Origin of the sequence: Aminobacter sp. MDW-2, assembly GCF_014250155.1 — a bacterium.
Taxonomy (GTDB): domain Bacteria; phylum Pseudomonadota; class Alphaproteobacteria; order Rhizobiales; family Rhizobiaceae; genus Aminobacter; species Aminobacter ciceronei.
In genome coordinates this window covers 2470655-2581013 of record NZ_CP060197.1, presented here as the reverse complement: position 1 = coordinate 2581013, position 110359 = coordinate 2470655, and the positions used below count along the sequence as shown (strand labels likewise).

At 63.9% G+C, this 110359-nt stretch carries 114 protein-coding genes, 1 pseudogene and 2 riboswitches (2 of these 117 cut by a window edge); of the genes and pseudogenes, 67 read left to right on the top strand and 48 right to left on the bottom strand.

Going from position 1 to position 110359, the window contains the following annotated elements:
* Positions 1 to 579: the 3' portion of a polysaccharide deacetylase family protein gene (locus tag H5P29_RS12585; protein WP_154384782.1), read on the top strand. 165 nt of this gene lie to the left of the window's left edge; 579 of the gene's 744 nt are visible here — the last part of the coding sequence; its start codon lies off the left edge, out of view; the stop codon is at positions 577 to 579.
* 523 nt (positions 580 to 1102) lie between these two features.
* On the opposite strand, the gene gfa is transcribed toward H5P29_RS12585, so the two are convergent.
* From gfa to H5P29_RS12565, 4 genes are all read right to left on the bottom strand, one after another.
* Positions 1103 to 1675, bottom strand: coding sequence for an S-(hydroxymethyl)glutathione synthase (gfa, locus tag H5P29_RS12580; protein WP_154384781.1), 573 nt, complete (start codon positions 1673 to 1675; stop codon positions 1103 to 1105).
* Positions 1676 to 1837: 162 nt separating this feature from the next.
* Complete coding sequence (locus tag H5P29_RS12575; RefSeq protein WP_154384780.1) at positions 1838 to 2482, bottom strand: VOC family protein; 645 nt, start codon at positions 2480 to 2482, stop codon at positions 1838 to 1840.
* A gap of 197 nt (positions 2483 to 2679) precedes the next feature.
* Positions 2680 to 3378, bottom strand: coding sequence for an aspartate/glutamate racemase family protein (locus H5P29_RS12570; protein WP_154384779.1), 699 nt, complete (start codon positions 3376 to 3378; stop codon positions 2680 to 2682).
* 38 nt (positions 3379 to 3416) lie between these two features.
* Positions 3417 to 4139: a TetR/AcrR family transcriptional regulator gene (locus H5P29_RS12565; protein WP_154384778.1), complete on the bottom strand. Its 723-nt coding sequence runs from the start codon at positions 4137 to 4139 to the stop codon at positions 3417 to 3419.
* Between the two features lie 108 nt (positions 4140 to 4247).
* On the opposite strand from H5P29_RS12565, the gene H5P29_RS12560 reads away from it, so the two are divergent.
* Positions 4248 to 5486, top strand: a complete 1239-nt coding sequence (locus tag H5P29_RS12560) for a glycosyltransferase (protein ID WP_154384777.1) — start codon at positions 4248 to 4250, stop codon at positions 5484 to 5486.
* Positions 5487 to 5841: 355 nt separating this feature from the next.
* Here H5P29_RS12560 and H5P29_RS12555 read toward each other — a convergent pair whose 3' ends face one another.
* From H5P29_RS12555 to H5P29_RS12545, 3 genes are all read right to left on the bottom strand, one after another.
* Positions 5842 to 6255 (bottom strand): hypothetical protein, encoded by a 414-nt coding sequence (locus H5P29_RS12555; protein WP_154384776.1) that lies wholly within the window; start codon positions 6253 to 6255, stop codon positions 5842 to 5844.
* 21 nt (positions 6256 to 6276) lie between these two features.
* Positions 6277 to 6417 carry a hypothetical protein gene (locus H5P29_RS12550; RefSeq protein WP_154384775.1) on the bottom strand — a complete coding sequence of 47 codons (141 nt, stop codon included), beginning with the start codon at positions 6415 to 6417 and terminating at the stop codon, positions 6277 to 6279.
* A 96-nt stretch (positions 6418 to 6513) separates the two neighbouring features.
* Positions 6514 to 7428, bottom strand: coding sequence for a LysR substrate-binding domain-containing protein (locus H5P29_RS12545; RefSeq protein WP_154384774.1), 915 nt, complete (start codon positions 7426 to 7428; stop codon positions 6514 to 6516).
* A 363-nt stretch (positions 7429 to 7791) separates the two neighbouring features.
* Here H5P29_RS12545 and H5P29_RS12540 point away from each other — a divergent pair, with 363 nt between their 5' ends.
* Positions 7792 to 9348: a serine hydrolase gene (locus H5P29_RS12540; RefSeq protein ID WP_154384773.1), complete on the top strand. Its 1557-nt coding sequence runs from the start codon at positions 7792 to 7794 to the stop codon at positions 9346 to 9348.
* A 93-nt stretch (positions 9349 to 9441) separates the two neighbouring features.
* Positions 9442 to 10353 carry an agmatinase gene (locus tag H5P29_RS12535; RefSeq protein WP_154384772.1) on the top strand — a complete coding sequence of 304 codons (912 nt, stop codon included), beginning with the start codon at positions 9442 to 9444 and terminating at the stop codon, positions 10351 to 10353.
* 231 nt (positions 10354 to 10584) lie between these two features.
* Here H5P29_RS12535 and H5P29_RS12530 read toward each other — a convergent pair whose 3' ends face one another.
* A complete protein-coding gene (locus H5P29_RS12530; RefSeq protein ID WP_067959479.1) occupies positions 10585 to 11019 on the bottom strand; it encodes a Kazal-type serine protease inhibitor domain-containing protein in 435 nt (144 codons plus the stop codon).
* A 432-nt stretch (positions 11020 to 11451) separates the two neighbouring features.
* Here H5P29_RS12530 and H5P29_RS12525 point away from each other — a divergent pair, with 432 nt between their 5' ends.
* The 4 genes from H5P29_RS12525 to H5P29_RS12510 all read left to right on the top strand — a co-directional run bounded on the left by H5P29_RS12525 (position 11452) and on the right by H5P29_RS12510 (position 13320).
* Positions 11452 to 11664 carry a cold-shock protein gene (locus H5P29_RS12525; RefSeq protein WP_067959476.1) on the top strand — a complete coding sequence of 71 codons (213 nt, stop codon included), beginning with the start codon at positions 11452 to 11454 and terminating at the stop codon, positions 11662 to 11664.
* A gap of 205 nt (positions 11665 to 11869) precedes the next feature.
* Positions 11870 to 12280 carry a hypothetical protein gene (locus H5P29_RS12520; protein WP_154384771.1) on the top strand — a complete coding sequence of 137 codons (411 nt, stop codon included), beginning with the start codon at positions 11870 to 11872 and terminating at the stop codon, positions 12278 to 12280.
* Between the two features lie 181 nt (positions 12281 to 12461).
* On the top strand, positions 12462 to 12674 hold the full coding sequence (locus H5P29_RS12515) for a cold-shock protein (RefSeq protein ID WP_018428999.1): 213 nt from the start codon (positions 12462 to 12464) through the stop codon (positions 12672 to 12674).
* 205 nt (positions 12675 to 12879) lie between these two features.
* Positions 12880 to 13320 (top strand): BA14K family protein, encoded by a 441-nt coding sequence (locus tag H5P29_RS12510; RefSeq protein ID WP_067959472.1) that lies wholly within the window; start codon positions 12880 to 12882, stop codon positions 13318 to 13320.
* Between the two features lie 185 nt (positions 13321 to 13505).
* Here the strand turns inward: H5P29_RS12510 and H5P29_RS12505 are convergent, their stop codons facing one another.
* The 3 genes from H5P29_RS12505 to H5P29_RS12495 all read right to left on the bottom strand — a co-directional run bounded on the left by H5P29_RS12505 (position 13506) and on the right by H5P29_RS12495 (position 15735).
* Positions 13506 to 14147, bottom strand: coding sequence for an MBL fold metallo-hydrolase (locus tag H5P29_RS12505; RefSeq protein WP_154384770.1), 642 nt, complete (start codon positions 14145 to 14147; stop codon positions 13506 to 13508).
* Positions 14148 to 14399: 252 nt separating this feature from the next.
* The gene (locus H5P29_RS12500) at positions 14400 to 14690 is read right to left on the bottom strand and encodes a hypothetical protein (RefSeq protein ID WP_154384769.1); all 291 of its coding nucleotides are present in this window, start codon (positions 14688 to 14690) and stop codon (positions 14400 to 14402) included.
* A gap of 151 nt (positions 14691 to 14841) precedes the next feature.
* Positions 14842 to 15735 (bottom strand): branched-chain amino acid aminotransferase, encoded by an 894-nt coding sequence (locus H5P29_RS12495; RefSeq protein WP_154384768.1) that lies wholly within the window; start codon positions 15733 to 15735, stop codon positions 14842 to 14844.
* Between the two features lie 238 nt (positions 15736 to 15973).
* Here H5P29_RS12495 and H5P29_RS12490 point away from each other — a divergent pair, with 238 nt between their 5' ends.
* The 4 genes from H5P29_RS12490 to H5P29_RS12475 all read left to right on the top strand — a co-directional run bounded on the left by H5P29_RS12490 (position 15974) and on the right by H5P29_RS12475 (position 19347).
* Positions 15974 to 16504, top strand: coding sequence for a MarR family winged helix-turn-helix transcriptional regulator (locus H5P29_RS12490; protein ID WP_067959459.1), 531 nt, complete (start codon positions 15974 to 15976; stop codon positions 16502 to 16504).
* Complete coding sequence (locus H5P29_RS12485) at positions 16494 to 17213, top strand: response regulator (RefSeq protein WP_067959456.1); 720 nt, start codon at positions 16494 to 16496, stop codon at positions 17211 to 17213. Before H5P29_RS12490 ends, H5P29_RS12485 begins: the two co-directional genes overlap by 11 nt.
* A gap of 108 nt (positions 17214 to 17321) precedes the next feature.
* Positions 17322 to 17561 carry a hypothetical protein gene (locus H5P29_RS12480; RefSeq protein ID WP_067966263.1) on the top strand — a complete coding sequence of 80 codons (240 nt, stop codon included), beginning with the start codon at positions 17322 to 17324 and terminating at the stop codon, positions 17559 to 17561.
* Between the two features lie 373 nt (positions 17562 to 17934).
* Entirely contained in the window at positions 17935 to 19347 is a 1413-nt protein-coding gene (locus H5P29_RS12475) for an ATP-binding protein (RefSeq protein WP_154384767.1), read from the top strand.
* On the opposite strand, the gene H5P29_RS12470 is transcribed toward H5P29_RS12475, so the two are convergent.
* The 3 genes from H5P29_RS12470 to H5P29_RS12460 form a co-directional block, all read right to left on the bottom strand.
* Positions 19348 to 20004 (bottom strand): methionine ABC transporter permease, encoded by a 657-nt coding sequence (locus tag H5P29_RS12470; protein WP_067959453.1) that lies wholly within the window; start codon positions 20002 to 20004, stop codon positions 19348 to 19350.
* Positions 19985 to 21067, bottom strand: a complete 1083-nt coding sequence (locus H5P29_RS12465) for a methionine ABC transporter ATP-binding protein (protein ID WP_154384766.1) — start codon at positions 21065 to 21067, stop codon at positions 19985 to 19987. Before H5P29_RS12465 ends, H5P29_RS12470 begins: the two co-directional genes overlap by 20 nt.
* 74 nt (positions 21068 to 21141) lie before the next feature.
* Positions 21142 to 21990: a MetQ/NlpA family ABC transporter substrate-binding protein gene (locus H5P29_RS12460; RefSeq protein ID WP_067959447.1), complete on the bottom strand. Its 849-nt coding sequence runs from the start codon at positions 21988 to 21990 to the stop codon at positions 21142 to 21144.
* 394 nt (positions 21991 to 22384) lie between these two features.
* Here H5P29_RS12460 and H5P29_RS12455 point away from each other — a divergent pair, with 394 nt between their 5' ends.
* Positions 22385 to 23389, top strand: a complete 1005-nt coding sequence (locus H5P29_RS12455; protein ID WP_067959444.1) for a glycosyltransferase family 1 protein — start codon at positions 22385 to 22387, stop codon at positions 23387 to 23389.
* A gap of 137 nt (positions 23390 to 23526) precedes the next feature.
* Here H5P29_RS12455 and H5P29_RS12450 read toward each other — a convergent pair whose 3' ends face one another.
* The 3 genes from H5P29_RS12450 to H5P29_RS12440 form a co-directional block, all read right to left on the bottom strand.
* Entirely contained in the window at positions 23527 to 23886 is a 360-nt protein-coding gene (locus H5P29_RS12450) for a tRNA-binding protein (protein WP_067959441.1), read from the bottom strand.
* Between the two features lie 9 nt (positions 23887 to 23895).
* On the bottom strand, positions 23896 to 24396 hold the full coding sequence (locus tag H5P29_RS12445) for a YbjN domain-containing protein (RefSeq protein ID WP_067959436.1): 501 nt from the start codon (positions 24394 to 24396) through the stop codon (positions 23896 to 23898).
* 316 nt (positions 24397 to 24712) lie between these two features.
* Positions 24713 to 25027 carry an accessory factor UbiK family protein gene (locus H5P29_RS12440; protein ID WP_067959433.1) on the bottom strand — a complete coding sequence of 105 codons (315 nt, stop codon included), beginning with the start codon at positions 25025 to 25027 and terminating at the stop codon, positions 24713 to 24715.
* A gap of 203 nt (positions 25028 to 25230) precedes the next feature.
* Here H5P29_RS12440 and lgt point away from each other — a divergent pair, with 203 nt between their 5' ends.
* From lgt to H5P29_RS12410, 6 genes are all read left to right on the top strand, one after another.
* Positions 25231 to 26085, top strand: a complete 855-nt coding sequence (gene lgt / locus H5P29_RS12435; protein ID WP_154384765.1) for a prolipoprotein diacylglyceryl transferase — start codon at positions 25231 to 25233, stop codon at positions 26083 to 26085.
* Positions 26082 to 27167 carry a class I SAM-dependent methyltransferase gene (locus H5P29_RS12430; protein ID WP_154384764.1) on the top strand — a complete coding sequence of 362 codons (1086 nt, stop codon included), beginning with the start codon at positions 26082 to 26084 and terminating at the stop codon, positions 27165 to 27167. The genes lgt and H5P29_RS12430 overlap by 4 nt, the downstream gene beginning before the upstream one ends.
* Positions 27168 to 27272: 105 nt before the next feature.
* Positions 27273 to 28064, top strand: a complete 792-nt coding sequence (gene pgeF / locus H5P29_RS12425; RefSeq protein ID WP_154384763.1) for a peptidoglycan editing factor PgeF — start codon at positions 27273 to 27275, stop codon at positions 28062 to 28064.
* Between the two features lie 4 nt (positions 28065 to 28068).
* On the top strand, positions 28069 to 29220 hold the full coding sequence (locus tag H5P29_RS12420) for a Xaa-Pro peptidase family protein (RefSeq protein ID WP_154384762.1): 1152 nt from the start codon (positions 28069 to 28071) through the stop codon (positions 29218 to 29220).
* A gap of 43 nt (positions 29221 to 29263) precedes the next feature.
* Positions 29264 to 29884, top strand: a complete 621-nt coding sequence (locus tag H5P29_RS12415; protein WP_154384761.1) for a hypothetical protein — start codon at positions 29264 to 29266, stop codon at positions 29882 to 29884.
* A 113-nt stretch (positions 29885 to 29997) separates the two neighbouring features.
* Positions 29998 to 30933: a ribose-phosphate pyrophosphokinase gene (locus H5P29_RS12410; RefSeq protein ID WP_067959419.1), complete on the top strand. Its 936-nt coding sequence runs from the start codon at positions 29998 to 30000 to the stop codon at positions 30931 to 30933.
* Positions 30934 to 31010: 77 nt separating this feature from the next.
* Here the strand turns inward: H5P29_RS12410 and chrA are convergent, their stop codons facing one another.
* The 3 genes from chrA to H5P29_RS12395 form a co-directional block, all read right to left on the bottom strand.
* Positions 31011 to 32342: a chromate efflux transporter gene (gene chrA, locus H5P29_RS12405; protein ID WP_154384760.1), complete on the bottom strand. Its 1332-nt coding sequence runs from the start codon at positions 32340 to 32342 to the stop codon at positions 31011 to 31013.
* 1 nt (position 32343) lies between these two features.
* Positions 32344 to 33147 carry a sulfurtransferase/chromate resistance protein gene (locus H5P29_RS12400; RefSeq protein WP_154384953.1) on the bottom strand — a complete coding sequence of 268 codons (804 nt, stop codon included), beginning with the start codon at positions 33145 to 33147 and terminating at the stop codon, positions 32344 to 32346.
* 121 nt (positions 33148 to 33268) lie between these two features.
* Positions 33269 to 34033, bottom strand: coding sequence for a sulfite exporter TauE/SafE family protein (locus tag H5P29_RS12395; protein WP_067959410.1), 765 nt, complete (start codon positions 34031 to 34033; stop codon positions 33269 to 33271).
* A 269-nt stretch (positions 34034 to 34302) separates the two neighbouring features.
* On the opposite strand from H5P29_RS12395, the gene H5P29_RS12390 reads away from it, so the two are divergent.
* The 8 genes from H5P29_RS12390 to H5P29_RS12355 all read left to right on the top strand — a co-directional run bounded on the left by H5P29_RS12390 (position 34303) and on the right by H5P29_RS12355 (position 41127).
* Entirely contained in the window at positions 34303 to 34914 is a 612-nt protein-coding gene (locus tag H5P29_RS12390) for a 50S ribosomal protein L25/general stress protein Ctc (RefSeq protein WP_067959407.1), read from the top strand.
* Positions 34915 to 34941: 27 nt separating this feature from the next.
* Positions 34942 to 35679, top strand: coding sequence for an aminoacyl-tRNA hydrolase (pth, locus tag H5P29_RS12385; RefSeq protein ID WP_067959404.1), 738 nt, complete (start codon positions 34942 to 34944; stop codon positions 35677 to 35679).
* Positions 35680 to 35926: 247 nt separating this feature from the next.
* The gene (locus H5P29_RS12380) at positions 35927 to 36469 is read left to right on the top strand and encodes a dihydrofolate reductase family protein (protein WP_067959403.1); all 543 of its coding nucleotides are present in this window, start codon (positions 35927 to 35929) and stop codon (positions 36467 to 36469) included.
* A 74-nt stretch (positions 36470 to 36543) separates the two neighbouring features.
* Entirely contained in the window at positions 36544 to 37647 is a 1104-nt protein-coding gene (gene ychF / locus H5P29_RS12375; protein ID WP_067959400.1) for a redox-regulated ATPase YchF, read from the top strand.
* A gap of 470 nt (positions 37648 to 38117) precedes the next feature.
* Entirely contained in the window at positions 38118 to 38915 is a 798-nt protein-coding gene (locus H5P29_RS12370) for an APH(3')-II family aminoglycoside O-phosphotransferase (RefSeq protein ID WP_154384759.1), read from the top strand.
* A 235-nt stretch (positions 38916 to 39150) separates the two neighbouring features.
* Complete coding sequence (gene corA / locus H5P29_RS12365; protein ID WP_067959398.1) at positions 39151 to 40125, top strand: magnesium/cobalt transporter CorA; 975 nt, start codon at positions 39151 to 39153, stop codon at positions 40123 to 40125.
* An 82-nt stretch (positions 40126 to 40207) separates the two neighbouring features.
* Positions 40208 to 40672, top strand: a complete 465-nt coding sequence (locus H5P29_RS12360) for a MaoC family dehydratase (protein ID WP_154384758.1) — start codon at positions 40208 to 40210, stop codon at positions 40670 to 40672.
* Positions 40669 to 41127, top strand: coding sequence for a MaoC family dehydratase (locus tag H5P29_RS12355; RefSeq protein WP_154384757.1), 459 nt, complete (start codon positions 40669 to 40671; stop codon positions 41125 to 41127). Before H5P29_RS12360 ends, H5P29_RS12355 begins: the two co-directional genes overlap by 4 nt.
* Positions 41128 to 41517: 390 nt before the next feature.
* On the opposite strand, the gene H5P29_RS12350 is transcribed toward H5P29_RS12355, so the two are convergent.
* The 10 genes from H5P29_RS12350 to H5P29_RS12305 form a co-directional block, all read right to left on the bottom strand.
* On the bottom strand, positions 41518 to 42795 hold the full coding sequence (locus tag H5P29_RS12350; protein ID WP_154384756.1) for an FAD-binding oxidoreductase: 1278 nt from the start codon (positions 42793 to 42795) through the stop codon (positions 41518 to 41520).
* A 468-nt stretch (positions 42796 to 43263) separates the two neighbouring features.
* Positions 43264 to 43809: an adenine phosphoribosyltransferase gene (locus H5P29_RS12345; RefSeq protein ID WP_154384755.1), complete on the bottom strand. Its 546-nt coding sequence runs from the start codon at positions 43807 to 43809 to the stop codon at positions 43264 to 43266.
* Positions 43810 to 43987: 178 nt separating this feature from the next.
* Positions 43988 to 44851 (bottom strand): cytochrome c1, encoded by an 864-nt coding sequence (locus tag H5P29_RS12340; protein ID WP_154384754.1) that lies wholly within the window; start codon positions 44849 to 44851, stop codon positions 43988 to 43990.
* 29 nt (positions 44852 to 44880) lie between these two features.
* Positions 44881 to 46182 carry a cytochrome b N-terminal domain-containing protein gene (locus H5P29_RS12335; RefSeq protein ID WP_067959379.1) on the bottom strand — a complete coding sequence of 434 codons (1302 nt, stop codon included), beginning with the start codon at positions 46180 to 46182 and terminating at the stop codon, positions 44881 to 44883.
* A gap of 19 nt (positions 46183 to 46201) precedes the next feature.
* On the bottom strand, positions 46202 to 46705 hold the full coding sequence (petA, locus tag H5P29_RS12330; RefSeq protein ID WP_245432124.1) for a ubiquinol-cytochrome c reductase iron-sulfur subunit: 504 nt from the start codon (positions 46703 to 46705) through the stop codon (positions 46202 to 46204).
* A 381-nt stretch (positions 46706 to 47086) separates the two neighbouring features.
* Positions 47087 to 47398, bottom strand: a complete 312-nt coding sequence (locus H5P29_RS12325; protein ID WP_067959373.1) for a DUF6665 family protein — start codon at positions 47396 to 47398, stop codon at positions 47087 to 47089.
* Between the two features lie 9 nt (positions 47399 to 47407).
* Positions 47408 to 49276 carry an ABC transporter ATP-binding protein gene (locus H5P29_RS12320; RefSeq protein ID WP_154384753.1) on the bottom strand — a complete coding sequence of 623 codons (1869 nt, stop codon included), beginning with the start codon at positions 49274 to 49276 and terminating at the stop codon, positions 47408 to 47410.
* 259 nt (positions 49277 to 49535) lie between these two features.
* Positions 49536 to 51413 carry an ABC transporter ATP-binding protein gene (locus H5P29_RS12315; protein ID WP_183195016.1) on the bottom strand — a complete coding sequence of 626 codons (1878 nt, stop codon included), beginning with the start codon at positions 51411 to 51413 and terminating at the stop codon, positions 49536 to 49538.
* A gap of 204 nt (positions 51414 to 51617) precedes the next feature.
* Positions 51618 to 53498 carry an ABC transporter ATP-binding protein gene (locus tag H5P29_RS12310; RefSeq protein WP_154384752.1) on the bottom strand — a complete coding sequence of 627 codons (1881 nt, stop codon included), beginning with the start codon at positions 53496 to 53498 and terminating at the stop codon, positions 51618 to 51620.
* A gap of 155 nt (positions 53499 to 53653) precedes the next feature.
* Positions 53654 to 53971 carry a hypothetical protein gene (locus H5P29_RS12305; RefSeq protein ID WP_154384751.1) on the bottom strand — a complete coding sequence of 106 codons (318 nt, stop codon included), beginning with the start codon at positions 53969 to 53971 and terminating at the stop codon, positions 53654 to 53656.
* Positions 53972 to 54251: 280 nt separating this feature from the next.
* Between H5P29_RS12305 and H5P29_RS12300 the strand changes: the two genes are divergently transcribed.
* The gene (locus tag H5P29_RS12300; RefSeq protein ID WP_067959356.1) at positions 54252 to 54710 is read left to right on the top strand and encodes a tRNA (cytidine(34)-2'-O)-methyltransferase; all 459 of its coding nucleotides are present in this window, start codon (positions 54252 to 54254) and stop codon (positions 54708 to 54710) included.
* Positions 54711 to 54874: 164 nt separating this feature from the next.
* Entirely contained in the window at positions 54875 to 55312 is a 438-nt protein-coding gene (gene soxR, locus H5P29_RS12295) for a redox-sensitive transcriptional activator SoxR (RefSeq protein ID WP_154384750.1), read from the top strand.
* 50 nt (positions 55313 to 55362) lie between these two features.
* On the opposite strand, the gene H5P29_RS12290 is transcribed toward soxR, so the two are convergent.
* Entirely contained in the window at positions 55363 to 56136 is a 774-nt protein-coding gene (locus H5P29_RS12290; RefSeq protein ID WP_246670735.1) for a DUF4394 domain-containing protein, read from the bottom strand.
* A gap of 167 nt (positions 56137 to 56303) precedes the next feature.
* Here H5P29_RS12290 and H5P29_RS12285 point away from each other — a divergent pair, with 167 nt between their 5' ends.
* On the top strand, positions 56304 to 56855 hold the full coding sequence (locus H5P29_RS12285) for a sigma-70 family RNA polymerase sigma factor (protein ID WP_154384749.1): 552 nt from the start codon (positions 56304 to 56306) through the stop codon (positions 56853 to 56855).
* The gene (locus tag H5P29_RS12280; protein WP_154384748.1) at positions 56852 to 57574 is read left to right on the top strand and encodes an anti-sigma factor domain-containing protein; all 723 of its coding nucleotides are present in this window, start codon (positions 56852 to 56854) and stop codon (positions 57572 to 57574) included. The genes H5P29_RS12285 and H5P29_RS12280 overlap by 4 nt, the downstream gene beginning before the upstream one ends.
* Before the next feature lie 98 nt (positions 57575 to 57672).
* On the opposite strand, the gene H5P29_RS12275 is transcribed toward H5P29_RS12280, so the two are convergent.
* Entirely contained in the window at positions 57673 to 57930 is a 258-nt protein-coding gene (locus H5P29_RS12275) for a hypothetical protein (RefSeq protein WP_067959348.1), read from the bottom strand.
* Positions 57931 to 58008: 78 nt separating this feature from the next.
* Between H5P29_RS12275 and hemF the strand changes: the two genes are divergently transcribed.
* From hemF to H5P29_RS12255, 4 genes are all read left to right on the top strand, one after another.
* A complete protein-coding gene (hemF, locus tag H5P29_RS12270; protein ID WP_067959345.1) occupies positions 58009 to 58923 on the top strand; it encodes an oxygen-dependent coproporphyrinogen oxidase in 915 nt (304 codons plus the stop codon).
* 122 nt (positions 58924 to 59045) lie between these two features.
* Positions 59046 to 60863, top strand: a complete 1818-nt coding sequence (locus tag H5P29_RS12265) for a DEAD/DEAH box helicase (protein WP_185910344.1) — start codon at positions 59046 to 59048, stop codon at positions 60861 to 60863.
* Between the two features lie 274 nt (positions 60864 to 61137).
* Positions 61138 to 61398: a DUF1344 domain-containing protein gene (locus tag H5P29_RS12260; protein WP_067959340.1), complete on the top strand. Its 261-nt coding sequence runs from the start codon at positions 61138 to 61140 to the stop codon at positions 61396 to 61398.
* A gap of 245 nt (positions 61399 to 61643) precedes the next feature.
* On the top strand, positions 61644 to 61829 hold the full coding sequence (locus H5P29_RS12255) for a DUF1059 domain-containing protein (RefSeq protein ID WP_067959336.1): 186 nt from the start codon (positions 61644 to 61646) through the stop codon (positions 61827 to 61829).
* Positions 61830 to 61888: 59 nt separating this feature from the next.
* On the opposite strand, the gene H5P29_RS12250 is transcribed toward H5P29_RS12255, so the two are convergent.
* From H5P29_RS12250 to H5P29_RS12240, 3 genes are read right to left on the bottom strand one after another with little or no spacing between them, the layout of a single operon-like run.
* Positions 61889 to 63145: a CCA tRNA nucleotidyltransferase gene (locus H5P29_RS12250; RefSeq protein ID WP_154384747.1), complete on the bottom strand. Its 1257-nt coding sequence runs from the start codon at positions 63143 to 63145 to the stop codon at positions 61889 to 61891.
* Positions 63142 to 63774, bottom strand: coding sequence for a CoA pyrophosphatase (locus H5P29_RS12245; RefSeq protein WP_067959332.1), 633 nt, complete (start codon positions 63772 to 63774; stop codon positions 63142 to 63144). Before H5P29_RS12245 ends, H5P29_RS12250 begins: the two co-directional genes overlap by 4 nt.
* Positions 63774 to 64418 carry a DUF1285 domain-containing protein gene (locus H5P29_RS12240; protein ID WP_154384950.1) on the bottom strand — a complete coding sequence of 215 codons (645 nt, stop codon included), beginning with the start codon at positions 64416 to 64418 and terminating at the stop codon, positions 63774 to 63776. Before H5P29_RS12240 ends, H5P29_RS12245 begins: the two co-directional genes overlap by 1 nt.
* A gap of 317 nt (positions 64419 to 64735) precedes the next feature.
* On the opposite strand from H5P29_RS12240, the gene H5P29_RS12235 reads away from it, so the two are divergent.
* From H5P29_RS12235 to H5P29_RS12220, 4 genes are read left to right on the top strand one after another with little or no spacing between them, the layout of a single operon-like run.
* On the top strand, positions 64736 to 65740 hold the full coding sequence (locus H5P29_RS12235) for a MoxR family ATPase (RefSeq protein WP_067959330.1): 1005 nt from the start codon (positions 64736 to 64738) through the stop codon (positions 65738 to 65740).
* On the top strand, positions 65740 to 66654 hold the full coding sequence (locus H5P29_RS12230; RefSeq protein ID WP_154384746.1) for a DUF58 domain-containing protein: 915 nt from the start codon (positions 65740 to 65742) through the stop codon (positions 66652 to 66654). Before H5P29_RS12235 ends, H5P29_RS12230 begins: the two co-directional genes overlap by 1 nt.
* A complete protein-coding gene (locus H5P29_RS12225; protein ID WP_154384745.1) occupies positions 66651 to 69476 on the top strand; it encodes a DUF4159 domain-containing protein in 2826 nt (941 codons plus the stop codon). The genes H5P29_RS12230 and H5P29_RS12225 overlap by 4 nt, the downstream gene beginning before the upstream one ends.
* A 1-nt stretch (position 69477) precedes the next feature.
* A complete protein-coding gene (locus H5P29_RS12220) occupies positions 69478 to 71559 on the top strand; it encodes a hypothetical protein (protein ID WP_067959323.1) in 2082 nt (693 codons plus the stop codon).
* A gap of 14 nt (positions 71560 to 71573) precedes the next feature.
* Here the strand turns inward: H5P29_RS12220 and H5P29_RS12215 are convergent, their stop codons facing one another.
* Positions 71574 to 71744 (bottom strand): hypothetical protein, encoded by a 171-nt coding sequence (locus tag H5P29_RS12215; protein ID WP_154384744.1) that lies wholly within the window; start codon positions 71742 to 71744, stop codon positions 71574 to 71576.
* Between the two features lie 345 nt (positions 71745 to 72089).
* Here H5P29_RS12215 and H5P29_RS12210 point away from each other — a divergent pair, with 345 nt between their 5' ends.
* The 5 genes from H5P29_RS12210 (at position 72090) to H5P29_RS12190 (ending at position 73375) form a co-directional block, all read left to right on the top strand.
* Positions 72090 to 72296, top strand: a complete 207-nt coding sequence (locus H5P29_RS12210) for a cold-shock protein (protein WP_067959320.1) — start codon at positions 72090 to 72092, stop codon at positions 72294 to 72296.
* A gap of 131 nt (positions 72297 to 72427) precedes the next feature.
* The gene (locus tag H5P29_RS12205) at positions 72428 to 72694 is read left to right on the top strand and encodes a hypothetical protein (protein ID WP_067959317.1); all 267 of its coding nucleotides are present in this window, start codon (positions 72428 to 72430) and stop codon (positions 72692 to 72694) included.
* Positions 72691 to 72945 carry a hypothetical protein gene (locus tag H5P29_RS12200; RefSeq protein ID WP_067959314.1) on the top strand — a complete coding sequence of 85 codons (255 nt, stop codon included), beginning with the start codon at positions 72691 to 72693 and terminating at the stop codon, positions 72943 to 72945. Before H5P29_RS12205 ends, H5P29_RS12200 begins: the two co-directional genes overlap by 4 nt.
* 29 nt (positions 72946 to 72974) lie before the next feature.
* The gene (locus H5P29_RS12195; RefSeq protein ID WP_165915833.1) at positions 72975 to 73115 is read left to right on the top strand and encodes a hypothetical protein; all 141 of its coding nucleotides are present in this window, start codon (positions 72975 to 72977) and stop codon (positions 73113 to 73115) included.
* Between the two features lie 29 nt (positions 73116 to 73144).
* Positions 73145 to 73375 (top strand): hypothetical protein, encoded by a 231-nt coding sequence (locus tag H5P29_RS12190; protein ID WP_067959310.1) that lies wholly within the window; start codon positions 73145 to 73147, stop codon positions 73373 to 73375.
* A gap of 55 nt (positions 73376 to 73430) precedes the next feature.
* On the opposite strand, the gene clpS is transcribed toward H5P29_RS12190, so the two are convergent.
* Positions 73431 to 73736 carry an ATP-dependent Clp protease adapter ClpS gene (gene clpS, locus H5P29_RS12185; protein WP_067959308.1) on the bottom strand — a complete coding sequence of 102 codons (306 nt, stop codon included), beginning with the start codon at positions 73734 to 73736 and terminating at the stop codon, positions 73431 to 73433.
* Between the two features lie 189 nt (positions 73737 to 73925).
* On the opposite strand from clpS, the gene H5P29_RS12180 reads away from it, so the two are divergent.
* From H5P29_RS12180 to H5P29_RS12165, 4 genes are all read left to right on the top strand, one after another.
* On the top strand, positions 73926 to 74279 hold the full coding sequence (locus tag H5P29_RS12180; protein ID WP_067959305.1) for a DUF1428 domain-containing protein: 354 nt from the start codon (positions 73926 to 73928) through the stop codon (positions 74277 to 74279).
* A gap of 162 nt (positions 74280 to 74441) precedes the next feature.
* A complete protein-coding gene (locus tag H5P29_RS12175; protein ID WP_067959302.1) occupies positions 74442 to 75395 on the top strand; it encodes a helix-turn-helix transcriptional regulator in 954 nt (317 codons plus the stop codon).
* A gap of 229 nt (positions 75396 to 75624) precedes the next feature.
* Entirely contained in the window at positions 75625 to 75978 is a 354-nt protein-coding gene (locus H5P29_RS12170) for a hypothetical protein (protein WP_154384742.1), read from the top strand.
* Positions 75975 to 76481, top strand: a complete 507-nt coding sequence (locus tag H5P29_RS12165; RefSeq protein WP_067959297.1) for a hypothetical protein — start codon at positions 75975 to 75977, stop codon at positions 76479 to 76481. Before H5P29_RS12170 ends, H5P29_RS12165 begins: the two co-directional genes overlap by 4 nt.
* A 46-nt stretch (positions 76482 to 76527) precedes the next feature.
* On the opposite strand, the gene choV is transcribed toward H5P29_RS12165, so the two are convergent.
* From choV to choX, 3 genes are all read right to left on the bottom strand, one after another.
* Positions 76528 to 77709 carry a choline ABC transporter ATP-binding protein gene (choV, locus tag H5P29_RS12160; protein ID WP_067959294.1) on the bottom strand — a complete coding sequence of 394 codons (1182 nt, stop codon included), beginning with the start codon at positions 77707 to 77709 and terminating at the stop codon, positions 76528 to 76530.
* A complete protein-coding gene (choW, locus tag H5P29_RS12155) occupies positions 77706 to 78560 on the bottom strand; it encodes a choline ABC transporter permease subunit (protein WP_067959292.1) in 855 nt (284 codons plus the stop codon). The genes choV and choW overlap by 4 nt, the downstream gene beginning before the upstream one ends.
* 128 nt (positions 78561 to 78688) lie before the next feature.
* On the bottom strand, positions 78689 to 79624 hold the full coding sequence (gene choX / locus H5P29_RS12150) for a choline ABC transporter substrate-binding protein (protein WP_154384741.1): 936 nt from the start codon (positions 79622 to 79624) through the stop codon (positions 78689 to 78691).
* A 212-nt stretch (positions 79625 to 79836) separates the two neighbouring features.
* Between choX and H5P29_RS12145 the strand changes: the two genes are divergently transcribed.
* From H5P29_RS12145 to H5P29_RS12110, 8 genes and pseudogenes are all read left to right on the top strand, one after another.
* Positions 79837 to 80451, top strand: coding sequence for a thymidine kinase (locus H5P29_RS12145; RefSeq protein WP_067959286.1), 615 nt, complete (start codon positions 79837 to 79839; stop codon positions 80449 to 80451).
* Positions 80452 to 80557: 106 nt separating this feature from the next.
* A complete protein-coding gene (locus H5P29_RS12140; protein ID WP_067959283.1) occupies positions 80558 to 81646 on the top strand; it encodes a hypothetical protein in 1089 nt (362 codons plus the stop codon).
* Between the two features lie 213 nt (positions 81647 to 81859).
* Complete coding sequence (locus H5P29_RS12135; RefSeq protein WP_067959281.1) at positions 81860 to 83008, top strand: hypothetical protein; 1149 nt, start codon at positions 81860 to 81862, stop codon at positions 83006 to 83008.
* A gap of 194 nt (positions 83009 to 83202) precedes the next feature.
* On the top strand, positions 83203 to 85113 hold the full coding sequence (locus H5P29_RS12130; RefSeq protein WP_067959278.1) for an AAA family ATPase: 1911 nt from the start codon (positions 83203 to 83205) through the stop codon (positions 85111 to 85113).
* A 59-nt stretch (positions 85114 to 85172) separates the two neighbouring features.
* Positions 85173 to 85582, top strand: a pseudogene (locus H5P29_RS12125) (endonuclease domain-containing protein).
* 65 nt (positions 85583 to 85647) lie between these two features.
* Entirely contained in the window at positions 85648 to 86934 is a 1287-nt protein-coding gene (locus tag H5P29_RS12120; RefSeq protein ID WP_067959276.1) for a DUF6638 family protein, read from the top strand.
* Between the two features lie 11 nt (positions 86935 to 86945).
* Positions 86946 to 88070 carry a DUF2333 family protein gene (locus tag H5P29_RS12115; RefSeq protein ID WP_067959273.1) on the top strand — a complete coding sequence of 375 codons (1125 nt, stop codon included), beginning with the start codon at positions 86946 to 86948 and terminating at the stop codon, positions 88068 to 88070.
* Between the two features lie 225 nt (positions 88071 to 88295).
* On the top strand, positions 88296 to 89975 hold the full coding sequence (locus tag H5P29_RS12110) for a formate--tetrahydrofolate ligase (protein ID WP_067959270.1): 1680 nt from the start codon (positions 88296 to 88298) through the stop codon (positions 89973 to 89975).
* A 134-nt stretch (positions 89976 to 90109) separates the two neighbouring features.
* Here H5P29_RS12110 and H5P29_RS32540 read toward each other — a convergent pair whose 3' ends face one another.
* Together H5P29_RS32540 and H5P29_RS32535 are read right to left on the bottom strand one after the other, a co-directional pair.
* Complete coding sequence (locus H5P29_RS32540; RefSeq protein WP_067959267.1) at positions 90110 to 90520, bottom strand: TipAS antibiotic-recognition domain-containing protein; 411 nt, start codon at positions 90518 to 90520, stop codon at positions 90110 to 90112.
* Positions 90517 to 90861 (bottom strand): MerR family transcriptional regulator, encoded by a 345-nt coding sequence (locus H5P29_RS32535; RefSeq protein WP_067959264.1) that lies wholly within the window; start codon positions 90859 to 90861, stop codon positions 90517 to 90519. The genes H5P29_RS32540 and H5P29_RS32535 overlap by 4 nt, the downstream gene beginning before the upstream one ends.
* Positions 90862 to 91100: 239 nt before the next feature.
* Here H5P29_RS32535 and H5P29_RS12100 point away from each other — a divergent pair, with 239 nt between their 5' ends.
* Positions 91101 to 93113, top strand: coding sequence for a bifunctional UDP-sugar hydrolase/5'-nucleotidase (locus H5P29_RS12100; RefSeq protein ID WP_067966249.1), 2013 nt, complete (start codon positions 91101 to 91103; stop codon positions 93111 to 93113).
* Positions 93114 to 93238: 125 nt separating this feature from the next.
* On the opposite strand, the gene H5P29_RS12095 is transcribed toward H5P29_RS12100, so the two are convergent.
* A complete protein-coding gene (locus H5P29_RS12095) occupies positions 93239 to 94360 on the bottom strand; it encodes an acyl-CoA dehydrogenase family protein (protein ID WP_067959261.1) in 1122 nt (373 codons plus the stop codon).
* 217 nt (positions 94361 to 94577) lie between these two features.
* On the opposite strand from H5P29_RS12095, the gene H5P29_RS12090 reads away from it, so the two are divergent.
* Positions 94578 to 95270: a helix-turn-helix domain-containing protein gene (locus H5P29_RS12090; RefSeq protein ID WP_067959258.1), complete on the top strand. Its 693-nt coding sequence runs from the start codon at positions 94578 to 94580 to the stop codon at positions 95268 to 95270.
* On the opposite strand, the gene H5P29_RS12085 is transcribed toward H5P29_RS12090, so the two are convergent.
* The 3 genes from H5P29_RS12085 to H5P29_RS12075 form a co-directional block, all read right to left on the bottom strand.
* Complete coding sequence (locus H5P29_RS12085; RefSeq protein ID WP_067959255.1) at positions 95267 to 95737, bottom strand: GFA family protein; 471 nt, start codon at positions 95735 to 95737, stop codon at positions 95267 to 95269. The genes H5P29_RS12090 and H5P29_RS12085 overlap by 4 nt on opposite strands.
* 144 nt (positions 95738 to 95881) lie before the next feature.
* Positions 95882 to 96355, bottom strand: coding sequence for a 6,7-dimethyl-8-ribityllumazine synthase (locus H5P29_RS12080; RefSeq protein WP_067959252.1), 474 nt, complete (start codon positions 96353 to 96355; stop codon positions 95882 to 95884).
* 76 nt (positions 96356 to 96431) lie between these two features.
* A riboswitch (FMN riboswitch) is annotated at positions 96432 to 96578 on the bottom strand.
* 58 nt (positions 96579 to 96636) lie between these two features.
* Positions 96637 to 97191, bottom strand: coding sequence for a sugar O-acetyltransferase (locus H5P29_RS12075; RefSeq protein ID WP_067959249.1), 555 nt, complete (start codon positions 97189 to 97191; stop codon positions 96637 to 96639).
* Between the two features lie 150 nt (positions 97192 to 97341).
* Here H5P29_RS12075 and H5P29_RS12070 point away from each other — a divergent pair, with 150 nt between their 5' ends.
* Both H5P29_RS12070 and H5P29_RS12065 read left to right on the top strand, forming a co-directional pair.
* Positions 97342 to 97803, top strand: coding sequence for a hypothetical protein (locus H5P29_RS12070; protein WP_067959246.1), 462 nt, complete (start codon positions 97342 to 97344; stop codon positions 97801 to 97803).
* Positions 97800 to 99182 carry an FAD-containing oxidoreductase gene (locus H5P29_RS12065; protein ID WP_067959243.1) on the top strand — a complete coding sequence of 461 codons (1383 nt, stop codon included), beginning with the start codon at positions 97800 to 97802 and terminating at the stop codon, positions 99180 to 99182. Before H5P29_RS12070 ends, H5P29_RS12065 begins: the two co-directional genes overlap by 4 nt.
* Positions 99183 to 99225: 43 nt before the next feature.
* Here H5P29_RS12065 and H5P29_RS12060 read toward each other — a convergent pair whose 3' ends face one another.
* Together H5P29_RS12060 and H5P29_RS12055 are read right to left on the bottom strand one after the other, a co-directional pair.
* Positions 99226 to 99993, bottom strand: a complete 768-nt coding sequence (locus H5P29_RS12060) for an isocitrate lyase/phosphoenolpyruvate mutase family protein (RefSeq protein ID WP_067959240.1) — start codon at positions 99991 to 99993, stop codon at positions 99226 to 99228.
* 200 nt (positions 99994 to 100193) lie between these two features.
* On the bottom strand, positions 100194 to 100646 hold the full coding sequence (locus H5P29_RS12055) for a MarR family winged helix-turn-helix transcriptional regulator (protein WP_067959237.1): 453 nt from the start codon (positions 100644 to 100646) through the stop codon (positions 100194 to 100196).
* Between the two features lie 179 nt (positions 100647 to 100825).
* On the opposite strand from H5P29_RS12055, the gene H5P29_RS12050 reads away from it, so the two are divergent.
* From H5P29_RS12050 to H5P29_RS12020, 7 genes are all read left to right on the top strand, one after another.
* Entirely contained in the window at positions 100826 to 103255 is a 2430-nt protein-coding gene (locus H5P29_RS12050) for a membrane-bound PQQ-dependent dehydrogenase, glucose/quinate/shikimate family (protein ID WP_067959234.1), read from the top strand.
* Between the two features lie 101 nt (positions 103256 to 103356).
* Positions 103357 to 103527, top strand: coding sequence for a hypothetical protein (locus H5P29_RS12045; RefSeq protein ID WP_183194950.1), 171 nt, complete (start codon positions 103357 to 103359; stop codon positions 103525 to 103527).
* Between the two features lie 133 nt (positions 103528 to 103660).
* Entirely contained in the window at positions 103661 to 104827 is a 1167-nt protein-coding gene (locus H5P29_RS12040; protein ID WP_154386831.1) for an MFS transporter, read from the top strand.
* A 32-nt stretch (positions 104828 to 104859) separates the two neighbouring features.
* Positions 104860 to 105070, top strand: a riboswitch (cobalamin riboswitch).
* 107 nt (positions 105071 to 105177) lie between these two features.
* Entirely contained in the window at positions 105178 to 105993 is an 816-nt protein-coding gene (locus H5P29_RS12035) for an ABC transporter ATP-binding protein (RefSeq protein ID WP_067959226.1), read from the top strand.
* 16 nt (positions 105994 to 106009) lie between these two features.
* Positions 106010 to 106954 (top strand): ABC transporter substrate-binding protein, encoded by a 945-nt coding sequence (locus H5P29_RS12030; protein WP_067959223.1) that lies wholly within the window; start codon positions 106010 to 106012, stop codon positions 106952 to 106954.
* Between the two features lie 54 nt (positions 106955 to 107008).
* A complete protein-coding gene (locus H5P29_RS12025) occupies positions 107009 to 108016 on the top strand; it encodes an iron ABC transporter permease (RefSeq protein WP_067959220.1) in 1008 nt (335 codons plus the stop codon).
* Between the two features lie 243 nt (positions 108017 to 108259).
* A protein-coding gene (locus tag H5P29_RS12020) for an anthranilate synthase (protein WP_067959215.1) crosses the window boundary here: on the top strand, positions 108260 to 110359 show its 5' portion. The gene runs 90 nt beyond the window's last position; 2100 of the gene's 2190 nt are visible here — the first part of the coding sequence; the start codon lies at positions 108260 to 108262; the stop codon falls past the right edge of the window.

The window sequence follows — 110359 nt, the reverse complement described above, 5'->3', positions numbered from 1 at the left end:
GGCTTGCACGCCAAGTCCAGTCCGGAGAGCAAGGCGCTTGTCGCCCGCGCCAAAAGCATGCCCCTGGTCACCTTGGGCAACCACAGCTACAGCCACGCCTTCAACCGGTACCGCAAGTTCTATGCCGACACCGAAGGTGTCGTCGCCGACATGGTGCGGGCCAATGCGGCCCTCGGGTTGGACGTGCCGACCCATGCCCGGCTCCCCGGCCGCAACGTCTTTCGCCTGCCCAACATCTCGACCAACGACCTTTCGATCGACCGCATCGAGATCGGCATCGAGGAACCGGACTACGAGTTCGTCGCCGCCACCGGCTTCTGGCTCTATGGTTGGGATCACGAATGGGTCCATGACGGCACCGGCAAGCCGGTGCAAAGCGTCACCAGGCTCGTCAGCGAGATCGACCACATGTTCACAGGCAAGGTCCGCTTCGTCAGGCCGAACAGGCTGATCCTGTTGATGCATGACGAGATCCAGGACACCTTCAACGGCACCGCCAATCTCACCGCCCTCATCCAGGGGCTCAGGCAGCGCGGCTACAGCTTCGGGCACATCCCCGATTACGACCCGTTGAACTAGCGCAATCACAGGAAAACTGTGCAGCGCTTCTCCGTCCGGAATTGCGCAAGAACAGGAAGACGGGGAGATTTCCGCGGTTCGACGAAAAGCGGAAACGCTCCCGCGCCGGGCAGAAGCCGGAAGAGGCTGGAAATCGAAGGCTCCCGCCCCGCGACGGGAATGAAAATCAGGCCATCTTTGCCAGGATCTTGTTCATGTCCGCGGCATCGAACGCCTTGAGCGTCTGTGTCTTGACTCACTGCATCTGTTTCCGGATCCGGCTGGCCGGCAACATGAGAAATGACGCGCAGGCGTGTTCAGATACGCATCCGCTTTCTGCCGAGACATCAATCCCGGCGCTCCACTTCACCCAATGGTTCTCGAACGCTTTGCATTGCCCCAGGTGCTTCAGTACGACGAGATGAAGCCATACCGTCCGCAAGCGCTCTGCAATCACGAACTGGTTCGGGAGCTCTACTTGCCGAGCTAAAGACAGCATTGGCGAGAAGTGCGGCACGGATCCGTGCCGCCCTGGCGCAACGGCTCAGGCCTTGAGCACACCGGACTTCTTCGCCGTCCAGGTGGCGATGTAGTCCATCAGACCAGGCGACAGGCAGTCATAGGGCTCGAGCCCGAGTTCCCTCAGCCGGCCGCGCACGCCGTCCATTTCGGAGGGGTCGACCCCCGCCTCGATGATCGACGACACGAAGGCGGCGAAGCCCGGTTCGGCCCAGCCCGCTTCCTGGAAGCGCTCGGGATGGATGAAGGCGAGGCCCTTGAAGGCATGGTCGCGCTCCACCGGGCCATACATGTGCACACCGCAGCCCTTGCAGGCGTGGCGCTGGATCAGTGCCGACGGATCGACGACGGCGAGCTTGTCGCCATTCTCCAGCACTGTCACATTCTCATGCGCAGTAACCGCCACGACCGAGAACCTAGCCCCTTCCGGCTTCCAGCACTTGGTGCAGCCGCAGGCATGGTTGTGGGCAATCTGCCCTTTGATCGCCACCTTGACCGGTTTGTCGGCGCAGGCGCAGACGAGCGTGCCGCCGGTAAAGGCGGCACTGCCGGGTTTGACCCCGCCGTCGAGCACCGGATGTATCGAAACTGAAGCCATATCCTGTTCCTCCCTGTTCTGGCGTCCGCACGGACACCAACAAAAGTTTTGCGGCAAAGAACTCTAAGAGGCTGGTCCCATACGATACATGTCGCGGCGGCATTTGTGCATATCCGCCGTTCAGATTGCCGTGATTTGGGGCGATCGGCCCGGTTGGCCCGCCTAATCCGCGGGGCCGGCAAACAGGATCAGATTGCCGTCGGGATCGAGCACGATGAAGTTCCTGGCGCCCCACGGTTCCTTGCGCAGCGTCTGGTGAAAGACCACGCCCGCCGCCTGGAAGTCGAGGAACAACTGCTTGATCTCGCTGGCCGTATCGACGGTGATCGAGGCGGATAGCAGGTGCTCGCGTTGGCGGATGTCACCTGCAAACACCGGCTCACACACCAGCCTGAGCGCCAGTTGCGCCCTGTCCCTGACAACCTGCCCGTAGAAAGGCGGCTCGCCATAGACGAAGTCGACCGAAAAGCCGAGTTTGCCGGTAAAGAAATCGCATGATGCCGTGATATCGGCGACGAACAGCTGCGCTGCGGTCGCGGTCAGGCTTGGACGTGTGGTCCGCGTTTTTTGGTCATTCATCACAGGGGCTTCTGATTTGAGCGCCTGCCAGCTTTCAAAACCTTGCTGTCGTGCGACAAGCTCCTGCGCATCGGCGAGCTTGAAGGCAGCCTGCATCACCTCGCTGTCGTCGAGATGCTGGAAGCGCGGCAACGCCGCCCTGATCTCGGCGGCGACGGGATGATAGCCTTCGCGATACCAGCGCAGATATTGCTTGGCCTGCTTCTTGAGGTTTTCGAGGTTCGGCATGGGCGCAACTGTTGGACTTGGTCTGACAGTAGGCGGGCATTGCCCTTTCGGCCTTCGCCGATGCGCCCTACGCAGCCCTGAAATCCTGCCCCGGCTGGCGCGCCTTTGTCAATTGCCATGCAGGACGGGCCTCGGCGCGCAGCCTCACCCGTCGCTTCGGGCGAGAAGAAGCGCGCCGGCCGTTACTCGACCAGACTTCAGCCCAGCGCCCGCTCCACCATCGCTTCGGCGTGGATGCCAGTGGTGTCGAACAAAGGCACGGCGCTGTCTTCCGACCCGACCAGCAGCATGATCTCGGTGCAGCCGAGGATCACGGCCTCTGCCCCGCGCGCGACGAGCCGCGCGATCACCTCGCGATAGGCCTGGCGCGAGCGTGCCTCGACGCGACCCTGCACCAGCTCGTCATAGATGATGCGATGCACCACCGCCCGGTCCTCGGCCTCAGGCACCAGCACCTCGAGTCCATGTAGCTCGGCAAGCCTGCCCTTGTAGAAGTCCTGCTCCATGGTGAAGGCAGTGCCTAGGAGACCAACGCGGCCAAGTCCTGCGGCGCGGATGCGTTCGGCGGTCGGGTCGGCGATGTGCAACAGCGGAATGCCGATTGCCGCCTGCACCTCTGACGCCATGCGATGCATGGTGTTGGAGCAGATGACGACAAAGTCGGCCCCGCCGCGCTCCAGCCGTCGCGCGGCGCCGATCATCTCCAGCGTCGCCTCCTGCCAACGGTCGCTGCTCTGCAACGCCTCGATCTCGGCGAAGTCGAACGACCACATCAGCATGCGAGCCGAATGCAGCCCGCCCAGCCGTGCGCGTACCTGCTCGTTGATGATCCGGTAGTATTCGGCCGAGCTTTCCCAGCTCAACCCGCCGATAAGACCAATAACCTTCTGTGGCATATCCCAGGCTCCTGGGTGACGAATCCCAACCCCAAGCACTAGCCTGCGGCAACGGTCACGCCAAGCGGGTTCCGGTTCGGCCTCGCTGCCGCCATCGCCGCGACGAACCCCGGCTCCACGAACCGTGCCGTGCCGTCCGGCAGGCCGAGAATGCGGTCGACGGCCAATCCCTGCTCGGCCAGCCGGCGCTCGAAGGCGGCGATCGCCTGGCTCAAGGCATCGGCGCCTTCGGCCGCGAGCAGGTCGGCCACGGCGCCATGAGTGACCGCGCCGAGCAGCAGCACCAGTTCGGCCGAGATCAGAGGATCGTTGCTTGCCATGCTGCCTTCGCGCCGGCCCTTTTCGATGATGCGCGCCAGCGCGGGCGCCATCACGGCCATCACCGTTCGGTGCATGCGGTGGTAGAGCACGATATTTTCAGGCAAGAAGATGCTGGCGAAGGTGGCAATCGCCTCGGCCGCCCTGTCGGTGTCGCGGCCGCGGCGCAAGAACGCGTTGAGTTGCTCGACTGCGCTCATGGCAGGCGTTGCCAGAATGGCCTCGAGTTCGGCCCGGGCGCGCTCAGCGGCCTGACGTGCCAACGCCTCCAGCAACGCGTCCTTCGAAGGGAAGTAGTAATAGAACGCACCCTTCGACAGCCCGACGTCGCCAATGATGTCGTCGACCGATGCCGCCTCATAGCCGCGCGCGCCGAACAGCCGAGCCGCCGCCGCAAGCAGTTCCGCCCGTCTTACTTCAGGATGCCTGACAATCCGGGGCATCTCACCTCCACTCACCGCCTATGCCGCATGCTCCCACCTTATCGCCTCTTGCTAGTGACCGCCAGTCAGTATAACTGACTACTGGTCAGTCCGCACAGGGGAGCCGCCATGCGCATCGCCATCCAGACGCTTGGCACGCGGGGTGACGTCCAGCCCTATGTTGCATTGGCTCGCGGCCTCTTGCGGCGTGGCCACGAGGTCCAACTCGCGGCGCCCGAGCAGTTCGAATCGATGGTCACCCGCCACGGCATCGACTTCTGGCCTTTGCCGGGGGAGTTCCTGGCGTTGCTGGACACGCCTGAGGGCAAGGCGGCGATTGCTGGAAGTCGGGGATTCGGCGCCGGGCTGAAGCTGCTCAAGCATGTCCGCCCACTGATGCGCCGCCTGCTCGATGCCGAATGGGCGGCAATCGGCCGTTTCGGTCCCGATGTCATCATTCATCACCCCAAGTCGATCGCCTCTCCAGACATTGCCGCGCGACTAGGCCGACCGGCGGTTCTCGCCTCGCCACTGCCCGGCTTCACGCCGACGGCCGCGTTTCCAAGCCCGCTCCTGCCTTTCGCCAACCTGGGCCCGCTCAACCGCCTCAGCCATCTGCTGGCAACGCGCGGCCCGGGTCTGCTGTTTCGGAAGGAACTCGCGCGTTGGCGCGCGCAGTCGCTCGGCATGCCGTCCGGCCATCGGCCCGGCGCGCCGACTGTCACGCTCTACGCTTACAGTCCGGCCGTCGTCCCCAGGCCGACCGATTGGGGCGGCGATGTCCTTGTCACCGGATACTGGTTTCTCGACGAGGACGACTGGCGGTTGCCGACCGATCTCAGGGCATTCCTTGCCGCTGGCGACAAGCCCATCTATGTCGGCTTCGGCAGCATGCCCGGTCTCGCCCCCGGCAAGCTGGCGGCCGATGTCATCGAGGCGTTGGCCCGCACCGGCAAGCGCGGCGTTCTGGCGCTCGGCGGCGGCGCTCTCGAGGTGCCCTCACCCCCGGCGCATGTCCATGTCATGACCGCGGCGCCGCATGACCGGCTGCTGCCTCAGATGAGCGCAGCCTTGCACCACGGTGGTGCCGGCACAACCGCTGCTTCGCTACGCGCCGGATTGCCAACGATCATCTGCCCGTTTTTCGGCGACCAGCCATTCTGGAGCCGCCGCGTCGCTGACCTCGGCGCGGGGCCCGCCCCACTGGACCGGGAATCGCTGACCGTTGCGGCGCTCGCAGCAGCATTCACCGCCACAGATGCACCTGGTATGCGCCAGACGGCGACTGCAATGGGCCAGGCGATCGGCGCCGAGCATGGCCTCGATATGGCGATGAAGGCCATCGAAGCCCTCGTCCCGCGCGCCTAAACGCAGAGCCCAAAGTCCGGCATCGATTTTCGGAGGCAACGCGCAGATTCTACAACCTCGTTTCCGGGCCCAGCGTCCGCTGCCCTGCAGCGCCTCGATCTCGGCGAAATCGAACGACCACATCAGCATGCGAGCCGAATGCAGCCCGCCACGTAGTGTGCGCACCCGCTCATTGATGATGCGGTAATATTCCGCCGAGCTCTCCCAGCTCAAATCCGCCGATCAGACCAATGACCTTCTGAGCCATTTCGCCCCTGCCTCTGCTCGCTCGACCGCAATTTCCAACCCGGCCGGTCTATCGCGCCATCGCCGTAGGGGACAAGCGCGCCGGGACGACTACCGGGATGATCATGCGTCAGTGCAATCCGCCGTGGCAATTGAAGCGTTGCCGGGCCATCTTCACGATGTAGCCGGCATCGGTATCGCCAGCTTCCAGCTCAAGGCCGAAAGGATCTCCGAGCTCATCTCTGTTGCCCAGAATGTCGACGAGTGTGCCACGCGCTGACAGCTGATCCTGATCAGACGGGTTGCAGAATATTGCAACGAGCTCGCAGCCCAACTCATCGTCGCGGAAGTCTTTGAAGTAGTCCTTGGCGAGATGGATCGCCGACATACGGCTGTTCATCCAACCCAGATCGGTCGGAGACATGATCAGCTTCCGTAGAAGCGGACGGTAACGATCTACGAGACCCAGGTAGCGGACCAATGCCTTGAGTGCTGTTTCGCCATGGACGTCACATTCCGGACCGCGAAGATAGGGCTCGATCAACAAGGCATCGTCGGCGGCTCCTCAAAGTCCGACGACATACAAGGCTGAATTGATGTCACCCCGATGCGCTCGAAGGATGCCGCGCGCATAATCCAGCTCAAGCGGGCTGACGGTGCCCGCTTTCACCCCTTGCGCCCGTTTTCGAATATCGCCGATGTTCACAGTAGCCTCACACATTGACGTTCGCGGATTTTTGCCGGCGCCTCGAAACGGCGCAAGAAATGGTAGCCAGGAGTTTGATGTCCGCAGCGTCTCTCCCTAACACTGCCCGCCTCTGCCCAGTGTCCGTCCGACCTCGGCCAGGATCCACTCGCGAAAGACCTTGATCTTGGGCACGTTGCGGCGCTCCTCGGGATAGACCAGCCAGAAGCCGGAGCCGTCGGAGCCGACATGCTCGAAGGGCTGGATCAGCGTGCCATTGGCAAGTTCTTCGCGGTAGAAGGTCGGCGTCAGCATCGCCACGCCATGGCCGGCGATGGCGGCGATCGCCTCATAGGCCTGCGAGCCCATCTTCGGTGCCGGGCGCTGCGGCAGCATGTCGGCGGGCAGGCCGGCACCCACGAACCACTCGCCCCACCACAGGTCGCCGGGGTCGATCTGCGGCAGCCTGAGCAGGTCGGCCGGCTCCTTGACCCCGCCGATCGTCGCGGCGAGCTTCGGGCTCAGCATCGGCGCGAAGTCGGTCGGCACGATCAGATGCCCAGCCAGCCCGGGCGGCAAATTCCCGTCGTCCCTGCGGATGACGACATCGACCTGCTCGGTCCTGAAGTCGGTGTTGCGGGTCGTCGTCTCGAGCCGCACCGCAAGATCCGGCTGCACCATCTGGAACGCGCCGAGGTGCCGCGCCAGCCAGCTCGCGGCGAATGTCGGCAGCGTCGAGACGACCAGCACACCGCGCGCCCCGCCGCGGGTTTCGCCCCACGCCTCGCCCAGCATCTCGAAAGCGGCACTGACTTTCGGCGCCAGCGCCCGACCTGCTTCGGTCAGTTCGGTCTGCTTGGGCCGTCTCAAAAACAGCGGCGTGCCGGCACGCTCCTCCAGGAGCTTGATCTGGTAGCTCACCGCCGCTTGCGTCGTACCAAGCTCTTCCGCAGCCCGGGTGAAGTTGCCGAGCCGCGCCGCCGCTTCGAAGGCACGGATCGCCGTCAGCGGCGGCAGCTGAACAATCGCCATAAGTTTTCCTTATGCACTCATCCTTACGTTCAGTTGGATTCATAGCAAAAACAGGAGGAAAGAGGAGGCACTTCCTCAAAAGAATTTAACTATTGAAAGCCAAGTCCATGACCCACCTCACCCTGGCCGCCACCCTAGGCCCGCTCCAGACATGGCTGACGCAGCTCGCAACGAGCAGCCGCCATGGCCGTCGCCGCGCCGGGTTCGATCCGCGCGAGCTGTCGCTCCACCTTGGCAGGGACCTAGGCTTTCGCGACGGCCGCGACCCGGCCGGCACGATCAGGTAGCCGTTCCAGCTCTTGGCTTCCTCAATGGCAGGCTGTAGCCTCGAAGGCAGGCCATAAAGCAGGGGGGTGCCGGCGCATGCTGCTGTCCGCAAGGTCGTTCGTCCGCCGTCTGGCGTGGCTCCTCCCCGCCCTTGCCCTTGCACCGACGCCCTCATCCGCTCAGACCGCGACGACCGAGCAAGTTACCGCCGCGCTGGCGCAGCTGGAGCAGTTGGCCGAAGCAGCCATTTCAGACGGCAGCGTGCCGGCGCTCGCCATCGGCGTCGTCCACGACGACAAGGTTGTCTTCCTCAAGGGTTTTGGGCTGCGCGAGGCCGGCAAGCCGGAAAAGGTCGACGCCGACACGGTGTTCCAGATCGCGTCGATGTCCAAGCCGATCTCGGCGACGGTCGTGGCAGCACTGGTCGGCGATGGCACCGTTTCCTGGGATGCGAAGATATCTGATCTCGACCCCGCCTTCCGCCTCAATGACCCTTACCCGACAAGCCAGCTCACCGTTCGCGACCTGTTTTCCCATCGCAGCGGACTTCCCGGCACCGCCGGCGACGATCTCGAGGAAATCGGCTACGAGCGCGCCGAAATCCTGAGACGGCTCCGGTTCGTATCGCCTTCGTCGAGCTTCCGCGCCGGCTATTCCTACAGCAATTTCGGCCTGACCGAGGGCGCGGTCGCCGCAGTCATCCCGACGGGCAAGGCCTGGGAGGACATCGCCGAGGAAAAGCTCTACCGTCCACTCGGCATGACTTCGACAAGCTCCCGCCATGCCGATTTCGTCGGTCGCGCCAACCGCGCCGCGCTCCACGTCAAGGCCGACGGTGGCTGGGCCGCCAGGGTCGAGCGGCAGCCGGACGCACAGGCGCCGGCCGGCGGCGTCAGCTCCACGGTGCGCGACCTCGCCCAGTGGCTTCGGCTCGAACTGGCCAACGGCAGCCATGACGGCAAGCAGCTCATCGCAGCCGCAGCACTCGACCAGACACATATCCCGCTGATGACGCGCGGCAAAAACCCGGTCAGCGGCGGCCAGTCCTTCTACGGCCTCGGCTGGAATGTCGAGTTCGGCCGCCATGGCCTGAGCTGGGGCCACGCCGGCGCCTTCAGCGTCGGCGCTCGCAGCCTCGTCACCTTGTTCCCTGAACGGCAGCTCGGCATCGTCATTCTCGCCAACGCTTTCCCGACCGGCGTGCCCGAGGGCCTGTCGGACAGCTTCGCCGACCTCGTCTTCGACGGCAAAGTCGGCAAGGATTGGCTGAAGGACTGGAATGCGATCTATGCCGGCATGTTTGGCCCCGCCGTCGCGGCCGCCCAGGCGACCTACGCCACCTCACCCTCGCCTGCCACGCCGGCACTTCCAGCCACCGCCTATGCCGGCCGCTACGCCAACGATTTCGTCGGCGAGGCCGTCGTCGCGGCAGCCGGAGACGGTCTCGTTCTCAAGCTTGGCCCGGACGGTGCCAGATCCTATCCGCTCAGCCATTTCGACCGCGACATGTTCCTGAGCTTTCCCTCGCCCGAACTCCCCGACATGCCGTCGGCGGTCAGCTTCGTGATCGGCTCCGACGGCACGGCGTCGACAATCACCATCGAGGCGCTCGACGGCAACGGTCTCGGCACGCTGCGACGCACCCGGGAGTAAACCAGTCGAATCTGTCGCGCCACACCTCCAGCGTTTGCGGGCGCAGCCTAGACTTCACCGCAACCGCACCCACGCCATTGAGACCAGATCGACATGACCGCATCGCTCCGCTTCCTCGGCCTTCCCGATCGCCTCGCTGATGGCGGCACGCCCCGTGCGGTGATCTTCTCCGCCGGTCATGGCACCACCTATCCCGGCAAGGACAGCAGCGGATATGCCTTGGCCGCCGACGCCATCCGCGCTGCCAGCCAGGACGACGCCACGCTCGTCGAACACTGGGATTTTGACCTCGGCGGCCCGCTGTTCGACGGCAAGCCTGTCTGCTGCATCGACGCCGGCGACATCGCGACCATCATGCACGACAATGCGGCCAACCGCGCCCGCATCGAAGCCAGGACACGCGAGATCCTGGCACTTGGCGCTGTGCCGATATTGCTCGGCGGTGACGATTCCGTGCCGATCCCCTTCCTGGCCGGCTTTGCCGATCACGGCCCGGTCTGGGTTCTGCAGATCGATGCCCATATCGACTGGCGCGACGAGGTGCTCGGCGAACGCAACGGCTATTCGAACCCGATGCGCCGGGCCAGCGAGATGCCGCATGTCGCAGGCATGGTCCAGGTCGGCATGCGCAGCGTCGGCAGCGCCCGGCTCGCCGAGATCGAGGCGGCTCGGCGCTACGGCAGCCGCTTCGTCACCGCCCGCGAGCTTCATGCCCATGGCGTCGAGGCAGCACTCCGACACATACCTGAAGGCGCGCGAGTCGTCGTCACCCTCGATTGCGACGGTCTCGATCCAAGCATCATGCCGGGGGTCGCCGCACGAACGCCCGGCGGCCTCACCTACACGCAGGCGATCGATCTGATATCAGGCCTCGGCAAGCGTGCGCGGATCGCAGGCTTCGACCTTGTCGAGTTTTATCCGCCCGCAGACATCGACGGCCTGACGGCCGAGACCGCGTCTCGCCTGATCGTCAATGCGATCGCCGCGATCGTCCGGCAGCGCTGAACCAGGCTGTGCGGGCAACCGGCCTCATGAGCCGGTCTGGGCTCCTACACAGCATTGCCGAACAGCCGCGTGGGCGATGTTCGCGCGCAAGGCGATGACATGAAGCGTCAAGCATCGCCATGTCGGCGACGATTGCCGCATCCGCAAGGTTATGTGTTCGTCGGTTGGCGACTGATGCCCCGCGAAGATAACTCCCGGCATGGGCTGCCGGGAGACACCAGCTCGATACGCTCAGCAGGGGCCCTGGTCGTCGATGACGCGATAGCCCGAGGAATCGGCTTCACAGGCGTTCGGGAAGGTCCGGAGCGTGTCACCGCGGCGGCCGCAAACAGGGCGATACTCCCTGGTACAGAACTGGTCTCCCCGGCCACCGCCGCCACCACCGCCCCAGCCATCGTCACCGCCACCACGGCATTCGCCGCCACGGATAATGCGGTAGCCGGCGGCCTCCGCCATGCAGGAATTGGCGAAGGTCTGACGGTCGCCGCCACGGCGCGCGCAGACCGGGTCATACTCGCGGGTGCAGAATTGCGGGCCCGGATCGGGGCGCGGCGGGCGCGGGCCGGGACCCGGGCCGTCCTCGACGACCACGCAGGAGGCCAGCATCAGCGACAGCAACGAGGCGACAGTTGCTTTTCGCGCAAAGGTCTTTGCCGAAAAAACCATGAAACAGCTCCCTCTCATCCCCGCCCGTGCGGGAAATGTTCCAGCCCCTGCCCCGATCCTGGCGATTCTGTCAACGAATGCAATCGGGATCGGCGAAACTGGCGCCAACAGGCGCGGCAATCTGGCCAATGGCGCCTTTAGAAATGTCGTATATTTATGCGACGCTGCGAAGTGCCTACCGCCCTTGCCGCGACATCTTGCAACCTACGCGTTTCCATGCAATATCAGTTTCAGTTCGGGCGTTTGCTGACCCGGAGACTGGAACGTTTTGCACGACCCTTTCCCCGATACTGTGAATCTCTGACGACCCCGTGACTCGGCGGGGGGTTTAATCGTGCGCAAATGCATGACCGCCAAGCAAACCACCGACGTGCCGCCGACGCCAGGCGGTCGGCATGTCCAGACCACTGAACGGGTGAAGGAGTTCTCCCAATGACCCAGACCGGTACCGTAAAGTTCTTCAACGCAACCAAAGGCTTCGGCTTCATCACGCCGGATGGCGGCGCGAAGGACGTGTTCGTCCATATCTCCGCTATCGAGGCTTCGGGCCTGCGCACGCTCGTCGACGGCCAGAAGGTCAGCTTCGACGTCGAGCCCGACCGTATGGGCAAGGGTCCTAAGGCGGTCAACCTCCGCGCCGGCTAAGCCGCGTAAGGTTTTTTGCTTTGAAGAGGGGCGCGGTGGATCACCATCGCGCCCTTCTTCTTTGGTGGGTGGCTCCGCAATTATCCGTCGCCAAATCAACGAGATAGTCTGCGTCCAGCCGGCGCCACTCTGGCGAGCCACAGCCAACCGTGACATAGTCTTGCCGCGGAGGCAGTATCTGCTTCCCACGCAGAGGAGGCAGACCATGAAGTTGCTGAAGTCTCTGGGCGCAATGCTCCTGGCCGCAGGGCTAGGATATGGCGGGCCGGTCGAGGCGATGCCGGCGGGCAATGCGCCGCAGGCCGATGGCGGGTTGGTGATCCAGGTCCGTGGTTGCCACGGCGACCCGCAGCGCCATTTTGTTCCTCAGTTCGGCCGTACCGAGTGGCATGTCCACCGCCGCCCCGACTGCCGGCCGCTCCGGGTCCGCCCGCCGGTCCAGGTGCGCGACTGCCATCGTGAGGTTCGCCGCCACTTCCTGCCGCGTTACGGCAACGTGCCCCACCGCCATGTCGGCCCCAATTGCCGCGTGCGTGTCTATTCGAGGTTCGATCCGCTGCGTCCGCGGCCACCCTCCTGCATCCAGATCGGCCCGATCCGCTACTGCGAATACTAAGCCGCGAAACGCGTTGCATTTGGCCACTTGGGCCCGGTAATTGCCGGGCCTGAGCAGCCTTAGGACAGGTATCGGCAGGCAAAACTTTTGCTTGCCGATGACCCAAAAATGAACGACAAATTTCCACTTCGGGCATTTGCCGGCCCGAAGACTGGAATTGATGGGATCAGAGGAGTTTCCCATGCCGCAGACCGGCACCGTCAAGTTCTTCAATCATGCCAAAGGCTTCGGCTTCATCACGCCGGACGACGGAGCGAAGGATGTCTTCGTTCATATTTCGGCCGTGCAGGCGTCGGGTCTTCCCGGTCTTGAGGATGGGCAGAAGGTTTCTTTCGACACCGAGCCGGACAAGCGCGGCAAGGGTCCGAAGGCCGTCAATCTGACCGTCGGCTGAGAACCTTCAAGGAGGCCGGAGTTCGTGCTCCGGCCAAGCATGCTGCTGTATTCGCCGCAACGCATATTGGCGTTTGTCGGCGGTAGTCTCTTTGACCCATTGCACCTGAAGATCCGTTCAGGCTGCGTTCAGGCGGGCTCCCCTAGACATAGTGTCGACGCTAAATTCTGGCCTTGATACGGGCCGGACGGCGAAGGAGACCGACATGAACCGTATTTTCAAGACCCTCGTCCTTTCGGCGGCAGTTGCCGCTACCACGTTGACCGCCCTGCCCGCGGCCGAGGCCGGCGAGCGCTGGCGCCGTCACAACCGCCACGACAACACCGGCGCGATCGTCGCTGCGGGTGCGCTCGGCCTCATCGCGGGCGCCGTGATTGCTGGCAACGCCAACCGTTCGCAGCCGGTCTATGACGACTATTACGACTACGAGCCGCAGCCGCGCCGCGTCTACCGCCAGGATTATGGCCAGGACTACTATCGCCCCGCCCCGGTGCAGCGCCGTGTGGTCTATCGCGAGAGCTACGCGATCGAGCCGTGGACGCCCGAATGGTACAGCTACTGTTCGGACCGCTACCGCAGCTTCAAGCCGCGCAGCGGCACCTTCACCGGCTATGACGGCGTCGAGCGCTTCTGCGAAGCCAACTGACCGAAGCCACGGGCATGGACTGTGGCGGCCCTCCCTGCCCGGCCGCGGCAGCCAAAATGACAAAACGGCGCCAGCCTTGCGGTTGGCGCCGTTCTTTATGTGAGGTAGTCCGTTGGGCGAAAGGCTGCTGCGGAGCAGACCGACAGCGGCCGCCTCAGATCAGGCAGACGGCCTGATCGATCCAATCAAACCAGATAGGGATTGCTGCGGCGTTCGTCGCCGAAGCGGCTGCCCGGGCCGTGGCCACAGATGAAGCCGATCTCGTCGCCGAGCGGCAGGAGTTTCTCCTTGATCGACCGGATCAAGGTGGCGTGGTCGCCGCCATAGAGGTCGGTGCGGCCGACAGAGCCTTGGAACAGCACGTCGCCGACATGAGCGAATTTCGCGTCACGGTTGTAGAAGACAACGTGGCCGGGCGCGTGGCCGGGGCAATGCAGCACCTCGAAAACATGAGTTCCGAAGGACACGGTTTCGCCCTCGGTGAGGAACCGGTCAGGCACGCAATTGCGCACCGAACCGTCCATGCCGAATTTCTGGGCCTGGGTCACCAGATTGTCGAGCAGCGGCTTGTCGGCCTCGTGCGGGCCGATGATGTCGACGCCGAGCGCATCCTTCAGCTCCATCGCGCCACCGGCATGGTCGATATGGCCGTGGGTCAGCCAGATCGCCGTGATCGTGATGCCGTTTTGCTTGAGCACCGACAGGATGGTGTCGACATCGCCGCCCGGATCGACCACGACGCCGGTCTTGTCGTCGGTATCGAACAGGATCGTGCAGTTCTGCTGGAAGGGCGTAACCGGCACGATCCCGGCATTGAGCTGTCCCATGGCGGGTCCTTTCCTTGGAGCGCCGTGCGTCCGAATGGACGCACAAAGGACGCTCCAACTGTGTGAATCTGCGCATCGTGCTTTCCGAAAATCGACACCGATTTTCGGGCCGATGCGCCAAGTTCGCCCCGACATAAGGACTGACGCGCGCTTCGTCCATGCCCATTCTGGTGGGTGGCAGGCAGCGCCTCTGATCCAGAAATGAAAGGGGCGGCCGCAGCCGCCCAATCCGAATTCCAATCTGTAGCGGGATTATTTCTTCATGGCACCCATGATCGCGCCGACGATGGCCGTCACGATGGCGCCGCCGCCGGCACCACCAACCACATCGCCGAGAATGCCGCTGAGTGCACCTGCCGTTGCCGGATCAGCCGCGCCGCCGAGAAGGCTGCCGAGGATCTGTCCGCCCGCGAGACCGCCGACGCCACCGGCGAGCAATTTCGTCACCTGCCCCATCGCCGCCGTCTTGATCGCCGCGCCGACGGCCTGTCCACCGATAACGCCGGTTACAATTTGTATGATGATAGGAAGAAGCGATTCCATAACAATTCCCTCCAAATTGCATGCCGGCCCTCAGTATGCCGACAGCAACATCAGACCCTGAAATCGGGGAATGTCAAATTGGGCTGGGAAGACGCAGAAAGGGCGGTCCGAAAACCGCCCTTCTGCAAGGTCAATTAATTGATTCTGCTTGTTATTCAGCAGCAATCGCGTGCTTGGGCTGAACCGCCGCAGAATAGTCGTTCATCAGCGTCTTGGCGATTTCGCCGACCTCGAATCGGTACTGCCCGATCTCCGAAACCGGCGTCACTTCAGCCGCCGTGCCGGTCAGGAAGCATTGCTCGAAGCCTTCCAGTTCGTCCGGCATGATCACCCGCTCGACGACTTCGAGGCCGCGATCCTTGGCAAGGCCAATGACAGTGCGGCGCGTGATGCCATCGAGGAAGCAGTCCGGCTTTGGTGTATGCACCTTGCCGTCCTTGACGAAGAAGATGTTGGCGCCCGTGGCCTCGGCGACCTGGCCGCGCCAGTCAAGCATCATCGCATCGGCATAACCCTTGGCCTCGGCCGCATGCTTGGACAGCGTGCAGATCATGTAGAGGCCGGCAGCCTTGGACTTCGACGGTGCCGTACGCGGGTCGGGGCGGCGCCATTCGGCGATGTCGAGGCGGATGCCTTTCAGCTTCTGCGCCGGGTCGAAATAGCTCGGCCACTGCCAGATCGCGACGGCGACATTGATGCGGTTCTTATGGGCGGCGACGCCCATTTCCTCGCTGCCACGCCAGGCGATCGGGCGCACATAGGCGTCCTTGAAGCCCTGCTTCTTCAAGAGCTCGCGGCAGGCATCGTCGATCACCTCGACCGAATAGGGAATGGTGAAGCCCAGGATGCGGGCGGACTCGTGCAGGCGCTCGGTGTGCTCGGTCAGCTTGAAAATCTCGCCGCCATAGGCGCGCTCACCCTCGAACACCGCGCTTGCATAGTGCAGACCATGGGTTAGTACGTGAATCTTGGCGTCGGCCCATTGGACGAACTCGCCGTTCATCCAGATGAATCCATCGAGCTTGTCGAAAGGAACGGATGCCATGGTAAACCTTCCCGCAGGCGGGAGCCTGCCTATCGTTTCGTATCGTTCTTGATGGCCCGAAGGGGCCTGATGGATAAAGCGTAGGCGGGGCAGAATACCAAAGCAAACTCACGATGTTTCGGAAAAAACCACCGCACCTTGCCTTTTCGTTCGCAATCCGCCGAAAAGCTTGGCAAAAATTACCATCGCACCTAATTTATGTCAATAGTGCTGACATAAATTGACGAACAGGAATTCTATGGCACAACGCAGCGGCGCAACCGCCCAACCGATCCGTACCGCCGTGACGGCAGACGAAGGCATCGATTTCTCGATCATCGAGCTGATGTATTTCGCCTATCGCGACTTCACTTCCGACCCCGACCAGATCCTCGCCGAGTACGGTTTCGGCCGCGCCCATCACCGCGTGCTGCACTTCGTCAACCGCCTGCCCGGACTGACGGTCGCCGAGCTGCTCGACGTGCTCAAGATTACCAAGCAGAGCCTCGCGCGGGTGCTCAAGCAGCTCATCGACGCCGGCTACATCGTTCAGGTGCAGGGGCCGCGCGACCGGCGCCAGCGCGAACTCTACCCGACGCCCAAGGGCCGTACATTGACACTGGCGCTGGCGCGGCCACAGTCACGCCGCATCCATGCGGCACTGGAGGGCGCGGGAGAGACCGAGCGCGCCTGGATCGAAAGATTCCTCAAGGCGATGGTCAATCCCGAATTAAGGGCGCAGATTGATCATCTGCCCGGAAACACGCCGGGGAAAGACCATGGAGAATAACGACAAGACGGCCAGCCAGGCCACGTTGGGCGACGATGCTCCGCATCTGCTCGTCGTCGACGACGACACGCGCATCCGCAACCTGCTCAAGCAGTATCTGACCGAAAACGGCTTTCGCGTTACTGTCGCGGGCAATGCAGACGAAGCGCGGCGCAAGCTTGCCGGCCTCGACTTCGACCTTCTCATCCTCGACGTGATGATGCCGGGCGAAAACGGCATCGAATTGACCAAGTCGCTGCGTGACCAGAAGGACGTGCCGATCCTGATGCTGACGGCACTGTCGGAGACCGACAGCCGCATCACCGGCCTCGAGGCCGGCGCCGACGACTATCTGCCCAAGCCGTTCGACCCGCGCGAACTGATCCTCAGGATCAACAACATCCTGCGCCGCGGCGGCCCGGCGGCAACACCGAAGGTCGAGCAGTTGGTGTTCGGCCCCTACACCTTCCAGATCGCCCGCCGCGAACTGAAGCGTGGCGGCGAAGCCCTCAAGCTGACCGACCGGGAGCAGGAAATCCTCGCCATCTTCGCCGCGCGTGCCGGCGAGACCATCCCGCGCCATGAACTGGTGACCGGCGACTCGGAAGTCGGCGAGCGCACCATCGACGTCCAGATCAACCGTCTGCGGCGCAAGATCGAGCGCGATCCGGCCAATCCCGTCTGGCTGCAGACGGTACGCGGCATCGGCTACCGGCTCAGCGTGGAGTAGCCGGAGCAGTTCCGGAGGGCCGGTTGTTGAAGCCGGTCACTCCGAGGTAACATGGCCCGCCGGCAACAACTCTTCCGCATCAAGCGGGCCGGCGCGGGAGAAACGGCCATGTTACGTGCTATCACGCTTGCATTTGCCCTGTCTGTCTTGCCTGCCACCGCATTCGCCCATTCCTGCCCGAGCATCATGGCGGCGATCGACGCTGCTCTGCCCGCCTCCACGCTCGCCGAGGCGGACATGACGAAGGTCAAGGAACTGCGCGCCAAGGGCGAACAGTTGCACGCATCCGGCGACCACGCCGGATCGGAAACAGCCCTCAACGAAGCCAAGAAACTGCTCGGCATCTGACCGCCAGACGACTTCGGGCCGTGTCAGCGGCCCGAACCTCGTCATCCCCCGTTCATCAACCTGGTCGCAACGGCGGGCAAATTTTGTTGTGCCGCAACACGTGGGTCGGACGCTCTGTCTGTCCGCGCCCGAGATCATCGACGCACTGGCGACACAGTCTCGGCACAGTTCCGGGTGATCTTCTCCAGGCATCGGTAAATCCAGAGCCATTTGGCGCTGTAGGAAAAAGCCCTATGTTTTCAGCATCGGGCGAGACGGAGTTTGACAACGTAAGCTGTTGAACTTCAAAGACAGTTTCAGAACGATCCGGCGTGGGCTAGGATCGAGGCGAGCCGGCCGGAACCTGACCGGTTGGCGGCAAGTGGAAGGGCGGATGGCAACCACCGACATGGAACGGCCCGGCGGAGGCAGGCTCGGCACACGCATGTGGCGTGCGCTGACGGCTGTGCCGCGCAGCTGGAACCGCTTCTGGCGACGTGTCTCCATCTATATGCCGAAGCGGCTCTACGCGCGCTCGCTGCTCATCGTCATCACGCCGATGATCCTGCTGCAGTCGGTCGTCGCCTTCGTCTTCATGGAGCGGCACTGGCAGACGGTGACTGTGCGCCTGTCACAGGCGGTGACGCGTGACATCGCCGGCATCATCGACCTGCTCGACACCTTTCCGCAGCCCGAAAGTTATGCCCAGATCATCCGCATCGCCCAGGAGCGCATGTCGCTGAAGATCGACCTGTTGCCGGCCGAACCCCTGCCCCCGCCTGGCCCGAAACCGTTCTTCTCGATCCTCGACCAGGCGCTGTCGTCGGAAATCCGCAAGCAGATCAACCGGCCGTTCTGGCTCGATACCGTCGGCAACTCCAACATCGTCGAAGTGCGCGTCCAGCTCGACGACAAGGTATTGCGCGTGTTCGTGCGCCGCAGCCAGGCCTATGCCTCGAACACCCACATCTTCCTGCTGTGGATGGTCGGCACGTCACTGGTCCTGCTGATGATCGCCATTCCGTTCCTGCGCAACCAGATCCGCCCGATCTTGCAACTCACCGAGGCTGCCGAAAGTTTTGGCAAGGGCCGGCCGATGCCGGTCAACTTCCGGCCACGCGGCGCCGAAGAAGTGCGACGCGCCGGTTTCGCCTTCATCCAGATGCGCGAACGCATCGAACGCCAGATCGAGCAGCGCACGGCGATGCTGACCGGCGTCAGCCACGACCTGCGCACCATCCTGACGCGCTTCAAGCTGCAGCTGGCTCTGTCAGGCAGCAAGGTCGACACCGAAGCACTCAGCCAGGACGTCGACGACATGCAGTCGATGCTCGAGGCCTATCTGGCTTTCGCCCGCGGCGAGGCTTCGGAGGATCCCGGCCGCTTCGATCTTGCCACCTATCTCGACAGGCTGGGTGACGAAGCCAAGCTGCGCAAGCGCAAGCTCAAGATCACGCTCGTCGGCGAGCCCGAGGTGCATGTTCGCCCCAATGCGTTCAACCGCCTGCTGCAGAACGTCGTCGGCAACGCCTTCCGCTATGCCAAGGAGGTCGAGGTCAAGGCGGTCCACGATCGCGGCATGCTGGTGGTGATGGTCGACGACAACGGCCCCGGCATTCCGGAAGAGAAGCGCGAAGAGGTGTTCAAGCCGTTCTACCGCCTCGACGAGGCGCGCAATCTTGATTCGACCGGCACCGGCCTCGGCCTGGCCGTCGCCCGCGACATCGCCCGCAGCCATGGTGGCGACATCAAGCTGAGCGACAGCCCGCTGGGCGGCCTGCGCGCCATGATACGCGTGCCGGCCTGATCAGCCGCGGCGATCGAGCCGCGTCACCAGCCTGTCGCCGATCCACTGGATGCCACAGACGAGCACGATCAGCACAGCCACGACCGCAACCATGACAGCCGTCTCGAAACGCTGGTAACCGTAGCGAATGGCGAGGTCGCCGAGCCCGCCCGCACCGATGGCACCCGCCATGGCCGAGGCGCCGACCAGCGTCACCAGCGTAACGGTGAAGCCGGCAACGATGCCTGGCAGTGCCTCGGGTACCAGCACCTCACGGATGATCGCCCAGCGCCCGCCGCCCATGGCGCGCACAGCCTCGATCAGGCCGCGATCGACCTCGCGCAGCGACACTTCGGCGATGCGCGCATAATAGGGCGTGGCGGCAATCGCCAGCGGTACGATCGCCGCCCAGGTGCCGATCGACGTGCCGACGATCAACCGCGTCACTGGGATCAGCGCCACCAGGAGGATGATGAACGGCACCGAGCGGAAGCCGTTGACGAGTGCGCCAAGGATTCCGTTGACCCAGCGATTGCAGGCGATACCGCCGCGGTCGGTGGCAACGAGCGCTAGGCCGAGCGGCAAGCCGAAGACGAGAGAGATCAAGCCCGATGCCGCCGTCATCAGCACGGTCTCCCACAACGAGCGCAGAAGAAGTTCAAGCATTGTCTGTGACATAACCAAGCACCTCGACCCGCGCTTTCCGGGCATTCAGGAATTCGATTGTTTCGGCGATACCGCGCGATGCAGTGTCGATGCCGAGGAACAGCGTGCCGACAGGCTCCCCCTGTATGGTGTCGATGCCGCCATGGACCAGCCGGAACCGGCCGGGAACCGACGTTGCCAGTTCCTGGAGCAGCGGCCGGCGCGCCGCTTCGCCTGCGATGTCGACGCGCAGGATGGCCTCGCGTCCAACGCCGGTTAGCCGTGTGGCGATCGCCTGCGGCAGCTGCGGCCGGATGCCGGCGAGCAGGCTGCGCGTCACTTCGGTGCGCGGGTCGGCGAAGATCGACCACACCGGCCCTTCCTCGACGATTCGCCCGGCATCGATGACGGCGACGCGGTCGGCAATGCTGCGGACCACCTCCATCTCGTGGGTGATCAGCAGGATAGTCAGGCCGAGCTTTTGGTTGATGTCCTTCAGCAATGCCAGGATCGAGCGCGTCGTCTCTGGATCGAGCGCCGAGGTCGCCTCGTCGGAGAGCAGGACCGCCGGCCGCGCGGCGAGCGCGCGCGCGATGCCGACGCGCTGCTTCTGCCCGCCCGAAAGTGCCGCTGGGTAGGCCTTGGCCTTGTCGGCGAGACCGACGAGTTCGAGCAGTTCGGCGGCACGCCTGAGCCGCTCGTCCCTGGACTGGCCTTCGATCTTGAGCGGCAGCGCGACATTCTCCTCGACAGTCTTGGCCGACAATAGGTTGAAGTGCTGGAAGATCATGCCGATACGTCGGCGCAGCGGCTGCAGATCGCGCTCGCTGAGGCCAGTGATTTCACGGCCCTCGACGAAGATCTGGCCACTGTCGGGTCGCTCCAGTCCGTTCAGGCAGCGGATCAGCGTCGACTTGCCGGCGCCGCTGCGGCCGATGATACCAAGTACCTCGCCCTTGCGCACGGTGAGCGAAACGCCGTCGACGGCCGGTGTCTGGCCGAAGCGCCGCCTGAGGTCGACGATGCGCACCACCGTCTCCGACAGCGCAGTATCGACAGGGGACGCCCCTTCGATGGGTGCAAAATGCTGGGTCATGAAATTCCCTCGGCAATGCGGAAGGCGGCCCGCCATTCATGGCAGGCCGCCTCCATTGTAATCAGTCGTCAAGCTCAGTAGGCGGCGACGCCGGTGCCCTTGTAGACGCGGTCGAACTCGGCCTTGACGGTCGGGTTCTGATAGGCGGCGACAAGCTTCTTGACCCAGGCTTCGTTCTCGCTGCCGGTCTTGACGGCGATGAAGTTGCGGTACGGATTTTCGGCTACCGGCTCCTGGGCGATCCGGTGCTCGGGCGTCAGCCCGCTCTTCAGCGCCCAGTCGGTGTTGACCACCGCGGCGTCGAGATCCTCGACCGAACGGCCGACGATGCCGGCGTCGAGTTCCTTGATCTCGAACTTCTTCGGATTATCGACGACGTCGGCGACGGTTGCCAGGATGCCGATGCCGTCCTTGAGCTTGATCAGGCCGGCGTCGGCGAGCACACGCAGGGCACGGCCTTCGTTGGAGGGATCGTTGGGCACACCGATGACGGCGGCTTCCGGCAGCGCCTCGACCTTGGCGTGCTTCTTCGAATAGAGTCCGATCGGCCACAGGCCGGTGTAGCCGACTGGGGTAATATGGTAGCCCTGCGTCTTGATCTGGTTGTCGAGATAAGGCTGGTGCTGGAAGGCGTTGGCGTCGATCTCGCCGCGCTCCAGCGCCTCGTTTGGTTGGGTGTAGTCGTTGAACACGACGGTTTCGATGGCGAGGCCCTGCTTGGCGGCCTCGGCCTTCACCACGCGCCAGACATCCTCGTCCTCGCCTGAGATGATGCCGACCTTGATCGCGGTCTTATCCTCGGCGAGCGCCTGTTGCGGAACGGTGAAGCTGATGACGGTGACGACGGAGGCGAGCAGCGCGGCAAATGCCGTGCGGCGGCTGATCGTGTTGCGGTTGGAAAGGGACTTGGTGATCTCGGTCATTTCGAATTCTCACTGAGAGCCGTTGGGAGGATGGCTCGCCCCGCTCAATGCGAAGCTTGGCCATATCCTCGGCAAACGCCCCTCTCCAGGCAAAGGATCGGATTTCACGCCGAGCCCCGCCCCGGGAAAAATCGTCACAAAGAAAATACCGGTTCGGGCAGAACCGACCTCGCCCGCGCATGACCCGAAAATCCGAGTCGATTTTCGGGTCATGCATCACTTCAAATCGGTACAGCGTCCTGCGGGCATCCGAGTGGACGCGCGGCGCTGCAGCCGTTGCGAACAAAGCCGTCGTCATTCCAGCGTCATGCAATGCTGCTCAAAGGCGCCTCGCAACGAATGGAGGACCGCTGATTCCCGGCAGGCCGGGACGCGGACAACGGGGAAGACGCCCTTGCGCATCCTGATGGTCACCGACGCATGGCGTCCGCAGATCAATGGCGTCGTCCACACGCTCGAACGACTGGCCGAAACCCTGACCGCCTTCGGTGCCGAGGCCGACTTCCTGACACCCAACATCTTCCGCACCTTGCCGATGCCGACCTATCCCGACATAAGGCTGGCGCTGACCACGCCCGGCAACGTGGCGCGGATCATCGAGCAACGGCGACCCGACCACATCCATCTGGTGACCGAAGGCCCGCTCGGCATGATGGCGCGGCGCTATTGCCTCGCCAACAAGCGCCCCTTCACCACAAGCTACCACACCCGCTTTCCCGAATATGTAAGCGCCCGTCTGCCGCTGCCGGAGAGCTGGACCTACGGCCTGCTGCGCAATTTCCACAACTCCGGCCAGGGCTGCATGGTCGCAACGCAGTCGCTCGCCGACGACCTGGCGTCGCGGGGCTTCGAAAAACTCCGACCATGGACGCGCGGCGTCGACATCAACCACTTCCATCCCGACAAGAAGGTCGAGATGGACCTGCCGCGGCCGATCTTCCTGTGCGTCGGCCGCATCGCGGTGGAGAAGAACCTGCCAGCCTTCCTCGACCTCGACCTGCCCGGTACCAAGGTGCTTGTCGGCGACGGGCCAGAACTCGAAAGGCTGAAGGCAAAATATCCTGAGGCGCATTTCCTCGGGCGCCGCCCGAGCGACGAACTGGCCGAGATCTACGCCTCATCAGACGTTTTCGTCTTCCCGAGCCGCACCGACACCTTCGGCAATGTCATCATCGAGGCGCTGGCCAGCGGCACGCCTGTTGCCGCCTATCCGGTGACTGGGCCGATCGACATCGTCGGCGACGGCATCGGAGGCGTTGTTTCGGAAGACCTGCGCGAGGCAGCACTGGGCGCACTCAAGGTCGACCGCACCGAGGCCCGCGAACGGGCCATGCGCTACACCTGGAATGCCTGCGCCGAAATGTTCCTGGACAATGTGAAGGCGGCTTACGCCGCGTGATGCCCAGCGCATCCGCGATTCAGGTCAGGCCGAGTCGAAAATGGTGGGTTCCGAGAACCGGAACGGACCCTACATTTGGGTACGTGAGTACCGGAAACGCAGGGAGCCGCCATTTGCAGGCCGGCCTCACCTGAATCCTAGAACAGGCGGCCGCCGTCCGGCACCTTGCGCTCTATGGCGCCGAGCACGACGTCGCCGTCCTCGTCGGGGAAGCCAAGGGTGAGCACTTCCGACATGAACGGGCCGATCTGGCGCGGCGGGAAGTTGACGACGGCGAACACCTGCCGACCCAGCAGCGTCTCGGGCGTATAATATTTGGTGATCTGCGCCGACGATTTCTTGACGCCGATATCGGTGCCAAAATCGATCTTCAGCTTGAACGCCGGCTTGCGCGCTTCCGGGAACGGCTCGACCTCGACGATCGTGCCGGTGCGTATGTCGACCTTGTCGAAATCGGCAAAGCTGATCTCCGCTTTCGGCGCCTTGTGCGAACTCATCCGACAGTCTCAGGCGTTGCCGTGCGTCTCGAACAGCACGCTGGCCAGTGCGTCCTTGGCCGAGGTGCCCGACCAGACGACGAACTGGAAAGCCTGGAAATAGCATTCGCAGGCTTCAAGCGCCGATGACAGCAGCACTTCGACCTGCTGGCTGGTCGGCTCGACGCCGCCGGCGAGCAGCAGCGACTGGCGGAACATGATCGCGCCTTCGGTTTCCCAAAGATCGAAATGCCCGAACAGCATCTGCTCGTTGATCAGCGACAAGAGCCTGAGAATCTCAAGCGTACGGCTTTCAGGCACCTTGACATCGAAGGCGCATGCCAGATGCAGGGCCTCGAAGTCTTCCATCCAGGAAAACGACACCTGGTACTCGGTCCAGTTGCCGACGACTGAAATCGAGATCTCGTCGTCGCCGGCACGTTCGAACGCCCAGTCGTTGTTATGAGCCACCTGCTCGATGACATCCACCGGATGGATTTCGCGGGAGAACTCGAGTTCGAGAAGTTCCATAAATGCTTCCTGTCGTTCCGGGCGCGTCATCGCGCTCCGCGCGGGGGACACACACGACGAACTTATTCTTGAACTCGGACGACCAGCGCTGCCGGACTCAATACCCCCCAGCCGGACCGCGCCATCCGGTGCACGACGGTGTTTCGAATCGTGCAGTAAATTCAGTGTATTGATCGTGACTCTCGTGAACAGCCCAATTTTTCGCAACGTCCCATTCGGATGTGGAAACAGGCTGCGGCGCAGATTCACAAAGCCCCGGTAAGCGATTCACGACAAAGCACTTTTTCGGATGGCGCTTTGTGGAAAAGTTAACGAATTATTTCTTTGTACGGGGCTTTGGCGAGGCCGCCGGTGAGGCCGTGTCGGCATCTTCACCGGCGCGGCCGGCGAGTTGAGCCTCGAGTGCCTCTATGCGGGCAACCAGCGCCTTGTTTTCGGCACGTGCCTTGATCGCCATGTCGCGAACCGCCTCGAACTCCTCGCGCTGGACCAGTTCGAGCGAATTCATCGCCCGCTCGGCCTGCGAACGGAACGCGGTTTCGACCTCGCGCCTGACGCCCTGGGCGGCACCCGCGGCATCGGTCATCAGCTTGGCGAATTCATCCAGAATGCGGTTCGGTCCGGTCGTCATGGCTAACCCTCGCGTTGTCCATTCGACGTAGTGGCGCAAGCCCCGGAATGCAAGGATATCGTGGCCCCGACAGGGTGCCAAATGCTGCGGCAAAGATGCCCGCCTGCTCGCAATGACTTCTCGGTTACTGCGGGGTTGCCTGCCTTGACCGTGCCAAAAGCCTGCCGCATGGTCCGCCGCGATTGCCTGCCCTGGAGACTGACTTGAGCGAATACCTTGCCTTGCCGCTGGCTGCCCTGCCCTTTCCGAACATCGATCCCGTCATCGTGCAACTCGGACCGCTGGCCATTCACTGGTACGGGCTGGGCTACATCGTCGGCATCCTGTTTGCCTGGTGGTACGGCAAGCGGCTGGTGACCAACACCCGTCTGTGGCCGAACGGCGTGCTGCCGATGAAGCCCGAGGCCCTCGACGATTTCCTGGTCTGGGCAGCGGCTGGCGTCGTGCTTGGTGGCCGCATCGGCTACATCCTGTTTTACGACCTCGCCCGCTACATCTCCAATCCGCTCGACATCTTCGCGGTCTGGCAGGGCGGCATGTCGTTTCATGGCGGCCTGCTCGGCGTCACCCTTGCCATGGTGCTGTTCGCCCGCAAGCACGGCATCCTCGTCTGGTCGCTGATCGACGTCGTTGCCGCCGGCGTGCCGGTCGGCCTCGGCCTGGTGCGCCTCGCCAACTTCATCAATTCGGAGCTATGGGGCCGGGTGACCGACGTGCCATGGGCGATCGAGTTTCCCACCGGCGGACCTTTTCTGCGTCACCCGAGCCAGATCTACGAGGCCCTGCTCGAAGGCCTGGTCCTGTTCCTCGTGCTGCGTTTCCTGACTCATTCCAGGCTCAAACTGAAGACGCCGCGTTTCATCGCCGGCGCCTTCGTCTGCGGCTATGGCCTGTCGCGCATCTTCGTCGAGTTCTTCCGTGAGCCCGACCAGCAGATCGGCTATCTCCTCGGCGGCTGGCTGACCATGGGCATGGTGCTGTCGGTGCCGATGGTGCTGATCGGCCTGTGGGCGATGCTGTCGGCCAAGCCGGTCACGCAGATCGCCAGGCCGGCATGACTGCGCTCAGGACGCGCATCGCAGGCCTGATCGCGGCATCGGGCCCGATCAGCGTCGCCGACTACATGGCGCTGTGCCTGTTCGATCCAACTGACGGCTATTACACGACGCGCGAGCCGTTCGGTGTCGAGGGCGATTTCACTACGGCGCCCGAGGTCAGCCAGATGTTCGGCGAACTCGTCGCCGTCTGGCTTTATGCCGCCTGGCAGGCGGCAGGGTCTCCAACCGGCGCGACGTTGGCCGAGATCGGCCCTGGGCGCGGCACGCTGATGAAGGACGTGCTCAGGGTTCTGCAAAAACTCGACGGCGCTTTCGTCGCCGGCGCCTCCATCGCCCTGGTTGAGACGAGCCCGAAGCTGCGAGGGGTGCAGAAACAGACGCTCGCCAGCAGCGGCATCCGGATCGACTGGCACGACACGGTGTCGACGCTGCCAACTGCGCCACTGTTCATCGTCGGCAACGAACTGTTCGACGCCATCCCGACCCGCCAGTTCGTCAGGATCGGTGCCGCTTGGCACGAGCGCGCCGTTGGCCTCAATGAAACAGGCGAGCTTGGCTTCGTTGCCGGCCCGGCAACGATCGAGACGGCGCTGCTGCCGGTTGCCGCCGCGACCGCGCCAGAGGGTGCGATCTTCGAATTCGCCCCGGCGCGCACCGGCACGATGGAGCAGATCGCCACCCATCTCGCCACCTTTGGCGGCGCCGGCCTGTTCTTCGACTACGGCCATGTCGAACCAGGCATCGGCGACACGCTGCAGGCGCTGCGCAAGCACCACTATGACGACGTGCTCGCAAATCCCGGCGAGGCTGACCTCACCTCGCATGTCGACTTCGCGGCCCTTGCTTTGGCAGCCCGGGCACATGGGCTTCATGCGCATCTGGCAACCCAGGGCGCGTTCCTGCTCGCCATGGGGCTGCTCGAACGCGCCGGCAAGTTTGGTGCCGATGCGGACGCCGCCGGGCGTGAAAAGATCCGCGGCGAGGTCGAGCGGCTTGCCGGCCCCGATGCCATGGGAACACTGTTCAAGGTGCTTGCGGTTGCTCCGCGTGGCACAAGAATTCCCTTCCCCGACGTCAGTTGACAGCACGCTTGCGCCTGCCCCACTGTCCGGCCTCGAGATGGCGAGGCGACCTGTGGCGGCTGGCCCGGCCTTGACGAAATCGCTAACGAGGATGACAAGGCGGCAATGCTGAACGACTCGAAACCGGATCCGATCCGGTCCAACTTGCTCGCCAGCGCGGAGGCCAATGGCATCCGCCACGGTTACTTCACCCGCACCGGCGGGGTCTCCGAAGGCATCTATCAGGGCCTCAACATCGGCGTCGGCTCCGACGACGACCAGACGCGCGTGGCCGAGAATCGCCGCCGCGTCGCCAGTTGGATGGGTGTGCCGGCCAACCGCCTGCTCAGCCTCTACCAGGTCCATTCGCCCGACGTCGTCGTCGCCACCGGCCCCTTTGCCGACGGCCGCCCCAAGGCCGACGCGCTGGTGACCGACAGGCCCGGCATCGCGCTCGGTGCCTCTTCGGCCGATTGCGGCCCAGTCCTGTTTGCCGACCCGCAAGCGCGCATCATCGGTGCTGCCCATGCCGGCTGGAAAGGCGCCTTTACGGGCGTGCTCGAAAACACCGTTGCCGCGATGGAGGGCCTCGGCGCCAGGCGCGAGCGCATCCTCGCCGTGCTCGGCCCGTCGATCAGCGCCGCCAATTACGAGGTCGGCCCCGAATTCGTCGCCCGCTTCGTCGAAGGCGACGCCGACAATGCCAAGTACTTCACACCGTCGGCGAATGCCGGCCACCACATGTTCGACCTCAACCTCTACACGGTCGACCGGCTGCGCAAGGCCGGCGTTCAGGCGGAAGCTCTGAACCGCTGCACCTATGCGGAAGAAGAGCTGTTTTACTCCTACCGGCGCACCACGCACCGCAAGGAAGCTGATTACGGGCGGCAGATTTCGGCAATTGCATTGGAGGACTGACAGCATGGCGCTGCATTTCGAACGAACCGAATTCGACGCCCGGCGCGACCGGCTGATGATCGAGATGGCCGAAAAGAAGCTCGATGCCGTTGTCCTGTTCGCGCAGGAAAGCATGTATTGGCTGACCGGCTACGACACGTTCGGCTTCTGCTTCTTCCAGTCGCTGGTGGTGATGGCCGACGGCTCGATGACGCTGTTGACCCGTTCGGCCGACCTGCGCCAGGCACGCCACACCTCGATCATTGAAAACATCGTGCTGTGGACCGACCGCGACAATGCGAATCCGACGCTCGACCTGCGCAACCTGCTTAACGATCTCGGCCTGCTCGGAGCGCGTGTCGGCGTCGAATACGACACCCATGGCCTGACCGCGTTCAACGGCCGCCGCCTCGACGAGCAGTTGCAGACCTTCGGCCAGATCGTCGATGCGTCCGGCATCGTCGGGCGTTTGCGCCTGTTCAAGAGCCCGGCTGAAATCGAAAAGGCGGAAAAAGCGGCGAGCCTCGCCGACGATGCGCTCGACGCGGCCCTGCCGCTGATCAAGCAGGGCGGTGACGAAGCCAGGATCCTGGCCGCCATGCAGGGCGCGATCTTCACCGGTGGCGGCGACTATCCCGCCAACGAGTTCATCATCGGCTCCGGCGCGGATGCCCTGCTCTGCCGCTACAATTCCGGCCGCCGCAAGCTCAACAAGAACGACCAGCTGACGCTGGAATGGGCGGGCGTGTTCAACCACTACCATGCGCCGATGATGCGCACGGTGCTGACCGGCAAGGCCTCCAGGCGCCACCAGGAGCTCTACGACGCCTCGCTGGCCGCCCTGCTGGCGGTTGAAAAGGCGATGACGCCGGGCAACACCTTCGGCGACGTCTTCGACGCGCATGCTCGCACGCTGGAAGCACATGACCTGACCAAGCATCGGCTCAATGCTTGCGGTTACTCGGTCGGCGCCCGCTTTACCCCGTCCTGGATGGACATGCCGATGTTCTACCAGGGCAATCCCGAACCGATTGCCCCCAACATGACTTTGTTCGCCCACATGATCATCATGGATTCGGAAACCGAGACCGCAATGACGTTGGGTCGTACCTATCTGACCACTGAATCCGCACCCAAGCCGCTGTCCCGCCATGATCTCGACTTGATCGTACGATGATTGCGCAGAGCGCTGAGGGGCGTTTGCCAGGGAGTTCGGGCAAATGAGACGTTGGATTTTTGCGGCAGCCTGCCTGTCCGCCTCTGCCGCCCTGTCCGCGTGCAACAGCGCCAAGGACGTCCTTGAACCGTCTGCCGTGGCCCCCACCGAGCAGTCGACGGCACTTGCCAGGACTGAAGGCACCGATGTCGCAGCACCCGCCGTGACGGGCGCGGCAACCGCCGCCGCAGCAGCGGGTCCTGCACCGACGGCTGAAGCGGCCGCTCCGGCACAGACCGCCGCCATCGTCGGCAAAGCGCGCGTGCAGTTCGCCCCGATCGTCGGCGCGACGGTCGAAGCGGCGACGCCTTTGACCCAGCGCCTCGGCATCAGGGCCCGCGAACGCGGCATCACGCTCGCCGGCAGCACCGACACCACGCCGCCCGGCATCATCATGCGCGGCTATTTCTCGGCAATGACCGAGGGCAAGGACACGACGGTCGTCTATGTCTGGGACGTCTACGACCCCGCCGGCACCCGGCTGCACCGCATCAACGGCCAGCAGACCGCGCCGTCGACCGGCAGCGGTGAAGGATGGCCAACGGTAGCGCCCGCGACCATGCAGACCATCGCCGACAACACCATCGACCAGTTGGCCCAGTGGCTGGCGGCAAAACCCGGCTAAGCTGCGGCATTCCGTTCCGGTATGTCGCTTTTTTGGGAATCAATGGCGACTCCGCTTGCAATACGAGCCAAGGCCGCTAAAAGCCCGCTCATATTCACTTCCAGGATCGGCGTATGAAACTCTTCGCGGGCAATTCCAACCGGGTGCTAGCAGAAGCTGTCGCTCGCTATCTCAACATTCCCCTGGGCAAGGCCAGCGTCAGGCGCTTCGCCGACCAGGAAATCTTCGTCGAAATTCAAGAGAACGTGCGCGGCGAGGATGTCTTCATCCTGCAGTCGACCGCCTTCCCGACCAACGATCACCTGATGGAACTGCTCATCATGATCGATGCCTTCATGCGCTCGTCGGCACGGCGCATCACGGCCGTCATCCCCTATTTCGGCTATGCACGGCAGGATCGCCGCGCCTCCGGCCGCACGCCGATCTCGGCCAAGCTCGTCGCCAACATGATTGCGCGTGCCGGCGCCAACCGCGTGCTGACGCTCGACCTGCATGCCGGCCAGATCCAGGGCTTCTTCGACATCCCGACCGACAATTTGTTCTCGGTTCCGGTGATGGCCCGCGACGTCAAGGCCAAGTACAAGCAACTGGGCAACGTCACGGTGGTTTCGCCTGATGTCGGCGGCGTGGTGCGTGCACGTGCGCTGGCCAAGCGCATCGACGCCCAGCTTGCCATCGTCGACAAACGCCGTGAGCGCCCCGGTGAATCCGAAGTGATGAACGTCATCGGCGAAGTGCACGGCAAGGATTGCCTGCTGATCGACGACATCGTCGATTCCGGCGGCACGCTGTGCAACGCGGCCGACGCGCTGCTCGCCAAGGGCGCCACCTCGGTCACCGCCTACATCACCCACGGCGTGCTCTCGGGCGGTGCCGCTGCCCGCATCGCCGGCTCGCAGTTGCAGGAACTGGTTATTACCGACTCGATCCAGCCGACCCAGGCTGTCATGGACGCACACAACATTCGCGTCGTCTCGATCGGCGACCTGATCGGCGAAGCGATTTCGCGCACGGCAACCGAAGAATCGGTGTCGAGCCTTTTCGACTGATTCTTTGCCGCAAGCAGACATTTCAAAGCCCCGCCCGGCATGCCGAGGCGGGGCTTTTTCGTCCCGGCAGCACTTTTTCAGAACATCCGCCAGGCCATGCCGGCGAGCGCCGCGACGGCGAGTACGGCGATCATGTTGGCCTTGAAGCGGATCAGCGCCACGCCGGCGGCGACCGCAATGACCGCTGCAACCGCGTCGAAGCTGCCGATTTCAGGTGCCGGCAGCACGAACGGCCCCCAACCCACCTCGTCGACGTTACCGAACAGGACGTGGAGCCCAAACCACACGGCGAGATTGGCGATGATGCCGACCACTGCCGCCGTCACCGCCGACAGCGCGCTCGCCAACCAGCGCACATGGCGCACCGTCTCGACATAGGGCGCGCCGACGAAGACCCACAGGAAACACGGCACGAAGGTGAACCACAGCGTCACCAACGCCCCGCCAATGCCACCGGCCAAGGGCGCCAGTGCCGCAAGCCGAGCGCCGCCGAGGAAGCCGACGAAGACCAGCACCAGGATCAACGGCCCCGGCGTCGTCTCGGCAAGGCCGAGGCCGGTCAGCATCTCGTCGGGCTTCAGCCAGCCATGCACCTCGACCGCCTGCTGGGCGACATAGGCAAGCACGGCATAGGCACCGCCAAAGGTCACCGCTGCCATCTTGGAGAAGAAGGTCGCTTCCGCCGTGTAGACATGGGCCGGACCGAGCGCCTGCCACAGGATGATCAGCGGCACGAACCAGATTGCCAGCCAGACGGCGAGCGTGGAGAAGAGCCGCCGCGCGCTGGGCCTTGTCCATTCCGGCATGGCGTAGGCGACGTCATCTTCGTCAGCCGCCTCGGCGCCGCTCTGTTGCAGCCCGGCGAGGTGCAGCACCGCGCCGATTGCCGCCGCCGCGACGACGATCAGCGGAAATGGCAGCTTGAGGAAGGCAATGGCAATGAAGGCCACAATCGCCAGTGCGACCATCGCGCCACCCTTCAGCGCCCGCCTTGACACCTTGATCAACGCCTCGAGCACGACGGCAAGCACTGCCGCCTTGAGCCCGAACAGCAGCCCTTGCACCAGCGCGACATGGCCGACGGTGAGGTAGATCGCCGACAATGCGGTGATGACCAAGGCACCGGGCAGCACGAACAATAGTCCGGCCACCAGACCGCCCCTGATGCCGTGCAGCAGCCAGCCGCAGTAGGTCGCAAGCTGCATCGCCTCGGGTCCGGGCAGCAGCATGCAATAGTTGAGCGCATGCAGGAAACGCGGCTCGTCGAGCCAGCGTTTCTCGTCGACGAGGATCCTGTGCATCAGCGCGATCTGGCCGGCCGGCCCACCGAACGACAAAAGCCCGATCCTGGCGAAGGTCCTCGTCGCCTCTCCGAAGGAAGGGTTGGGGCCTGGCAGCGTGGCATCCATGTCAAACCGCCTTCGCTGGCCAGTTGTGGGTTTCCTGGGTGGCGTAACGGCACCAGCCATAGAGCGCATCATAGAGCGTCATGCCTCTTTCGAGCTGGGCATGATCGTCGCCTTCGATGGCTGACAGTCCGAGCGACATGGCGAGAAGTCCTGCAGCCTCGGGCTCCATGTCAAGCCGCGCCGTATCCGCAGCCCTGACGATGCGGGCGAGATGCAGCAGCGGTGGATCCGACAGGCCGAATTCCGCTATGAGTGTGTCGAAGCTGCAGTCGTCGCCACGGTGCGAATAATGCACGTCCTTGATGTCGAAGGGGATGGCGCCGGTCTCGTCGGCGACGTCCTTGACCCATTCGGCCGAGACGAAGTGGAAAATGGCCAGCGGGTCGATGAAGCGCCTGATCAGCCATGGACAGGTGATGCGGTCGATCTTCGGCCGGGCCCGCGTCACCCATTCGCTGGGCCATGGCAGCCCCGGCTCGAGGCCTGGTGCCTCGCGCGCCACGACAGGCCCGCCAGCCGCAAGCCAGGCGTCGATGCCACCTTCCAGCATCAGCGCATCCGCACCGGCGGCGAGCAGCTTGGTCAGCCCGATCTCGCTGACATTATGGCCATGCGCACAATAGACGACGATGCTCCTCCCCGCCGGAAACTGTGGCAGCCACTCCCCTACCTTCATGTGGTCGCGCCACAACGCACCGGCGATCCGCGTCGGCGCGGCAGCAAACGCGGCGCGGCGACGCACGTCGACGATCAAAGGACACTTCTCCGTACCGATGAGATGGATCAGTTTTATTGCTGAGATCATTCCGGGCATGGTCTTTCCTCCGCACAACATCGCGAAGGCGGAGCTTGGGCCCTTCGGCCTCACGGGGAGTCCACCATGCCCCCGATATGTGAAGTCTATTTGAAAGCGTCGACAGGTTCAATCATCTCAGCACGCCGTCGAGTGCCGGCAGGCCGATGATCGCGGCGGTGGCGATCAGGCCGTAGCAGATGCGCCGGAAGGTTGCCTCGTTGGCGCGACTGAACAGGCGCGAGCCGATATAGAGGCCGATTGCGAAGGTCGGCCCGATGGTCAGCGACAGCCCAACCGTCTCCCAGGTCAGCAGGCCGGCAATGAGGTAGCTGGTGATCGACAGCACACTCGATATGGCGAAATAGAGCACGATGTTGGCCCGCACCGTCAGCGGCGGGATGGCGCCGCCGAGCCAGTAGGCGACGACGGGTGGCCCGCCGACCTGGGCAGCGCCCGAAAACACCCCCGAGGTCATGCCGACCGCCGCCGTCAGGCTGGCATGCGGGCGGCCGTGATAGCGCCAGCCCGACATCAGGAGCGCCAGCAGCCCGGCAACGATGGCGACGATCGCCCAGCGGATCATGACGCCGTCGACATGGGTGAGCAGGTAAGTGCCGCTGGGCACGCCAATCATCGCCCCCAGCGCCATAACCCCGACATTGCCGCGGTCAGCGCTGCGCCACGCCTTGGGGATCAGCCCCGGCGTCAGCACCAGGTCGACGATCAAGAGCAACGGCACGGCAAGCTTGGCGCCAATCAGCGCGCTTGCCACCGGCACGAAGATCAGCGCTCCGCCAAAACCCGAGAAGCCGCGCGCGCAACCGGCAACGAAGGCGGCAATGACCAGCACCACGATGGTACCAGTCGAAAGCTGGAGCGGGAGAATTTCGTACATGATGAACTTGTCGGCTTAGTTACTTGAGCTCGGCCTGATACAGGCTTGGCAGCATAAGTGCGAGCAGCCACAGCGGCGCCAACAGCGAGCCAGCCCCAAAACCGGTGCGGCGGTTGCACTTTTTGCCGCCTTCCGATATAGAGCCGCCACCCGCGTAGACACCCTTGGAGGCAACGCGGCGGAAGGCCGCCTCACCCGGCGGCTTTCGACGTTTACGGATCAGGCTTCATGCCCGCCGTAGGCGCTCCATACAACCGAAAGGAAATGCCATGAGCGAAACATACGAGCTCAAGGCCGAAGCACGCGAACTGGTCGGTAAGGGGTCCGCCCGTGAAGTTCGTCGCAACGGCAAAGTGCCTGCAGTCATTTACGGCGACAAGCAGCCTCCCCTGGCCATCGCCCTGTCCTACAAGGACATCTTCTACAAGATCCATGGCGGCGGCTTCCTGACGACCGTGGCGACGATCGACGTCGACGGCAAGAAGATCAAGGTCCTGCCGAAGGACTACCAGCTTGATCCGGTCCGCGACTTCCCGATGCATGTCGACTTCCTGCGCGTTGGCGCAAACACCGAAGTCAACGTCCAGGTTCCGGTTCACTTCATCAATGAAGAGAAGTCGCCAGGCCTCAAGCGCGGTGGTGCGCTGAACATCGTCCGTCACGAGGTCGAGTTCCACTGCCCGGCCAACGCGATCCCCGAGTTCATCACCGTCGATCTCGACGGCGTCGACATCGGCGATTCGATCCACATCTCGGCCGTCAAACTGCCGAAGGGCGTGAAGCCCGTCATCTCCGACCGCGACTTCACCATCGCAACGATCGCCGGCACCTCGGCATCGAAGTCGGAAGAAGGCGCAACCGAGGCTGCCTCCGAGGCATAATCGGCGCATACCCGGAGATCCCGACACATGCTGCTCTTTGCAGGTCTCGGCAATCCGGGTACGCAATACCAGAACAACCGGCACAATGTCGGCTTCATGGCGGCGGACGCAATTGCCCGCCGCCATTCGTTTTCGCCCTGGACGAAGAAGTTCAAGGGCATGGTCGCTGAGGGCAACATCGCCGGCGAGAAGATCGTCCTGATCAAGCCTCAGACCTTCATGAACCTGTCCGGCCAGTCGGTCGGCGAGGCCATGCGCTTCTACAAGCTCGCCCCTGCCGATCTCACCGTCTTCTATGACGAACTCGACCTCGTTGCCGGCAAGGTGAGGGTCAAGGTTGGCGGCGGCGCCGGCGGCCACAACGGCATCCGCTCCATCGACCAGCACATCGCCAGGGATTATCGCCGCGTCCGCATCGGCATAGGCCATCCTGGCGTCAAGGAGATGGTCCACGGCCACGTGCTCGGCGACTTCGCCAAGGCCGACAAGGAGTGGCTAGATGTTCTCCTCGACCTTCTGGCCGACAGCGCCGATCTTTTGACCAAGGGCGATGACAACGGCTTCATGAACAAGGTTACCATCGGGCTACGCGACAAGCTTCAGCCGACTGGTACGAACGACGCGCCACCGCCGAAGGCCGCCAAACCGCAGGCGCCGAAGGCCCAGAGCCACATTCGCCAGGCCCGACCGAACCAGCCTGCCGTCAAGGTTCCCGAGACCGGGCCGATGGCAGCCATGCTGAAGAAGCTGCTCGGCAAGGAATAGACTGCACCTCCAGCGAGCGTTAGACTTGATGGTCGCCGCCATCGTGCCTGCGCGATAAGCTGCAGCCGAGCCCGACCGAACCAGCCTGTGGTCAAGCTTCCAGAGACCGGCCCCATGGCTGTGATGCTGAAGAAGCTGCTCGGCAAGGACTGAGGGGCCATCGGATTCGCCCGGCCAGTGAAAGTCCCCTGACACAAGACGACCAGCCGCAATGATAGAACCCATCCCTGACAACAGGGAGCAGATCATGGCGACAACAGGCATTGACGACGTCATCTACATGTTCGCGATGTCGCTTGATGGCTTCATTGCCCGCGAGGACGGCACGTTCGACTGGCTCGACAACTTTCCACCTGATGACGATTACGACATTTCCGGCTTCATGGCGTCACTGAGCGGCATCGTCATGGGCCGCGCCACCTATGATATCGTCCGCCGTGAACCGGAGTGGACCTACGCCAAATACCCTTGCCTGGTGGCTACCTCGCGCCCGCTCGACAATCTGCCCGAGAACGCAGCAGCCATGGTCGGCGCGCCAGCCGAAATGCTTGCCAATCTTCGCGCGCGGGGCGCCACGGGCCGCATCTGGCTGCTCGGCGGAGGCGATTTGGCCCGCCAGTTCATGGATGCCGGCCTGCTCGACACAATCGAGATCGGCACCATCCCCATAATCCTCGGATCAGGCTTACGGGCTTTCGGCGGCAGACAGGCAGATCGCTGGCTTGATCTCGCCTTTGCGAAGCCCTTGGCCAACGGCGCAGTGCATGCGCAATACCGCGTGCGACGCTGAAAGACTTGACGATCTTAGGCCCTATCGCCCATAGCCCTGAGCAAATTCCGATTTCCCGATAGGACCAAAAGACCATGGGTTTCAAATGCGGCATCGTCGGCCTGCCCAACGTTGGCAAATCGACGCTTTTCAACGCGCTGACGCGCACGGCTGCCGCCCAGGCGGCGAATTACCCCTTCTGCACCATCGAGCCGAACACCGGCGAGGTCGCGGTGCCGGACCCGCGCCTCAAGCAGCTGGCCAACATCGCCAAGTCGAAGGAGATCATTCCGACCCGCATCTCCTTCGTCGACATCGCCGGCCTGGTGCGCGGCGCCTCCAAGGGTGAAGGCCTGGGCAACCAGTTCCTGGCCAACATCCGCGAGGTCGACGCCATCGTGCATGTGCTGCGCTGCTTCGAGGACGACGACATCACCCATGTCGAGGGCCGCATCGACCCTGTCGCCGACGCCGAGACGGTCGAGACCGAGCTGATGCTCGCCGACCTCGAAAGCCTCGAGCGCCGCATCGTGCAGTTCCGCAAGCGCGGCGCCAGCAAGGACAAGGAAGCGACAACCGTGCTGCCGATGATGGAGCAGGCGCTGGCGCTGCTCCAGGACGGCAAGCCGGCGCGCCTGCTGCTCAAGGGCATATCAGCCGAAGACCTGGCCATCCTGCAGGGCCTGAACCTTCTGACTTCGCACCCGGTGCTCTATGTCTGCAACGTCGCCGAAAGCGATGCCGCGACCGGCAACGAACACACCGCAGCCGTCCAGAAGATGGCCGAGGCGCAGGGCGCCGGCGTCGTCATCATCTCGGCGGCCATCGAGGCCGAGGTGGCGCAGCTGCCCGACGAGGAAGCTCAGGAATTCCTGGCCGACATGGGGCTCGACGAGCCGGGCCTCGATAAGCTCATCCGCGCCGGCTACGAGCTGTTGCACCTCATCACCTACTTCACCGTGGGTCCGAAGGAGACGCGCGCCTGGACCGTGCACAAGGGTGCCAAGGCACCCCAGGCCGCCGGCGTCATCCACACCGACTTCGAACGCGGTTTCATCCGCGCCCAGACCATCGCCTTCAACGACTTCGTCACCCTCGGCGGCGAAGTCCCTGCCAAGGAAGCCGGCAAGGCACGCGACGAAGGCAAGGAATATGTCGTCCAGGACGGCGACGTAATGCTGTTCAAGTTCAACACCTGATCGCCTGGCTCCACCGCATGCGCCTTCGAAAAGCCCCGCATTGCGGGCCCGCATTGCGGGGCTTTTCTTTTGGCAATGAGACCGTCCGATCACCCGGCCTTTGCAAGCCCGCTTTTCAGTCTGCGCCCTTGCAGCGTTAACCTTTTGCTAACCAAGCCTGACTAGGGTCGCCTGGAGATTTGCAGATCGTCTCCACCTTTGACCACGGATGTACTGGCACTGGATGTTGAGACGCTAGAGAAAGGTCGGGGGCATCCCGGCCTTTTTTGTTTGTCCAGGATGGCGACGTCATTCGGCCAAATCCAGCACTTGGACCGGCTCGAGGCTCTCTCCTCTTCAGGCAGCCTCATCACCAGCGTTGGACACGATCAACTGGATTGTTCTCGACGGCTCAGCTGCGAATACCTATCTGCGCCCAAGCGACACGGCGGCGATGCTGCCCGCGCAGCAATTGTCTCTTGAGGCGCCGGATGACACAGCACGCACATGTCGAGATGGATCTTCCCGCGTTGCTGCGCGAGGCACTGGCGAGTTACAGCTGGGACCGGCAGACCATCGGCCATTCGAATGCCGGCGTGTTCAAGCTTGCGGCTGCCGGCAAGCCGACACTGTTCCTCAAGGCCGAGGCGACAGGCGACTTCGCCGAACTGCCCGACGAGGTGGCGCGCCTGCGCTGGTTGGACGGCCAGGACATCCCCTGCCCTGAGGTCCTGGCTTTCGAGACTCACGCCGGAACGCACTGGCTGCTGATGACAGCCGTCGCCGGACAAGACCTCGTTTCGCACGAGGTTCCCCCCGAGCAGGCTGTCGCCATCATGGCCAACGCCCTGCGCCGGCTGCATGCACTCGACATCGCCTCCTGCCCCTTCGATCACAGGCTTTCGGCACGCATCGAGGTTGCCCGGACGCGCATGGTAGCGGGCGTGGTCGACGTCGAGGACTTCGACGACGAATGGCTGGGCCAGCCCGCCGAAGTCGTGTTCGAGCAACTGCTGGCGCGCCGGCCCGCCGGCAAGGAAGACCTTGTCGTCACCCATGGCGACGCGTCGATGCCCAATTTCATCGCCGATGGCGGCCGCTTCTCCGGCTTCATCGACTGCAGTCGGCTCGGCGTCGCCGACCGCTGCCAGGATCTCGGCATTCTCTGCTGGAGCATCCACTTCAATCTCGGCCAGCAATGGGTGGCGCCGTTTCTGGAACGCTACGGCCTGCCGGACGCCGAACCGGCGCGGCTCGCATACTACCAACTGCTCGACGAGTTCTTCTGAGCTTGGCGGGGCGGCGACGATCTCCTCGATTGCCATGGAGGACTGCGCCCCCAGCCACCTCGGTCGCGGCGCCCGCATGCCCGCCGCACCTTACCGACTTGCAACTTGACGTCGCAGCCGCGCGGGTCTATCGCGCCTAGGCGCTGGCCCGGCCCTTTCGTGCCCCCGCCGGCACAATCCTTTAACCCCGCCCGCGACCGGGCATGATATCAGCTCCAAATGTGGGAGACCGGCGATGATCAAGGCATTCGTCGTGGAAAACGATCGTCTGCGCCTTGCAGACTCCATTGCGGCCGCGAAAGACAGCATTGTCTGGGCCGACCTGCTCAACCCGACCCGAGAAGAAGAGGCCGAAGTCGAGCAGTGGCTTGGCGTCGGCGTTCCGACGCGCGAGGAGATGGAGGAGATCGAGATCTCGTCCCGGCTCTATGTCGAGGACGGCGCCTACTTCATGACGGCGACGCTGCCGTCGCAGGCCGACAGCGACGACCCGGTGATGTCGCCGGTCACCTTCGTCCTGCGCCGCAACCTGCTGGTCACCATCCGCTATCACGAGCCGAAGGCGTTCCTGTCATTCCCTGTGCGCGCCGAGAAGGCGGCAATCGGCTGCACGTCGGGCGAGACCATCCTCGTCGGGCTGCTGGAGGCGATCGTCGATCGCCTCGCCGACGTGCTGGAACGGGTGTCGCGCGACATCGAGCTGCTGTCGAAAGACATCTTCAACCCGACGGCGACCAAGGCCTCGAAGCGGGACCGCGACTTTCAGCAGGTCCTCAAGACCCTCGGCCGCAAAGAGTCTCTTACGTCGAACATCCGCGACAGCCTGACCTCGCTGCAACGCCTGTCCGGCTTCCTCGCCAACGCGCTGGCCCAGGGCAAGAACGGCAAGGACGCCAAGGCACGGGTCAAGACGCTGTCGCGCGACGTGCTGTCGCTGACCGACCACGCCTCGTTCCTGTCGCAAAAGATCACCTTCCTGCTTGATGCCACGCTCGGCATGATAAACATCGAGCAGAACGGCATCATCAAGATCGTCTCGGTGGCGGCCGTGGTGTTCCTGCCTCCGACGCTTGTCGCCTCGATCTACGGCATGAACTTCGACCTGATGCCGGAGCTGCGCTGGATGCTCGGCTATCCCATGGCAATCGGCCTGATGGTCATTTCGGCCGTGCTGCCGTTCTGGTGGTTCCGCCGCCGCGGCTGGCTCTGAGCCAATGATTGCCCTGCAGCCGGCCTTGCGCGCCCCGCGAGGCCGGTCCAAGGTTATCGTACAAGCTTGAACAGGATTGCCGATGCGCAGCAGCAAGACATGGGCCTATGAGGACCTCGCGGAGGGCGTGATCATCGACCTCGGCAGCAAGACCGTCGTCGCCGAGGAGATCATCGAGTTTGCCTCGGAGTTCGACGCCCAGCTCTTCCACCTCGACGAGGAAGCCGGCAAGGCGAGCATTCTCGGCGGGTTGGCGGCCTCGGGCTGGCACACCTGCTCGATGTTCATGCGCATGCTGTGCGACGCGCTGCTGCTGAACTCGACCTCGCAGGGCGCGCCCGGCATCGACTACGCCAAATGGAAGAAGCCGGTGCTTGCAGGCGACACGCTTGCCGGCAAATTGACCATCCTGTCGAGCCGCCTGTCGAAGTCGAAGCCCGGGCTCGGCTTCGTCACCTGGCGTGCCGAACTGGTCAACCAGAAAGGCGAGCCCGTCTTCGAACTCGTCAACACCTGCATGTTCCTGACCCGCGAGGCAGCACAATGACCCTCGACGAGTATCTCGGCATCGGCGTCACCATCACGCTTGGCAGTCATCATTTCAGCGCCGAGGCGATCAAGGACTTTGCCCGCAAATACGATCCCCAGCCGTTTCACACCGACGAGGAGGCGGCCAAGGCAAGCGTCTTCGGCAACCTCTGCGCCTCCGGCTGGCACACCACGGCGGCGTGGATGAAGCTCAACCTCGCCCATCGCGGCCGTGCCTGGGACGGCCCCGGCCCAAAGCCCGAATTCGGCCCCTCGCCCGGCTTCAAGAATCTGAAATGGCTGAAGCCGGTCTTCGCTGGCGAAACGATCACCTTCACCCGCCGCGGCATCGACCATCGCCCGCTCGCCACCCGCCCCGGCTGGCGCATGATGACGCTGCACTCCGAAGGCTTCGACTCGACCGGCGACAAGGTCATCGAGTTCGACAGCGCCGTGCTGGTGAAGGTGGAGTAGAGCGGCCAGACTTCCGCTTGTGAGACGGCAGGCCGCGTTCGTCGTCCACCTGCCTCGGCGGTGTACCACGAAGCCAATCTGCCATCTCGTGATCCTTCGCACCCCCCTCTGGCCTGCCGGCCATCTCCCCCTCAAGGGGGGAGATTAATCGCGTCGCCGACGCGCCTGTCCTGCGACGTCAGACAGGATAAGCCCTGCTTCGTTGGCGACTAGCCGTAGCGACGACGAGACTAATCTCCCCCCTTGAGGGGGAGATGGCCGGCAGGCCAGAGGGGGGTGCGAAGGATCACGACGTTGGCCAATAGAAGCGGGCCCGCGCGGCAACAAGGTCTGCCACCCGTGGAGAACTTCTCCACGGGTGGCAGCAAGTTGGTCTCGAGACCTCCACCCCTACGGCCGGATGTTGTGGTTGACCCGGAACAGGTTTGCCGGATCGTAGCGGCGCTTGACGGCGACGAGGCGCTGGTAGTTGCCGCCATAGGCGGCGCGGACGCGTTCTTCGCCCTCGTCATCCATCATGAAGTTGATGTAGGCGCCGCCATGTGGGTTGTGCTTGTGCACCGCGGCCCAGTAGGCGCTGGCCCAGTGCTTCAGCTCGGCCCCTTTCGCCGGGTCGGGGTCGATGCCGGCGATGACCATCGACCAGCGGGCACGCCGCGCGCCCCAGGCCGTGGCGTCGGCAGCGACGTCGTGGACGGCCCCGTCGATGGGGTAGAGATGCATCAGCGACAGCTCGCTCGGGCTTTTCGAGCCATGCGCGACATGGGCGGCGATGGCTGCGTCGGACAGCTCGTCGACATAGTCGCCCTTCCAGTACCAGTGCAGCCCCTTGGGCAGCAGCGGGTCGAACAGCCCCTGCAGGTCGGCGAAGCCTATCGTCATCATGCCATCCATCAGCGGCTCGGGGAGTGCTTCGCGCATCGGCTGCATCGCCCTGATGCCATCCGCCTCGGTTCCGTTGTAGCAGCTGATCAGCGCGCAGATGCGCCGCCCCCAGATCTCGCGCGGGAACGGATCGCAAGAAGGTACGGTCTTCATGCCGAAGAACATGCCGAGCTCGCGTGGCGCCCCCGGAAGGAAGTCGCGGTACCATCGCATGATCTCGGCAGCATGGGCGATGTCGTAGAAGATCGGCCCGGCATAGACGTCCTTGGCCGGATGGGCCTGGAAGGTGAAGCGGGTGACGACACCGAAATTGCCGCCGCCGCCGCGTAGCGCCCAGAACAGCTCTGGATGCTCTTGGGCATTTGCGGTGACGACGCTGCCATCGGCCAGAACGACCTCGGCCGCGAGCAGGTTGTCGATGGTCAGGCCATGCTTGCGAGTGAGATAGCCGGTGCCGCCGCCAAGCGTCAGCCCGGCGATGCCGGTGCTGGAGACGATGCCGGCCGGCACCGCCAGCCCGTGCACGCTGGTCGCCCGGTCGACATCGCCTTGGGTGCAGCCGGCCTCGACACGGACGATGCGGCTGATCGGATCGATATCGATGCGCTTCATCGGCGACATGTCGATGACCATGCCGCCGTCGCAGCTGCCCAGACCCGGGCCATTGTGGCCGCCGCCGCGAATGGCGACGAGCAGTTGCCGGTCGCGGGCATGATTGACCGCCGCAACCACGTCGCCGACGTCGGCGCAGGGCACGATCCAGCGCGGCCTTTTGTCGATCATGGCGTTGTAGAGGCTGCGCGCCGCCTCATAGCCGGGATCATCCTGGCCGATGAGGCGCGCGCAGCCGCTCGGGAAACTCGTGCGAAGCAGTTGACTTCAGCATTGTTGAACACTCGTGTTGGGGAACAAGACGCGCTCGCGCCTCTGCCGCGATCTTGGGCTCGGGCAATGGAGGGCGCGCTTGGCCGGTTGAACCTGCCGCACTCGCGGCACGTCCAGTCCTACGCCGCGTCGATTTCAGCTGTTTTTCTGAACCGGCGCGGGAGTGTTTCGATTGTTTCAGCCGCTGGCGGCCTAGACGGCACCGCTATGAACTGCAACGAAAGCGTCAGGCTCCGCATGCGGTCAAGACGATATGCGGCAGAGCCGGCGCAAGCGGCCTCAGGGTTCGCGGCGAGGCAAAATGTGCAGCAACTAAATTGGAAAAGTGCAGAGGCGTCGATACAACGCCTCAAGGAGCAGTGGCGCTCAATGCCCGTCGAACGAAATCAGCGTACGGACGTCGACGCCGAGTGCTTCGAGCCTCTTGCGGCCGCCGAGCTCGGGCAGGTCGACGATGAAGCAGGCGGCGACGATGTCGGCGCCGATCTGGCGCAACAGCTTGACGGCCGCTTCTGCAGTGCCGCCGGTGGCAATGAGGTCGTCGACGAGGATGACCTTCTCGCCTGCCTTGACCGCGTCCTTGTGCATCTCCATCTCGTCGAGACCGTATTCGAGGCTGTAGGCGATGCGCACGGTCTCGTGCGGCAGCTTGCCCTTCTTGCGGATCGGCACGAAGCCGGCAGACATCTGGTGGGCGATGGCGCCGCCGAGGATGAAGCCGCGTGCTTCGATGCCAGCGACCTGGTCGATCTTGGCGCCGGCATAGGGATGAACGAGCTCGTCGATGGTACGGCGGAAGGCGCGTGCATTGCCGAGCAGCGTGGTGATGTCGCGGAACATCACACCGGGGCGCGGATAGTCGGGGATCGTCCTGATGGCGCCGAGCAGCGTCTGTTCGAGCGAGGTATTCATCGGCGGGGGCTCCGTTGCCGGCGCGCCGCGGGGGCCTCCCCGCAATCAACGCCCTGGCGCTATGGTTCGCGCATCGTCCCGGTTCGGCACCGGAGATGCAGCGGAAGTTGTGACGGTTTGGAAGGCAAAAGAAAAGGGCGCCTTGTGAGCGCCCTTCACTATCAGTCTGCGGTGCGGCTTAGTGGGCGACGTTGGCCCAGACCCTGCGCTTGGTGGCGTAGACCAGGCCAGCGAACAGCACCAGAAAGATCATGACCGCGAAGCCGGTCTGCTTGCGTGCCTCGAGATGCGGCTCGGCAGCCCACATCAGGAAGGCAGCGACGTCGCGCGAATACTGCTCGACGGTCTCGGGCGAACCATCCTCGTAAGTCACCTGGCCGTCCGAAAGCGGCTTGGCCATAGCCAGCGACTTGCCGGCGATGAAGAACGGATTGTAGTGCGTACCCTCGGCGATTTCCATTCCGGCCGGCGGCTGTTCGTCATAGCCGGTAAGCAGCGCGTGGATGTAGTCGGGGCCGTTCGACGCGTACATCGTGAAGATGTCGAAGACGAAGGTCGGGAAGCCGCGTTCGACGCCGCGCGCCTTGGCGATCAGCGAGAAGTCGGGCGGAGCAGCACCACCATTGGCGGCGGCAGCGGCGGCCGTGTTCGGGAAGGGCGACGGGAAGTGATCGCCGGGCAGCGCCTTGCGGGTGAACATCTCGCCTTCGCCGTTCGGACCGTCCTGCACTTCATACTCGGCGGCGAATGCCTTGACCTGCGCTTCGGAGTAGCCGAGGTCCTCGAGCGTGCGGAACGCCACCAGGTTCATCGAGTGACAGGCCGAGCACACTTCCTTGTAGATCTTGAGGCCGCGCTGCAGCTGGCCTTTGTCGAAGGTGCCGAACGGTCCGGCGAAGGTCCAGTCCATTTCCTTCGGCTTGTGGATCGGGAAGTGCGTCGGCTCGGCAGCGTGGTTCGCTTCCTCGGCAGCGACCGCCGCGCCTGCGGTGCCGGCGAGAAGGAAGCCGATGGCCGCCAGACCGTTGAGAATCATTTTCATTCCAAAATCCCTTTCAGATTCTCGTTGGTTCAGCCGCGGGTTTCGGGCGCAGCGTTTGCACCGGCCGGATGAGCCGAGCCGCCCTTGTTCTTCTCGAGCACCGCTTCGGTGATCGAGTTGGGCAAGCGGCGCGGGGTCTCGATCAGGCCAAGAACCGGCATGATGACCAGGAAGAATGCGAAGTAGTAGAGCGTGGCCAGCTGCGACATGATCACATAGGCACCTTCAGCGGGGCGCGAACCGAGCCAGCCGAGGAAGATCGCGTTGATGACGAAGAGCCAGAAGAACAGCTTGTACCACGGACGGTAGACGGCCGAACGGACCTTCGAGGTGTCGAGCCACGGCACGACGAACAGCACGGCGATCGAACCGAACATGGCGAGCACGCCACCAAGCTTGGAGTCGATCGGCCCGATGTTGAAGGTGACGGCGCGCAGGATCGCGTAGAACGGCAGATAGTACCATTCCGGAACGATGTGCGCAGGCGTCTTCAGCGAGTCGGCCTGGATGTAGTTGTCGGGGTGACCGAGGAAGTTCGGGATGTAGAAGATGAAGTAGGCGAACACGGCCAGGAACACGACCATGGCGAAACCATCCTTGATGGTCGCATAGGGCGTGAAGGCGACGGTGTCGGTCTTCGATTTCACTTCAATGCCGGTCGGATTGGTCTGGCCGGTAACATGCAGGGCCCAGACGTGCAGCACGACAACGCCGGCGATCATGAACGGCAGCAGGTAGTGCAGGGCAAAGAAGCGGTTCAGCGTCGGATTGTCGACGGCGAAGCCGCCGAGCAGCAGCTGCTGGACCCACTCGCCGACCAAAGGAATGGCGGTGAAGAAGCCGGTGATGACGGTGGCGCCCCAGAAGGACATCTGACCCCAGGGCAGAACGTAGCCCATGAAGCCGGTCGCCATCATCAGGAGGTAGATGATGCAGCCGAGAATCCACAGCAGCTCACGCGGCGCCTTGTAGGAGCCGTAGTAGAGACCGCGCATGATGTGGATGTAGACGGCGATGAAGAAGAACGACGCACCGTTCGAGTGCATATAGCGCAGCAGCCAACCGGAGTTGACGTCGCGCATGATCTTTTCGACCGACTGGAAGGCGAGCGTCGTGTCGTTGGCATAATGCATGGCCAGCACGACGCCGGTAAGGATCTGCGCCACCAGCATGATCGAGAGGATGCCGCCGAAGGTATAGGCGTAGTTCAGGTTGCGCGGAACCGGGTAGGAAACGAACGAGTCGTGCACCAGCCGCGGCAGCGGCATGCGTGCGTCGATCCAGCGGCCGATGCCGGTTTTGGGCGAATAGGTCGAGTGTCCACCGCTCATGGAATTATGTCCCCCTGCCTCAGCCTATCCGGATCGTCGTGTCGGAAAGAAACTGGAAATTCGGTATGTGAAGGTTTTCCGGCGCCGGTCCTTTGCGGATGCGGCCCGCCGTGTCGTAGTGGGAGCCGTGGCACGGGCAGAACCAGCCACCGAAATCGCCCTGCTGGCCGAGCGGCACGCAGCCCAGATGGGTGCAGACGCCGACCATGACCAGCCAGTTTTCCTTGCCTTCGCCGGCGGTGCGATCGATGTCGGTCGCCTGGGCGTCGCTCGAAATGTTGGCGTTGCGCGCGACCGGATCCTTGAGGTCGGCCATCGGCACTTCCTGCGCCGCCTTGATCTCTTCGGGGGTGCGGTTGCGGATGAAGACAGGTTTGCCGCGCCACTTGACGGTCAGCGACATGCCTGGCGTGAGCGACGAAACGTCAACCTCGACCGACGAAGCGGCGAGCGTCGAAGCGTCCGGGCGCATCTGGTCGATGAAGGGCCAAGCCACGGCGGCAGCGCCGACTGCACCGGCCATGCCGGTAGCGACATAGAGAAAATCGCGGCGATTTGGCTCGCTCGTATCGGTTGCGCTCACGGGACTGATCCTTTTGCCTCAATTCCAACCAGAGGCTGAGCAATTGTCCCCGCTCAACGATGCAAGCCCGACAGCGCATGGCAACCAGGCTAGCGAATTCCTCCGGCATTTGGACTTCGGTTTATGCGTGAAGGCCCTTTTTGTCCAGACGGCATACGGCACATGGGCAGATTGTCGCGGGGGCGATGCAAAGCAGTGGAAAACCCCTGCCAAAGCGCTCGCCGCAGCGGGTTTGCGGGTTGTTCCGCAGTCCCTGACATGCGCGCGGTTTGAGGTCGGCGACGACTGGCTGCGCCTGCACTTGCAAAGCATCGCCAAAGCTCAACTCGCGCCGAGTCGCACCAGCACCTCGCGCGGGATCGCATAGTCGCGGATGGCATCGTCATGCTTGCGCAGGCCGCACAGCTCGCGCTGGATGAAATAGGCATAGACCGCGTCCGCCGCAGCCTTGACGAGCACACGGCGCTGCTCGGCGTCGCCCTCATGCGCATAGAGCTTGGCCAGGGCTTCGCCGACCCGCTCTCCGGCGCGGCCAAGGGCTGCCGCCTTTTCGGCGAGGAACTCGTATTCGAGAACGTTGAGCGTCTGTTCGGAACGGTTGGACAGAATGGAGGGCGGGCGGACGGAGGACATGGCGCGATCCTACTCCGCGGCAAGCCGGTCGGCCAGAAAACCGCCGGACTGGCGCTTCCACAATTGCGCGTAAAGCCCGCCCTTGGCGATCAGCGCGTCGTGGCTGCCCTCCTCGACGATGCGGCCCTCGTCGAGCACGATCAGCCGGTCGAGGGCGGCAATCGTCGACAACCGGTGGGCGATGGCGATGACGGTCTTGCCTTCCATCAGCCGGTCAAGATTGTCCTGGATCGCCGCCTCGACCTCGGAGTCGAGCGCCGAGGTCGCCTCGTCGAGGATAAGGATCGGCGCGTCCTTGAGCATCATACGGGCGATCGCCACACGCTGGCGCTGGCCGCCCGACAGCTTGACGCCGCGCTCGCCGACATGGGCATCGTAGCCGCGGCGGCCGCGTGGATCGGCGACGTCGACGATGAAGTCGTGGGCTGCGGCGCGACGGGCGGCATCGACGATCTCGGCCTGCGACGCCCCTGCCCTGCCATAACCGATGTTGTCAGAGATCGAGCGGTGCATCAGCATCGCATCCTGGCTGACGACGCCGAACTGGGCGCGCAGCGAGGCCTGGGTGATGTCGCGAATGTCGCGACCATCGACCATGATGCGGCCCTGCTCGACGTCGAACAGGCGCAGCGCGAGGTTGACGATGGTGGTCTTGCCGGCACCTGAAGGACCGACGAGCGCCACGCGCTCGCCCGGCCGGATGTGCAGATTGAGGTTTTCGATCACGCCACTGCCCTTGCCGTAGTGGAAGGAGACGTTGTCGAACAGGATGTCGCCGGAAGCGCGGGGCAGGACAGCGGCATTTTCAGCATCGCGGATCGCCGGCCGCACTGAGATGGTGCGGGTGGCGTCCTGGATGGTGGCGTAGTTGCGGACGAGCCCGTTGATGTTGAACATCATCCAGCCCGACATCTGGTTGAGCCGGAAAACGAGGCCGAGGGCTGCGGCGATGGCGCCGGTGGAGATGTCGCCACGCGACCAGCTGACTATGCAGATGGCAGCCACCGCCGTCATCATCACGCCGTTGATCAGCGCCACCGCCGAACGCACGGTCGTGATCGAGCGGGTCAGCCTGAATACTGCGCCGAGATAGCTTTCGAGCCCGTCGCGGACATAGACATGCTCGCGCCGGCCGCTGTCGAACAGCTTGACCGCCATGATGTTGGTGAAGGCATCGACAAGGCGGCCATTGAAGATCGAGCGCTGGTCGGCGGTGGCACGGCCGGCCCGGCGCATCTCGGGCAGAAGGAAATAGACGATCGCGGCGTAGCCGAGGAACCAGGCAAGCACCACCGCCCCCATCAGCGGGTCGAGCGAGACAAGGATGGTCAAGGACAACAACACGAAGGTGAGGAAGGCCCACATCGTCTGCAGCACGTTGACGATGAAGTCGCCGACGGCCTCGCCGCCCTGCAGGATCTTGGTGGCGATGCGGCCGGCGAAATCGTTCTGGTAGAAGTCATAGGGCTGTTCGATGACACGCCGGAACGCCTGCCAGCGCACCATGGAGAAGAAGCCGGGGACGACGACCTGCTGTTCGACGATCGCCGAGCCGATGATGATGACGGCGCGGACCACAAGGATCAGAACGAGCAATCCGGCAAGCTCGGGCCAGTGGTCGGCGAACAGGCGCTGCGGGGTGGTGGCGTCGAGCAGGTCGATGAGCCAGCCGACCGACCAGTAGAGGGCGGCGTCGATGGCGCCGGCCAAAAAGCCGCTGACCAGGAGCAGCGTGAACGGACCCTTCGCCTGGCGGGCGAAGTAGAGGATGAAGGCCCAGGCGCTCTCCGGCAGGACTTCGCGGTCGGTGTCCTGGAATGGGTCGATCGCGCCTTCGAGGCGGCGCCAGAGTTTTTCGCGGAGGGGGTCGGGGGTCATGGCGTGCTCCGCGCGGGCCGGCGGGAAGTGCCCAGCACGGGGTGGCGCGAGACGCTTCGCGCAGATTGGCACCAGATGCTCAGCCGAGGTTGGCATGAGGCACTATGCCGAGGTCGGTGCGAGGCCTGTCGCAAATATTGGCGCGAGGCACCGGTGGAGATCAGGCACGTCGCCGTCGCGCGGATGAAGGCACGATCTTCCCCCTTGCGCGGGAGATCGCCGGCAGGCCAAAGGGGGGTGCCTTGCACGACAGTAAACATCACGCCGGCCTCGATTCGTCGAGCACGCCATCCTCGTTGAACAGGAAGCCGCCGGACTGGCGTTTCCACAGGCGAGCGTAGAGGCCGTCGAGCGCGAGCAGTTCGTCATGGGTGCCCTGCTCGGCGATGCCGCCCTTGTCGAGCACGACCAGCCGGTCGAGGGCTGCGATTGTCGACAGGCGGTGAGCGATGGCGAGCACCGTCTTGTTCTGCATCAGCGCATGCAGGTTTTCCTGGATCGCCGCCTCGATGTCGCTGTCGAGCGCCGAGGTCGCCTCGTCGAGGATGAGGATCGGCGCATCCTTGAGGAAGACGCGGGCGATCGCCACGCGCTGGCGCTGGCCGCCCGACAGCTTGACACCGCGTTCGCCGACGAAGGCATCGTAGCCTTGGCGGCCACGATTGTCGGCGAGCGTCTGGATGAAGTCGTGCGCCTCGGCCTTGCGTGCGGCGGCAACGACCTCGTCGTCCGATGCATCGGGTTTGCCGAGCTTGATGTTGTCGCGCAGTGAACGGTGGAACAGCGCCGTGTCCTGGCTGACGACGCCGATCTGGCCGCGCAGCGAATTCTGCGTGACGGTTGAAATGTCCTGGCCGTCGATGAGGATGCGCCCGCCCTCAAGATCGTAGAGGCGCAGGATGAGATTGGCGAGCGTGGTCTTGCCGGCGCCCGACGGGCCGACGATGCCGACCTTCTCGCCCGGCTTGACGACAAGCTCGATGCCGTCGAGCACGCCGCCGCCCTTGCCATAGTGGAAGACCACCTTGTCGGCGCGGATTTCGCCGCCCTTGACCGCCAGCTCTCCGGCATCGGGCCTGTCGACAAGGCCAAGCGGCTGGCTGATCAGCGCCTTGGAGTTTTCAAGCACACCGAGATTCCTGAGGATTCCGTTGAGCTGCATCATCAGTCGGCCGAGCAGCATGTTAAGGCGCAACACGAGGCTGAGCGTGAAGGCGACGGCGCCGACAGTGATCGCGCCCTCGATCCAGAGATGGATCGAATACCAGGCGATGGCCGTAATCATGACGCCCGACAGTGCCGTCAGCGCCAGGCGCACACCGGTGAGCCTGCGGGTGAACGGCCGCAGCGCATCGAGATAGATGTCGAAGCCGGAGCGGATGTAGCGGTCGTCGCCGTCGGCAGCGAACAGCTTCAGCGTCTGCACGTTGGAATAGCTGTCGACGATACGGCCGTTGATCATCGAGCCGGCCTCGGCGGTCGCCTCTGCATGCTTGCGGATCGACGGCAGGTAATGGTTGGCGAGGAAGCCGAAGGCGACGATCCACACGACGACAAGTGCCGCAAGCCGCCAGTCGAGGCCGGCGACCACCGCAAGCGTGGTGACGGTGTAGACCAGCATGAACCAGACAACCTCTATGAAGCTTTCCATCAGGTCGCCGGTCGCCTGCCCAGCCTGCCAGACCTTTGTCGCGATGCGGCCGGCAAAGTCGTTCTGGAAGAAGGAATAGGACTGGCGCGAAACATGGCGATGCGCCTGCCAGCGTACGAGGTTGTAGAAGCCAGGCGTGATCGTCTGTTCGTCGACGAGCGCAGACAAGCCGACGACGAACGTGCGGATGACCAGCACGACGAGCGCCATGAACAGCACTTCGGGCCCCGCGACATCCCACAGTGCCGCCCAGCTACGATCGGCGGGCAAGCCGTCGAGGATATCGACGAGGCGGCCGACGAAATAGAACAGCCCGGCCTCGACAAGGGGGGCGATGCCGCCGATGACCAGCATGGCGAAGAAGGCAAATTTCGCCTGACCGACATAATGCCAGAGGAAGCCCCAGACTGTCGCCGGCGGCCTGAGATTCCTAGGTTCCCGGAAGGGATAGACCCAGCTTTCGAACCATTTGTAGATTCTGTTCATCAGCTCTCTGGGCTATCCGGCTGCAACGACTCACTATTTTCGGCCCAAACCGACCATTGAGGCAACCGTGACTTGGCAGGAGAAACGTGCCGCCAAGCCAGGCGAATCTTGGGCGGCATGTTCACAAAATGAGGAGGGCTGGCCCCGCCATCCGAAATGAAAGAGGCCTTCCGCACCGGCGGAAGGCCTCGATATCGATCCACACTACTCTGCTGCCTGGCTCTTGGCCTCGCCGTCGTTAGCCGCCGCATCCACAACGTCGTCGAGCAGGAAGCCGCCGGATTGGCGTTGCCAGAGGGCGGCGTAGATGCCGCCCTTGGCGACCAGTTCGTCATGGCTGCCCTGTTCGACGATGCGGCCTTTGTCCATGACCACCAGGCGGTCCATCGCGGCGATGGTGGACAGCCGATGGGCGATGGCGATGACGGTCTTGCCTTCCATCAGTCGATAGAGGTTTTCCTGGATCGCCGCCTCGACCTCGGAGTCGAGCGCCGACGTCGCCTCGTCGAGGATCAGGATCGGCGCGTCCTTGAGCATGACACGGGCGATTGCGATGCGCTGACGCTGGCCACCCGACAGCTTGACGCCGCGCTCGCCGACATGCGCCGCGAAACCCTTGCGGCCCTTGGGATCGGCAAGAGTGGCGACGAAGTCGAGTGCTTCGGCGCGCCACGCCGCCTCGATCATCATCTCTTCGGTGGCGTCGGGACGGCCGTAGAGTATGTTGTCGGCGACCGAGCGGTGCAGCAGCGAGGTGTCCTGCGTCACCATGCCGATGCGGGCGCGCAGGCTGTCCTGCTGGACGGCCGAGATGTCCTGCCCATCGATCAGGATGCGGCCGCCTTCGATGTCGTAGAAGCGCAGCAGCAGGTTAACCAGCGTCGACTTGCCGGCACCCGAGCGGCCGACGATGCCGATCTTCTCGCCAGGACGAACGTTGAGCGTGAGATCCTCGATGACACCCTTCTTCTTGCCGTAGTGAAAACGCACATTGTCGAAGGCAATGCCGCCCTTGTCGACGACGATCTCCTTTGCCTCGGACTTGTCTTCGACCAGGCGCGGCATGGCGATCGAAGTGATGCCATCCTGGACGGTGCCGATGCTCTCGAACAGGCCGGAGACCTCCCACATGATCCATTGCGACATGCCCCAAAGGCGCAGCACCAGGCCAAGTACGACCGCGACCGCGCCGATGGAAACGGCGCCGTTGAGCCACAGCGAGATCGACAGGATGCCAACCGACAGAAGCAGCGTCGAGTTGAGCAAATAGAGCACACCGTAGAGCGAGGTCACCAGCCGCATCGAACGGTAGACCGTATCCATGAACAGCGACATGCCTTCCCTGGCGAAGGTCGCCTCGCGGCGTGAATGCGAGAACAGCTTGACGGTCTGGATGTTGGTGTAGCTGTCGACGACGCGGCCGGTCATTGTCGAGCGCGCGTCGGCCTGCTCTTCAGCCAGCTTGCCGAGACGCGGCACGAAGTAGCGCAGCAACAGCACGTAGCAGACGAGCCACACGATCAGGGGGGCGGCAAGGCGCAGGTCGGCCGAGCCGACGATGATCAGCACGCCGATGAAATAGACAATGACGTAGTTGAGCACGTCGATCAGCTTGACCACGCATTCGCGCACGGCGAGTGCGGTCTGCATCAGCTTGGTGGCGATGCGGCCGGCGAATTCGTCCTGGTAGAAGCTCATCGATTGCTTGAGCAGGTAGCGGTGCACCTGCCAGCGGATGCGCATGGGATAGTTGCCCATCAACGTCTGCTGGTTGACCAGCGACTGCAGCACCACCATGCCCGGCAGCACGACCATGACGATGAAGGCCATGCCGGCGAGCTTCCAGCCTTCGTTCTGAAGGAAGGTCTCGCGGTTCTGCGCCGACAGCCAGTCGACGATGTTGCCGAGAAAGCCGAACATCCACACTTCCGCAAGCGCGATCAGCGACGTCAGCACGGCGGCGATAATGATGTAGAGCCAGGCACCCTTGGTGTAGTGCAGGCAGAAGGCGACCAGCGTCTTCGGCGGCTCGACCGGTTCCTCCACCGGGAACGGATTCAGTCTGTTTTCAAACCAGCGGAACATTTCAGTCTCTCAGTTCGGTATGCTGCACGCGGCGAATTCCGCGTGGGACATATCTTGGAAGGTCACTGGCACGGCCATATTGCGCCGGATTCTCGGAGTTAAGAGCCGGCGGGGGCTTTCGAAATGTAGGGGGCCGCTGAGGATTCGGCGAATCCTCAGCTATTACCTCCTGACATCGTTCCGGCAGCAGGCCGGGTAGCACCCGACCGGCCGGCAAGCCGGCCGATCAGGGCAGCGATGCGGCCGAACAGCGGCCTGTAGCTGGGATCAACGACGACATTCGACAGGTCGACGTCTGGCAGCATGCCGCGATGCGGCCGCCGGCGTACCGGAGGGTGCGCCTTGGGCTGATGCGCGCCGAGCGCCAGCATCATGGCATGGTGCCTTGCTTCAGCTAACTCGTTGCGGTGGGCGAAAAATGCAGAGTCGTGTTCGTTACGGGCGTTGTGCCCGGTGGGGATGTTGACAAACATCGGAATTGTCCTTCGAAAACCGGATAAGGGCTTCTGCGGACCGCGATGCGAATATGCCTGGAATTGTCAGGAAAAGTCGTCGAACCGGTCCGCCCTCAGGCAGTACGTCGCCCACAGTCGGGGCGGTGTGTGTCAAGCAGCATCATGTACCCCTCCATCGGTTCGGGTTGACAATGCAGGCCGTATACTCCCCTTCGCGGCAGAACGCCACAGCATCATCTTCACTTTTTGCTTGGGCACGACTTGCTGTGGCCTTGCTGCCACAGATTAGGATATCAACATGAACGGCCCATTCCGCATCGCGCTCTACCAGCCCGACATCGCCGGCAACACCGGCACCATCCTGCGCATGGCCGCCTGCCTTGGCGTCGCCGTCGACCTGATCGAACCCGCCGGCTTCGACATCTCCGACCGTTCGCTGAAACGCGCCGGCATGGACTATCTCGAAATGGCGGCGCTGACCCGGCACGTCGACTTCGACCGCTTCGAGAACTGGCGCCGAGGCGAAGGCCGACGCCTGGTGCTGCTGTCGACGAAAGCCACCCTGCCCTACACGGATTTCCGCTTCGAACCAGGCGACGTCGTCATGGTCGGCCGCGAATCGGCCGGTGTGCCGGATCACATCCACGATCTCGCCTTCGAGCGGCTGCTCATCCCGATGCCCGGCGGCGGTCGCAGCCTCAACGTCGCGCTGGCTGCTGCGATGGTTTCCGGCGAGGCGATGCGCCAGCTCGGCTGAAATGGCTGCCGCGAGTCGCAGTGCGGCCGCGGCGAAACAGCCTCCTGGCAAACCGTCGTTCCAGTCGTCTGCAGCGGATCTCGCCATGTCGTCATCCTTCGTTGCACGGTGAAGGATATCCTCGTACAACCTCAACTAATATTGAGGTCAAGCGGGAATTTTCGATGGCAAGCGAACTGACTGTCGGCGAGGTGGCAAAGCGCAGCGGCGTTGCGGTTTCGGCGCTGCATTTCTACGAGACGCGCGGGCTGATCCACAGTCACCGCACGGCGGGCAACCAGCGGCGTTACTCCAGGGACGTGCTGCGCCGTGTGGCCGTGATCCGGATCGCCCAGGATGTCGGCATCTCGCTCGCCGACATTGCCGCCGCCTTCGCCGCCCTGCCTGACGGGCGCACGCCTACGCGTGAGGATTGGAGTCTACTTTCAACGGGTTGGCGCCACGACCTCGACCACCGCATCGAACAGTTGAAGAAGCTGCGCGACGGCCTGACCGACTGCATCGGCTGCGGCTGCATGTCGATCGACAAGTGCCCGCTGCGCAACCGCGAGGACCGGCTGGCGCGCCAGGGCCCAGGGCCGCGGCGGCTGCTGGTGGAGTGAAAACGGCCGACCCGGGGCGTTGCCTCCCCGGATCAGTGGTGTTCGATGCGTCAGCGCAGGATAGCCAGGTCGCGCAAGCCGGCATCGAGGCCCTCGCCCGCCTTTTCGGCAGCACCGCTCTCCATGTTGACCTTGTAGAGCATGCCGCCTGTGGCCAGCCACGCGGTGTTGGCGCCATCTTCCGACGTCTGGATATCGAAGCCGACGGCGTCGCCGGGCTCGATGCCGAGCTTGCCGATCGTCTTCAGTGTACCGTCATTCGGTTTGGTCTGCTGCAGGAACAGCCCGCCGGCATGGATGTCGTACATCGCCGTTTTTTCGGGCTTGCCGAAGGAATTGGTATAGGCGGTGGCAATGATCTCAGTCGGCATCTCGGCGCTCGCATCGCCAGCCTCGAAGGCGAGCTTGCCGTCTTCGGTTACCGCGCCGGTCGCGGGATCGACACGCAGATTGGTGCCGTCGGACGCAATAACGCGCAGCTTGTCGGCTGCCGGGTTGAAGTCGACGCTGACCTTGGCGCCCTCGGGCGGCAGCTTGGACAGCTTCGACACCGCCGCAGCCGCACCGGTGTCGAGGTTGATGGTGACCAGCGAGCCGTCGCCGGCCAAGCCATAGACCATGTTATCGGACGATCGCAGGTCGATTCCATGGAGCTTGTCGACCCCGGTCACCTCCATCTTCCTGGCCTCGCCCGGCTTGTCGGTGTCGAACCAGATCAAGGTCTTGTCGCCGGAAAGGCCAAGCGCCGGAGCAGCCACTGCCGCTGCGGAAAAGCCGGCGAGCATTGTGCCGGCAAGGGCGATATGCAGTGCGATGCGGTTCATGTCGATCTCCTTCTCATTGGTCGGTGAGCGCTGGTGATTTTGCGTCGCTCGCCGGCCTTACCCACGGGATCGGGTTCTGGATGCAGGACGCCGCAAATTTCTCAGAAGGGCTTGCATCCCCAGATGCATCCGGCGTGTATCATTGCAAACGGGCGAGAAGGGACCGCATGTCGGCTGTCGAACGAAGCGACCAATTCTGTGACGGCCTGATGCTTCGGGTCGCAAGCGGCGACCGCGAGGCGCTCGGCGACCTTTTCGCCAGCGAGGCCGGCAGGCTGATCGCCATCGCCCGCCGCATCCTGCGCCGCAAGGATCTCGCCGAGGAAGCAGTACAGGAAGGCTTCATCGCCGCCTGGAAGCATGCGCCGCGCTTCGACCCGGCACGCGGCAGTGCCCGCGCCTGGCTGACCACCATCGTCCGCAACCGCGCGCTCAACATGCTGCGTGACGGCCAGCGCCTCCGTCTGACAGGTGACGACATGGCCAGGCACGGCGAAAGCGACAGCAGCGCCGACGCGGCCTTCGAGGCTCTCGACGAGGCCGACGCGCTCAAGCACTGCCTGAGCCAGTTGGATGAGGCGCGGCGCAGGTCGATCCTGCTGGCCTATGTGCTGGGCTACACACATGGCGAGATCGCAGCGAAGCTGAACGCGCCGCTGGGCACCGTCAAAGCCTGGATTCGCCGCGGCGTCATCGCCTTGCAGGAGTGCCTGTCATGAGCCGCGACAACGAACGCTTTGCCCACGCCGGCGACTATGTGCTCGGTCTGCTGGATGATGACGCCCGCGCCGAAGCGGAGCGCGATATGGAGCGCGACCCGGAATTTGCCGAGACAGTGCGACGGCTCGCCGAACGCATGTCCAGCCTCGACCACACGGCGAAGCCCGCCGAGGTGCCTGCCGGCATGTGGGACGAAATCCTGGGCAAGATTGCAACCCTGCCGCAGGACCACGGCACCTCACCGCCGGCACAAAGCGCTGCCAATCAGAACAGCGCGACGCATACGCCCCCCTGGCGCAAACTCGCCCTGGCAGCGTCGCTCGCGGCCGCGTTCGGCCTCGGCTATGCCGGCGGCTTCGTCATGAAGACGGTGCCGGAGCCGGTTGTGCTCGTGGTGCTGCAGACGCCCGACAACACCACGGGAGCGGTGTTCGAGGCCTTTGCCGACAACAGCGTCAAGATCATCCCGCTTGCCGATTTCGAGGTGCCGCAGGACAAGATCATGCAGGTGTGGACGCTCTACGACGCCTCGGTCGGCCCGGTTTCGCTGGGCACGCTGTCCAGCGCCGAGGTGACCACGCTCAAGGGCCAGAAGCTGCCTGTGCCCGCGGCCGACCAGCTCTACGAGATCACGCTCGAACCGCGCCCGGGCTCGCCGACCGGCAAGCCGACGGGACCGATCCTGGTCAAGGGATTTGCGAAACGGCCGGCTGGTTAGCCAGGGCACCGAAGGGCAGTTTGGAATCTCGCACCAATGGCTTGCAGCCGCCAGCTGCGGTTGCGCGGCAGCCCGACTCAGTCTCGGTTTAGAGAAGATCAGTCCGATGTCGGCAGGCGGCGGATGGTGAACTCGATGACGTCGCCGGGGCGCTCGAACCAGCTTTCGATCTCGGTCCAGTAAGCCTGCTTCGGCCAGCGCGAGAACCACTCCTGCGCCTTGAGCCGTGCGTCGTGGCGCGGCAACACGAAGGTCTCGCGCAGGAACCCGTCGCGCGGCCTGCGCTCACGTTCGGCCCGGCTGCGCTGGAGCCTCTTGGCGAGATCCTCCAGCGGCGGTCTGGTCGGTGTGCCCATAAAGAACTCCTTGACCCTTGCGAGAAGGAGATTAGGGATCGCGCCGGACAATTACGAGTCATTTGTGCGGAGCCTAAATTGCAGCGTCCTGAAATCCCGGCGGGACTGCCGGCCGACATCGAAGACAGGAAGGCGCGCGCGCGCGCCTGGTTCGAGGAGCTGCGCGACCGCATATGCCTCGCCTTCGAGGCGCTGGAGGATGAGGTCGAGGGACCGCTGGCGTCATGGGCACCGGGCCGTTTCGAGCGCACGCCCTGGCAGCGCGACGACGGCAAGGGCGGCGGCGGCATCATGTCGATGATGCATGGCCGCGTCTTCGAGAAGGTCGGCGTGCACACCTCGACCGTGCATGGCGAGTTCTCGCCGGAATTCCGCAAGCAGATGCCGGGCGCCGAAGAAGACCCGCGCTTCTGGGCCTCGGGCATCTCGCTGATTGCCCACCCGCAGAACCCGAACGTACCCGCCGTGCACATGAACACACGCATGGTGGCGACCTCGCGCTGGTGGTTCGGCGGCGGTGCCGATCTCACGCCGGTGCTCGACCGCCGCCGCACGCAGGACGACGCCGATACCGTCGCCTTCCACAAGGCGATGCAGTTTGCCTGCTCCAAGCACGCCGGTGTCGCCGACCACCAGAAATACAAGGATTGGTGCGACGAATACTTCTTCCTGCCGCATCGCAACGAGCCGCGCGGCACCGGCGGAATCTTCTTCGACTGGCAGCATTCGCCTGAGGAGAAGGGCGGCTGGGACGCAGACTTCCGCTTCGTCCAGGACGTCGGCCGCGCCTTCCTCGTCACCTACCAGCATTTGGTGCGGCAGAACTTCAACACCAACTGGACCGACGGCGACCGCGACGAACAGCTGGTGCGCCGCGGCCGCTATGTCGAGTTCAACCTGCTGTATGACCGCGGCACGATCTTCGGCCTGAAGACCGGCGGCAACATCGCCTCGATCCTGTCGAGCATGCCACCTGAGGTCAGGTGGCCCTGAGCCGGACGCATGGCTGCCCTGCCCGCCGTCGCATTGACGTGCGGGCAGCAAAGCTTTAGAGAGCGCGCTTTCCTTGGCCCTCGTCCTTTGGTGACGGGCCTTGCTCTCATTGGAAGATTTTCGTGACGATTTTCGACAACATGGTTCCGGCGCTGGCCGGAGCGCTCGCCGCGCGTGGCTACGAAACGCTGACCCCGGTGCAAACCTCGGTGCTGGCTCCCGAGGCCTGCGGCGTCGACCTCCTGGTCTCGGCCCAGACCGGCTCGGGCAAGACGGTGGCCTTCGGCATCGCCATCGCGCCGACCCTGCTTGACGGCCGCGAGCGCTTCACGCCGGGCGCAGCACCTTCGGCAGTGATCATCGCGCCGACGCGCGAGCTCGCCATCCAGGTGCGCCGCGAGTTCGAATGGCTCTATGCCGCGACCGGCGCCCGCATCGCCTCCTGCGTCGGCGGCATGGACATGCGCAAGGAACGCCGCGCGCTCGACGAAGGCGCCGACATCGTCGTCGGCACGCCGGGCCGCCTGCGCGACCACATCACCCGCGGTTCCCTGGACATTTCCGGCCTGCGCGCCGTGGTGCTGGACGAAGCCGACGAGATGCTCGACCTCGGCTTCCGCGAAGACTTGGAGTTCATCCTGGCGGCAGCACCGCAGGAACGCCGCACGCTTCTGTTCTCGGCAACAGTGCCGCCGCAGATCGCCCAGATGGCCAAGCGCTTCCAGCGCAACGCGCTGCGCATCACCGCAGCAGGCGAAAGCCGCCAGCACGACGACATCGAATACCGCTCCGTGCTGGTCGCTCCGTCCGAGCGCGAGAACGCCATCATCAACACGCTGCTTTACTTCGATGCCCAGAGCACAATGGTGTTCTGCGCGACGCGCGAAGCGGTCAAGCACTTCTCGGCGCGCCTTGCCAATCGCGGCTTCGCCGTTGTGGCGCTGTCGGGCGAGCTGAGCCAGGCCGAACGCAACAACGCGCTGCAGGCAATGCGAGACGGCCGCGCCCGTGTCTGCGTGGCGACCGACGTCGCCGCCCGCGGCATCGACCTGCCGAACCTCGACCTCGTCATCCACGCCGACCTGCCGACCAACCCTGATACGTTGTTGCACCGCTCGGGCCGTACCGGCCGTGCCGGTCGCAAGGGCGTGTGCGTGCTGATCGTGCCGTTCCACCGTCGTGGCAGCGCTGCCCGCCTGCTCAAGCTGGCAAAGCTCGAGGCAACGACGCAGGCAGCACCCGGCCCGGCAGAGATCGATGCCCGCAACCGCGAGCGCATGCTGGCGGAACTCACTGACATCGAGGCTGCCGTCGAGGACGAGGCAACGCAGGTCGCCGAAATCCTCGCCGCCCACTCGCCCGAGACGATCGCGCTGGCCTGGCTGCGACAGCAGATGGCCTCGCGTCCCGCCGCCGAAGAGCTCTCGGACCGCCCTGTGCCGGTGTTCGACGCCGCAAAGGCGGAACGTCCCGACAACCGCTTCGAAAGCGGCGTCTGGTTCGCCGTCTCGGTCGGCCGCAAGCACCGCGCCGAACCACGCTGGCTGTTGCCGCTGATCTGCAAGGCAGGCCGCGTCACCAAGCGCGAGATCGGCTCGATCCGCATCTTCGAGAACGATTCGCATTTCGAGATCATCTCCGAGCGTGCCGACGCCTTTGCTGCGGCCGTCGAGGAACAGGGCACCGGCGAAAAGGGCGTGACCATCACCCGTACTGGTGCCGCGCCTGCATCCGATCACGGCGCCAAGCCGAAGAAGCAGCACCGCAAGGGCCAATACGATCCCGCCGACAAGCCACCCTTCAAGAAGAAGGCTTTTGAAAAGAAGCCTTACGAGAAGAAGCTGTTCGAAAAGCGTGCGGGTGACAAGCCGGCCTACGACAAGCCGGCGGGTGCTGGCGCGGCCAAGAAGTACAAGCCAAAGAAGAGGTTCGGCGAGTAATCGCCAAGCTCTCACCGGGTCTTACTTTTTCGTAAGGTTCGCAGTTGCCACATTCGGCGCCACAAACAGAGATTTGGGCGCCGAATGTGGCTAAGTCACCGTTTGAAAATATGCTTTTCGTCTAATATGCCCCTGGCAAAGCACGGCTATTCTATCGCCGGGGCCGGGAAACGCCGGCGGCTCGATCTCTTGGGCCGCGACGCGACGTGACTGGACGGCCCTTCATAAGGCGGGTCGGTCCATTCGGGCGCCCGCATTCGTCGGAGAGCATGCCATGCGCAAGCTTCTTGTTCCGGCAGCCGCAGCTGCCATTTTTGCAACCTCTGCCGTATCCTTCGCCGCCGCCCAGCATACGGATGGGACGATCAAGACCTTCGACGCCAAGGCGATGAGCCTGACGCTCGCCGACGGCACATCCTTCTTGCTGTCGAAGAAGTTCGAGGATCCCGGCGTGAAGGCAGGCGAAACGGTTTCGATCACTTGGGACATGAGCGGCACAAACAAGGTGGCTGAGTCCGTCAAGATCGTGAAGTAGCGCCCAAGCCGCGCGCTGCAAAAAAGGGCGGAACACGAGGTTCCGCCCTTTTCATTGATCCGGAACGCGAGCCGGCGGAATCATTTTTTCAACCTGCAGCGTCAACGCACTGACAAAGCGGGATTTTTCCACGAATGCTCGGACGGACCAACTCAAACTGTCGACTGGCCCACCACCAAGCGCAACCAATCGCCCGATTGCGTGTTATAGTGCACCCCCGAAACGGACGAGGAAGGAGACATCCGATGAAGGAATTTCAGTGCGGGTCGCTTGTCCCCGGCTGCCAGTGGCACACCCGCCACGAGGACGAAGCTGAAATCATTCGCCGCGTGGCCGAGCATATGCGCGAGACCCATGGCGAAACCATCATCCGCGAGACGATGATAGAAGCCATTCGCTCGCGCATCGAGAAGGTCCGCAACGCGGCCTGACCTCTGAATCTCACGCATAGTGCCTTCCGAAAATCGACACCAATTTTCGGGCCTATGCTCTAGACTTTCAGCCTCTTGGCGGCGCGCTCGAGCAGCGCGTCGCGGTCCAGCACAAAGCCGCTGTCGACCCACTCTCCTTCCAATGCCTTGAGCAACGAGCCGAGTGCCGCGCCCTCGACGCCAAGCGCAGCAAGATCGCCGCCGCGCAAGGGAACGTCGGGCTTTTGCCATGTGCCGATGAAGGACAGCAGGCGGAAATAGCCGCCGGCTTCGATCAGCGCCTTGTCGTCCTGCTCGGCGCGACCGCGCGCTGAGGCGAGATCGAGGCGCAGGCGATCGGCGATGGCGTCGACATTGCCGCGATAGAGCCGCTTGGCCAGTTCGCCCTCGGTAACGGTTGGCTCAACCTTGGCGGTTGCCGCCCACTGGACCAGCCTGTCGGTTTCGACATTGGCAAGCCTCAGCCGGTCGCCAAGGGTTTTCATGCGCGCCGCATCCGGTGGCACGATCGATTCGAGCCGCAGCAGCGGGTCGGCTTTCCAGCCGAGATCGTTCTCTGCGCGGACCAGCGCGTGGATGGCATCGATGCCCCATTTTTCGCTCTCGGGCAGAGCGGCGGTCAGCACGCCGGCCTGGCGCATCCACAACATGGCACGCGACGGATCGGGCGCGCCGAGCAGCCGCTTGAGCTCCGACCAGACGCGTTCGGCGGACAGCCGCGCGATGCCGTCCTTGAGCCGGGCGCAGGCCCTCAGCCCTTCGGCATCGGGACGGCCTTTGCCGTACCAGGCGAAGAAGCGGAAAAAGCGCAGGATGCGCAGATAGTCCTCGCGAATGCGGGTCTCGGCGTCGCCGATGAAGCGCAACGTCCGGCTGTCGAGATCGGTCAGCCCGCCAACGAGGTCGATCACGCTGCCGTCGGCACTGGCATAGAGCGCGTTGATGGTGAAATCGCGTCGTTCGGCGTCAGCCGTCCAGTTGCTGCCGAAGACGACCTTGGCGCGGCGACCGTCGGTCTCGACGTCGGCGCGCAAGGTGGTGACCTCGAATGGCTTGCCGCCAGCAATAACGGTGATGGTGCCATGCTCGGCGCCGGTGGGTGCGGTCCTGAAGCCGGCCGCTTCGGCGCGGCGGACGGTCTCGTCAGGCAGATTTGACGTGGCGATGTCGACATCTGCGACGGGCTCGCCGAGCAGCGCATTGCGCACGGCACCGCCGGCGATGCGCGCCTCGCCGCCGTCGGCGTTCAGCACTGCGAGCAGTTTCTGCAGCTGCGGGTCGCTCAGCCAGGAGGCGCCGGCGATAGTTGCGCTCATGTGTAGAGCCTTTCATAGAGAGCGCGGATGATGCCGGCGGTGACGCCCCAGATGTAACGCTCTTCATAGGGCATGGCATAGAAGAAGCGTTCCTGGTCCTGCCAGGTGCGGCTGGCGCGGCCATGATTGGCCGGATCCATCAAAAAGCCGAGCGGCACCTCGAAGACGTCGTCCACTTCACCCTCGTTGACTGTCAGGCGGAAGCCGGGACGCACGATGCCAAGCACCGGCGCGATGCGGTAACCGCTGCCGGTGACATAATCCGGCAAGCGCCCGATGATTTCTATGTAGTCGGAGGTTATGCCGATCTCCTCGACTGTTTCCCGCAGCGCCGCCGCCTCGGGCGAGACGTCAGTCGGGTCGATGCGTCCGCCGGGAAAGGCGATCTGGCCGGAATGGCTCTTCAGCTTTTCGGCACGCTTCGTGAGGATGACCGTCGAGGCATCGCCGTGATCCACCACGGGGATCAGCACAGCGGCATCGCGCAGCCGGTCGTGCACGAACAGTTCGCGCATGTCCGGGTTCAGCACGTGGTCGCCATAGTCGGCAACCGCATCGTTGAGGTGCTCCTGTGCGGCGCGCTGGCGGAAATCCTGCGCCGAATAATGCGCTCTCAGGGCATGAACCATCACGCGCTCAGCCGCTCCAGCTTGTCCCAGGGCATTATGGGGTAGACCTCACCCTTCGAACGCACGGCAAACATGTGCTTACCTGATATGTCGATGCGCTCGCCAACTTCGGCGAGCTCGTACATCACCGGACGCGCCACCAGCGCCTCGAGGCGCCCGCGGACCAGCAGGTATGGCTTGAGGCCGCCTGTCTCCGGCTCGTCGACAAAGCGCAGCGGATGCTCCGGGCCAACTTCGACGACATCGCCGACATTGGTGCGAAAGGTCAGGATCTGGTCAGCGCCCTCGCCTGTCACATTCATCTCGACAGCAACGAAATGCGCGTCGACGACGCGGATTCCGACCCGTTCCACCGGGGTGACCAGGTAGGTCTTGCCGTCCTCGTCCTTACGCAGGACGGTCGAAAACAGCTGTACCAGCGGCATGCGGCCGATCGGCGTGCCCAAATAGAACCAGGTCCCGTCGGGCTTGATTTCCATGTCGAGATCGCCGCAAAAATCAGGATTCCAGCGCTCGACCGGCGGCAGGCCCTTGCCGGCGCGGGCGGCACGCGAAATCAGCGCCTCGAGGCCGGCGGTGTCGCCGGCGCGGGTCAGGCCAAGGTCAGTTGCCGCCTCGCGGCTATGGTCAAGGTCGCCAGTCATGGTCACGAAATAGTCACTGTTGTTGCGCTTGTCAGCATAGGCAAGTGATTTAAGTTCAATGCCATGACCTCGCAAAGGTGCGGGCATGGAGATCGCGACGCCCGGGATCGTTTGACCTCTGGGGATTGGGCGGCAGGCACGACGTCCACACGGACGACGCACCGGACCAAGAGGCAAATAATCCTTGTAGATTGACGAAGCGGCCCCCTGTTCTGATGGACGAGAGAGGCACGCTGTAGCATTTTGAGTGAGCGCATCGGCAGTCCGGGAATCGGTTTTGATTTCAGGCGCCGCGCCAGAAGAAGGATCCGGCCCGCATGAGCGTGATGATCAAGGAAACGGCGATGAGCGAGAGCGAGATGATCGCCGCAGCCGAACGTGCGCTTGCCGACATCGCCAAGATCCGCGCTGGCGTCGGCCGCGTCATCTTCGGCCAGGAAAGCGTCGTTGAACGCACTCTGGTGGCGCTTTTGGCAGGCGGCCATGCGCTGCTTGTCGGCGTGCCCGGCCTTGCCAAGACCAAGTTGGTCGAGACGCTCGGCATCGTGCTCGGCCTCGACTCGCGCCGCATCCAGTTCACGCCCGACCTGATGCCATCTGACATCCTCGGCTCCGAGGTGATGGAGCAGGACGACCAGGGCAAACGCTCCTTCCGCTTCATATCAGGGCCGATCTTCGCGCAATTGCTGATGGCCGACGAGATCAACCGCGCCAGCCCACGCACCCAGTCAGCACTGCTGCAGGCGATGCAGGAGTACCACGTGACGGTCGCCGGCGAGCGCCACGACCTACCCGCCCCTTTCCATGTGCTGGCAACCCAGAATCCGCTCGAGCAGGAAGGCACCTATCCGCTGCCGGAAGCCCAGCTCGACCGGTTCCTGATGCAGGTCGACATCCTTTATCCCGAGCTCGAAGCCGAGCGACGCATCCTGCTGGAAACCACCGGCATCGAAGACGCCAGGGCGCAGAATGTGCTCGATCCCGAACGCCTGAAGGACATCCAATTGCTGATCCGGCGCATGCCGGTGCCCGAAACCGTGGTCGAGGCGATCCTCAAGCTGGTGCGTTCGGCGCGCCCCAGCCAGGGCCATGCCGAGACTGACAAACACGTCTCCTGGGGGCCCGGTCCGCGCGCCAGCCAGGCGCTGACACTGTGTGCCAGGGCGCGTGCCCTCTATGACGGGCGGCTTGCGCCGTCGATCGACGACATCCGCGCGCTGGCGGAGCCGGTGCTGCAGCACCGCATGGCGCTGACCTTCGCCGCCCGCGCCGAAGGCATGACGGTCCGCGACGTGGTGGCGCGGCTGGTCAAGGACATCTGATGGCGCGCATCGGCGAGGCATCGGCACCGGTTGCGACCAGCGATGCGCTTGCCCGTGGCAGGTTGCGCGCCTCGCTGGTGCCTGACCTGCTGGTCGAGGCCCGCCGCATCGTCAACACTGTCATCGCCGGTTGGCATGGCCGCAAGAAGCGCGGCATAGGCGAGAATTTCTGGCAGTTCCGACCCTATGTGCAGGGCGAGGCGATGGCGCGCATCGACTGGCGGCGCTCGGCCCGCGACGACCACACCTATGTGCGCGACCGCGAATGGGAAGCGGCCCACACGGTCTGGCTGTGGGCAGACCTGTCGCCGTCGATGCTGTACAAGTCGAAGACGGCGACCGTGTCGAAGGAATCACGCGCACTGGTGCTGGTCTTTGCGCTGGCCGAGCTTCTGTCACGCAGCGGCGAGCGCATAGCATGGCCGGGACTGACCGACCCGTTCAGCGCCCGCAACGGCGCCGAGCGGCTGGCCTCGCATCTGGCGCAAGCCGTTTCACTGCCGGCGAAACCTGATCTGTCCAGCATCCGTCGCTTCTCCGACATCGTCATCATCGGTGACTTCCTCGATCCGGTCGAAGAGACGATGGCCTGGCTCGATACGTTGGCCCACCATGGCGCCCGCGCCCATCTGATCGAGGTCGCCGATCCTGCAGAAGAGAGTTTCCCCTATGCCGGCCGCACCGAATTCACCGACCCCGAGACGGGCCAAAAGCTGACCGCCGGCCGCGCCGAGCAATTGTCGGACGCCTATCGCAATCTCTACGGCGCGCGCCGCGAGGAACTGGCCGCCTGGTGCAAGCGGCTCGGCTGGAGCTACACGGTCAACCATACAGACCGCCTCGCCTCCGAGGCGCTGGTGCGCGTTCATATGGCGTTGACCTCGGAAGGCCACGGACCGGGAGGGCGCCGATGAGCTGGCTGCCGCTGTCGTTCGGATTTCCAGCCGTGCTGTGGGGGCTGCTCGCCCTGCCCGTCATCTGGTGGCTGCTCAGGCTGACGCCGCCCAAGCCGCAGGCCGAAATCTTCCCGCCGCTGAAGATTTTGGCGCGGGTGTTCAAGAAGGAAGAGACCCCACATCAAAGCCCGTGGTGGCTCACCCTGCTACGCTTGCTGATGGCGGCACTGGTGGTGCTGGCGTTGGCCGAGCCGGTGTTCAATCCGCGCGAGAAACTGCCGACGGGCGGAGCTGCGCTGGCACTTGTGGTCGACAATGGCTGGGCGAGCGCACCGGACTGGAAACGCCGCGTTGCCACGGCCGAACGGCTTATCGCCGATGCCGGTGCATCAGGACAGCCGGTCGTGCTGGCCTTCACCGCCGAAAAGCCCAATGCCGAGATCGGTCCGTTCGATGCGCAGGCAGCGCTCGATCGCCTGCGCGCCGCCGAACCGCGGCCGGTGCCGACCGACAGAGGCCCCGTTTACGCACGCGTCGCCACCGTTCTGGCAACTTTGCCCGGCACGAGCATAGCCATTCTCGACGACGGGCTGGCGGGTGCAGGCGACAAGCAAGCGTTTTCGACGCTGCTGGGCCAGAACCCAGCCAATGTGCTGTGGGCCTCGCCCGAACGGCTCGACGCCAAGGGCCTGACATCAGCCGAAAACGAAATGGACGGCTTTGCGCTGACCGCCATCCGCGCGCCGGGCGACCCCGCTCCGGGGGCCGTGACGGCAGGTGCCTTCGACGACAAGGGCCGCCGCATCGCCGACGCCACGCTGGCCTTCGCGCCGGGCGAGACGGTGGCAAGCGGCACGATGACCGTGCCTTTCGAACTGCGCAACGATTTTGCCTCGATCGCGCTCGACGGCCAGGGCCAGGCAGGCGCCGTGCGGGTGCTCGACGACAGCTCCAAACGCCGCCGTGTCGGCCTGCTGTCGCAGTCGGACGCCGACGACTCGCAGCCGCTGCTGGCGCCGCTCTATTACATTCGCCGCGCGCTCGAACCCTTTGCTGACCTGAGCGAGCCGACGAGCTCGGATCTCGCCGAGGCGATCCCGCAAATGCTGGAGCAGAAGCCGGCAATGATTGTCATGGCCGACGTCGGCACCATCCCGCCGCAGGCGCGCGAAAAATTGCTGACCTGGCTCAAGGAGGGCGGCACGCTGGTGCGTTTCGCCGGCTCCCGCCTCGCCGCGGCCGGCAATGACGAGGAATTGCTGCCGGTGCGGCTCAGGCTCGGCGAACGTTCGCTCGGCGGCGCCCTGTCATGGACGGCACCGCAACCGGTCAGCGACTTCCCCAACGCCGGCCCGTTTGCCGACCTGTCGCCGCCCAACGAGGTGACTGTGAGCAAGCAGGTGTTGGCCGAGCCGACGCCTGACCTTGCTGCCAGCACCTGGGCCAATCTCGCCGACGGCACGCCGCTGGTGACGGGCGCCCGGCGCGGCAAGGGCACGCTGGTGCTGTTCCACATCGCGCCGCAGGCGACATGGTCGAACCTGCCGATCTCGGGCAGCTTCGTCGAGATGCTGCGCCGGATCGTGCAGCTGTCGCGTAACCAGGGCACGGCAACCACAGGCATCGAGGGCAAGCCGGCATCGCTGGCACCGTACCGGATGATTTCGGCGGACGGCCGCATTGTGCCGCCGACGCCGGATGCCCGGCCGCTGCTGGCAGGTGCCGGCGCCCTGCCCGTCACGCTCGAAAACCCACCCGGCCTCTATGGCAGCGAAGAAGGTGTGCTCGCCCACAATCTGCTGAAAACCGACAGCACGCTGTCGCCGCTGGTGCGACCGCAGCTTTCTGCGCCGGTGACCGAAATACGTTACGCTTTCGACGAATCGCGCGACCTGAAAGGCTCGCTTGTGGCAGCAGCTCTGGCATTGATGGCGCTCGACACGCTCGCTGTGCTTTGGATGGGCGGCACGTTCTCGCGCCGTGGCGCGAGACGCGGGCGAACGGCCGGCACGGCCGCGGCAGTATTGCTTTGCCTCGGCGCACTGATGGCGCAGCCGGATCTGGCGCATGCCGACGACGCCAAGCCAGGCGACGTCGAGGCGCTCGAGGCCATCTCGAAGACCCGCGTCGCCTATGTTCTGACCGGCGAATCCGCGGTCGATGCCATAAGCCGTGCCGGCATCGCCGGGCTGACAAAATTCCTGATCGAGAAGACCGCGCTCGAACCGGGCGAGCCGGCCGGCGTCGACATCGCCAAGGACGAACTTGCCTTCTACCCGTTGATCTACTGGCCGATCGACCCGGCCGCCGCGATGCCGAGCGAAGCGGCGATCGCCCGCGTTGACGCCTACATGAAGCAGGGCGGCACCGTGCTTTTCGATACCCGCGACCAGTTCGCCAATGGCATTGGCGCCGATGCAGCGAGCCCGGCGACCGAGCGGCTGCGCGATATCCTTTCCAGCCTCAACGTGCCCCCACTGGAGCCGGTGCCGGCCGATCATGTGCTGACCAAGGCGTTTTTCATCCTTCCGGAGTTCCCCGGCCGCTTCAACGGCAGCCCGCTGTGGGTCGAGGCGTCGCTTGAGGCATCGAACGCGGAGGGCCGGCCGGTGCGCACCGGTGACGGCGTGACCCCGATCATGATCACCGCCAACGATTTCGCCGGGGCCTGGGCCATCGACGAAAACGACGACCCGATGCTGCCGACGGTGCCTTCGGACCCGATGCAGCGGGTCTATGCGCTACGCGCCGGGGTCAACATCATGATGTACATGCTGACCGGCAACTACAAATCCGACCAGGTGCACGTACCTGTCCTGCTCGAACGGCTGGGGCAATAGCATGAACTGGTCCGTCGCCTTCGAGCCCCTGCTGTCGTGGCCTCTTCTGGCGGCGCTGCTCGTGCCGCTCGCCCTGCTCGCTTTTGTCGGCCTTTGGTTCCGCCAGCGCGGCGCCTGGCTGCGACTGGTTGCGCTCGGCGCGCTCGGGTTGGCACTGGCAAACCCTGTGATCCTCGACGAAGAGCGCGAGCCGCTGAAGAGCGTGGTCGCGATCATCGTCGACCGCAGCCAGAGCCAGGACATCGGCGACCGTACCGCCCAGACCAATGCAGCGGTCGAAGGCCTCAAGGAACGGCTGGCGCGCTTCAGGCAGTTCGAGGTGCGTGTCGTCGAGGCCGGCCGTTCCGAGGCCGCCGACGACCGCACCGAAACGCGGCTGTTTGCGGCACTCGAAGGTGCATTCCGCGATGTTCCGCCGTCGCGTATCGGCGGCGCCGTGATGGTCACCGACGGCCAGGTGCATGACGTGCCCGGCGCCCCAGCGATCAGCGCACCGCTGCACGCGCTCATCACCGGCGAGGAGAATGAGCGCGACCGCCGCATCCGCTTCGAGAACGCTCCCCGCTTTGGCATCGTCGGCAAGCCGCTCGACATGACATATCGCGTGATCGACACCGGAGGCGAGGCCGGGTCGGTCGACGTGCGCGTGTCGATCAACGGTAACCAGGTGTCGGTGCAGCGCGCCTTTGTCGGCCAGGAAATGCCGCTGCAGATCACCGTGCCGTCGGCCGGGCGCAACATCGTCGAACTGTCGATCGACCGGGTTCCGGGCGAGCTGACCGACACCAACAATCGCGCCATAGCCCTCGTCGACGGCATCCGCGAGAACCTGCGCGTACTTCTGGTCTCGGGCGAACCGCATGCCGGCGAGCGTACCTGGCGCAACCTCTTGAAGTCCGACGCCTCGGTCGACCTCGTGCATTTCACCATTCTGCGGCCGCCTGAAAAGCAGGACGGCACGCCGATAAACGAGCTGTCGCTGATCGCCTTTCCGACGCGCGAGCTGTTCGTCGAGCGCATCAACGACTTCGACCTGATCATCTTCGACCGCTACCAGCACCGCGACGTGCTGCCGATCCTCTATTACGACTACATTGCCGAATATGTCGAAAAGGGCGGCGCGCTGCTGATCGCCGCCGGCCCCGAATATGCCGGCGAACAGTCGATCGCCAACACACCGCTGATCTCTGCCCTGCCCGCCATGCCCAATGGCGACGTTGTCGAGAAAGCCTTCTATCCACGCTTGACCGAACTCGGTCAGCGCCACCCGGTGACGCGCGGCCTCGAGGGTTCGGCGCAGGAGCCGCCGCGCTGGAGCCGCTGGTTCCGCCAGATCGGCATTGAACAGCCGGAGGGCGAAGTGGTGATGAAGGGTGCCGATGACAGGCCCCTGCTCTTGCTCGACCGCAAGGGCGAAGGCCGGGTCGGCATGTTCCTGTCCGACCAGGGCTGGCTGTGGGCACGCGGCTTCGAGGGTGGCGGCCCGCATGTCTCGCTCTACCGCCGCATCGCGCACTGGCTGATGAAGGAGCCCGAGCTCGAGGAAGAGCGCCTGACCGCAGACGGTCGTGGCATGGTGCTCGATATCCGCCGCCAGACGATGCGCGACGAAGCTGGTCCTGCCCGCGTCATCACGCCGTCCGGCAAGACGCTCGACGTCCAGCTCGCCAAGAGCGACCCCGGCATCTTCACCGGCAGCGTCGAGGTCGGCGAGATCGGCCTCTACCAGGTCGGCAATGGCGACCTGACCGCGCTTGCCCATGTCGGGCCGGTCAACGCGCCCGAATTCGCCGACGTGGTCTCGACCGAAAACGTGCTGCGGCCGGCCGCCGAGGCAACGGGCGGCGACGTGCGCCGCCTCGCCGCGACCGGCATCTCGGCGCTGTCCAACGGCATATCGCTGCCAAGCGTCGTGCCGGTGCGCGGCAATGCCGAAGCCTCCGGCCGCGACTGGCTCGGCTTCCGCACCACCGACGACAGCGTGCTGAAGTCAGTGTCGCGTGTGCCGCTGTTCGGCGGTTTCCTCGGCCTTGGCTTGCTGCTGCTGGCGCTTGGCGGGATGTGGTACCGCGAGGGCCGGTAGCCCCTCGAAATAAATCAGCGCAGGCGATTGTCTTCCATCATTTGCAGCTCGCGACGTCGCGAGCCGTCGCTGTCGGCGAGCCGCAGACGCGCGATTTCGTCCTTGCGCGCGGTCAGCTTGACCAGCTTGGCCGGCGGCGCGGAAACGTTGACGACTGAGGTTTTCGGCCTTCTCGTGAACATCATGGCTTTGTCCTCGCATGGGGGAAATGCAGTCCGCCGCGAAGGACCAGACGGTCCTGCGGGAAAGCAACTGCCAATTGTCTGCTAGTGCTGAGACGGTATCAGCATTCCACGACCGCGGCTAGACGGACACGATCCGAAATAAATTTTGAAATAGAACCCAGCATGCAAAAAACACCTTACATAAACCGCAATTAAGGTTTAGAAGTAACCAATCGTTTTTTGGGCCAGCTTGGCTATCGCGGCGTCAGAGGTTCTCGACCCGCCAAACTCTTTCCAAATCGTCGATCTATTGATGTGCGGCAATACTTGCCGCGCGACGACTTTTCTCATTCGAAAGATACTCACATGAACACTGGGACCGTGAAGTTCTACAATGGCCAGAAGGGCTTTGGCTTCATCGAGCAGGCCGGCGGCGGCAAGGACGTTTTTGTCCATGTCAGCGCGCTCGAGCGCGCCGGCTTTTCCGGCCTGGCCGAAGGCCAGAAGCTGAATTTCGAGCTGGAGCGCGACAACAAGGGCCGCGAGTCGGCCACCAATCTTCAGCTGCTCTGATTTCATTTGGCCCGGATCGATGGACGCTGACCACGGATGTACTGGCAGCACCCATCCGGTCCGACCCAGGCACGCTTGAGGCGGCGAAAGCGGGGCATTGCTCCGCTTTTCGTTCATTTCGGGAGACATCGATGACCGGGCGCACCAAACGTTCAACCGTCCATTTCGACAGGCCGTTCGCCTTGCGCGGGATCGAGGAGATCCAGCCGGCAGGCGACTACGACATCGACCAGGACGAAGAGCTGATCGACGGCATCTCGTGGATCGCTTACCGCCGCGTCGCCACCTACATTCACCTGCCCGCGCGATCATCCAATCTGCTGACCAGCCAGGTTCTCGCCATCGACTATGCCGAACTCGAAGCCGCGCTGCGGCAGGATCAGGAAAAGGCCGCATGATCAGGTTCACAAAAGGACCGGCTTCAGCCCCGCGTGTGGAAAAGCCGTCGCATCGCTTCACCGTCGGCCAGATGGTGCGGATCAAGAGTCGGATCGGCATCGCGGTGAAGGACGCAGAGACCTTCCACGTCAAGGCGACGCTGCCGGCCAAGGACGGCTCGCCGCAATACCGCATCCGCAGTGACGGCGAAAACCACGAGCGGGTCACCACGGAAGACAATCTCGAGGGCGTCGAAGCGGTAGCCGAATAGGTTCGCTTCGCAACAGGAAGGGCACGACCATGGCCAAGGGCCAACAACGCAGCAACCGCGAAACCAGAAAGCCCAAGAAGGAGAAGGTCGAAGTCAAAGCCGCGTCCACCTTCGGTTCGCAGGTCAAGCAGGCAGAGACAACATCCTACAAAGGCAAGCCGAAAGGCTGACCTGTTCGCGAACGCGGCTGGAGGCAGATGTGAATTTCGTCATCGAATTCTATCGCCTGCGCAAGGAAGACGGCGCGCACGCGACGCTCGACCGCATTTCCCTCGAGGCGCCGGATATCGACGCGGCCGTCGATGTCGCCAGCTCGCTTTTCCATACGCTCACAATGCCGCAGGTGCCTGACCATGTCCGCATCTGCGACTGGGGCGGACGCGAACTCTATGTCGGCCCGGCCTCGGGTACGGGACCGGCAGCATTGTAGCGGATTGGCGGCAGCCTGCCTGCGGGCATCTTGCCTTCTGCTGCGCGGACGCTCCTCACTCCTCCGGTTCTGTCGTGAACTGCAGCGGATAGCCCTTGGCCTTGCCGGCTTCCGTCGCCCGCGTCGCCTTGGTCTCGGCGACATCCCGGGTAAACACCGCAACGACGCAGACACCACGCTGGTGTGCGGTGATCATCACCCGGTAGGCTTGGTCTTCCGACATGTGAAATTCGCCCTTCAGCACCGTGACGACGAAGTCGCGCGGCGTGAAGTCGTCATTGACGAGAATGACCTTGTGCAGCTTCGGCCGCTCGGTCTTGGGACGGAGTTTGGTGCGTGGAGCCGTGGTGGTTTCGGGCATGGCAATCGCGCCTCGTGCTCACCTCGCCATAGTATGGGGTTGATCGCAGCGCGCCGCAACGGTTTCGGAACCCGGCCCTCTATCCGACCTTTATGCGTTGGAGGACGCCTGCAAGAAATTTTGGCCGGCATTGTAGGATCGGCCGGCAGCCATTCGTCCTTGCAACGTCACAACACGAGGAGAAAACGCATGTCTTATGTCGATGGGTTCTTGCTCGCCGTGCCGAAGGGCAAGATCGATGCCTACAAGGAGATGGCGCGCCTCGGGAGCGAGGTCTGGAAGGACCACGGCGCAATCGCCTATGTCGAGTGCCTGGCCGACGACGTGCCTTATGGCGAAGTCACCTCCTTTCCCCGCGCGGTGCAGGCCACGGACGACGAGATCGTCGTCTTCTCTTGGATCGTCTACCGCTCGCGCGAGGACCGCGACGAGATCATGAAGAAGGTAATGGCCGACCCACGCTTGGAGGGCGATCCGGCGTCATGGCCGTTCGACGGCAAGCGTATGATCTATGGCGGCTTCAAGCCGTTTGTAGAAGCCTGATCCCTCTGGCCAATTGATGGCGGTTACTGGCAGCTACCGGCAAACCGCCATCTTGACCGCAACAGCCGTTCCGTGAATAAGGATGCAACCCCGCATAGATTGAAACAGAAAAACCTTCCCGCCTAGGTAGCTGTCGGGTGCATTCTGAAACGGAACCGTTCGATGCAGCGCCTTTCGACCTTTGATGTTCCCGCGCGCGACCGCCTCGCCTACCTGCACGACTTTGTCGCCCGCCATGTCGCCGGCCTGCGCTTTCGGCCGCAAGATGCCGACAACTTTGCCTTCGACGTTTCCGCCTACTTTCTCGACGCCGGCACCACGGTCGGTACTGCCTGCTATTCGGCCGTGCTCGGCGAGCGCCCAAAAGACCTGATGGCGGCCGACGGCCGCCAGGACTATTTGATGACCATCCACACCACCGACTACGAGGTGGCGGTCGCAGGCAAGCCGCCCTTGTCGATCAAAGCCGGCGACATCACGCTGCTCAACGAGGCCACGTCCATGGCCTTCGCCTTGCCCAACACACTGCTGAAGGTCGTGTCCTTGAACGAGGCGAGGCTGGCAGCGCTTGCGCCGCGCATCCGCCAAAAGGCGTTTCATCATATCCGTGTCGACGCTGCCGGCGCCGGGCTGCTGACGGGTTATGCCGACCTGTTGCGGTCGCAGGCACCCGAGGGCGAGGCCGGCCGCCGGCTTGCCGGCAACCACATCTACGACCTCGCGGCCCTCGTCGTGCAAGGCGCGACCTCAGCCAACGCCGAACCGGTGCGCGCCAGCCTTGGCGCCGCGCGGCTGGAACTGATCAAGGCCGAGATGTTGCGCCAGCTGACCGATCCAGAGCTTACAGTCACCGCGATTGCGCGGCGCCAGGGCGTGACCCCGCGCTACATCCAGCGACTGTTCGAGCAGGAAGGAATCACCTTCTCCGAGTTCCTGCGCGATGCTCGGCTCGACCTCGCCTACAACGCGCTCGACCTTGCCGGCGCCAGCACGGTGTCGGCGATCGCCTTCGATGCCGGCTTCAACGACCTGTCCCACTTCAACCGCGCCTTCAGGCAGCGCTTCGGCGCGACACCGTCGGAAGTAAAGGCCGCAGCCCTGCGCCGCTGTCAGTAGCACACCGCCCGGTTCGTCCCAGACCGCACCTGTTCGCCCCACGCCAAGACTGAGGCCCTGATGTCGTCGTAAATCGGCGCCGTGGCGGACCGATGCATCCGAAGGGCGGGGGCGCTCATCGACGCATGCGAGGCCGGCCATCGCCGGACCGTCGACTGGGCAGAGTCGACGGTCCGCGCATGGCCGCATCCAGAGAGTTCGCGCCTTCTCCAGCGAAATCGAGAGATCCATGAAAAGAGCGATTGCATTGATGATGTGCGGCATGCTCGCCGCCTGCAGCCAGACGACGTCGACGACCAGCACCACGACGTCGGCAGGCGCACCCAAGGCGGCAGCACAGTTGGCTCCCAAGGGCAAGAAGCAGACGGCAGCCCAGCGCTGCGAGGAAGCGATGCGCAAGGCGACCCAGGCGCAGACGAATGCCGCCATGCTCGGCGGCGCACTGTCGATGGTCGGCGGCTTCGGCGGACTTGGCCGCGGCGGCGCGATCGCCGGCTCGGTCGCCTCGGTCGGCGGTTCGCTGGTTCAGGCCAAGGCGCAGAACGACGCCGACAAGGCTCTCGAGGCGGAGTGCATGGGATGAGCGCCGTCTTCAGACGCCGCGTCGCTGGCGGCTTGCTGGCGGCGAGCCTGGCGCTCGGAGCGCTGGTGCTGCCGGCCCGCGCGTTGACGCTCGAAGAGGCCGGCAAGGTGGTGCAGCTATTGGGCGAACTTGAGCCAGAGCTTGGTCGCCTCGCCTATGACGAGGAGGAGGCCGACCGTTGGTTCGACAACGATGCCGGGCTCGACGGCCGCATCGCCAAGGCCGGCTTCGACAGGGAAAGCTGGAAGGAAGCGCTCGGCGCCACCTTCCGCGGCTATCTCGCGACGATCGCCGCCGAACGCTTCGAAGCGACGTTCTCTGGCCTTACGGAAAAGGTCGATGCCAGCGACCTGAATGCCGAGCAGAAAACCGAAATGCGCAGCTTCGTCGAGGAAAAGATCGCCGAGACGCGGGCCCTGCGCGCCGAAGGCGCGCAATATATCGACGCCGTGCAGCCTTATGCGGCCAGGCTGGACGAGCTTTTGGGTGATGAGGAAGAGTGATCCGAGCGGCTTTTCTTCTCCCCGTTTACCGGGAGAAGAAAAGCTGTCATCGCCTCAGCACAGCACTTAGCACGTCGCGGATGCCGATGGCGCCGACGAAGCGGGACTGGTCGTCGAACAGCGCCACGGGCGATGTCTGCGAGCGATGCATGGCAAGCATCACCAGCTTGAGCGATGTGCCTGGTTTCGCCCAGAAGACGTGCGAAGCCTCGTCGGCCGACTTGTCGATCTCGTCGACCGAAACCCATACGGCGGGCTGGCCGTTGCGCTCGGCAGCGGCAACCAGGCCCTGCGCGTCGATCTTGAAGCGCGTGGTCTTGCGCCGGTCGAGCCAGAGCCAGCCTTCGCCCGCATCCTCAAGGTCGCGGCGGTCACGCATGACATTCCATGCGGTGAGCACCGACAGCGGATTCACGTTGGCGATGAAGTCGCGGACATAGTCATTGGCCGGACGCAGCACGATATCTTCTGGCGGCCCGGACTGAACGATGCGGCCCCCTTCCATGATGGTGATGGTGTTGCCGATCTTGAGCGCTTCCTCGAGGTCGTGACTGACGAAGATGATCGTCTTCTTCAGCGTCTTCTGCAGCTGCAGCAGCTCGTCCTGCAGTTTGGTACGGATCAGCGGGTCGAGCGCCGAGAATGGCTCGTCCATCAACAGGATCGGCGCTTCGGTGGCGAAGGCGCGGGCCAGGCCGACACGCTGCTGCATGCCGCCCGACAGCTCATGCGCGTATTTCTTGGCCCAGGGCGTCAGGTTGACCAGGTCGAGCTGCTTGCCGACCTTGGCCTTGCGCTCGGCGTCGGGCATGCCGGCAAGTTCGAGACCGAGGCCGACATTTTCCTCGACCGTACGCCAGGGCAAAAGGCCGAACTGCTGGAACACCATGGCGACCTGGTGCTGGCGCAGGCGGCGCAAGGTCGGCTCGTCGCAGGAGACGACGTCGACCATCCTGTCGCCGTCCTTGACCATGACCTGGCCACGCGAAACGATGTTGAGGCGATTGACGGCACGCAGCAGCGTCGACTTGCCGGAGCCGGAAAGGCCCATCAGGACAGATATTTCGCCCTCGTTGATGGTCAGGTTGGCGCCGGCGCAACCCAGCACATTGCCGGTCTTTTCGAGGATCTCGGCGCGAGTGGCACCATTGTCGAGCATGGCGAGCGAAGCGGAGGTGTCGGCACCAAAGACGATGTCGACATTCTTGAAATCGACGGCGACGTTCATTTCTTGCCTCCCACGCCGATGCGCGTCATGCGGTCGAGAACGATGGCGAGCACGACGATCGCCAGCCCTGCTTCAAGTCCGAGGTCGATCTTGCGCGAGCCGAGCGCGCGGTTGATTTCGGTGCCGAGGCCACCGGCGCCGATGAGGGCGGCGAACACGACCATCGACAGCGACAGCATGATGCACTGGGTGAGTCCCGCCATGATGGTGGGTAGGGCCGCCGGTAGCTCGACCTTCCACAGCAGCTGGCGCTTGGTGGCACCAAAGGCCTGGCCGGCCTCGATGATCGCGGTCGGCACCGACGTGACGCCGAGATGGGTCAGGCGCACCGCCGTCGGAATGACGAAGATGATGGTGACGATCAGGCCGGGCGCGTTGCCAAGACCGAACAAGGTGAGCACCGGGATCAGGTAGACGAAGGTCGGCAGCGTCTGCATCAGGTCGAGTACCGGCAACATGAAGCGGTAGACCTTGGGCTTGTGCGCCGCCCAGATGCCAAGCGGAACGCCGATGGCCATCGAGGCGGCAGCGGCAGCAACGACCAGCACCAGCGTCTCGACGGTCTGCTTCCAAAGGCCCTGATTGATGATGAACAGCAGACCGAGCGCAACCCCTATAGCCAGCGCCCGCGAACGCTGCAGGTACCAAGCGAGAGCCGCGACCAGCGCCACGACCACCACCGGAGGCAGCAGCAGCAGCCCGTCGACGAGCCCGTCGAGCAACAAGTTGAGCCCGTTGGAAAAGCCGCGGAAGATGGCGTTGAAATTGTCGGTCAGGAAGGTGAAGAACGCCTTGCCCCACAGGCCGATCGGAATCTTGTAGGCAGCCAGCAAGTTCGATACCGGATCCATCTGTCCCCTCTCTATTGCTTTCGCAGGCGCCGGTCGCGCCGGCGCTTCTCGCTTAACTTGATACGAAAAAGGGCAGCTGTCTCGCTTCGCTGCCCTTCATCATGTCATTTGCAGGCAGGACGCCGGCTTTAGCTCGCCAGCGCAGCCTTCACCGCAGCCGTTGCGTCGCCGCCGTCGAAGGTGGTGACGCCGTTGAGCCAGGGCGTTGCTGCATCCGGATTGGCCTTGAGCCAGTCCTTGGCAACGTCATTGGCGTTACCACCCTTGAGGATGGCATCCATCATGGTGCCTTCCATCTCCAGGTTGAACTTCAGATTGCCGAGAAACTTGCCGACATTCGGGCACTCGGCGACATAGCCCTTGCGCACGTTTGTGCTGACGGTGGCAGCGCCAAAGCCCGAGTCACCCATGCCATCGAGATAGGCGATCTTCATCGCACCCATGACCGGATGCGGCGTCCAGCCGAGGAAGGCGATCCATTCGTTCGACTTCATCGACTGCTCGGCCTGGGTCAGCATGCCGGCTTCCGATGATTCGACCAGTTCGAAGCCGGTGAGATTGTTCTCCGGCTTGGAGATCATGTCGAGGATGATGCGGTTGCCGTCATTGCCGGCTTCGATGCCGTAGATCTTGCCGCCGAACTTGTCCTTGAACTTGCCGAGATCGGTCAGCGTCTTGACCCCGCCTTCGGCGACGTAGCTCGGCACGACGATGCCGTAGCCGGCGCCGGACAGGTTTTCGCCGATGGTCTCGACCGAGCCGTCGGCGACATATTCCTTGATGTCGGCGGTCATCGACGGCATCCAGTTGCCGAGGAAGACGTCGAGATCCTTGTTCTTCAGCGAGGCGTAGGTGACCGGCACCGACAGTTGGATAACCTCCGGCTCGTAGCCGAGTGCTGTCAAAAGCACCGAAGCGACGCCTGTCGTGGCCTGGATGTCGGTCCAGCCGACATCGGACAGGCGCACCTTCTTGCAGCTTTCGGCATCGCCCGCAAAGGCGGCACCGGCAGTCATGACCGCCGACACGCCGACAGCGGCGGCGAGTAGTTTCAAGCGCGACATATGGAATCTCCCATTCGTATTTATGACGGCAACGCGGTATTGTTGTTGTTCGTCTTTGTCGCGAGCCAAACACCATTTTCCTTTGGATTCAAGTGACATGACGCAACGACAGACGCCGCCGGCTTATCCATCAGCGACATCACAAAGGTTTTTTGCGGTGGATGGCAGGGCGGCCCCCTCCCCGCGCCCGACGGCTTCTGATTAGAAGAACCATGGCCAAGCTCTATTTCCATTACGCCACGATGAATGCCGGCAAGACGACCATGCTGCTGCAGGCGTCCTACAACTACCGCGAGCGCGGCATGACGACGATGCTGTTTGTCGCCGGCCACTACCGCAAGGGCGACACCGGCTACATCTCCTCGCGCATCGGGCTTGAAGCAGGCGCCGAGATGTTCCGCGGCGGCGACGACCTCTATGCCCGCATCGCCGAGCATCATCAGCACACGACCGTCCACTGTATCTTTGTCGACGAGGCGCAGTTCCTCGAGGAAGAGCAGGTCTGGCAGCTTGCGCGCGTCGCCGACAGGCTGGGCATTCCCGTCATGTGCTACGGGCTGCGCACCGACTTCCAGGGCAATCTGTTCTCGGGCTCGCGGGCGCTGCTCGCCATCGCCGACGACCTGCGCGAGGTGCGCACGATCTGCCGCTGCGGCCGCAAGGCGACGATGGTCGTGCGGCTCGGCCCGGACGGCAAGGTCGCCCGCCAGGGCGAGCAGGTGGCGATCGGCAAGGACGTCTACGTCTCCTTGTGTCGGCGCCACTGGGAAGAGGAAATGGGCCGCGCCCAGCCCGACGACTTCATCGGATTTGCCACACCAAGCTAAGTAGCCCCGGCATAATTGCTTTCGCCCGCGGCTGTGTGTCTTTCAATCGCAAGATGCGCCACATATATTCGGCGCCACTGTCCCGCATTCGACACCGGAGGAACGTATGGCAACGCTGCAGAATTTCGATGCCGAAATCGCCAAGACCAAGCAGGTCGTGGAGGACATGCGGAGCAAGATCGAGCAGTCGGGCACAGTGCTCGACAAGATTGCCACGACGGACGCCAAGATCGGCGCCTCCGACTTCGACATCGAGAACGCGCGCATCCAGGACGTGCTGAAGCAGCAGAAGGTGATGGAAGGCAACATCGCCGACCTGATCATCGGACTTGAGGACGCCACCAACGTCTTCGGTTCGGAATTCGAGAGCATGAAGAGCTTCACCGGCTGGGAAACCTTCGTCGGCATCTTCTCCGATTCCAGCAAGCAGCGCATGCGCACCGACCGCGTGCGCAACATGTCGCTGGCCGGCAATCTGCAGGAACTGCTGGTCAAGTCCGACACCATCGTCGGCATCCTGAAGGCGCAGAAGCAGGTCCTCGACGAGCGCTACAAGACCTCGGAGGCCAGCCTTTCCCAGGTGATCGAGCGCCGCAAGGTGACGATGTCAAACCTCGAAGCGACCCAGAAGCGCATCGAGGAGCTGAACCCGCTTCTGCTCGACATCGAAAACAAGATCGCGGCCTCGACCAGCCAGAAGGAGCGCACCGAGCTCGAATCCGAGCGTTCCAAGCTCGCCACCGAATACAACGAGAAGCAGGCCAAGGAGCAGGAAATCCTGGCCGAGAGCCAGACGCTCGAACGCTATACCTCGATGTTCCAGACCTTCGTCGATTCGCTGAACAACCAGATCGCAGCGCAGGCGACGCTGATCAACAAGCTGACCATCGACACCGAGCAGCGCATCGTCTTGTACAAGGCGCTGGAAGACTCGCTGAAGACGGCAGCGCAGCAGGACGTTGCCCACAAGATCAATACGCTGGGCTCGAAGGTCGACAACACCGCCGAAGAGACCATGGCCGGCATCGGCGCCGCCGCCCAGAAGCACATCGGCGACCTGCTCGAACTGCACGAGAAAAACATGGTGGCGACGGCCGACATCCAGCGCCGCAAGAAGCTGGCCGACGACGCGTTTGCCCGCCGCTTCGACGAGGTGCTGAAGAAGCACAACGCTTCGGACTACGTGCAGCCGTAACCTAGCAAGCATCCGCAATGTCGCGCCCCCCTCTGGCCTGCCGGCCATCTCCCCCACAAGGGGGGAGATTAGGCGGTGGTTGGCGCTTCGCCAGTATTCGGCGATGAAGTTCGGGCGACAGGAAACGCGACAGCCGATCTCCCCCCTTGTGGGGGAGATGGCCGGCAGGCCAGAGGGGGGCAACGTCGAGCCCATGCATTCGAGAATTTGCCCATGACCCCCACAGACGACCCAGCCGTCCGGTACTTCGACGCGATTGCGGCGGCGCTCAGCGGGCTTGAAATCTTCATGCGCGACGACCGCTCGCCGCTCTACCGGCACGGCATCGTGGCGAAGGTGGCGGCGGCCTATATCTCGCGACTGGAACGGTCCTTCGCCTGTTGGCGCAACCGGCTCGGCTTCATGGAGACCTTCAAGATTTCGCGCGCCGAGAGCGGCTTCCCGGTGTTCCAGAACGTGCTCGAACTGGAAAACGACCGCAAGACGGCGGCGCAGCGGTTGGCCAGCATCCCATCACCGGGCGAACTGCGCGAGGAGATGGCCGACTTCATCCTGCGCCACAAGGAATTTCCCGAGGCGCTGCAGCGCTCGATGGCCGAGCGGCTCTATCTCGAGGACGTCAAGGACGGCTCGACCTTCTCGCCCTTCATCCTGGCGCAGACGGCCAAGGTGTCTGTCAATCCAAAGTCGATGCGGCCCTATTATCTCGTCCACTGGGGCAGCTTCGACGGCACTGCCAACCTGCCGCTGATCTATATGGCGACCGTCGAGGATTCGTCGGAGGCGATGGTCGAGCAGCTCGTCGACACCGACAGCGGCAGGCTCAACGAGAGGATCGAGATTCCGTTGCCGGTCGACGGCTTGCTCAACCCCGATCTCGCCCACCGCTTCGACGACTTCACCGAGAAGAACTCGGCCTATTCGCTGTCACCGCTGACAGTCGCCACCAATCTCGACAAGGATTTTCCCGTCCTGCACCCCAAGCAGCTCAGGCGGATGGTGCTGGGCCCGTTCTATTCGGCCGGCATCACGGAGCACAATTCGACGGTCAGCGAAGTGCTGGCGAAAGTGCGCAAGGCCGAAAACGCCTGGCTTTTGACCTGGACTATCCAGGAGGTCTACTCCAAGGCCGAGAAACCCGGCCGCAAGGGCCTGTGGTCGAGCGAGCCGTCGAGCGAGGAGTTCTTCATCAACACCGACGACCTCGAGGCCGCGCGCCAGGGCGTCTCGAGCTACGAGAAACACGCACTGATCCCGCACGAGGCTTACCAGGCGCTCTACGCCGCGGGCGAAGCCGAGAAGATCTTCGGCGGCTACAAGGTGCACATCCTGTCGAAGGGACAGGTGATCTCGGATGTCTGAGAGCAAGGCGGTCGCCCCCACTCCGTCTCGGCTTCGCCTCGACACCTCTCCCCCGTTCGACGGGGGAGAGGAAAGACCGCCATCGGGCCTCGCGCCGTTCCTCTCCCTCCGGAGAGGGGAGAGGTGCCGAGCGCAGCGAGGCGGAGTGGGGGAAACCCTGGCAGGACTAAAACACTGATAGCGGGAGAAATCTGATGGACACCGGCCTGACCACGATTTCCGAAGCCGACATCGAGAAGCACCGCGCCACGGCGCAGAGCTTCATCACCCGCATCGTCGTGCTGGAGGATTCCTCCGGCCAATCTGGTACGGCGCTTGCCGGCACCAACAGGCGTTTCGTCTCGACGGTTTCGACCGGCTCGATCCGCAAGACGCGCGAGGTCGAGTTGCAGAAGACCGTCACGGCGATCCGCCCCGACGACCAACTGATGTCGATCCCACAGCACACGCTGCTGTTTCGCGCCCGCCGCGGCATTGCGGTGGCGCTTGCCGTTTCGGACGTGTTCTCGCGTTCGACCGATTTGGAGGCGCTGCAGGCCAAGAATGCGCGCAGCCCGCTCGAGGGCGACGAGGCCAGCCATTTCAAGAAGCTGCTGTCGGCGTCGGCCTATGTCGCCGGCTTCACGCTCGCCTCCTACCTTGCCCAGCTGATCGACAGCGACGGCGAAGCGCCCAATGACGTCAGCGAACCAGACTTCCTGTTCGACACGCCCCAGGACGCGGTGAAGTCGATCGTCTCCGGCCTCGACCGAGCGCTGTCGGGCGCCAAGGACGATGCCGACCTTCTGACGCGCGGTCGCGCCTTTGCCCGCACAGCCATCGAGGGCCTGTTGCAGCGCAAGAGCCGCTTCGACGGCATCGGCGCCTTCGAGAACGCCCATATCCGCATCGACGCCGACGACTTCACCCTCGACGGCTTCGACGTCGCGCCGGGCAAGAAGTCGAAGCCGCTGGTGATGACCTTCAAGAAGCCGCAGGAGGTCGTCGGCAACCACATCGCAAAATTCCAGTCGGTCCGGCTAGCCAAGATGCTGATGGCCTATGATTTCGACCGCGAGCTGAACCCGTTTGTCGAGCTCGGCGGCTTCCTGTTCACCTTCATCGGCGACGGCGCACCGGGCACCGGCAAGACCACGCTGATCCAGATGATCGCAGGCCTGGTCAACAATTACTGCCAGGTCGCCGGCTATCCCTTCGCCTACGAGAATTTCGGCGTCGACCAGATCTCGTCCTACCAGGGCAAGTCTGGCCAGAACTGCCGCCAGTTCATCAACAACGTGCTCAACCCGCGCGCCATCGGCTTTGGCACCATCGACGACATCGACCAGGTGGCCGCCAAGCGCTCCGACGACCGGGCGTCGGCCGGCCAGCAGGAAATCACCGGCGTACTGATGGATGCATTCGCCGGTGCCGGCACGGTCGTGCGCGGCAACTGCTCCTTCGGCATGTTCTCCAACTATCCCGAGAATGTCGACGATGCGCTGCGCCAGCGCGCCGGCGCCCGCTGGCTGGTCGACGGCCCGCAGACCCGCGACGACTACATCGACATCTTTGTCCTGCTTGCCGGCAAGAACCATAAGATCCCGCTCGGCGAGCATGAGCTTTATGCCGCGCAGGAGATCCAGCGCGCCGTGACCGAGGCCTATGAGGAGCACGCCAAGCCGCAGGAAGACGGCCTGGAAAAGGTCTACGACCGCTTCATGAAGGACAATGGCGCGCCCAAGACGCTGGCCGACGTCGGCACCTATTTGCACATGATCAAAGAAGCCGAGCCACGCTTCACCGGTCGCGCCATCAAGAACGTCACCGACGCGATCAAGATGCGCGCCATGGACATCGAGCTGCCTGACGAATGGTTCGAAAAACCCGAGGCTTTCATGCACAAGGGCTACGACGAGAAGAAGGCGATGATCGAGGAGCTGCGCGGACCGTTCTCGATGGACATGGTGATGCAGGAGATCAACCGCTACGCCGACAGCGAATTCCGCTACTCCGACAAATCAGACGATGCCGCCGTGTCCAAGCTGTTGCGCGACGCAAGGCTGCGCGAGCGCGCGGCGAAGGAGATGGAGGAGCTGAAAGCGAAGGGGCTGTGGAATGCTTGAGTTTCCTTCTCCCCGTTCACGGGGAGAAGGTGCCCAAAGGGCGGATGAGGGGCAGCGCAGTGCGTGGCGGAAATGAACTCAAGACTTCACGGGCACGGCAGCTTAGGCAAGTGGATAATGATGCCGAGGACAAGCTCTGGTTCGAACTTCGGTCAAGACGCTTGAACGGCTATAAGTTCATTCGCCAGATGCCGGCCCCTATTTCGCTGACTTCGCCTGCCGAGAAGCCAATCTCGTGGTCGAAGTTGATGGCAGCCAACACGCGCACGACATACGGGATGTGCATCGTGACGAGACTATGAATCGAAACGGACGGTCAGTGATCAGAGTTTGGCACATCGATGTGCTCCAGCGACGCAAGCAGCTGCTGGGCACGATTGTTGCCGTGCTTGACGGTCGGCTCGACAACAAGACAATTGCCCTGGATCTGATGTTTCTTCCTGCGCATTCGAACGAGGATCACCTGTGAAGCTTGGTGCTGCCCCTCATCCGCCCTTCGGGCACCTTCTCCCCGTAAGCGGGGAGAAGGAATAGATGGACCTCCTCCGCGACAATGAACTCATCTACGGTCGTCTCCTTCCGGTCGACGAACCGCATTTGATCGGGCGCTATAACAAGGCGCTGACCGCTTTCGGCCTGCCCGCGACGAAGCTCAAGAGTTTCGAGATCGACCGCACCGGCTTCTCGCCAGAGATTGCCGAGGAGCTCGGCGACTACCAGTATCTTGACCCCAACGAGGTCAACCGCCGCTTCATCATCCTGACGCCGTCGCAGATCGACTTGCCGGTCGTGCACACGGCATTCTCCAACACCTCGCAGTTGCTTTTCGAATTCATGTCGAAGAACCAGCGCGCCATCGATGCGCTGACGATCAAGGACGTGATCTACGGCGAGATCGAGGATTCGGTGTCCAAGGTCGAGGACATCGAAGACCTGTTGTCGATCAACCAGGTCGAGTTCCGCGTGCTGTCGGCCGAGGATGTGCTCGGCAAGGCGGCCGAGCTCGGCAAGCTTGTCGACAAGCTCAAGCAGGAGCCCGAGGCCTGGCGCGACGATGCCATGCTCCAGCGCATGGTCGAACTTGCCAAGGTCTGCGGCGATATCCGTGAGAACGCGCTGGTGCCCGACCAGGTGATCTTCCGCCACAACGCCTTCTGGACCAGCCATTTCGGCGGGCTCTACGTCTTCGTCGACCCTGATGTGACAACGGTCATATCAGATCCGTCGGCGCCTGGTTTCCGCCGCTCGCGGCCATGGCAGGTGAGCTATCTCTCGATCAAGGACGCCGACAAGGTGTTCAAGTTCCTGGCGTCGACCGGCCGGCTCGACCTGCCCCGCGCCTCGTGGATCGAAAGCTCGGGCTATCTCGAGCACCGCGCTGAAATGGCTGTGCGCGCCCTGATCCGCGAGGCCGAGCCGAAGCGCGACATCGGCAAGGTCGACAAGGTCTGGCTGCAGACCTGGATCCACAGCCATGCCGACGCGATCAACCGTGACGGCACCTTCCCCTTTCTCAATGCCGCCAAGCGCGAGATCGCCCAGCTCGGCCAGTTGCGGCTGGAAGAGGTATTTCCGCTGCACCGCTTCCTGGTGGTGCGCGCCAAGACCGACCATCCCGACGCCTGGCTGACCAACCGTCTGATCTCCGAATTTGTGCCGTCGGATTTCGTCTCGCGTTATGTCTTCAACAAGCAAGGCTTCTACAAGGATTATGAAGAGCTCAACGAGACCTGGCGATCCAATGTTGTCGACACATTGAAAACCACATATCTGAAAGACAAGGCGGCGTTCCGCGCACAGCTCTACGGCCTGACCGACTGAGGGGATTCCAAATGCTTGATCCGATCGTGAGTTTCTTCACCCGGATGTTTCAGCTGATCGGTAGGGGCCTTGGCTTCGTCATCGGCATATTGTTGCTGCCGTTCATCTGGGCCTGGCGCTGGTTCGTCCAGCGCGGATGGGTGCTGAAGACGCTGGTTGGCGGCGCTGTCGTCGGGCTTGTGGCGCTGTATGGCTACTTTGGCTGGAACACCCAGGTGTGGACCAACTTCAACCCCGACTATGTAGCGACGCATAATTTCGAGAACCGCAATGTCTCGGCCGGCGAGCAGGTTGTCGCCGGCGGCGGCACCGACACCGCCAAGACCTGCGGCCGTTCGGCGATCGCCGACATCTCCGCTGAACTGATCGACCTCAACGTCAACCAGAATGCCTGGATCTCGTCTATGGTCCTGTACAAGACCGGCCTGTTCGGCCTGTCCTGGGATCACACGCCTTTCCTCGACAACAAGGCTTCGTTCCAGCGCGGCATCAACCAGGCGATCCGCCGCACGACCACCGAACTGGCCGACAATCTCGGCCGCGTGCGTGGCACCAGCCAGGTCGATTCCGATCTGCAGGACGCCCGTGGCAACATGCAGTTCGACGAATACACCTGGTATTTCGGCCTGACCCCGTTCGGCCCCAAGACGCCGACCCCAAGCTACTACCGCTCGGCGATCAAGAGCCTGAACAATTTCAACGGCCGCCTCGAGAAGTGCCAGGCGGTGTTCGACGCCCGCGCCGACAATCTGATCCAGTTCATCGACCGCATTTCCAACGACATCGGCGCGACGTCGGCGATCCTCAAGGACCGCGCCGAGAACTACAACAATGGCTGGTTCGACCCGCGCGCCGACGACCGCTTCTGGTTCGCCTATGGCCAGCTCTACGGCTATTACGGCCTGCTCAAGGCGACCCATGCCGATTTTGAGGACGTGCTTAAGACACGCAACCTCGACAATCTTTGGGATACGATGGAGCAGCAGACTCGTGCCGCCCTCAACATCCAGCCCTTCATCATCTCCAATGGTGCTGAAAACGGCTGGTTCATGCCCTCGCACCTGATCACCATGGGCTTCTACATCCTGCGCGTCCGTTCGAATCTGGTCGAGATCAGCAACGTGCTGAGCAGGTAAGGGGATGGCGAATAGCGAATAGGGAGTGGTGGTGAGAGGCGCGCTCCTAGCGTCGCGGCTCCTCTCCACTCGCTATTCGCTGCTCCCTATTCACTCACCTGCCCTGTCGCAATCCGTGCATTGGGCGGCTGTTTTGAGACGGCAGGCGATGGCGATGTCGCGCTTCTATGGCGGCGACTGCGATGGCCGTCGCGCCATTGGAACAAACATTGTGGAGGAGCCGTCATGGCCGAATTCAAGACCGACATCGAGATCGCGCGTGCGGCGAAGAAGAAGCAGATCCAGGAGGTCGGTGCCAAGATCGGCATTCCGACCGAGCATCTGCTGCCTTATGGCCACGACAAGGCGAAGATCTCGGCCGAGTTCATTGCCAATGCGCGCAAGAACAAGGACGGCAAGCTGATCCTGGTCACCGCGATCAACCCGACGCCGGCCGGCGAAGGCAAGACCACGACGACGGTCGGCCTCGGCGACGGTTTGAACCGCATCGGCAAGAAGGCCATCGTCTGCATCCGTGAAGCCTCGCTCGGGCCGAACTTCGGCGTCAAGGGCGGTGCTGCCGGCGGCGGTTATGCCCAGGTCGTGCCGATGGAGGACATGAACCTCCACTTCACCGGCGACTTCCACGCCATCACCACCGCCCACAACCTTTTGTCGGCGCTGATCGACAACCACATCTACTGGGGCAACGAGCTCGGCATCGACACCCGCCGCGTCGTCTGGCGCCGGGTGATGGACATGAACGACCGGGCGCTGCGCCAGATCAACTGCTCGCTCGGCGGCGTCGCCAACGGCTTTCCGCGTGAAGCCGGCTTCGACATCACCGTCGCTTCCGAAGTCATGGCGATCCTGTGCCTGGCAACCGATCTGAAAGATCTCGAGAAGCGCCTCGGCGACATCATCGTCGCCTATCGCCGCGACAAGACCGCCGTCTATGCCCGCGACCTCAAGGCCGATGGCGCCATGGCGGTGCTGCTGAAGGATGCGGTGCAGCCGAACCTGGTGCAGACGCTGGAGAACAACCCGGCCTTCGTCCATGGTGGCCCCTTCGCCAACATCGCCCATGGCTGCAACTCGGTGGTCGCCACCACCACCGCCCTCAAGCTCGCCGACTATGTCGTCACCGAAGCCGGCTTCGGCGCTGACCTCGGTGCCGAGAAGTTCTTCGACATCAAGTGCCGCAAGGCGGGTCTCAAGCCGGCAGCCGCCGTCATCGTCGCCACCGTGCGCGCGATGAAGATGAATGGCGGCGTCAAGAAGGAAGAGCTCGGCAAGGAGAATGTCGAGGCGGTGAAGAAGGGCTGCGCCAACCTTGGCCGCCACATCGAGAACGTCAAGCAGTTCGGCGTGCCTGTGGTGGTGGCGATGAACCACTTCGTCTCCGACACCGACGCCGAAATCGCAGCGATGAAGGAGTATGTCGCCTCGATGGGTGCGGAAGCGATCCTGTGCAAGCACTGGGCCAAGGGGTCGGCCGGCATCGAGGAGCTCGCCCACAAGGTGGTGCAGCTGGCCGAAAGCGGCGCCTCGCAGTTCTCGCCGCTCTATCCCGACGACATGAAGCTGTTCGACAAGATCGACACCATCGTCAAGCGCATCTACCGTGGCTCCGAAGCCATCGCCGACAAGTCGGTGCGCGACCAGCTGCATGCCTGGGAAGCGGCCGGCTACGGCCACCTGCCGGTGTGCATGGCCAAGACGCAGTATTCGTTCTCGACCGACCCGAACCTCAGGGGTGCCCCTGTCGACCACGTCGTGCCGGTGCGTGAAGTGCGCCTGGCAGCAGGTGCCGGCTTCATCGTCGCCATCTGCGGTGAGATCATGACCATGCCCGGCCTGCCCAAGGCACCGTCATCCGAGAAGATCTTCCTCAACGAACAGGGCCAGATCGAAGGACTGTTCTGAGTTCGGGCGCCATACCCAGACGGAGGGGCGAGGCCGCAAGGCCCCGCCCCTTTTCTTTTTCGGGCGCATCGCTTTCCTCGAAACGCCCATCGCCGTCATTGGCGCAAGTCCCAACAGGCGCGTGCTCTACGACTTCAGGCGGCCTTGCGTCGTGCCCAGGCCTTCATCGCCGTGGGCAGCCAGCTGGCAAGGCCCGGCGCCAGCGTCTCGTAGCGCCGGGCAAAGTCAGGGTGGTCGTAGGTGTCGGCGAGGCCTGCATAGGCATCCATCGTACAAGGCTGCGGCCACATGCGGCTGACCCAGCGGTGGTGGCGCTCGACCAGCATGTCGAGTTCGCGCGCCTCGGGCTCGATGCCCTTTTCCATGGCTGACGCCAGTGACTGTTCGATGTCGCGCAGCTCGGACATCGCGTTGCTCTGCTCATAGCTGAGCTTCGGCGCATGGCTAACTGCCTTGCGCATCGGCCCGCCGTAACGCTCGACCAGCCAGCCTTCATGCTCCGCCTGCTTTTCGGAAAAGCCTTTGTACAGTTCGGCATTCTTCATCGCGCGATCTCCTTCGAGTTTGGCGATCGTGCGATCGATCGTCCTGACAAGCTGGCGGTGGCGGCTTGCCTCGGCCTCCAGCCGCCGGCGCTGCTGCCAGATCGACGCGAGCCGGTCGAAACCGGGCGCATCGAGGATGGCAGCGATCTCGCCGAGCGGATGCCGAGTTCGCGGTGGATGAGCACCTGCTGCAGCCGCAGCAGTTGTTCTTCGCCATAGCTTCGATAGCCGTTCGCGCCGACAAGAACGGGGTTGAGCAGACCGATGTCGTGATAGTGGTGCAACGTCCGGACCGTCAGGCCGGCAAGCCGCGCCAGTTCACTCACAGCATATGCCGTCATCCGACCATGTCTCCGCAGGACCGGATGAGTAGTCCCTCACGCCGCGTGAGGGTCAAGCGAGAGAAAGAAGCAGCCACCGCAGACGGAACCTGGCTGCACCATCCCCGATCTTGTCGTTGCGGCACGCTGTGCAGGAAACTTGTTAGTTCCCAAGAGCTTCATCGCACTGTCATGTGGTCACTCTAGGCCTGCCCGCCATGAGTCCACGCATGTCGCGTGGGACCAGCAAGGAAGACTACATGACTACGCATAAAGGCAGCCTTTCGCGACGTTCGATGCTGAAAGGCGGCGCAGCGCTGGCTGCTACTGCAGCCATATCTCCCTACATCGTTTTCCGCGCGCAAGCAGCGCCTGCGGCTGGTGAACTTGCCATGATCGCCGCGACGCCGAATTCGAACGGCGCCTTTGAAAAGCTCTACCTGCTCAAGGGCGACCCGCTGGCCGGGCCGATCAAGGCGATCGTGACCGAAACGGGCGCGGCCGTCCCCATGTCAGGGCTGGAAATGGGCGAACGCCGCCTGCTGCGGCTGATGCATTTCAACGACTTGCACAACCACATCACCGAAATGCACGCGAAGAAGGGCGACACCCACGTCTTCTCGCAGATGGTCAAGCAGGTGAAGGACGCACGCGCCAACGCCGTCGCCGACGAGGTGGTGCTGTTTGTTTCCGGTGGCGACGATCACACCGGATCGATCTTCGACGAACTGCTTGGATGGTCGCCGGACGAGTTCATCGCCGACGCCGGATACCGCGTCTATTCCGCCGGCGGCGTGGATGTCGCCGTGCTCGGCAATCATGAATTCGACCGTGGCGCTGCCGTGTTGAAGAAGGGCATCGAGACCGATGCCAGCTTCCCGTTGCTGTCGGCAAACGTGCATGGTTCCTCGGACTTGAAGCGTGACGAAGACTACTTCGCCGCCGTGATCGGCGAGGCGAAGGGACTGCGAATCGGTTTCGTCGGCCTGACCACTTCCGTCGACACGCGCGTCGGCCAGCCCGCCGACCCGAAGCTTGCGGTCGCCAGCCCCCTCGAAGCTGTGCGCAACGTGCTGCCGGCGGTGGCGTCGGTCGCCGACATCGTGGTAGTGCTGTCGCACTGCGGTTATGGCGGCGACCAGCACAAGAGCGGCAAGGCGGGCACCGCCCGCACCGTCGGCGAAGGCGACTTCGCCATCGCCCAGGCCATCGCCCCTCTGACGGACAAGCCGATCGTTATCATCGGCGCCCATACCCACACCAAGCTCAACGCCGAGGGTATCGACACCGACAATGTCGTCGAAGGCGTGCTGATCACGCAGGCGCAGGCCCATGGCGCCTATCTCGGCGAGATCGCCATATCGATCCGCAGCGACAACGGCCGCAAGGGCTGGTTCACTTCGGTCGGCCTGCGTCCCACCAAGGCGCGCGACCAGCGCATCAAGGCTGGCGAGGCCGGCTACGAGACCTTCGAACAGGAAGCGGACTACGACGTCGATTTCGAACAGACGCATGTGGCACCGCTGATCAAGGCGCTCGACACGAGACTGAACGAAGTCATCGGCCAGGTTCCGGACGACACGCTCGTTTCGAACGAACGCACCTTCGCCGATCGTTATGTTGGCGAGACCGCGCTTGCCAATTTCATGAACGACGCGCTGGTCAGGCGTTCGGAGGATTTCCCCGGCGGCCGCATCGACGTGGCGTTGTTCAACGCTTCGGGCATCACCTCGGGTCTGCCACAGGGACCGCTCAGCTTCCGCCAGTGGTATGATGTCATGCCTTATGCCGACGGCGTGCACGTGGCCACGATGACCGGCGCCCAGATCCGCGACATGCTCCAGAGCAACGCCAAGCGTGTGCTGCGGCCGGAAGAAGTGAGCAAGGTCGACACTTCAGCCTTCGTTTCGCGCGGCTTCCTGCATTTCTCTTCCGCCCTGCGCTACACGATCAAGCTGAACGCATCTGCCATCGAGGCCACGGCGACGGCCATCACGATCGCGGGCAAGCCGATCGAGGACGTCCTCGATCGGCAGTTCAAGGTTGCGTTCAACACCTACGTCGCGCTGGGCGGTTTTGGCGAAACCTGGAACGGCAAGCCGATCGGCGGCGAAGTGCCCGGCCAGATCCCAAGCATGGACCTCAGGGGCTTGCCGTTCGATCACACCGGCATGGTCTACCGCAACGAGGTCGTGGCACTCATTCGCGAGGCAAGGACCGTTGGCCCGGACATGGGTCTGACACTGGATCAGCGGGTGCGGATCGAAGCCTAACCATAGCCGGAACCGACTTCGCGGGAACATGCACGTGTGCAGATGTACCGCATTGCGAAAGGCTCGAACACTACATATCAGCCGCCGCGACTGGTCGCGACGGCTGATTGCCTTGGGAGTTATGTTCAGAAGATCGTGTCGACCGGAAGCCCAAGCGCCACAGCCCCGGCATATCGCGCCTGCGGGCCGGATTGAAGCGGGTGGAAGCGCGCGGCCTGCATGTCGCGGAAGCGGCGTTCAAGGCCCTTGTCGCGGTAGAAGGACGAGCCGCCGGCAAGTTCCATTGCCAGTTCAACGACTTCGAGCCCATGGCTGGCGACCAGCGTACGGCCGATCATCACCTCATTGACGCTTTCCGCCGACGGGCGGTTGCGCCCGACCTCCTCGATCATCGAACGATGCGCCATCTGGGCGGCGCGCAGGGCGGTGTCCATGCGGCCGGCAAGGTTGAGTACGGTCTCGCTGGCCGGCTTCTTCCTCGCGATCTCGACAGCAATGTCGCGGGCGCTCTCGGCTATGCCAAGATAGACGGCGTAGATCAGCGGGAAGGCAATTGTGGCGATGATCTGGAACACCGGATGCCAGTGGCCCGCTGCGCGCGAAAAGGCGACCGACGCATCGGGCACGAACAGCCCGTCGATGACGACGTCGTTCGAGCCGGTGCCGCGCATGCCGAGCGTGCGCCAGTTGTCCATCACGCGAACCTCGGGCGCCCGCATCGGCACGCCGAAATGGATCACCTTTTCGCTGCCGTCGTCGGCACAGGTGATCGCCCCGGTCATCAACATGTCGCCGGCGGCAGCACCTGAGGTGAAGACCTTGCGCGCCGTGATGCGGTAGCCGCCCTCGACCTTCTCGGCCTTGCCTGAACCACCGATCCAGTCGGACCCGCCTGACGACAGCAGGATCAGGTTTTCGGCAGCGACGCGCTTGAGCAGCGGTTCGACAGCAGCGACCTTCTGGTGGCGCCAGCGCCAGGCGGGGATGGCCACCTGATGCGTGTGCATGGCAAAGGCGAGCGCTGTCGAGCCGCAAGCCCGCGCCATGATACGCAGCATTTCCGCAAGCTCGGCGATGTCGGCACCGCCGCCGCCCAGTTCGAGCGGCACGCCAGCGCTGGTGAGGCCGGCCTTCTTTAAGAGCGCATAATTGTCGGCGACGAAGATGTCGCCCTCGTCAAACTGCCGCGCCCGCTCGGACAGGGCTGGAACCAGGTCGTTAGCCGCAGCGACCACATCGATCGGCATTGCACCAGTCACGCCGGCTCGTGCCAGCGCAGCGTTATCAAGACTTCTCATCAAGTCGTCTCCTGTTGACCGGCAGGTCAGAGCCAAGGATCGCGCCAAGGGCCGCCCCGGTCCAGTTCAGGAAGTGAATCGCCGGCCGAGCCGATCGTCCCTATGGGCTAGGTGCGAGCATGCTGCTTTTGCGCTATAAGGCCGGGTCTCCTGCGAATGGTGCGAGATGAGCGATCGCGGCGGTTACGGCCAGTTTTGCCCGGTTTCGATGGCGTCGGAAGTGCTGTGCACCCGCTGGACAACGCTGGTCGTGCGCGAAATGCTGATGGGATCGAGCCGTTTCAACGATCTGCGCCGCGGCGTGCCACGCATGTCACCGGCTCTGCTGTCCAAGCGGCTGAAGGAACTTGAGCGCGCTGGCGTGATCCAGACCGAGCGTGGCGGCGCGGGCAGCGTCGAATACCGGCTGACCGAGGCCGGAGAGGATTTGCGGCCGATCATTCTCGGCCTTGGCGACTGGGGCCATCGCTGGGTGGAATCCCAGCTAACCCTCAGGAATCTCGACCCTTCGCTCCTGATGTGGGACATGCGCCGCAACCTCAACCCGCAGCCCCTGCCGCCAAAACGCTGCACGATTCACTTTCTGTACCCCGAAGTGGCGAAAGCGCAGCAAAATTGGTGGCTGGTGGTCGCCGACGGGACAGTCGACCTTTGCAATTCCGACCCCGGCTTCGACATCGACCTCGAGGTCAGGGGATCCCTGCGCAGCATGACATCGGTTTGGATGGGCCTGTCCAAACTCAACCAGGAACTCGATTCCGGTCGGTTGGAGCTCGATGGCGACGACAAGATCGCCCACGCCATGCAGGCCTGGCTCGGCCTGAGTAGCTTTGCGCCGCTGGCGCGCCGGGCACCTTAGGTCTCGCCCGCTTCCGCCCAGGCGAGATACTCGTGCAACAACGGCTCAAGGTCCTCCATTTCGGGGAATTCGTCGAAGCTCCTGACAGCCCCCGTCGCGGCGAAGGGCATCTTCGTCCTGGTATAGGTTTCCATGAAGGGCCGGAACCACGTGGCATCCTCCAGCATGGTCGGACGCACATTGACGAACCAGTCGACACCGACGACACGGGTGAACATCCACGTCTTGCAATGGTCGCAGAACTGGTGGTGCAACTGCTCCCCATGCGCTCCCCCGACAACGGTTTCGCCCTGGGTGACGGCAAAGCCGTCTGCCGGCACCATTGCCGTCAGCGAATAGGCCGAAGACGACATCTTCTGGCAGCCGGGACAATGGCAGGCCGCGGTGCAGATCGGCGCTTTTGACACCTCGATCTCGACGCGGCCGCAGCGGCACGCCCCCTTGAGTGGCAGTGGTATGGACGACATGTCAGCCCCCTTGCATGATGCTTTGCGCATCCTGCAACCGCAGCGTTCCGAAGCATAGGGCCAGCTTCTGGCTTCCGGTGTGACGTGCCATCGCAGGGGCCGTCGGCCCTCCCCTGAGAGGAGGGCCGGGTCGGTGCGATCACTTCAGGCGGCGACCAGGGCGCGTGCCTTGAGCAGTTCGACGCAGGCGTTGGCGGCTTCCTTGCCCTTGACCTTGAAGTGGTCGAAGAAGAAGCGGTGATGCTCGGCGCTGTCGTGGTAATTGTGCGGGGTGAGCACCGCCGACAGCACCGGAACGCCTGTCTGAAGCTGCACATTCATCATGCCGTCGAGCACGGCATGCGCCACGAAGTCGTGGCGGTAGATGCCGCCATTGACGACAAAGGCGGTGCCGAGGATCGCCTGGTAGCGGCCGGTCTCGGCCAACGTCTTGGCAAACAGCGGGATCTCGTAGGCGCCGGGCACGTCATAGACATCGACTGCGAAGCGGCCGTCCGACAGCGTCTCGATCTCGGAGCTGAAGGCTTTCACGCATTCGTCGACGATGTCGGCATGCCAGCGCGCACGGATCACGGCGACGCGGGTTGTATCGAAGTCTTTCGGGGATTGCTGATTCATGGGTCCATCCTTCCGTTTCGAACCAGAATCAGGACGCACGAGACGGAATCCCGGCGGCTTGCGCCTCCGCTTTCCCGTTCGTTCTCTTCCATCCGGACTATGACCGTCGGCTCCGGAGTTGCACCGGATCTGCTGACCCTCCCGTTACCGGGAAGCGCTCGCGGGCTTGGGTTCGAAAACCCTTACCGCCGGTGGGGACTTTCACCCCGCCCTGAGAACATTAACGCCTCACGATATGGCGGCGCGCAGGGGCGCTGTCAATGACAGGAATAATAGTTTCTCTATCCAGAAATCAGCCGTGCCGGATTGCCGACGACGGTCGCGCCGGCCGCAACTCTTTTCGTCACCACCGAGCCGGCACCGACGATAGCGTCGTCGCCAATCTCAATGCCCCCCAGCAAGATGGCGCTACCGCCGATCCAGACATTGCGGCCGATGGTGACCGGCCGGCCAATCTCCAGGCCGGCGCGACGCTGGACCGGGTCCTTGTGGTGCTCGGGGCAATAGATCTGTACGCCGGGGCCGAACATCGTGCCCGCGCCGATGCTGACGGTTGCCGTGTCGAGGATGGTGCAGCCGGCATTGAGGAACACGCCCTCGCCCAGATGAATGTTGAAACCGTAGGCGCAGTGGAACGGCGCTTCGATGCGAGCGCCCTCACCCGCCGAGCCGAGCAACGTTCGTAGCCGGGGCGCGATATCGCCGCGCTCCACGGGCCGTAGCGAGCGGTGCTCGAAGACGGCGTCGGCCGCCACTGCGCGGAGTGCGTCGAGTTCGGCATCGACGCAGTTGTACCAGGCGCCGGCCGCCATCTTTTCGCGTTCGCTCTGAGCCATTTCAAATGTCCTTCCTGCTTGTCCAGCCAAACCACAGAACCGGCCATGCTGCAAAGGTCGAAGCCTCGCGGCTCTGGCGAAACCAGATGGCTGTGCTAGCCTGCTGACAAAGTGCACTTCTGGACCAGACACATCCACGGGGGACGAAGGATGATCTACCTGCTCGCGCTTCTCATCGGCATTGTTGCCGGCCTCAGGGCCATGACCGCGCCGGCGGCAGTCGCCTGGGGCGCCTGGCTCGGCTGGCTGCCGCTGGCCGGCACCTGGGCTGGCTTCATGGGCCACTGGATAGCGGTCGCCATATTCACCGTGCTGACCATTGTCGAATTGGTCACCGATCAGTTGCCGTCGACACCTAGCCGCAAGGTGCCGGTGCAATTTGGCACCCGCATCGTCATGGGCGCGCTGACCGGCGCCGTCATCGGCACCGCTGGCGGCATCGTTGTTGGCGGGCTGGCTGCCGGCATCATCGGCGCAATCCTCGGCACGCTCGGCGGCGCGGAGATCAGAGGCCGTCTCGCGGCTTCCTTCGGCAACGACTTGCCGGCGGCATTGATCGAGGATGCCGTGGCGATACTCGGCGCCCTGCTGGTCGTGAGCATGGTCGTATGAGCGTGGCGCAGAAATTCGACGCCATCATCATCGGCTGCGGCCAGGCCGGGCCGCCGCTGGCCGGACGGCTGACGGCAGCGGGTCAGACTGTGGCGCTGATCGAACGCAAGCTTGTCGGCGGCACCTGTGTCAACACCGGCTGCAAGCCAACCAAGACGATGGTCGCCAGCGCCTATGCCGCCCATCTCGCCCGCACCGGCGCCGAATATGGCGTGTCGACCAGCGAAGTCTCGGTCGATATGCAGGCCGTGAAGGCGCGCAAGGACAAGGTAACCGTCGATTCCCGCGCCGGCCTCGAAAGCTGGATCGCCGGCATGAAGGACTGCACGCTGTTTCGCGGCCATGCCCATTTCGAAGGGCCGCATGAGGTGCGTGTCGGCAACGAACTGCTCCATGGCGAGCGCATCTTCATCAATGTCGGCGGCCGCGCCAACATTCCGGACATGCCCGGCGTCAACGACATCGAATATTTGACCAACACATCGATGATGGAGGTGGATTTCCTGCCCCGTCATCTCGTGGTCGTCGGCGGCAGCTATATCGGGCTGGAATTCGCCCAGATGTTCCGCCGCTTCGGCGCGCAAGTGACCGTGGTGGAAAAGGGCCCGCGGCTGATCTCGCGCGAGGACGAGGATGTCTCGGAGTCAGTGAGGGGCATACTCGAACATGAAGGCATCGCCCTCAGGCTGAACGCCGAATGCATCAGCTTTGCCCGGCATCCCGACGGCGTGACCGTCGGCGTCGACTGCACCTCAGGCGACCGTGCCGTAACGGGCAGCCACGTGCTGCTTGCCATCGGCCGCAAGCCCAACACCGACGATCTCGGCCTCGACAGAGCGGGCGTGGCCACCGACAAGCGCGGCTACATCGAGGTCGACGACCAGCTCAGGACCAACGTCCCGCACATCTGGGCGATGGGCGACTGCAACGGCAAGGGCGCCTTCACCCACACCGCCTACAATGATTTCGAGATCGTCGCCGCCAACCTGCTCGACAACGACCCGCGCAAGGTTTCGGACCGCATCGAGGCCTATGCGCTCTATGTCGACCCGCCGCTCGGCCGCGCCGGCATGACGGAGACGGCAGCGCGCAAGAGCGGCCGCAAGGTGCTGGCAGGCCAAAGGCCGATGACGCGCGTCGGCCGCGCCGTCGAAAAGGGCGAGACGCAAGGCTTCATGAAGATCCTTGTCGATGCCGACACCAGGCAGATCCTCGGCGCCTCGGTGCTGGGCACTGGCGGCGACGAGACGATCCATGCCGTACTCGACCTGATGTATGCCAGGGCGCCGATCGAGACGCTGCAGCGCGCGGTACACATTCATCCGACGGTGTCGGAGCTTCTGCCGACGATTGCCATCGAGCTGAAGCCGCTGGCATAGGGTCGGCCCATCCCAGCAACGGGATGGGCCTGTTCCGGTTGGCTTACTCGAAGGCCGCGCGCGCCTTGGCCTCCAGCCATTCCGCCATCTGTCGGTACGGCACCGGGCCATAGCTGATGCGGCCGACGCCAAGCTCGGCCAGCTTCGCCTTTGGCGGCACATGAGCGAGCGCGATGATGTTGACCGGCAGCGAGACCGCCTTGCAGAGCTTGCCGATCAGCGCCTCATTGCCGAGGCCCGGCGCGAAGAAGCCATGCGCGCCCGCCTTGGCGTAGGCTTCTGCGCGTTCGATCGCGGCATCGACAAGCGCGTCGCTGTGTTCGTCAGGCTTGGCTTTCAGGAAGATGTCGGTGCGGGCGTTGATGAAGGCGGGAATGCCTGACGCCTTGACGGCATCGGCCGCCGCGGCGATGCGCTTCACCTGGACAGCGATGTCGTGCAGGCCGCTGCCGCCGACGATCTGGTCCTCGAAGTTGAAGCCGATGACCCCTTCCGCCAGCGCCCGCGTCACTGTCGCTGCGACAGCCTCGGGCTCGACGCCATAGCCGCCCTCGAGGTCCATCGTGACCGGCAGGTCCGTGGCGGCGACGATGCGGCGGATGTTGTAGAGTACCAGGTCGAGCGGAATCTTTTCGCCATCGGCGAAACCGAAGGCAGCGGCAACCGGCCAGCTGCCCGTCGCGATCGCCTTGGCACCGGCCTTGGCGACGATGGCCGCGCTGCCGGGATCCCAGATGTTATAGAGCACCACCGGGTCGCCCTTCACATGCAGGGCATGGAAGGCCTTGGCCTTGTCGATCTGGCTGGTCATGGAATTCTGCCTCTTGGGGTGACTGAAGGTCTGGAACCTAGCAGCGTGACGCTGCTTGGCCATAGCGCAGAATGCGGTAAGTGAGTTGCCAGCGACAGGGGTAATCACCGTTGCGTGGGTCGGACCGTCGCGGCGATGCCATGCCATGACCGGCGAACAACGGTTGCGGCCCAGATAGATGAACCTTTCCGCCCCTACCCTCAGCTGTCCGGATCCGCTGCCAGCAGCCGCTGTTCAAGACGCACAAGCACACCGAGCGCGACCTTAAGTTCCGCGGCGTCCTCGTCGGCCAGAAGCTCGGTGCGCAGGCGTTCGAGGATCAACTCGATCTCCTCGACGCGGCTGCGGCCGGCATCGGTCAGGGACAGAATCTTGGCACGGCGGTCACCGGGATCGCCACTGCGGGTGATCAGGCCGTCGGCTGCAAGCAGATCAACGATGCGCACCAGAGACGGACCTTCGAAACCGAGATGGTCGGCGATCACGCCCTGGCGGATATTGTCGCCCAGCCGCGACAGCGTCAGCAACGGCATGGCGGTGGCATGCGACAGGCCGCAGTCGTCGAGCGCGCTGTCCGCCGCGTGGCGCCAAAGCCGGGCGACGGAGAGCAGGCTCCTGCCGAAACCGGCGCGGTCGGATGCGTCATTGGACATTCGAGAAAGATAACATATTATCTATTAGGATGCGATGAGATTCTCGGCCGGAACACGGTCGCGACGTCTGTGCGGAGGTAGAGGCGAGGAGTTCTCCGCAGAGCGCCGGCATGACGGTCGCGTCCGAAACCGCCCGCCCGGGCGGCTGATTTTCGGTTCAATCTTCGCGAGACATCGACATGGCAGCACAACAGACACCCAGAGGCAGCGGCGGCTGGCTTCTGGTTCTATTCGGCCTGCTCTTGGTCGTCATCGGGGCACCGCTCGTCTACGGCGGCGTCCAGTTGATCGGCCTGGGCGGATCCTGGTATTACGCGCTTGCCGGTCTCGGCGTCATCGCCTCCGGCATTCTCTACGTCATGCGCCGCAGGGCGGGTCTCTGGCTCTACGGCCTGGTGTTTTTGGCAACGATTGCCTGGGCGCTCTGGGAATCCGGCCTCGAATTCTGGCCTTTGATTCCGCGCCTCGTAGCACCTGCCGTCATCGCCATCCCGGCGCTGTTGCTCGCCCCGCTCTTCCCGACGCGCACCGGCAAACGGGCTCCGTTCGCGCTTGCCGGCCTGCTGGTCGCGGCACTTGTCGCTACCGCCTTCTACGGCTTCACCCCACATGGCATCATCAGCAATACGCTCGCCTCTGCCGAGCCCAAGCCGAGCGTTCCTCCGGCAGCCGCCAGCGCCACCGACTGGCGCCATTATGGCCGAACCCCGGCAGGTACACGCTATGCCCCGATCGACCAGATCAACCGCGACAATGTCGACAAGCTCGAGGTTGCCTGGACGTTCCAATCGGGCGATATCCCCTCAGGGACCGCGCAGGACCAGAACACGCCGCTCTTCGTCAACGACACGCTCTACACCTGCTCGCCCAACAACATCGTCCATGCGCTGAACCCGGATACGGGCGAAGTGAAGTGGAAATTCGACCCGAAAGCCAAGTCGCCGCTGTGGCAGCGTTGCCGTGGCGTCAGCTATTACGAGCCGGCTTCGGCACCGAGCGAGGCCAATGCAGCCTCCGCCGACCCGCTGGCACCCGCAAGCGTCGTAGCGTCGACGCCCGACATGCCCGCTGCGGCGGCATCCTGCGCCGCCCGCATCGTCATGACCACCATCGACGCCCGCCTGATCCAGCTCGATGCCAAGACCGGCGAGCTGTGCCAGGATTTCGGCAATGGCGGCATCGTCGACCTCAAAAGCGGCATGGGCGAGATCAAGGACGGTTTCTACTTCCAGACCTCCGCCCCCACCGTGGCGCGTGACCTGATCATGGTCGGCGGCTGGGTGTGGGACAATGTCGAGACAGGTGAACCCTCCGGCGCCGTACGCGCCTTCAACGCCCTCACCGGCGAACTGGTCTGGGCCTGGGATCTCGGCAACCCCGCCATCACCAAGCTGCCGCCGGAAGGCGAAAGCTACACCCGCGGCACGCCCAATGTCTGGTCGACACCGGCCTATGACGAGGCCCTTGGCCTTGTCTACCTGCCGACCGGCAACGCCACGCCCGACTTCTTTGGCGCACATCGCTCGAAGGCCGCCGAGGACTATACCGCCTCGGTCGTCGCCCTCGACATTGCAACCGGCCGCGAACGCTGGAAGTTCCAGACCGTGCATCACGACATCTGGGACTACGACGTTCCCGCCCAGCCGGCGCTCTACGACGTGCCGGATGGCAAGGGCGGCACGGTTCCGGCGCTGATCCAGATCACCAAGCGCGGGCAGATCTTCATGCTCGACCGCCGCGACGGCAAGCCGATCGCCGAGGTCGAGGAGCGCGCCGTTCCGCAGACCGGCGGCGTGCCGGAGGACTTCCTGTCGCCGACTCAGCCCTATTCGGTCGGCATGCCGGCGATCGGTGCGGAGCCGTTCGCCGAGGCCAAGATGTGGGGTGCGACGCCTTACGACCAGCTCTACTGCCGCATCGAGTTCAAGAAGATGCGCTACGAGGGCGAATTCACGCCTCCCGGCCTGACGCGTTCGATCATCTTTCCAGGCTACTATGGCGGCATGAACTGGGGCAGTGCGGCGATCGACGAGGCCCGGGGGTTGCTGATCGTCAACGACATCCGCATGCCGCAGTTCGCCCAGCTGATGCCGCGCGAGGAGACCGACAATTATGGCGGCTCGGCAGCCCATGACGGCCTGTCGCAGCAGAAGGGCACGCCCTATGGCGCGCTGAAGAACGGCTTCATGTCGCCGCTCGGCGTTCCCTGTCACCAGCCGCCTTATGGCACCTTCACCGGCATCGACCTCAAGACCCGCCAGATCGCCTGGCAGGTTCCGGCGGGCACGCTGCAGGATACCGGTCCGCTTGGCATGAAAACCGGCCTGCAGATCCCGATCGGCATGCCGACGCTGGGCGGTCCGATCGCGACGTCAGGCGGCCTCGTCTTCTACGCCGGCACGCAGGACTATTATCTGCGTGCACTCGACGTGGAGACGGGCAATGAGTTGTGGAAGGGCCGGCTGCCTGTCGGCGCCCAGTCTACGCCAATGACCTTCGTCTCGCATGAGAGCGGAACGCAATATGTGGTCATCTCGGCCGGCGGGGCGCGCCAGTCGCCTGACCGCGGCGACTACATCGTCGCCTACAGGCTGCCCAGGCAGAACTGAGTCTGGGCGCATCGACATCGGAAGGGGCGCCTCGGGCGCCCTTTTCATTTCTGGCCGGCAAGGGCGGTACCCGTGCGACGAACGGGTACCCGCCAGTAGCCGTGCTCGCCCAGCGCAGCGTGCCCCCCGGCCTGCGCGTCATCGGCGAAGCCGAGGGCCTGCCGCCGCTGCCCGAGATGGAAATCGGCATATTGCGCAACCCGCAGGCCGCCAATTCGGCAGTCGACCGGCTCTACGAATTTCTCCGACGCGACCTCACCCAGCAATCCTGATCGTCTCAGCTAGCGCCTTGCGCACTTCTCCTATGCGCCAGGTGCATTGCTGCAATGCGGCAACGTCGCTTGTGCCGCGCCGGACATGAGGAAATTGTGCGTCTAAATCGTTTCAGCTCCCCTGAGTCCGCCCATGCCCTTGCCGATCCTCGCTCTGGCCGTTGCATCCTTTTGCATCGGCACCACCGAATTCGTGATCATGGGCCTGTTGCCGGAGGTCGCCGCAGACCTCGGCGTGTCGATCCCGGCCGCCGGTCTTCTGGTCACCGGCTACGCGCTCGGCGTCGTCGGCGGCGCCCCGATCATCGCGGTGGGCACAGCGAAACTGCCGCGCAAACCGGTGCTGATCGGGCTCGCCATGATGTTCGTCTTCGGCAACCTGCTCTGCGCCATCGCCCCCACTTACTGGACGCTGATGATCGCCCGCGTCATCACCGCCTTTGGTCACGGCGCCTTCTTCGGCATCGGCTCGGTGGTGGCGGCAAGCCTGGTCCCAACCAACAAGCGCGCCAGCGCAATTGCGTTGATGTTTGCCGGCCTGACATTGGCGAACATCCTCGGCGTTCCCGGCGGCACGGCACTCGGCGAAGCCTATGGCTGGCGCGCCACCTTCTTTGCCGTCGTCGTCATCGGCCTGCTCTCGGTGGCGGCCATAGCCTGGCTGGTCCCTGCGGGCGTCGCCCCTCCCGGCAAGGGCGGGGTATCAGGCGAGGTCAAGGTGCTGGGCAAGCTCCAGGTCTGGCTCGCCATGATCATCTCGGCGCTCGCCTCGGGCAGCCTGTTTGCCGTCTTCACCTACATCAAGCCGATCCTGACCGACGTCAGCGGCCTCTCGGTTGAATCGGTCACCTGGGTGCTGCTGCTGTTCGGCGGCGGCATGACCATCGGCAACATCATCGGCGGCAAGCTGGCCGACTGGAAGCTGATGCCCACAGCCATCGGCGCGCTGGTGGTGATGGCGGCGATCCACGTCGCCTTCGCCGAACTCAGCTCTTCGGCGCCAGCGGCGATCCTGCTCGTCTTCATGTGGGGCGTCATCACCTTCGTCATCGTGCCGCCGATGCAGATGCGCGTCGTCGAAACCGCTTCGGAGGCACCGAACCTCGCGGCCACCCTCAACCAGGGCGCCTTCAACGCCGGCAACGCCGCCGGCGCCTGGGCCGGTGGTGCTGCGATTTCGATGGGCGTGAGCTATGCCGACCTGCCCTTCGTCGGCGCGGCCATCGCACTGTCTGCCTTCGGCGTGGCGCTCATTTCCTTCGCGCTCGACCGCCGTGACGCAATTCAGCAGGCGGCATGACGCTTTAGCGATTGTCAGCAACCCGTCGCTGCTGTAGCCACGACAGCGATGGTTCCTGCTATCCGGTTCGGGCAGCAGGTTAAATGGGAACACGGTGAGACGTCCCCGACGCGAAACCGTGGCTGCCCCCGCAACTGTGAGCGGATAGCAATTCGGAAACATGCCACTGGCCGAAAGGCCGGGAAGGCTCCGAGGCGCGATCACCCGCAAGCCAGGAGACCTGCCATCATCCGATTAACTCAACCGGCCGGGGTGTGCCGCGGAGATGATGATGGTTGCGACTGCCTTCTTCGGTACCGGCGCGCTTTCCGGATCGTTCTGCTGCCTCCGCCCGACCGCGGAGACAGGGCATGCTCGATCGCGTCCACGCCGCTAGCCGCCTTGTAGGCACCACCCCGGCACTGCTCGAACTCGATGGCGTCAGCTGGGGCCCTCGTGCTTCGCAGCCGATCCTCGAGCCGATCAGCCTTGCGGTTGCGCCGGGCGAGTTGCTCGCCATCGTCGGCCCCAACGGCGCCGGCAAGTCGAGCCTGCTGCGCTGCCTCTACCGCTACCACAAGCCGACTTCGGGCACTGTCCGCCTCGACGGCACCGACATCTGGAAGATGAAGCCGCGCGACTGCGCCCGCCGTATCGCGACCGTGCTTCAGGAAAGCGCCTCGGACTTCGGCCTGACCGTCGCAGAAATCATCGAGTTGGGCCTGACCCCGCATGTCACGAGTTTCGGCACCAGCGACCGCGACTACGACCAAGTCGAGGCAGCCCTTGCCCTGCTCGGCCTGACCGCACTCGCTGCGCGCGACCTCTGCTCGCTGTCGGGCGGCGAAAAGCAGCGCGTGATGATCGCCCGGGCATTGGTGCAGCGACCCGACCTTCTGATCCTCGACGAACCGACCAACCACCTCGACATCCGCCACCAGCTCGAAGTGCTGGAACTGCTCGGCAATCTCGGCTGCACCGTCATCGTTTCCCTGCACGATTTGGCGCTCGCCTCGGCCCATGCCGACCGCGTGCTTGTCATGGACGGCGGCCGCGCCATTGCCTGCGGCGCGCCCGCCGACATCCTGACGCCCGATCGCATACGTGACAGCTTTTCCGTCGGAGCGACCCTCGACGACCATCCCGTCACCGGTCGTCCACGCTTTTCCTTCCACCTCGAACGCTGAACATCAAGGAGCCTCCATGCGCCTGCCCATCATCGCCGCCGCCCTGCTCGCCACCTGCGCAACAGCTATGGCCAGCGGCTTCCCCGTCACCGTCAAGAGCTGCAACCGCGACGTCACCTTCGAGACCGCGCCCAAGCGCGCCGTCTCGCACGACGTCAACCTGACCGAGATGATGCTGGCGCTCGGCCTCGCCGACCACATGGCCGGCTATTCCGGCATCTCCGGCTGGAAGACGCTGAGCGAGGATTTGCGCAAGGGCGTCGGCGAACTGCCCGAACTCGCCCCACAATACGTCAGCAAGGAAGTGCTGCTCGGCGCCGACACCGACCTGTTCTTCGCCGGCTGGAATTACGGCATGAAGGTCGGCGGCGACGTCACCCCGGATACGCTCGCGCCCTTCAAGATCGCTGTCTACGAGCTGACCGAAAGCTGCATCCACATCATGAAGAAGGACAAGTCGTCGCTTCAGGACATGTATGCCGACCTGCTCAATCTCGGCGCCATCTTCGGCGTGCGCGAGAAGGCGGAGGTCCTGGTGGCAGGCTATGAGAAGGAACTCGCCGACTTCCAGGCCGAGCTGCCCAAGCTCGACAAGCCGGTCAACGTGTTCATCTACGATTCCGGCGAGCAGAAGCCGTTTACCGCCGGACGCTACGCCATGCCGACCGCCATTATCGAGGCAGCCGGCGGCAAGAACATCGTCGACGACGTCGAGTCGAGCTGGGTCGAGATCGGCTGGGAGCCGGTCATCGAGCGCAATCCCGACATGGTGGTGATCGTCAATTACGGTGAGGTAACTGCCGAGCAGAAGATCGACTACATGCGCACCAACCCGGCCTTCAAGGACATCGAGGCAGTGAAGAACAACCGCTTCTTCGTGCTCGAATACAACGAGGCGACGCCGGGACCGCGCAACATTGCGGCGATCAAGCGGCTGGCCGCCGCGATGCGGGCCGACTGAGCCGTGTCGCATCGCCACCTCGTCACAGGGCCAAGACACGTCCTGATCCACGCCATGCCGGCCCTGATACCGGGGCTGGCCGTAGTGCTTGTCATTAGCATGGTCATCGCCGTCGGCGTCGGGCCGGTGGCGATCCCGCTCGAGACGGTATGGGGCGTCGTCGCCAACAAGCTGATACCTGGAAGCGTCGAGGCGGTCTGGTCGAGCGGACGCGAGAATATCGTCTGGGACGTGCGCGCGCCGCGCGTCATCCTGGGCGCCATAGTCGGCGCATCGCTGGCGCTGGTGGGGGGAGCCCTGCAGTCGGTGACACGCAATCCGCTCGCCGATCCGCATCTGCTCGGCATTTCGTCGGGCGCGGCCTTCGGCGCGATCATGGCGCTGATCCATGCCGGCATGGTGCTCGGCACCGTCACCGTACCGGTCTTCGCCTTTGCCGGCGCGCTGGCGGCAACCGCACTGGTGCTTGCCATCGCCAACCTGGCGCGAGCGCAGTCGGCCGGCCAGCTGATCCTTGCCGGCGTGGCGGTGAGCTTCATCATCTCGGCCGCAGGCAACCTCTTGATCTTCATCGGCGACCCCAAGGCTGCCCATGTCGCGATCTTCTGGATGCTTGGCGGGCTCGGGCTGGCGCAATGGAGCCATCTGCCCTATCCGCTGGCAGCCCTTGTCCTGTGCGGCGTCTGGCTGATGACGCAGACCCGCAACCTCAACGCCATGACGTTGGGCGACGAAAGCGCAACCGCACTCGGCATCCCGGCGCAGCGCTTCCGGCTCAAGGCCTTCGTCGCCTGCGCGCTGCTGACCGGCTGTGCGGTTGCCTATTCCGGCGTCATCGCCTTTGTCGGCCTGATGATCCCGCACATCGTGCGCTTCTTCGTCGGTGGCGACTATCGCCGGGTTTTGCCGCTGTCGGCGCTGGTCGGCGCCATCTTCCTGATCGCCGCCGACATGGCCGCACGCACGGTCGTGCCGCCGCAGGACATGCCGCTCGGCATCGTCACCGGGCTGATCGGCGGCATTGCTTTCGTCATCCTGATGCGGCGACGGACAACAAAGTGAGGGTCAGTTGGTAATGCAATGCAAGACGACGCAAATCCGGTTGCGTGGCCCCGAATTCGCCGCTATGCATTCCGCCATGAACACGACTTCGCTCCAGAACATTTGGTGGCGGGCCAGCTGACAGCGGCCTCTTGAAGCGCGTGCGCGTGAAGATTGTGATGGCCGCAACGGGATTTCCGGGCGGCCATTTGCTTTTTTCGAACCAGGCTCCGGACGCTCCCACTGCAAGAGATGGAGACGGGAATGACGTTGGAATTGCTTGAAAACGGCGCCGAGCGCTACGTGACGTCAGGCGGGGTGTCGATCACCCGGCAGCGCCACGAAACCGCCTATCACGGCGCGATCGAGACCTATCTCGACGGGCTCAACAGCCGGCGCGGCGCGGTGTTCTCCTCCAACTACGAATATCCCGGCCGTTACACCCGCTGGGACACCGCCATCATCGACCCGCCGGTGGTAATCTCGGCACGCGGACGCGCAATGAAGATCGAGGCACTTAACGGCCGCGGCGAGGTGCTGCTGCCGGTGATCCGCGCCGTGCTCGCACCGCTCGAAGAGCTGACGATCACCGAGACGAGCAAGCGCCTGATCGCGCTGGAAGTGGCGACACCCGGCCGCGTCTTTACCGAGGAAGAACGGTCGCGCGTGCCTTCGGTGTTCACCGTGCTGCGCGCCATCACTGCCTTGTTCAAGTCGGAGGAGGACAGCAATCTTGGCCTCTACGGTGCCTTCGGCTACGACCTCGCCTTCCAGTTCGACCCGGTCGAGCACACACTGGTGCGCAAGGACAGCCAGCGCGACCTGGTGCTGTTTTTGCCCGACGAGATCCTTGTCGTCGACCACTACTCGGCCAAGGCCTGGCACGACCGCTACGACTATTCCGGCGCGGGTTTCTCGACCGAGGGCCTCGCGCGGGACAGCGTCGTCGAGCCGTTCAAGGCGTCCGACCGCATTCCGCCACGCGCCGACCATGAGCCGGGCGAATATGCCCAACTGGTGCGCCGGGCGATGGACAGTTTCAAGCGCGGCGACCTGTTCGAGGTCGTGCCGGGCCAGATGTTCTACGAGCGCTGCGAGACGGTGCCGTCGGAGATTTCGCGCCGGCTGAAGGCGATCAACCCTTCACCCTATTCGTTCTTCATCAATCTCGGCGAAGGCGAGTATCTGATCGGCGCCTCGCCGGAGATGTTCGTCCGCGTCAACGGCCGCCGCGTCGAGACCTGCCCGATCTCGGGCACCATCAAGCGTGGCGACGACGCCATCTCCGACTCTGAGCAGATCCTGAAGCTGCTCAATTCGAAGAAGGACGAATCCGAGCTTACCATGTGCTCTGATGTCGACCGCAACGACAAGTCCAGGGTTTGCGAGCCAGGCACGGTACGCGTCATCGGCCGCCGCCAGATCGAGATGTATTCGCGGCTGATCCACACTGTCGACCACATCGAGGGCCGCCTGCGCGAGGGCATGGATGCCTTCGACGCCTTCCTCAGCCACGCCTGGGCGGTGACGGTCACCGGCGCGCCCAAGCTGTGGGCCATGCGTTTCATCGAGCAGAACGAGAAGAGCCCCCGCGCCTGGTATGGCGGGGCGATCGGCATGGTGCATTTCAACGGTGACCTGAACACCGGCATGACGCTGCGCACCATCCGCATCCAGGACGGCATCGGCGAGGTGCGCGCGGGCGCCACATTGCTCTACGATTCCGTTCCCGAGGAAGAAGAAGCCGAAACCGAACTGAAGGCCTCAGCCATGCTCTCCGCCATCCGCGACGCCAAGACCGGCAACGCTCCCGGCACCGAGCGCGCCACCGCGCGCGTCGGCGAAGGGGTCAAGATCCTGCTCGTCGACCACGAGGATTCCTTCGTCCACACACTGGCCAACTACTTCCGCCAGACCGGCGCCGACGTCTCGACCGTACGCTCGCCTGTGCCGGAAGAGATCTTCGACCGGATCAAGCCCGACCTCGTTGTGCTCTCTCCCGGCCCCGGCACGCCGAAGGACTTCGACACGGCGGCGACGATCAAGAAATCCCGAGACCGCGACCTGCCGATCTTCGGCGTCTGCCTGGGCTTGCAGGCACTGGCCGAAGCTTATGGCGGCGAGTTGCGCCAGCTGGCTGTGCCGATGCACGGCAAGCCGTCGCGCATCCGGATCTCTAAGCCGGGCATCGTCTTCTCCGGCCTGCCCAAGGAAGTGACCGTCGGCCGCTACCACTCGATTTTTGCCGACCCGGTGCGGCTGCCCTCCGATTTCGTCGTCACGGCGGAGACCGAGGACGGCGTCATCATGGCGTTCGAACACAAGAAAGAACCGATCGCGGCGGTGCAGTTCCACCCCGAATCG

What these genes read in the sequence shown, in the direction of transcription:
- gfa (WP_154384781.1), bottom strand. Translation starts at nt 1,675, where the DNA reads ATGGCTTCAGTTTCGATACATCCGGTGCTCGACGGCGGGGTCAAACCC.
- H5P29_RS12575 (WP_154384780.1), bottom strand. Translation starts at nt 2,482, where the DNA reads ATGCCGAACCTCGAAAACCTCAAGAAGCAGGCCAAGCAATATCTGCGC.
- H5P29_RS12570 (WP_154384779.1), bottom strand. Translation starts at nt 3,378, where the DNA reads ATGCCACAGAAGGTTATTGGTCTTATCGGCGGGTTGAGCTGGGAAAGC.
- H5P29_RS12565 (WP_154384778.1), bottom strand. Translation starts at nt 4,139, where the DNA reads ATGCCCCGGATTGTCAGGCATCCTGAAGTAAGACGGGCGGAACTGCTT.
- H5P29_RS12560 (WP_154384777.1), top strand. Translation starts at nt 4,248, where the DNA reads ATGCGCATCGCCATCCAGACGCTTGGCACGCGGGGTGACGTCCAGCCC.
- H5P29_RS12545 (WP_154384774.1), bottom strand. Translation starts at nt 7,428, where the DNA reads ATGGCGATTGTTCAGCTGCCGCCGCTGACGGCGATCCGTGCCTTCGAA.
- H5P29_RS12540 (WP_154384773.1), top strand. Translation starts at nt 7,792, where the DNA reads ATGCTGCTGTCCGCAAGGTCGTTCGTCCGCCGTCTGGCGTGGCTCCTC.
- H5P29_RS12535 (WP_154384772.1), top strand. Translation starts at nt 9,442, where the DNA reads ATGACCGCATCGCTCCGCTTCCTCGGCCTTCCCGATCGCCTCGCTGAT.
- H5P29_RS12530 (WP_067959479.1), bottom strand. Translation starts at nt 11,019, where the DNA reads ATGGTTTTTTCGGCAAAGACCTTTGCGCGAAAAGCAACTGTCGCCTCG.
- H5P29_RS12525 (WP_067959476.1), top strand. Translation starts at nt 11,452, where the DNA reads ATGACCCAGACCGGTACCGTAAAGTTCTTCAACGCAACCAAAGGCTTC.
- H5P29_RS12520 (WP_154384771.1), top strand. Translation starts at nt 11,870, where the DNA reads ATGAAGTTGCTGAAGTCTCTGGGCGCAATGCTCCTGGCCGCAGGGCTA.
- H5P29_RS12515 (WP_018428999.1), top strand. Translation starts at nt 12,462, where the DNA reads ATGCCGCAGACCGGCACCGTCAAGTTCTTCAATCATGCCAAAGGCTTC.
- H5P29_RS12510 (WP_067959472.1), top strand. Translation starts at nt 12,880, where the DNA reads ATGAACCGTATTTTCAAGACCCTCGTCCTTTCGGCGGCAGTTGCCGCT.
- H5P29_RS12505 (WP_154384770.1), bottom strand. Translation starts at nt 14,147, where the DNA reads ATGGGACAGCTCAATGCCGGGATCGTGCCGGTTACGCCCTTCCAGCAG.
- H5P29_RS12500 (WP_154384769.1), bottom strand. Translation starts at nt 14,690, where the DNA reads ATGGAATCGCTTCTTCCTATCATCATACAAATTGTAACCGGCGTTATC.
- H5P29_RS12495 (WP_154384768.1), bottom strand. Translation starts at nt 15,735, where the DNA reads ATGGCATCCGTTCCTTTCGACAAGCTCGATGGATTCATCTGGATGAAC.
- H5P29_RS12490 (WP_067959459.1), top strand. Translation starts at nt 15,974, where the DNA reads ATGGCACAACGCAGCGGCGCAACCGCCCAACCGATCCGTACCGCCGTG.
- H5P29_RS12485 (WP_067959456.1), top strand. Translation starts at nt 16,494, where the DNA reads ATGGAGAATAACGACAAGACGGCCAGCCAGGCCACGTTGGGCGACGAT.
- H5P29_RS12480 (WP_067966263.1), top strand. Translation starts at nt 17,322, where the DNA reads ATGTTACGTGCTATCACGCTTGCATTTGCCCTGTCTGTCTTGCCTGCC.
- H5P29_RS12475 (WP_154384767.1), top strand. Translation starts at nt 17,935, where the DNA reads ATGGCAACCACCGACATGGAACGGCCCGGCGGAGGCAGGCTCGGCACA.
- H5P29_RS12470 (WP_067959453.1), bottom strand. Translation starts at nt 20,004, where the DNA reads ATGTCACAGACAATGCTTGAACTTCTTCTGCGCTCGTTGTGGGAGACC.
- H5P29_RS12465 (WP_154384766.1), bottom strand. Translation starts at nt 21,067, where the DNA reads ATGACCCAGCATTTTGCACCCATCGAAGGGGCGTCCCCTGTCGATACT.
- H5P29_RS12460 (WP_067959447.1), bottom strand. Translation starts at nt 21,990, where the DNA reads ATGACCGAGATCACCAAGTCCCTTTCCAACCGCAACACGATCAGCCGC.
- H5P29_RS12450 (WP_067959441.1), bottom strand. Translation starts at nt 23,886, where the DNA reads ATGAGTTCGCACAAGGCGCCGAAAGCGGAGATCAGCTTTGCCGATTTC.
- H5P29_RS12445 (WP_067959436.1), bottom strand. Translation starts at nt 24,396, where the DNA reads ATGGAACTTCTCGAACTCGAGTTCTCCCGCGAAATCCATCCGGTGGAT.
- H5P29_RS12440 (WP_067959433.1), bottom strand. Translation starts at nt 25,027, where the DNA reads ATGACGACCGGACCGAACCGCATTCTGGATGAATTCGCCAAGCTGATG.
- H5P29_RS12430 (WP_154384764.1), top strand. Translation starts at nt 26,082, where the DNA reads ATGACTGCGCTCAGGACGCGCATCGCAGGCCTGATCGCGGCATCGGGC.
- pgeF (WP_154384763.1), top strand. Translation starts at nt 27,273, where the DNA reads ATGCTGAACGACTCGAAACCGGATCCGATCCGGTCCAACTTGCTCGCC.
- H5P29_RS12420 (WP_154384762.1), top strand. Translation starts at nt 28,069, where the DNA reads ATGGCGCTGCATTTCGAACGAACCGAATTCGACGCCCGGCGCGACCGG.
- H5P29_RS12415 (WP_154384761.1), top strand. Translation starts at nt 29,264, where the DNA reads ATGAGACGTTGGATTTTTGCGGCAGCCTGCCTGTCCGCCTCTGCCGCC.
- H5P29_RS12410 (WP_067959419.1), top strand. Translation starts at nt 29,998, where the DNA reads ATGAAACTCTTCGCGGGCAATTCCAACCGGGTGCTAGCAGAAGCTGTC.
- chrA (WP_154384760.1), bottom strand. Translation starts at nt 32,342, where the DNA reads ATGGATGCCACGCTGCCAGGCCCCAACCCTTCCTTCGGAGAGGCGACG.
- H5P29_RS12400 (WP_154384953.1), bottom strand. Translation starts at nt 33,147, where the DNA reads ATGATCTCAGCAATAAAACTGATCCATCTCATCGGTACGGAGAAGTGT.
- H5P29_RS12395 (WP_067959410.1), bottom strand. Translation starts at nt 34,033, where the DNA reads ATGTACGAAATTCTCCCGCTCCAGCTTTCGACTGGTACCATCGTGGTG.
- H5P29_RS12390 (WP_067959407.1), top strand. Translation starts at nt 34,303, where the DNA reads ATGAGCGAAACATACGAGCTCAAGGCCGAAGCACGCGAACTGGTCGGT.
- pth (WP_067959404.1), top strand. Translation starts at nt 34,942, where the DNA reads ATGCTGCTCTTTGCAGGTCTCGGCAATCCGGGTACGCAATACCAGAAC.
- H5P29_RS12380 (WP_067959403.1), top strand. Translation starts at nt 35,927, where the DNA reads ATGGCGACAACAGGCATTGACGACGTCATCTACATGTTCGCGATGTCG.
- ychF (WP_067959400.1), top strand. Translation starts at nt 36,544, where the DNA reads ATGGGTTTCAAATGCGGCATCGTCGGCCTGCCCAACGTTGGCAAATCG.
- H5P29_RS12370 (WP_154384759.1), top strand. Translation starts at nt 38,118, where the DNA reads ATGACACAGCACGCACATGTCGAGATGGATCTTCCCGCGTTGCTGCGC.
- corA (WP_067959398.1), top strand. Translation starts at nt 39,151, where the DNA reads ATGATCAAGGCATTCGTCGTGGAAAACGATCGTCTGCGCCTTGCAGAC.
- H5P29_RS12360 (WP_154384758.1), top strand. Translation starts at nt 40,208, where the DNA reads ATGCGCAGCAGCAAGACATGGGCCTATGAGGACCTCGCGGAGGGCGTG.
- H5P29_RS12355 (WP_154384757.1), top strand. Translation starts at nt 40,669, where the DNA reads ATGACCCTCGACGAGTATCTCGGCATCGGCGTCACCATCACGCTTGGC.
- H5P29_RS12350 (WP_154384756.1), bottom strand. Translation starts at nt 42,795, where the DNA reads ATGATCGACAAAAGGCCGCGCTGGATCGTGCCCTGCGCCGACGTCGGC.
- H5P29_RS12345 (WP_154384755.1), bottom strand. Translation starts at nt 43,809, where the DNA reads ATGAATACCTCGCTCGAACAGACGCTGCTCGGCGCCATCAGGACGATC.
- H5P29_RS12340 (WP_154384754.1), bottom strand. Translation starts at nt 44,851, where the DNA reads ATGAAAATGATTCTCAACGGTCTGGCGGCCATCGGCTTCCTTCTCGCC.
- H5P29_RS12335 (WP_067959379.1), bottom strand. Translation starts at nt 46,182, where the DNA reads ATGAGCGGTGGACACTCGACCTATTCGCCCAAAACCGGCATCGGCCGC.
- petA (WP_245432124.1), bottom strand. Translation starts at nt 46,705, where the DNA reads ATGGCCGGTGCAGTCGGCGCTGCCGCCGTGGCTTGGCCCTTCATCGAC.
- H5P29_RS12325 (WP_067959373.1), bottom strand. Translation starts at nt 47,398, where the DNA reads ATGTCCTCCGTCCGCCCGCCCTCCATTCTGTCCAACCGTTCCGAACAG.
- H5P29_RS12320 (WP_154384753.1), bottom strand. Translation starts at nt 49,276, where the DNA reads ATGACCCCCGACCCCCTCCGCGAAAAACTCTGGCGCCGCCTCGAAGGC.
- H5P29_RS12315 (WP_183195016.1), bottom strand. Translation starts at nt 51,413, where the DNA reads ATGAACAGAATCTACAAATGGTTCGAAAGCTGGGTCTATCCCTTCCGG.
- H5P29_RS12310 (WP_154384752.1), bottom strand. Translation starts at nt 53,498, where the DNA reads ATGTTCCGCTGGTTTGAAAACAGACTGAATCCGTTCCCGGTGGAGGAA.
- H5P29_RS12305 (WP_154384751.1), bottom strand. Translation starts at nt 53,971, where the DNA reads ATGTTTGTCAACATCCCCACCGGGCACAACGCCCGTAACGAACACGAC.
- H5P29_RS12300 (WP_067959356.1), top strand. Translation starts at nt 54,252, where the DNA reads ATGAACGGCCCATTCCGCATCGCGCTCTACCAGCCCGACATCGCCGGC.
- soxR (WP_154384750.1), top strand. Translation starts at nt 54,875, where the DNA reads ATGGCAAGCGAACTGACTGTCGGCGAGGTGGCAAAGCGCAGCGGCGTT.
- H5P29_RS12290 (WP_246670735.1), bottom strand. Translation starts at nt 56,136, where the DNA reads ATGAACCGCATCGCACTGCATATCGCCCTTGCCGGCACAATGCTCGCC.
- H5P29_RS12285 (WP_154384749.1), top strand. Translation starts at nt 56,304, where the DNA reads ATGTCGGCTGTCGAACGAAGCGACCAATTCTGTGACGGCCTGATGCTT.
- H5P29_RS12280 (WP_154384748.1), top strand. Translation starts at nt 56,852, where the DNA reads ATGAGCCGCGACAACGAACGCTTTGCCCACGCCGGCGACTATGTGCTC.
- H5P29_RS12275 (WP_067959348.1), bottom strand. Translation starts at nt 57,930, where the DNA reads ATGGGCACACCGACCAGACCGCCGCTGGAGGATCTCGCCAAGAGGCTC.
- H5P29_RS12260 (WP_067959340.1), top strand. Translation starts at nt 61,138, where the DNA reads ATGCGCAAGCTTCTTGTTCCGGCAGCCGCAGCTGCCATTTTTGCAACC.
- H5P29_RS12255 (WP_067959336.1), top strand. Translation starts at nt 61,644, where the DNA reads ATGAAGGAATTTCAGTGCGGGTCGCTTGTCCCCGGCTGCCAGTGGCAC.
- H5P29_RS12250 (WP_154384747.1), bottom strand. Translation starts at nt 63,145, where the DNA reads ATGAGCGCAACTATCGCCGGCGCCTCCTGGCTGAGCGACCCGCAGCTG.
- H5P29_RS12245 (WP_067959332.1), bottom strand. Translation starts at nt 63,774, where the DNA reads ATGGTTCATGCCCTGAGAGCGCATTATTCGGCGCAGGATTTCCGCCAG.
- H5P29_RS12240 (WP_154384950.1), bottom strand. Translation starts at nt 64,418, where the DNA reads ATGACTGGCGACCTTGACCATAGCCGCGAGGCGGCAACTGACCTTGGC.
- H5P29_RS12235 (WP_067959330.1), top strand. Translation starts at nt 64,736, where the DNA reads ATGAGCGTGATGATCAAGGAAACGGCGATGAGCGAGAGCGAGATGATC.
- H5P29_RS12230 (WP_154384746.1), top strand. Translation starts at nt 65,740, where the DNA reads ATGGCGCGCATCGGCGAGGCATCGGCACCGGTTGCGACCAGCGATGCG.
- H5P29_RS12225 (WP_154384745.1), top strand. Translation starts at nt 66,651, where the DNA reads ATGAGCTGGCTGCCGCTGTCGTTCGGATTTCCAGCCGTGCTGTGGGGG.
- H5P29_RS12220 (WP_067959323.1), top strand. Translation starts at nt 69,478, where the DNA reads ATGAACTGGTCCGTCGCCTTCGAGCCCCTGCTGTCGTGGCCTCTTCTG.
- H5P29_RS12215 (WP_154384744.1), bottom strand. Translation starts at nt 71,744, where the DNA reads ATGATGTTCACGAGAAGGCCGAAAACCTCAGTCGTCAACGTTTCCGCG.
- H5P29_RS12210 (WP_067959320.1), top strand. Translation starts at nt 72,090, where the DNA reads ATGAACACTGGGACCGTGAAGTTCTACAATGGCCAGAAGGGCTTTGGC.
- H5P29_RS12205 (WP_067959317.1), top strand. Translation starts at nt 72,428, where the DNA reads ATGACCGGGCGCACCAAACGTTCAACCGTCCATTTCGACAGGCCGTTC.
- H5P29_RS12200 (WP_067959314.1), top strand. Translation starts at nt 72,691, where the DNA reads ATGATCAGGTTCACAAAAGGACCGGCTTCAGCCCCGCGTGTGGAAAAG.
- H5P29_RS12195 (WP_165915833.1), top strand. Translation starts at nt 72,975, where the DNA reads ATGGCCAAGGGCCAACAACGCAGCAACCGCGAAACCAGAAAGCCCAAG.
- clpS (WP_067959308.1), bottom strand. Translation starts at nt 73,736, where the DNA reads ATGCCCGAAACCACCACGGCTCCACGCACCAAACTCCGTCCCAAGACC.
- H5P29_RS12180 (WP_067959305.1), top strand. Translation starts at nt 73,926, where the DNA reads ATGTCTTATGTCGATGGGTTCTTGCTCGCCGTGCCGAAGGGCAAGATC.
- H5P29_RS12175 (WP_067959302.1), top strand. Translation starts at nt 74,442, where the DNA reads ATGCAGCGCCTTTCGACCTTTGATGTTCCCGCGCGCGACCGCCTCGCC.
- H5P29_RS12170 (WP_154384742.1), top strand. Translation starts at nt 75,625, where the DNA reads ATGAAAAGAGCGATTGCATTGATGATGTGCGGCATGCTCGCCGCCTGC.
- H5P29_RS12165 (WP_067959297.1), top strand. Translation starts at nt 75,975, where the DNA reads ATGAGCGCCGTCTTCAGACGCCGCGTCGCTGGCGGCTTGCTGGCGGCG.
- choV (WP_067959294.1), bottom strand. Translation starts at nt 77,709, where the DNA reads ATGAACGTCGCCGTCGATTTCAAGAATGTCGACATCGTCTTTGGTGCC.
- choW (WP_067959292.1), bottom strand. Translation starts at nt 78,560, where the DNA reads ATGGATCCGGTATCGAACTTGCTGGCTGCCTACAAGATTCCGATCGGC.
- choX (WP_154384741.1), bottom strand. Translation starts at nt 79,624, where the DNA reads ATGTCGCGCTTGAAACTACTCGCCGCCGCTGTCGGCGTGTCGGCGGTC.
- H5P29_RS12145 (WP_067959286.1), top strand. Translation starts at nt 79,837, where the DNA reads ATGGCCAAGCTCTATTTCCATTACGCCACGATGAATGCCGGCAAGACG.
- H5P29_RS12140 (WP_067959283.1), top strand. Translation starts at nt 80,558, where the DNA reads ATGGCAACGCTGCAGAATTTCGATGCCGAAATCGCCAAGACCAAGCAG.
- H5P29_RS12135 (WP_067959281.1), top strand. Translation starts at nt 81,860, where the DNA reads ATGACCCCCACAGACGACCCAGCCGTCCGGTACTTCGACGCGATTGCG.
- H5P29_RS12130 (WP_067959278.1), top strand. Translation starts at nt 83,203, where the DNA reads ATGGACACCGGCCTGACCACGATTTCCGAAGCCGACATCGAGAAGCAC.
- H5P29_RS12120 (WP_067959276.1), top strand. Translation starts at nt 85,648, where the DNA reads ATGGACCTCCTCCGCGACAATGAACTCATCTACGGTCGTCTCCTTCCG.
- H5P29_RS12115 (WP_067959273.1), top strand. Translation starts at nt 86,946, where the DNA reads ATGCTTGATCCGATCGTGAGTTTCTTCACCCGGATGTTTCAGCTGATC.
- H5P29_RS12110 (WP_067959270.1), top strand. Translation starts at nt 88,296, where the DNA reads ATGGCCGAATTCAAGACCGACATCGAGATCGCGCGTGCGGCGAAGAAG.
- H5P29_RS32540 (WP_067959267.1), bottom strand. Translation starts at nt 90,520, where the DNA reads ATGAAGAATGCCGAACTGTACAAAGGCTTTTCCGAAAAGCAGGCGGAG.
- H5P29_RS32535 (WP_067959264.1), bottom strand. Translation starts at nt 90,861, where the DNA reads ATGACGGCATATGCTGTGAGTGAACTGGCGCGGCTTGCCGGCCTGACG.
- H5P29_RS12100 (WP_067966249.1), top strand. Translation starts at nt 91,101, where the DNA reads ATGACTACGCATAAAGGCAGCCTTTCGCGACGTTCGATGCTGAAAGGC.
- H5P29_RS12095 (WP_067959261.1), bottom strand. Translation starts at nt 94,360, where the DNA reads ATGCCGATCGATGTGGTCGCTGCGGCTAACGACCTGGTTCCAGCCCTG.
- H5P29_RS12090 (WP_067959258.1), top strand. Translation starts at nt 94,578, where the DNA reads ATGAGCGATCGCGGCGGTTACGGCCAGTTTTGCCCGGTTTCGATGGCG.
- H5P29_RS12085 (WP_067959255.1), bottom strand. Translation starts at nt 95,737, where the DNA reads ATGTCGTCCATACCACTGCCACTCAAGGGGGCGTGCCGCTGCGGCCGC.
- H5P29_RS12080 (WP_067959252.1), bottom strand. Translation starts at nt 96,355, where the DNA reads ATGAATCAGCAATCCCCGAAAGACTTCGATACAACCCGCGTCGCCGTG.
- H5P29_RS12075 (WP_067959249.1), bottom strand. Translation starts at nt 97,191, where the DNA reads ATGGCTCAGAGCGAACGCGAAAAGATGGCGGCCGGCGCCTGGTACAAC.
- H5P29_RS12070 (WP_067959246.1), top strand. Translation starts at nt 97,342, where the DNA reads ATGATCTACCTGCTCGCGCTTCTCATCGGCATTGTTGCCGGCCTCAGG.
- H5P29_RS12065 (WP_067959243.1), top strand. Translation starts at nt 97,800, where the DNA reads ATGAGCGTGGCGCAGAAATTCGACGCCATCATCATCGGCTGCGGCCAG.
- H5P29_RS12060 (WP_067959240.1), bottom strand. Translation starts at nt 99,993, where the DNA reads ATGACCAGCCAGATCGACAAGGCCAAGGCCTTCCATGCCCTGCATGTG.
- H5P29_RS12055 (WP_067959237.1), bottom strand. Translation starts at nt 100,646, where the DNA reads ATGTCCAATGACGCATCCGACCGCGCCGGTTTCGGCAGGAGCCTGCTC.
- H5P29_RS12050 (WP_067959234.1), top strand. Translation starts at nt 100,826, where the DNA reads ATGGCAGCACAACAGACACCCAGAGGCAGCGGCGGCTGGCTTCTGGTT.
- H5P29_RS12040 (WP_154386831.1), top strand. Translation starts at nt 103,661, where the DNA reads ATGCCCTTGCCGATCCTCGCTCTGGCCGTTGCATCCTTTTGCATCGGC.
- H5P29_RS12035 (WP_067959226.1), top strand. Translation starts at nt 105,178, where the DNA reads ATGCTCGATCGCGTCCACGCCGCTAGCCGCCTTGTAGGCACCACCCCG.
- H5P29_RS12030 (WP_067959223.1), top strand. Translation starts at nt 106,010, where the DNA reads ATGCGCCTGCCCATCATCGCCGCCGCCCTGCTCGCCACCTGCGCAACA.
- H5P29_RS12025 (WP_067959220.1), top strand. Translation starts at nt 107,009, where the DNA reads ATGCCGGCCCTGATACCGGGGCTGGCCGTAGTGCTTGTCATTAGCATG.